This window comes from Bacteroides sp. D1 (assembly GCF_000157095.2).
Lineage (GTDB): Bacteria > Bacteroidota > Bacteroidia > Bacteroidales > Bacteroidaceae > Bacteroides > Bacteroides xylanisolvens.
This window is the reverse complement of sequence record NZ_JH114350.1, coordinates 460,708-576,050: the sequence shown is the minus strand read 5'-3', so window position 1 is coordinate 576,050 and position 115,343 is coordinate 460,708. Positions and strand designations below refer to the sequence as shown.

The window sequence follows — 115,343 nt, the reverse complement described above, 5'->3', positions numbered from 1 at the left end:
AGGATTAAGATCATTGCTAACGGTATTGATGTAGAGAATATAGAGATGAAGTCATCATGGAAGCGGAATAAGGAGATTCTTTTCTTGAGTCGTGTACATGTGAAGAAGGGAATTAATTTTCTTCTTGAGGCAGTTGCTCAATTGAGGGAACAGGTAGAGGGGTATGTGATACGTATTGCTGGTGAAGGAGATGCTATCTACATTGATGAGTTAAAGCAATTAACAGAACGTCTTGGTATATCAAAACTAGTCTTCTTTGAAGGTGGTGTATATGGTAATCGTAAATGGGAATTATTCCGTCAAGCGGATCTTTTTATATTACCTACACATAGCGAGAATTTTGGTATTGTGGTGGCAGAGGCATTAGCTAGTGGTACACCTGCGGTAACAACAATGGGTACACCATGGAGTGAGTTAGAGAGTCGACGGTGTGGCTGGTGGACGAAAGTTGGTACAGAGGCAACCGTACAAGCACTTCGTAACTTTTTATCGCTTACTGAAAATGAGTTGGAGAAGATGGGACGTAATGGTCGTAAACTGGTAGAGGAGAAGTATTCGGCACGTAAGGTGGCAGAGGAGTTTGTGGAAATGTATAAATCAATTTTATGAAAAAGGATTTGATGGGATTTAAAACTCTATATTCGAAGAGGAATAAGTTTCGCAGATTGATATGGAGTATGGTTTGGACTTGTCTTGCCCGTCCGTTTCCCCGCTCTATGGCAATGGGATGGAAACGTATGCTGCTTCGTGCTTTTTGGGCAAAGATTGCATCTACGGCTGCAGTGTATGCTATTGCTAAAGTGTTCCAATCTTGGTTGCTGGCAATGGATGATTACCCCTGTTTGGCCGAGGGAGTAGATTGCTACAATACAGTACCCATTCGGATTGGGCGTAATGCTACGGTCAGTCAGCGGGCTTTCCTTTGCACTTCAGGACATGACATTACCGACTCACGTTATCATCAGACCAATGCTTCGATAGTGATTGAAGATAGGGCTTGGGTGTGTGCCGAAGCTTTTGTGGGACAAGGAGTGACTGTAGGAGAAGGTGCTGTATGTGCAGCACGTGCAGTAGTGATTAAAGATGTTGAATCATGGACTGTGGTTGGGGGGGAATCCGGCAAAGTTTATAAAGAAAAGGATGTTAATAAATATCAACAGGACACCCTTGTCTCTTATTTTATATAATCAGTTAGCTTGATGCTGCATAATATAATTGAGCTGACATGAAAGTAAATATAATAACAGGGCCTTTTGGCTGTCTACCCCCATATGCTATTGGAGCAGTGGAAAAATTATGGTACTCTATCGGTACAGATATGAGAAATAAGGGACATCAAGTCATCTTTATATCTAAGAAGCCACTAAAAGAGAGTTCTATGGATGATAATCTTCTTCTGCATGGCTATGAAAGAACTGGATCTTGGGTAAAAGACTTTGTTCTGGATTTTGTTTTTTCAATAAAGGCATTAAGTAAAATGCCTAAATGTGATATGCTTGTGCTTAATTCAATATGGAGCCCTATTCTTTGTCTATTATTTAAATGGAAGTATCGTAGGGCTTTATATAATGTGGCACGATTTCCGAAGAAACAGATGGGGGCGTATTTTGCTATGAGTAGTTTGGCATGTGTGTCAACTGCAGTTTACAATGCATTAATAGAACAGAGTCCGAGTATGAAATCTAGGGCTTGTGTCATACCCAATCCGATTGATACTCATATATTCTGTAATGAACACATGGTAAAAACTCTTTCAGATAGTCCGGAAGTGGTTTATTCTGGCAGAGTACATAAAGAAAAGGGACTGGATATATTAGTAAAAGCAGTGACAAGACTCCATGAGGTGGGGGTATCTGTTGGATTACGGATAATTGGTGCAACGAAAATAGAAGACGGAGGTAGCGGTGAAGACTATGTAGATTATTTAGAATCTTTGGTAAGAGGATACAGGATAACATGGGTGGAACCTATTTTCTCACCTAGTTTGTTGGCAAAAGAAATACGTAAAGGTGATATTTTTTGCTATCCTTCTATAGCTGGATTAGGTGAGACATTCGGTGTAGCCCCTCTTGAGGCAATGGGCTTAGGATTGGTTCCTATTGTTTCGAATTTAGATTGTTTTAAGGACTTTATAGTGGATAATGAGAACGGATTGGTCTTTGATCATACTGATGTACGATGTGATGAATTGTTAGCTAATTGTTTAATGCGCTTATTATCAGATGAAAAAATGTATTCAGAAATGTCAGCGAAAGCAATTAAAAAGTCTGCAGGTTTTAGTGTGAGTAGAGTGTCTGATATGTATATGAGTATTTTTAAAAAAGTATTAGGTGGTGAGTAAGCTTTATCATAAAAATAAAAACCAACGTGATGCGTATTCTAGCCCATGGCCAAAGAAAGAAGCAATCATGATTCGTATATGGGAAGTGGTTTGGACGCTTTTTGTAAGGTGGCTGCCAAAGCCTTTTTATCGGTGGCATATATTTCTATTGAAGTTGTTTGGGGCACATATTAGTGGTCATCCTTTTATTGCGCCTACTGCCCGTATATATGCCCCATGGCTTTTAACCGTAGGAGATAGGTCTTGTATAGCGACTCGAAGCGAAATATATAATTTGGGACCTGTTATTATAAAAGAGAGAGTAACCATAGCGCAGTATGCTTATATATGTAATGGATCCCATGATTTATCTGATAATAAATTACCTCTGGTTGTAGGTGATGTGGTTATTGACAATGATGTGTTTATTGGAGCAAGAGCCATAATTCTGCCAGGATTACATCTTTGTCGATATTCGGTTGTTGGTGCTGGCGCAGTACTTACCAAAAATACTACTGATTTTGGCATTTATGCAGGTAACCCTGCAAGATTTATAAAAGAAAGAAATATTTATGGTGAATAATCATTATTATGGTGGCTCTTATGTTGCATAAATCTCCTAAAATCTGTTTAGCTTGTTCGGCAGGCGGGCATTTACGTGAGCTACAATTGGCTATCGGTGCTATTCCCGAGCAATGGGATTGCTATTGGCTTACCTTAAAAACGACATCAACTAAAGCTTTTATGGCAGACAAGGAACATGTATTTTTAGTGAATTTTCAACCAGCAAAGAAATGGACACTGATAGTGAACTGTTTGCAAGCAATATTCTGGGTGCTGGTGAAACGCCCAGATGTAATCATTACTACAGGAGCTGGTGTGACTGTACCTACGGTTTTTTTCGCAAAAAAACTGTTGGGGACAAAAGTGATATTTGTTAATTCGGCTGCTGATGTGACACATGCTTCTAAAACTCCCGTATGGATAGAACGGTATAGTGATCTGTTTTTGGTCCAATGGGAAGAGATGCGGCAATTATTCCCTAATTCAATTTGTTGTGGTGTTTTATGATTTTTGCTAGTTTAGGTACAATGAACATAGCCTTCAATCGTATGGCAAAAGCCGTGGATGAATGGGCAGCTATAACTAAGGATGAGGTAATAGTACAAACTGGGTATACAGATTATCCCTACAAACATGCGAAAGCTTTTAAATTTTGTACAAAGGAGCAGATGAAGGGGTATATTTCTAGAGCTGATATATTAATACTTCAAGGTGGTTGGGGAGCAATATCGGAAGCGATGGAATTGAGGAAAAGAATAGTTGTGATACCAAGATATGACAAGGTAGAGCATATCCATGACCAGTTTCAATTAATTAGGAAATTGGATACTTTGGGATGTGTGCTAGGGGTATTTGACGAAAGGGAGCTTGCTGCAAAAATGGAACAGGCAAAAACATTTGAGTTTAAGCAAATAGAGAAAGGAGACGCACAGAAACTGATTGAGAAGAAACTGCAGGAGTGGTTTCCGAGATGACAATAATTAGCGAGTTCAAAATAGAATCTTATGAAAGTATCTATAATAACGTCGTGCTTTAATCGTGCGGCGACGATTCGTGGTGCCATAGAGAGTGTCTTGGCACAAGATTATAATAACATAGAGTTTATTGTTGTAGATGGGGCGAGTACGGATGGTTCGTTAGAGATTATTAGAGAATATGAAGGTCGTATCTCAACTATTATCTCGGAGCCCGATCATGGAATGTATGAAGCCATCAATAAGGGAATTCGTGTGGCTACAGGTGATGTAATTGGATTACTACATTCGGATGATTTCTTCTATGATAATGGGGTCATAAGCCGCATTGTGGAACACATGAAGACTACTCGAGCAGATTTTCTGTATGGTGATGGACTTTTTGTGAATCCTGATAATACAGACAAGGTGGTACGTAACTGGATTGGCGGTGATTATCGTTTATGGAAGGTACGCCATGGCTGGCTTCCATTACATCCTACTTGTTATATTCGCCGCGAGGTAATGATGAGACTAGGTCTCTATAACGAAAGTTATAAGATTGCTGCGGATAGTGAACTGTTGGTGCGTTATCTGATGACGGGCGGACTTTCTGTTACTTATTTGAAAGAGTATGTTGTACGTATGCGCATGGGCGGACTTTCTACCGATAGTGCTAAGCGTAAGAAAATGTGGGGAGAAGACATTAGAGTGTATTCCTCTCACGGTCTATGGCCTACTCTGACTAAATTAGAGAAGATGGCATGGAAAGTACCACAGTTTGTGTTGGCATTATTGAAAGGATAATGGCAATTAAATGAGATTGGTTGCTGATTTGTGCAGAGTAACTAGCTATTTTCTAAAAATAGCTCCTGAAGATTATTAGCTTATAATATAACGATACATGTAGGTCCCTAACTTCATGCTACACACATGAATCCCCCTACATTTTGCAGGTTGGGAAAAATACAGCGGTATATTCCTGATCTGTCCCCCTCATATTAGCAAAATGCTGATATGTATTCTAAATATATCAACTGTCTGTGAAGATCGTTGATATATTGCTTTTAGAGGGTATGATGTTTGATACTTTATTTCTATTTAAAATTTATAGAAATAAAAAGAGGAAAATGGATTGAGTTTTAAGAGACACCTGATTATGTGAAAGAAGATATCCGTATTGGATTAGAACAGTATAAGAGGGGAGAATGTCGTAGTATTTCTTCTTTTATGAATAAGTATGAGAAATGAGTCAGTATAATCTCATTATATCTCCTAGAGCAGAGGAACGCATTGATTCGGTAATTGATTTTTTATTAATTGAGTGGGGATTTCAGTCGCAGCAAAAAAAATATTGCAGAGTTAAAACATTGTTTTAAAATTATAGAAATAAATCCTTTCACTTTTCCTTATATATAAGATAATATGATTGTGCGACAATGTTTAGTTACTCCATTAAGTAAATTATATTATTCAGTTCAAGGAGAAGATATTATTATATTATCACTTGAAGATGCTCGAATAAATCCCAAGAATATAAGATTCTAATTGAAATACGCTTGCAACTTCTGTTCCTGAATATAGCTCATCTAAAAGTTTTTTCTATCATAGAATTAAAATCACTGCTAGCTTTGTGTTATAGAATGAAAGCTGTATATTTGTATGCACCATAATTAAAAGGTTGTACATGTATGAGCAATAAAATATATCCTATTGGTATCCAGAACTTCGAGAAAATCCGTCAAGACGGTTATTTCTATGTTGATAAAACGGCCTTGATGTATCAAATGGTAAAGACCGGGAGTTATTACTTTTTGAGTCGTCCGCGACGTTTTGGAAAGAGTCTGCTGATCTCTACTTTGGAAGCATATTTTCAAGGGAAGAAGGAACTGTTTACGGGACTGATGGTGGAGAAGCTCGAAAAAGATTGGATAGAACATCCAATTTTGCATCTTGACCTTAATATCGAGAAGTATGATGCTTTGGAGAGTCTGGATAATATTCTAGATAAATCGTTGACCGCTTGGGAAAAACTTTATGGTGCCGAACCATCGGAACGTTCGTTCTCCCTACGCTTTGCCGGTATTATAGAGCGTGCTTGCCAGAAGACCGGACAACGGGTAGTTATTCTGGTGGATGAATATGACAAGCCGATGCTGCAGGCCATTGGCAATGAGGACTTACAGAAGCAATTCCGGGATACGTTGAAGCCTTTCTACGGAGCTTTGAAGACGATGGACGGCTGCATCAAGTTTGCGTTGTTGACCGGGGTGACAAAATTTGGCAAGGTGAGCGTGTTCAGCGACTTGAATAACTTGAAGGATATTTCAATGGATGAACGCTTTGTGGATATTTGCGGCATCACGGAGAAAGAAATACATGACAACCTGGAGGAGGAATTGCATCAGTTGGCAGAAAAGCAGAAGATGAGTTATGAGCAGGTGTGCGCAGAATTGAAAGAATGTTATGATGGTTACCACTTTATGGAACATACCATCGGGATCTATAACCCTTTCAGTCTGTTGAACACGTTTGATAAGATGAAGTTCGGCAGCTACTGGTTTGAGACGGGGACACCCACTTATCTAGTGAACTTGTTGAAGAAGCATCACTATGATTTGGAACGGATGGCTCATGAGGAAACAGACGAACAGGTGTTGAACAGTATCGACTCGGAATCTAGTAATCCCATTCCAGTGATTTATCAGAGCGGATATCTTACCATTAAGGGGTATGACGAAGAGTTTGGCATATACCGTTTAGGTTTTCCGAATCGTGAAGTGGAAGAGGGGTTTGTCCGTTTCTTACTTCCTTATTATGCGAACGTAAATAAGGTGGAGTCTCCTTTTGAAATTCAGAAGTTTGTCCGTGAAGTACGTTCCGGTGACTATAACTCTTTCTTCCGACGGCTGCAAAGTTTCTTTGCGGACACTGGTTATGACGTGATTCGCGAGCAGGAGTTACATTACGAAAATGTGCTTTTTATCGTTTTCAAACTCGTGGGCTTTTATACTAAAGTGGAATATCATACAAGCGAAGGGCGTATCGACCTTGTGTTGCAAACGGATAAATTTATATATGTCATGGAATTTAAACTGAATGGTACGGCAGAAGAAGCCCTGAAACAGATTAATGAGAAACATTATTCACTTCCTTTTGAAGCGGATAATCGTAAGCTTTTTAAAGTGGGTGTGAACTTTAGTTCGCAAACAAGAAATATAGAAAAATGGATAGTGGAAGAGTAGTTCCTTTTATTTCAAATTCCTAAAATACGCCCGTATCTTCCGCATAATCTTGATTCCCATCACTACGCCATCGAATACAGCCATACCGGTATTGAACGAACGCATGATTGCATCCGCCTTATTGGTTGCCGGAGCAAGTGGGGCAAATATTTCGCGTGTAGTAGCTGTCATGGCCTTTTTTTGAGCATGGATCTCATTTAAAAGCTTTTTTTTACGTTCGGCAATCTCTTCTAATGTAAATTTCTGCGGGGTCTGCGCATTCATAATTTATTTATTTGAATCAGTTAAAAATAAATTAGCGAGGAAGTTCACCATCGGAGAAATGATGAGCTGCTTGCGGAAAATAATAACCAGGGCGATGAGAACAACATTGATGCCTGCAATGATGGCGAAACTCGACATCAGACCGCCCACTAAAGGCTCCAATATATAAGCAAGAGCAAAAAGCAGATAAAACAGAGCCACCATGCCAAGGATAATAAGTATTAATATCATAATTAACGTGGAAAAAAGTATGGTTAACTTCTCCGTCAATTCTAATTTGGTATATTCTTTTTGAAGCTCTAGATATTTCTTGAACTCGAAAAACAACTGCTGAAAATTCTCAATACTTTTATCGTCTGCAAACATGGTCGCTCTGTTTTTAGTCTTTGATTACTCACTTATTCTGCTATTTCTCCTTTCATCTCCGCAGCAATCTCATCAACGAGAGTTTCCATTTCGCTGCGATTCAGTTTGATTCCCTTTTTACGAAGAATCTCTGCGATTTTGTGACGGGTGTCTTCTCCTTTTTCAGGAGCAAATAAAATACCAAGGGCTGCGCCTACGGCTGCACCACCCAGAAAAGCTGCTAAAACATTCAATCCTTTCATAATGTATAATGTTTAAAATGATTATGATACAACAAATATAACATTTTTATGGAAAGGTTGTTCGTGAAAACTGAAATTTTTTGCTACGTTTTATAATTCTTTTTTTCTTTTATGGTTTAATCTTATTTAACTGACTTTCGTAGCTAACCTTTGAAGGTTAAGGCGTACTTTTGTTTTCGAATATTGTAAATCAAAACATAATGGAAGCTAAGATTGTTTTTATAACCGGTGCCAGTAGCGGAATTGGCGAAGGTTGTGCCCGTAAATTTGCGAAGGAGGGATGGAATCTGATTCTGAATGCCCGTACCGTTTCGAAACTGGAAGAACTGAAAGCTGAACTGGAAGCGACGCATGGTGTACGGGTCTATATATTGCCCTTTGATGTGCGCGACCGGAAGCTGGCTGCCGCCTCTTTAGAATCATTGCCCGAAGAATGGAAGGCGATTGATGTGTTGGTGAACAACGCCGGGCTGGTGATCGGTGTGGATAAGGAATTCGAGGGTAACCTGGATGAATGGGATATCATGATCGATACGAATATAAGAGGATTGCTGGCAATGACGCGTTTGGTGGTTCCCGGTATGGTAGAACGCGGGCGCGGACATATTATTAATATCGGATCTATTGCCGGTGATGCCGCTTATCCGGGTGGGAGTGTGTATTGCGCAACGAAAGCTGCCGTGAAGGCTCTTTCGGACGGACTCCGGATTGATTTGGTGGATACTCCGTTGAGAGTGACGAACATCAAACCGGGAATGGTGGAGACAAACTTTACAGTGGTGCGTTATCGGGGAGATAAGGAAGCTGCCGATAATTTTTATAAAGGGATTCGTCCGTTGACGGGAGATGACATTGCGGAAACAGTTTATTTTGCCGCGTCGGCTCCTGCGCATATTCAGATTGCGGAGGTACTTTTGATGCCTACTTATCAGGCAACGGGTACTATTTCGTATAAGAAAAAGCCGGAATAGATGTTTTTTTGACGGATTTCTTTGCCGGATGATAAAATTTCTATTATTTTGTTGCCCGAAACTAAATGTAATAGACGAAAATATTGAATTATTAATTAAAACAGAGTATAGGATTATGAAAAAATTAGTCGTATTAGGAATGGGAGTATGCTTGGTGCTAGCATTTGCATCTTGTAAATCCAGCGAAAGTGCCTATAAGAAAGCTTACGAAAAAGCGAAACAACAAGAATTGGCAGAACCGCAGGTGGAAGCTCCGGTAGAAGTAACTCCGGTGGTTGCAGCTCCTGTGACAACTACTAAAGTGGCAGATACATCCGGCGTTCGTCAGGAAAAGGTTACAGTGGTTTCCGGCAACGAAGGGTTGAAAGATTATAGCATCGTAGCAGGTAGCTTTGGTGTGAAAGCGAATGCTGAAGGCCTGAAAGATTGGTTGGATGGACAAGGATATCACTCTACGATTGCATTTAATGCTGACAAGGCAATGTATCGCGTTATCGTGAATTCATTTGCTGATAAGGCTGCTGCTGCTGAAGCTCGCGACGCATTCAAGGCTAAATATCCGAACCGTTCGGATTTCCAGGGTGCTTGGTTGCTGTATCGCGTATATTGATTTCTTTTTGGTAATATATATTGGAAAGAACGAACGTTTTTTTCCGAATAAGAAGGCGGTAACTGGGAAGTTACTGCTTTTTTATTGAAAATGAGTGACTTCTTCGTTTAGATATTTTTATCTTTCTACTAAAAGAAGTTATAAATGATAGGAGGGAAACTTTTATAGCAAAGAAAGTTTTTACTTTTGTCAATTCTTAATTTGGAGAATGTATTGCCTGAATGTGAATAGGGCATTAATTTAGAGATTGAATGGAACAAAAATATGTAATGGCTGCTATCGACGCGGCTTTAAAAGCAGGTGAAAAGATTCTTTCTATTTATAATGATCCGGCATCGGACTTTGAAATAGAGAGAAAGGCCGATAACTCTCCGCTAACTATAGCAGACAGAAAAGCGCATGAAGCAATTGTGGCTATTCTGAATGATACTCCTTTTCCTGTTCTTAGTGAAGAAGGGAAGCATTTAGGGTATGAGACTCGACGTGAGTGGGATACTTTATGGATTGTAGATCCGCTGGATGGAACGAAGGAGTTTATTAAGCGTAATGGAGAATTTACGGTAAATATCGCTTTGGTGCAGAATTCTGTGCCTGTGTTCGGTGTTATTTATGTGCCTGTGAAAAAAGAACTTTATTTCGGGATTGAAGGTGCAGGGGCTTATAAATGTTCCGGTATTGTCAGTTGGGAAGGTGACGGCGTGGCATTGGAAGAACTGGTTGCGAAATCGGAACGGTTACCTTTGAAGGAAGTGCACGATCATCTGATTGTGGTTGCTTCACGTTCGCACCTGTCGCCTGAAACAGAATCATATATTGCAGATTTAAAGAAGAAACACGGCAGTGTGGAGTTGATTTCGAGTGGAAGTTCTATTAAAATCTGTCTGGTTGCTGAAGGAAAGGCTGATGTATATCCGCGTTTCGCTCCGACGATGGAGTGGGATACGGCTGCAGGGCATGCGATAGCCCGTGCCGCAGGGATGGAAGTATATCAGGCTGGCAAGGAAGAACCTCTACGATATAACAAGGAGGATTTATTGAATCCGTGGTTTGTTGTTGAGCCAAAAAGAGAACACTAAATAATGTTTATATGACATTTGAAATTGTATTTGTACTATTATCCCTATTAGGAATGGTAGCGGCTTTGGTAGCAGACAAGATGCGTCCGGGCATGATACTTTTTTCGGTAGTGGTTTTGTTTCTGTGTGCCGGCATTCTGACTCCTAAGGAGATGCTGGAAGGGTTTAGTAATAAAGGGATGATTACCGTTGCTCTGCTGTTTTTGGTGAGTGAAGGTATTCGTCAGTCGGGTACACTGGGACAAGTGATTAAGAAGTTGCTTCCGCAGGGAAAGACAACGGTGTTTAAAGCACAGTTGCGTATCTTGCCTTCGGTGGCTTTTATTTCTGCCTTTCTGAATAATACGCCTGTCGTGGTTATTTTTGCTCCGATTATCAAGCATTGGGCTAAATCGGTGAATCTCCCGGCTACGAAGTTCCTGATTCCTCTTTCTTATGTGACTATTTTGGGAGGTATCTGTACATTGATCGGTACTTCTACTAACCTGGTGGTGCATGGAATGATATTGGAAGCCGGATTTGAAGGCTTCTCCATGTTCGAACTCGGAAAGGTGGGAATATTCATCGCTATTGCCGGAATTATTTATATATTTCTTTTTTCCAAGCGTCTTTTGCCGGATGCGCGTCCGGACACGGCTGTGCCGGATGAAGAAGTAGAAGAGGGGGAGAAGTTGCATCGGGTAGAGGCTGTTTTGGGGGCTCGCTTTCCCGGTATTAATAAAAAGCTGAAAGATTTTAATTTTCAACGTCATTATGGTGCCGAAGTAAAAGAAATCAAGACGCGTAATGGACAGCGTTTCGTAACAAATCTGGATGATGTGGTGCTTCATGAAGGAGATACGTTAGTTGTGATGGCTGATGATACATTTATTCCTACGTGGGGTGAGTCTTCTGTGTTTGTCTTGTTGACGAATGGAAATGAACCGGATACTACCGGAAAGAAAAAACGTTGGTTTGCTTTGCTGTTATTGGTTCTGATGATTGTGGGCGCAACGGTGGGTGAGCTTCCGATAACAAAGGAGATGTTTCCGGGTATCAAGTTGGATATGTTTTTCTTTGTGTCTATTACTACTATTATTATGGCATGGACAAATCTGTTCCCTGCCCGTAAATACACTAAATATATTTCGTGGGATATATTGATTACGATTGCTTGTGCATTTGCTATCAGTAAGGCGATGGTGAACTCCGGTGTGGCGGATAGCGTTGCGAAGTTTATTATCGGATTGAGTGATGATTATGGTCCGCACGTATTGCTCGCCATGGTATTTATTATCACGAATTTGTTTACGGAATTGATTACTAATAATGCAGCAGCGGCTTTGGCTTTTCCTTTGGCATTGTCAATCTCTGCGCAATTAGGGGTAAGTCCGACGCCCTTCTTTGTGGTGATTTGTATGGCTGCATCTGCCAGCTTTTCAACGCCTATCGGTTATCAAACGAATCTGATTGTGCAAGGTATCGGTAACTATAAGTTTACGGATTTTGTACGTATCGGTTTGCCGCTTAATATTATAACTTTCTTAATATCTATTATCCTGATCCCATTGATCTGGAACTTTTAATAAATAAATCTGTAAATGGAAGAAAAGAACCATATATATCCGATATTTGACCGCATGATGACGCGGCAGGATAAAGAAGAACTTTTAGGGCAACACAGTGTGATGATCTGGTTTACCGGATTGAGCGGTTCCGGAAAGAGCACGATTGCTATTGCATTGGAACGTGAACTCCATAAGCGCGGATTGCTTTGCCGTATCTTGGATGGGGATAATATCCGTAGTGGAATTAATAATAACCTGGGATTTTCCGAAACGGACCGGGTGGAAAATATTCGTCGTATAGCTGAAGTGTCTAAGCTGTTTTTGGATAGTGGCATCATTACGATTGCTGCATTTATCAGCCCTAATAATGATATTCGCGAAATGGCTGCGAATATTATCGGTAAGGATGATTTTCTGGAAATTTTCGTTAGCACTCCGTTGGAGGAGTGTGAGAAACGTGATGTGAAAGGCTTATATGCGAAGGCACGGAAAGGGGAGATTCAGAATTTTACAGGAATTTCCGCACCATTCGAGGTTCCGGAACATCCGGCTTTGTCACTGGATACTTCCAAATTGACTTTGGAGGAATCGGTGAACCGTTTGTTGGAGCTTGTTTTGCCAAAAGTGAAGAGTATAAAATGAAGAATGAGGAATTAGGGATGAAGAATTAGTATGCGGTTATCAGCAAATTCATAATTCGTAATTCATAATTTTAAAAATAATGGAAGAATATAAATTAAGCCACTTGAAGGAACTCGAAGCCGAGTCTATTCATATCATCCGCGAGGTGGCGGCGGAATTTGAGAATCCGGTGATGCTTTACAGTATCGGAAAGGATTCTTCGGTGATGGTACGCTTGGCTGAAAAAGCGTTTTATCCGGGTAAAGTGCCATTCCCATTGATGCACATCGACTCGAAATGGAAATTCAAGGAGATGATTCAGTTCCGTGATGAATATGCGAAGAAGTACGGATGGAATCTGATCGTGGAAAGTAATATGGAGGCTTTTCATGCAGGGGTAGGACCTTTTACGCATGGAAGTAAAGTGCATACAGACTTGATGAAGACGCAGGCATTGCTTCATGCGCTGGATAAATATAAGTTTGATGCAGCATTTGGTGGGGCCCGCCGCGATGAGGAAAAGTCACGCGCGAAGGAACGTATTTTCTCTTTCCGGGATAAATTTCATCAATGGGACCCGAAAAATCAGCGTCCTGAATTGTGGGATATTTATAATGCCCGTGTGCACAAGGGGGAAAGTATCCGTGTATTCCCGATTAGTAACTGGACAGAGTTGGACATCTGGCAGTATATTCGTCTGGAGAATATTCCGATTGTTCCGCTTTATTATGCTAAGGAACGTCCGGTGATTAATTTGGATGGTAATATTATTATGGCAGATGATGAGCGTTTGCCTGAAAAGTACCGGGATCAGATTGAAATGAAGATGGTGCGTTTCCGTACGTTGGGCTGCTGGCCTCTGACTGGGGCAGTGGAAAGCGGAGCTGCTACAATCGAAGAGATTGTGGAAGAAATGATGACTACCACCAAGAGTGAGCGTACTACCCGTGTGATTGACTTTGACCAGGAGGGTAGTATGGAACAAAAGAAACGTGAAGGATACTTTTAATTGTAACTAGTAATGGCAGATAATAAATTAGATATAAAAGCTTTTCTGGACAAGGATGAACAGAAAGACTTATTGAGACTGTTGACGGCGGGTTCGGTGGATGACGGAAAATCAACATTGATCGGACGCTTGTTGTTTGACAGTAAGAAATTGTATGAAGATCAACTGGATGCACTGGAACGTGATAGTAAGCGTGTAGGAAATGCAGGTGAGCATATCGACTATGCGTTATTGCTGGATGGTTTGAAGGCTGAACGTGAACAGGGAATTACAATTGATGTGGCTTATCGCTATTTTTCTACTAATGGTCGTAAGTTTATCATCGCGGATACTCCGGGACACGAACAATACACACGTAACATGATTACCGGCGGATCTACGGCAAACCTGGCTATCATCTTGGTGGATGCCCGCACGGGAGTGATTACCCAGACTCGTCGTCACACTTTTCTGGTGTCTTTGCTGGGGATCAAGCATGTGGTATTGGCTGTCAACAAGATGGACTTGGTGGACTTCTCGGAAGAGCGTTTTAATGAGATTGTGGCTGACTATAAGACGTTTGTTACTCCGCTGGGTATTCCGGACGTAAACTGCATTCCTCTTTCTGCATTGGATGGGGATAATGTGGTGGATAAGTCTGAACGTACTCCGTGGTATAAGGGGATTTCTTTACTTGATTTCCTTGAAACGGTTCATATCGACAATGACCACAACTTTACGGATTTCCGTTTCCCGGTTCAGTATGTGCTTCGTCCGAATTTGGACTTCAGAGGATTCTGCGGTAAAGTGGCGTCGGGTATTGTTCGCAAAGGCGATACAGTGATGGCACTTCCTTCCGGAAAAACATCTAAGGTGAAGAGTATCGTGACTTATGACGGAGAGTTGGATTATGCTTTCCCACCGCAGTCTGTGACATTGACGCTGGAAGATGAAATCGACGTGTCACGTGGTGAAATGTTGGTGCATCCTGACAATCTGCCGACTGTGGATCGTAACTTTGAAGCGATGATGGTTTGGATGGATGAAGAACCGATGGATATTAATAAATCGTTCTTTATTAAACAGACTACCAATTTGAGCCGTACGCGCATCGATACAATAAAGTATAAGGTGGATGTGAATACAATGGAACATCTGTCTCTGGAGAATGGCCAGTTGACCAAAGAGACTTTGCCTTTGCAATTGAATCAGATTGCCCGCGTGGTATTGACTACGGCTAAAGAGCTGTTCTTTGATCCTTATAAGAAAAATAAATCGTGCGGTTCCTTTATCTTGATTGACCCGATCACCAATAATACTTCTGCGGTAGGTATGATTATCGACCGGGTGGAAATGAAAGATATGAGTGACACGGAAGATGTGCCGGTATTGGATATGACGAAGCTGGGAATTGCTCCGGAACATTATGAAGCGGTAGAAAAAGCAGTGAAGGAGTTGGAACGCCAGGGCTTGGCCGTACGACTAATAAAATAGATTGTTAAACAATAATTTGGAAGTTGGAAATGATGGTTTTACTGTCATTTCTAATTTTCGATTTTTAATTTTTAATTAATAAAGTGGGATTACTCGAATTTAATAAACTTCCGATTAATACATTGGTAGGTGCCGACTGGAAGACATTCAAGGCTATTACTGCCGGTCGTGAAATTGATGCAGCCTACAAGGGGAAATATCGATTGACCAAGGCTGTGTGTCGCTTGCTTTCTCCATTGGCGTCATTGCAGGACAAGCGTTACGAGAAACTGCTCGCTAATCAGCCGTTGGAGCATGACCCGGTATTTATCCTGGGACACTGGCGAAGCGGAACTACGTTTGTACATAATGTATTCTCTTGTGATAAGCATTTTGGGTATAACACTACTTATCAGACTGTATTTCCTCATCTGATGATGTGGGGACAACCTTTCTTCAAAAAGAATATGAGTTGGCTGATGCCGGATAAGCGTCCGACGGATAATATGGAACTGGCAGTGGATCTTCCCCAGGAAGAGGAGTTTGCTTTGTCGAACATGATGCCTTATACCTATTATAATTTCTGGTTTCTGCCGAAGTATCAGCAGGAGTACGCTGATAAATATCTTTTGTTTGATGACATAACGGATGCCGAATTGAAGGTGTTTGAAGAGGTGTTCACTAAATTGATTAAGATTTCTTTGTGGAATACTCACGGTACTCAATTTCTTAGTAAGAACCCTCCGCATACCGGAAGGGTGAAGGAATTGGTGAAAATGTTCCCGAATGCTAAGTTTATCTACCTGGTGCGTAACCCGTATACTGTATTCGAATCTACACGCAGTTTCTTTACAAATACGATTCAGCCGTTGAAATTGCAGGATGTTAGCAATGAACAATTGGAGGAAAATATCCTTTCTATCTATGCAAAGCTTTATCATAAGTATGAATCGGATAAGAAGTTTATTCCGGAAGGTAACCTGATGGAAGTGAAATTTGAAGATTTCGAAGCGGATGCGATGGGCATGACGGAAACTATTTATAAGTCTCTTTCTATCCCCGGATTTGCTGAAGCACGTAGCGATATAGAAAAATACGTGGGCGGAAAGAAGGGATATAAGAAGAATAAATATAAATATGACGACCGTACGATTCAATTGGTAGAAAAGAACTGGGATTTTGCTTTGAAACAATGGGATTATAAATTATAAGAAGAAAAAGAAAGGAAAAGTATTGATGATTCAGAAAAGCATTCATCGCCTGTTGATGACAGGTTTCGTTGCATTTATTTCTTCCTTGTCTTTGATGGCGCAACATAAAGTTGAGGTGGTTCCTTTCGGGGACATGAATCAATGGGTGGACCGTCAGATAAAGGAGTCGAGCATTATTGGCGGGAATACTAAGAATGTATATGCGATAGGGCCGACGTCGGTGATCAAGGGGGATCAGGTTTATAAGAATATGGGTGGTTCGCCTTGGGCTACTTCGAATGTGATGGCGAAAGTGGCCGGTATTACGAAAACTAATACTTCGGTCTTTCCGGAGAAGCGGGGAGATGGATACTGTGCCCGTTTGGATACACGCATGGAAAGTGTGAAAGTGCTGGGATTGGTTAATATTACAGTGTTGGCGGCAGGGTCTATCTTTACCGGTTCGGTGCATGAGCCGATTAAGGGCACTAAAAATCCGCAGAAAATGCTGCAGACGGGTATTCCGTTTACAAAAAAACCGGTTGCTCTTCAGTTTGATTACAAGGTGAAGATGTCTGACCGGGAGAATCGTATTCGTGCTACCGGTTTCAGTAAGATTACGGATGTGCCCGGAAAAGATTATCCGGCAGCTATCCTGTTACTGCAAAAACGTTGGGAAGATGCCAATGGAAATGTGTATGCGAAACGGATAGGGACAATGGTGACTTATTATTATCACTCTACGGACTGGAAAAATAATGTAACTTATGAGATTATGTATGGTGATATAACGAATCGTCCGGAGTACAAGGCGCACATGATGCGTCTGCAAGCAACCGAAAGTTATACGGTGAACAGCAAGGGTGAAAGCGTGCCTATCCACGAAGTGGCCTGGGGAGATGAAAATGATGTTCCGACTCATATGTATATTCAATTTACATCCAGTCATGGAGGAGCTTATATCGGTTCTCCGGGAAATACATTATGGGTTGACAATGTAAAACTGGTATATTAACAAAGTATATAGACAAAGAAGAGAAATAGTCAGTGATATCATTTATCATTGACTATTTTTTTTGTTTTAATTCTTTTGTCACAAACCCTTTCAGATGCCTTCTGGAGTTATCTAAGACTTTTATCGCTCTATAAAAATCTATGAATGAATGAAAATTTACGTGTTTTTTTGTTTGTGTTATATTAAATATCTATATTTGCACCAAATTTAGAAAGAAGAATGACGTTTATTGTCTCTTAGTCAGGTGTAGAACATTTGGGTTGTGTATCTATCCTGTAAGACAATTGAAATATATTATTTACTAAAATAAATTGAGATGAAAAAGGGTTTATTGTTTATTTTATTGGCAGCAGCATCTGTATGTTTGCCTGCACAAGAAAAAGAAAATGCAGCAAAGAGTTATAGAGTGGAAACTAACCGCTTTGGTGCTAACTGGTTTATTAGTGGTGGCGTTGGCGCACAAATGTATTTTGGCGACAATGATGGTAAAGCCGACTTCGGAAAACGTCTTGCTCCGGCACTTGACATTGCTGTAGGTAAGTGGTTTACTCCAGGTATCGGATTACGCGTGGCTTACAACGGTCTTCAGGCTAAAGGTGCTACTCCTTATGCTAACGGTCCGCTTGTAGACGGAGGACAGTACTCTAATGGTTACTACAAAGAAAAATGGAATGTTGTTAACCTTCACGGAGACGTATTGTTGAACCTTACCAATATGTTCTGTGGTTATAAAGAAGATCGTCTGTACTCATTCATTCCTTATGTAGGTGCTGGATTCGTACACACAGGTAAAGGTCCGGGTTATGATGAACTGGGTATCAATGCCGGTTTGATCAACCGCTTCCGTCTCTCTTCAGCTTTGGATCTTAACGTTGAATTGCGTGGACTTTTGATGAAAGGCGCATTTGGTAACTCAGGTCCTGAAGGATTGGCTGGTCTGACTGTAGGTGTTACTTACAAGTTCAAGAAACGTGGTTGGGATGCTGTTCCTACTGTACCGATGGTTCCGGAAAGTCAGTTGAACGACATGAGAGACAGAGTAAACGCTCTGAAGGGTGAAAACGAATCTTTGAAACGTGACTTGGTTGAAGCACGTAACAAAAAACCGGAAGTGATCGTTAAGAAAGAAGCTGGTTTCATTCCACGTTATGTTGTTGTATTTAATATCGGAAAGAGCAACATCAGCAAGAGAGAGTATATGAATATCGAAGCTATGGCTAAAGGTATCAAAGCAACTGATAAAGTATTTACTGTAACAGGTTATGCTGATAAAGGTACTGGTTCTGCTGAATATAACATGAAATTGAGTAAGAAGAGAGCTGAAGCAGTTCGTGACCTGATGGTTAATGAATTCGGTGTTCCTGCTTCTCAGTTGAAAGTTGATTACAAGGGTGGCGTAGGCAACATGTTCTATGATGATGCTAAGTTAAGCCGTGTAGCTATTGTTGAAGAATAATATACATTTTAAATAATAGAATAAAAGAGACGTTTCCTTTCACAGGAAGCGTCTTTTTTGTATTTTTGTACCCCATGAGCAGAATAGTAGCAATAGATTATGGAAGAAAGCGTACTGGGATAGCTGTGAGCGATACTATGCAGCTGATCGCAAACGGATTGACAACAGTGCCTACGCATGAACTTCTGAACTTTATCGGTGAATATATGGCTAAAGAACCGGTGGAGCGGATTATTATTGGATTGCCAAAGCAAATGAATAATGAGGTTTCGGAGAATATGAAGAATATAGAACCTTTTGTTCGTTCGCTGAAGAAACGATATCCGGATCTTCCGGTCGAGTATGTGGACGAACGGTTCACTTCTGTTCTTGCGCATCGTACCATGTTGGAGGCCGGTCTGAAGAAAAAGGACCGCCAAAACAAAGCATTGGTGGATGAGATAAGTGCTACTATTATTTTGCAAACATATTTGGAAAGTAAACGTTTTTAATAGAAGATATTGAATAACTTAATTTTTAGTAGAGTATAAAAATATGATTTTACCTATTTATGTATATGGTCAGCCTGTATTGAGAAAGGTTGCAGAGGACATAACACCGGATTATCCGAACCTGAAAGAGTTGATTGAAAACATGTTTGAAACAATGGTGCACGCCGATGGCGTAGGACTGGCTGCTCCGCAGATTGGTTTGCCTATTCGCGTGGTTACTATTACGTTGGATCCGCTTTCGGAGGAGTATCCTGAATTTAAAGACTTCAATAAGGCTTATATCAATCCCCACATTCTGGAAGTCGGGGGCGAAGAAGTGAACATGGAAGAGGGCTGTCTCAGTCTTCCCGGTATTCATGAAACAGTGAAAAGAGGTGATAAAATTCGCGTGAAATATATGGACGAGAATTTTGTGGAGCATGAAGAAGAGGTAGAGGGTTATCTGGCTCGGGTGATGCAGCATGAATTCGATCATTTGGATGGTAAGATGTTTATCGACCATATCTCACCGCTTCGTAAGCAGATGATTAAAGGAAAGCTGAATACGATGTTGAAGGGAAAAGCACGCAGTTCTTATAAGATGAAACAGGTGAAATAAAGATAAAAAACGTTTATATCCCTGTTAAGTAAGCGAAAAGCATTATTTTTGCTTCGTTTACAAGCATAAAATATCAATGGTAAAAAGAATCTTAACAGTTTTATTACTGTTCCCAACGCTGGTGTGTGCTCAGATAAATACGGATCGGGTGATGACTATTGCCCGAAACGCTCTTTATTTTGAGGACTATGTACTTTCTATTCAGTACTTTAACCAGGTTATTAACGCTAAACCTTATCTGTATGAGCCCTATTTCTTCAGGGCATTGGCAAAACTAAATCTGGAGGATTTCCAGGGTGCTGAAACAGACTGTGATGCAGCTATCCAACGCAATCCGTTTGTGGTGGGTGCTTATCAGATTCGTGGTTTGGCAAGGATTCGTCAGAGTAAATTTGATGGAGCGATTGAAGATTACAAGAAAGCATTGCATTATGATCCGGAGAATATTACCTTATGGCATAATCTGACATTATCTCATATCCAGAAGAAAGATTATGATGCTGCGAAAGAGGATTTGGAAAGTTTGCTGAAAGTATCTCCGCGTTATACCCGCGCTTATTTGATGAGGGGGGAAGTGTCCTTGCAACAGAAAGATACGATTGCTGCTTTGAACGACTTCAATAAGGCTCTTGAACTGGATAAATATGATCCGGACGCATGGTCTGCAAGAGCGATCGTTAAATTACAGCAGGCTAAGTATGCGGAAGCTGAAGCGGATTTCAACCGTGCTATTCCTTTGAGCGCTAAGAATGCGGGAAATTATATAAACCGTGCATTGGCACGCTTTCATCAGAATAATTTGAGAGGCGCTATGAGCGATTATGATCTGGCGTTGGATATTGATCCGAATAACTTTATCGGTCATTATAACCGTGGTTTGTTGCGTGCTCGGGTAGGAGATGACAACCGGGCTATTGAAGATTTTGACTTTGTCATCAAGATGGAGCCGGATAATATGATGGCTGTCTTTAACCGTGGATTGCTACGTGCCCAAACGGGTGATTATCGCGGGGCAATACAAGATTACACAACTGTTATCAACCAGTATCCGAACTTCCTTGCCGGATATTACCAGCGTTCGGAAGCTCGCAGAAAGATTGGCGACAAGAAAGGAGCGGAGCAGGACGAGTTTAAAGTCATGAAAGCTCAAATAGATAAGCAGAACGGTGTGACGAATAAAGATGTAGCACAGAATAAGGATAAGGAAAACGAAGAGGAAGGCGGAGAGAAGACCCGTAAGAAATCAGATAAGAATATGAATAACTATCGTAAGATAGTGATTGCCGATGATTCCGAAGCTGAACAACGCTATACAAGTGATTATCGTGGACGTGTGCAGGATAAGAACGTAAATATAAAACTGGAACCGATGTTCGCTTTGACTTATTATGAGAAGATGAGTGACGTGAAGCGTTCGGTGAACTTTCACAAATATATTGAGGGTTTAAACCGTACAGGTATACTTCCGAAACGTCTTCGCATCACGAATATGGAAGCTCCGTTGACGGAAGAACAGGTGAAAGTGCATTTTGCCTTGATCGATACACATACATCGGCTATTGTGGAAGATGATAAGAATGCCTCAAAACGTTTTGCCCGTGCAATTGATTTTTATTTGGTGCAGGACTTCTCGAGTGCGGTCTCTGATTTGACTCAGACAATCTTGCTGGATGGTGATTTCTTCCCGGCATATTTTATGCGTGCATTGATTCGTTGTAAACAGTTGGAATATCAGAAAGCGGAACAAGCTGTCGAAACAGATGTTGTTCCTGGCGATAATAAGCGTAAAGAGATTACCGCAGTAGATTATGAGGTGGTGAGAAAAGATTTGGATAAGGTGATAAATCTGGCTCCGGACTTTGTATATGCATATTATAATCGTGCCAATGTTTCTGCCATGTTGAAAGATTACCGGGCTGCAATTGTCGACTATGATAAGGCGATCGAGCTGAATCCTGATTTTGCAGACGCTTACTTCAATCGTGGACTGACTCATATTTTCTTAGGAAATAATAAGCTGGGTATTTCTGATTTGAGTAAAGCCGGTGAGTTGGGGATTGTTTCTGCTTATAATGTTATCAAACGTTTTACGGATCAATCGGAATAACATTTTTTTGATAAAAAATAGAAAACTCAAAAGATTTAGTTACTTTTGCGTTCAAATTATGAAAATATAACATCATCATATTATGATAAAGATAACATTTCCCGATGGCTCCGTTCGTGAATATAACGAAGGAGTGAACGGTTTACAGATTGCTGAAAGTATCAGCTCGCGTCTGGCACAGGAAGTGCTGGCATGTGGAGTGAACGGCGAGACTTATGATTTAGGACGTCCTATTAATGAAGATGCTAATTTTGTTCTTTATAAATGGGATGATGAAGAAGGTAAACATGCGTTTTGGCATACAAGTGCACATTTGCTGGCGGAAGCTTTGCAGGAACTTTATCCGGGTATCCAGTTTGGTATCGGACCGGCTATCGAGAACGGATTCTACTATGATGTGGATCCGGGTGAAGCTGTGATTAAAGAAAGCGACCTTCCAGCCATTGAAGCTAAAATGTTGGAACTGGCTGCAAAGAAAGAAGAGGTAGTCAGAAAAAGCATCGCAAAGACAGATGCTCTGAAAATGTTTGGCGATCGTGGCGAAACATACAAATGTGAATTGATCTCTGAACTGGAAGACGGACACATTACAACTTATACCCAGGGTGCATTTACTGACCTTTGTCGTGGTCCTCACTTGATGACGACTGCTCCGATCAAGGCTATCAAGTTGACTTCAGTGGCTGGTGCTTACTGGCGTGGTCATGAAGATCGTAAGATGCTGACCCGTATTTATGGTATCACGTTCCCGAAGAAAAAAATGCTGGATGAATATCTGATATTGCTGGAAGAAGCGAAGAAGCGTGACCACCGTAAGATCGGTAAGGAGATGCAGTTGTTTATGTTCTCCGAAACTGTAGGTAAGGGACTTCCTATGTGGTTGCCAAAAGGTACTGCATTGCGTCTGCGTCTGCAAGAGTTCTTGCGTCGTATTCAGACACGTTACGATTATCAGGAAGTAATCACTCCGCCAATTGGTAATAAATTGCTGTATGTGACTTCAGGTCACTATGCAAAATATGGTAAGGATGCATTCCAGCCTATTCATACTCCGGAAGAGGGTGAAGAGTATTTCTTGAAACCAATGAACTGCCCTCACCACTGTGAGATTTACAAGAACTTCCCACGTTCATATAAGGACCTTCCATTGCGTATTGCAGAATTTGGTACGGTTTGTCGTTATGAACAAAGTGGTGAGTTACATGGTTTAACTCGTGTACGTAGCTTTACACAGGATGATGCGCATATCTTCTGCCGTCCGGAACAAGTGAAAGATGAATTCCTTCGTGTGATGGATATCATATCTATCGTGTTCCGTTCTATGGATTTCCAGAATTTTGAAGCACAGATATCCTTGCGTGATAAAGTGAACCGTGAAAAGTACATCGGTAGCGATGATAACTGGGAAAAGGCTGAACAGGCTATTATTGAGGCTTGTGCGGAAAAAGGCTTGCCTGCTAAGATTGAGTATGGAGAAGCAGCTTTCTATGGTCCTAAACTTGACTTTATGGTGAAAGACGCTATCGGTCGTCGTTGGCAGCTGGGTACGATCCAGGTTGACTACAACTTGCCGGAACGTTTTGAACTTGAATATATGGGTTCTGACAATCAGAAGCATCGCCCGGTAATGATTCACCGTGCTCCGTTCGGATCAATGGAACGTTTTGTTGCCGTACTGATTGAACATACTGCCGGTAAATTCCCATTGTGGCTGACACCGGAACAGGTAGTTATTCTGCCAATCAGTGAGAAGTTCAATGAATATGCAGAGCAGGTGAAGATGTATCTGAAGATACACGAAATCCGTGCGATTGTAGATGATCGTAACGAGAAGATCGGCCGTAAGATTCGTGATAATGAGATGAAACGTATTCCTTATATGCTGATTGTCGGCGAAAAAGAAGCAGAAAATGGAGAAGTTTCTGTTCGTAGACAAGGCGAAGGTGACAAAGGAACTATGAAATTTGAAGAATTTGCTAAAATTTTGAACGAAGAAGTTCAGAATATGATAAATAAATGGTAACTTTGCAGCCGTTTCAGAATAAAATATTTAGTATAACAATAAAAAGATCAAACTAGGAAGTAAACGTTTTTAATGAAGAATGACACTCTAAAAGGGCAATACAGAATCAATGAACAGATTCGTGCCAAGGAAGTTCGCATAGTAAGCGATGATATTGAACCGAAAGTATATCCAATCTTTCAGGCTCTGAAAATGGCTGAAGAGAGAGAATTGGATTTAGTGGAAATTTCTCCTAATGCTCAACCCCCTGTTTGTCGTATTATTGATTATTCTAAATTTCTTTATCAATTAAAGAAACGCCAGAAGGAACAGAAAGCGAAGCAGGTTAAGGTTAATGTGAAGGAAATCCGTTTCGGACCCCAGACAGACGACCATGATTACAACTTTAAGTTGAAGCATGCTAAAGGATTTTTGGAAGATGGCGATAAGGTGAAGGCTTATGTATTCTTTAAAGGTCGCTCCATCCTTTTCAAGGAGCAAGGTGAAGTGCTTTTGCTTCGTTTTGCAAATGACCTGGAAGATTACGCTAAAGTAGATCAAATGCCGATACTGGAAGGTAAGCGCATGACTATTCAGCTTTCTCCGAAAAAGAAAGAAGCTTCTAAAAAGCCGGCAACAGCTGGAACACCGAAACCTGCTGCTCCTGCACAAAAAGCAGAGAAGCCGGAAAAGGGCGAAGAATAAGAAAGGATGCGTAACGTGCAGGTATAGTGCGTTGCCATTATATATTTAATAATTTAAAAACAAGTAAGATGCCAAAGATGAAGACTAACTCCGGTTCTAAAAAAAGGTTTACCCTTACCGGAACAGGTAAAATCAAAAGAAAGCACGCTTTTCACAGTCACATTTTGACTAAGAAAACTAAGAAGAGAAAAAGAAATCTGTGCTACTCTACAACTGTTGATACAACAAATGTAAGCCAGGTTAAGGAACTCTTAGCAATGAAGTAATCAAAAGCGTAAAAGTATTATTAAAGTATTAACCGAATGCATTAGCCTGAAGTTCGCTGCGTGAAGTAGCGGCGCTAACATTCAAAAAAAGTAAAACTATGCCAAGATCAGTAAATCATGTTGCTTCAAAAGCAAGAAGAAAGAAAATTTTGAAATTAACCAGAGGTTACTTTGGTGCAAGAAAGAATGTATGGACCGTAGCTAAAAACACTTGGGAAAAGGGTTTGACTTACGCGTTCCGTGACCGTAGAAATAAGAAAAGAAACTTCCGCGCTCTTTGGATACAACGTATCAACGCTGCTGCACGTCTTGAAGGAATGTCTTATTCTAAATTGATGGGCGGTCTGCACAAAGCCGGTATTGAAATAAACCGTAAGGTTTTGGCTGATTTAGCTATGAATCACCCGGAAGCTTTCAAAGCTGTAGTTGCAAAAGCAAAAGCTGCTTAAGCATCAATAGTTTACGAGTTACAAAGTGTCAGTTACTAAGCTAGTAACTGGCACTTTTCTTTTGTTAGGCAGATGAAAGGGAATAAAAAAAATGTTAGTTGGCAAACAAAATCCTTTTTTTTCTTGTTAGTTTCATGTATTCTTATTACATTTGTGATACTAAAATATTAGCCGTATCGACTGGATCGGGAAACTCTTCAAATTAATCTGATGCACCGAGAAAGCTTCGTTCTTCAATGGCGGGCCACATCCTTCGGGACAGCTTTAAGCCGGTGGATTACAAAGAGGGCGAGCGCTCAAATCTTGTTCTATCAGAGTTTCATCACATCGTCGATGCGGCTTTTTTATATACTTTTCTATGATATTCTATTTCTCCGGTACAGGTAATTCTAAATGGATTGCAAATCAGCTTTCCAAAGAGCAAAAAGAAGAATTGGTTTTTATTCCCGATGCGTTAAAGAACAGAACGTTTGAGTTTTGTTTGCGGGAAGATGAAAAGATCGGTTTTGTATTTCCTATCTATTCGTGGGCTCCTCCTGAAATCGTACTTAATTTTATTCGGCAACTCTCTTTAAAGGGGTATAAAAGACAATATTTGTTTTTTGTTTGTTCCTGTGGGGATGATACCGGGCTTACGCAGCAGGTGCTGGAGAAGGCTTTGAGTCATAAAGGCTGGAAGTGTCATGCAGGCTTTTCTGTGACTATGCCCAATAATTATGTGTTGCTTCCCGGTTTTGACGTAGATAAGAAAGAACTGGAGGAGAAAAAGCTGGCAGATGCTATTCCGACTCTCAATCAAATAAATGCTTCGATAAGTAGGAGAGAGGAGTTGTTTCTTTGTCATGAAGGGAGTATTCCTTTTATTAAGACGAGGATTATCAATCCTTTATTTAATCGCTTTCAGATGTCTCCCGAGAATTTTTATACTACGGATGCTTGTATTGGATGTAAGCGTTGTGAGAAGAGTTGTCCGGTAGGGAATATTATGATGGTGGGCAGAAAGCCTGTTTGGGGGATGGATTGCACCTCATGCCTGGCATGTTATCATGTTTGTCCGCAGCATGCGGTGCAATATGGGAAAAGAACGAAAGATAAAGGGCAGTATTTCAATCCTAATTAATCTACTCGCCAATTAATCTACTCGTCTTTGATTTTAATGCAGCAATTGGATAAGTCTTCAATGATAGCCAGGCTTTCTACTCTGACACCTTGCTCCTCAAGTTTTTTACGCCCATTTTGGAAGGCTTTTTCAATAATGAATCCCATTCCTACCAAATTTGCTCCGGATTGCTTGATGAGGTCGATAATGCCTAATGCGGCATTGCCATACGCGAGGAAGTCATCCACGAAAAGAACATTGTCATTTGGAGTGAGGAAATCGGCACTGATAACGACTTCATAATCACGATCTTTAGTGAATGAGTGCACAGTGGTGCTTAGTGCATTCTGGATGGTTTTAGGAGACTTTTTCTTTGCAAATACAACTGGTAAATCCATTAGGTAGCCTGTCATGATAGCCGGGGCGATGCCGCTGGCTTCGATTGTCATAATCTTATTTACGTTTGTGGCTGCAAAACGACGGACAAACTCGACTCCGATTGATTTCATCAGGACAGGGTCCATTTGATGATTAATAAAACCGTCTACTTTCAGGATACCTCCTTCGTAGCATTTTCCGTCTTGCAGAATTCTTTTTTTAAGTAATTGCATGCTGTATGATATTAATTAATAATGTGCTAATATTCCATTCCGCATGGTGAAAACGGCGGTTGGTATATTAGCACATGGATATTTGAATCGTTACTTGTTGTCTCTTAAGTCTTTCACCCGGACGGCTTTTCCTTCGCTTTGCGGGAGAGAGCCTTTCTTTACCAGTTTAACTTTAGGAGTCACCAATATTTCATCCTTCAATTGGCGGGTAATATCCTTGCGGATCTTCTCCAGTTCAATATAATTGTCGGTAGAAAGGTCGCTTAATTCTACTTCGACGATCATTTCGTCTTGGTTGTTGACAGTTTCCAGCGTAATCAGGTAGTTGCTGCCTAATTCGGGGAATTGTACGAGAATCTTTTCTACTTGCATCGGGAAGATGTTTACTCCCTTGATAATGAACATATCATCACTACGTCCCTTGATACGGTCGATACGGATATGGGTACGGCCACATGGGCATTTTCCGGGAAGAATACGGGTTAAATCGCGGGTACGATAGCGAATTAACGGCATCATTTCACGATCAAGAGTCGTAAGTACTAATTCTCCGATTTCTCCTTCCGGAACAGGTTCGCCTGTTTCCGGGTCGATAATTTCTACCAGATAACAGTCTTCCCAGAAGTGCATTCCATTCTGTTCCTGACATTCGAAGGCAACACCGGGGCCGTTCATCTCTGTCATACCGAAGCTGTTGTATGCTTTTACCCCCAGCATCTTTTCTATTTTCCGGCGTTGTTCGTCGGTGTGGGGTTCGGCGCCGATAACCAGGGTTTTCAGTGTGGTTCCTTTGGGATCGAGACCTTCTTCCTGGAAGACTTCTGCAAGGCGGATGGCATAGCTGGGGATAGCATGTAAAGCGGTAGTCTTAAAGTCGTTGATGAATTTAATCTGTCGTTTACTGTTTCCTGCAGCGGCAGGGACTGTCAGGCAGCCCAAGCGTTCTGCGCCGTATTGGAAGCCTAAACCTCCTGTAAACATACCGTATCCGGAGCTGTTTTGGAAAACGTCAGTCTTGCGTATTCCTACTGCGTACAGACAGCGGGCTACCAGATTGGCCCAAGAATCGAGGTCGTGCTGTGAGTGAACGATAACAGTCGGGTTTCCGGTGGTACCACTGGAAGAGTGAATACGTACACCATCATTGCTCATATCACCTGCCACCAGTCCGAACGGGTAGTGGGCGCGCATGTCAGATTTGGTAGTGAAAGGTACTTTGCGGATATCATCCAATGACTGTATGCTATCTGCTGTGATGCCATGTTTGCTGAAAACTTCTTTGTAATATGGAGCGTTCGCAGCTATATTAATTGTTTTTTTAAGCCGTTGAAGCTGCAATTCCTGCAACTTCTCCCGGCTCATGGTTTCTAATTCTTCTTCCCAGTATTGTGTACTCATGGTAATGCCTTTTATTGCATCAGCTTTTCCGCAATTTCTTTGCCGGCTGCCAATGCTTTAAGATTCATTTCTACAATTGCTTCTCCCTTACGCAGGAAGATTTCGCGGATGCTGTCTTGCACTTTTTCGTAATCAATACCCAGGAATGGGATTGTTGCTCCCAGTAAGACAATGTTGGCAACGCGGGCGGAGCCTACTTCTTTTGCCACTTTGTCTACGTTCAATACTATTTTATGAGGCAGTTTGTTGATTTCTGCCATCACTTTGTCTGTTTCCGGATAATTGGGGATGTTGACAAACGGAGTTTCGTTAGTCACCAACCAGCCGGTAGGGCTAAGGTAGGGGAGGTAACGCAATCCTTCCATCGGTTCCAATGAGATGATGAGATCACATTTGCCTGATGGGATCAGGTCTGAAGCAATCGGCTGGTCGCTGATGCGGAGATTGGATTGGACATCTCCTCCGCGTTGACTCATTCCGTGCACTTCCGCTTGTTTCATGTATAATCCTTCTTTCAAGGCAGCTTTGCCGATTACTGTGGCAATGGACAGAATTCCCTGTCCGCCGACTCCTGATAATATAATGTCTTTTTTCATGGCTTACTTACTTCTTTTTTTGCGTGCTAATGTCTGGATACACTCTCTGCGTGGGATAATGACAGATACACCACGATATTCGATTTCTTCGCGAATGATTTGCTTCATTTCCTCATAGTTCTTCTTCAATGGAGTAACTACACGGATATGGGCCGGATCTACTCCGATACCTGCACAGATCGCTTCGATGCGTCCGGTTCCGGCAGAATCCTGTCCACCTGTCATGGCGGTGGTTTCATTGTCGGAGATGACGATGGTTACACTGGCGTTCTCGTTCACGCAATCTAACAGTCCGGTCATTCCGGAATGGGTGAACGTTGAGTCGCCGATGACAGCTACAGCCGGGAAAAGACCTCCGTCAGCGGCACCTTTTGCCATCGTAATGGAAGCACCCATATCCACGCATGAATTAATTGCATTGAAAGGAGCATTTGCACCTAATGTATAACAGCCGATATCGCTGAATACTTTATGAGATGGATATTCTTCTTTCAGAACTTCGGTCAGCGTGATATACATATCGCGGTGTCCACAGCCTTCGCAAAGTGCAGGCGGGCGCATTTCTACAACAGAAGGAATACCGAATTCCGATTTATTCTCTTTACCTACGGCACGGGCTACAGAGTCCGGATTTAACTCTCCGTCCTGTGACAGAGTACCGTCGAGGCGTCCTTTTACTTTAACGCCGATACCCAGATAACCTTTCAATTGTTTTTCTACAAAGGGTTGTCCGTCTTCCAGAACTAGGATTTCGTCACAAGACTCGATCAATTGATGCAATTGTTTTTTAGGCAATGGATATTGGCCGATCTTGAGTACCGGATATTCGCAACCTTCCGGATAGTTTTCCATCAGATAATTGTAACCGATACCACAAGCTACGATTCCCAGCTTTTTGTTAGGACCGTCTGTATATTTATTATAGGGCGATTCTTCTGAAGCTTTGATAAATTCGTCTTGGCGGGCAAGCAATACTTTGTAGCGTTTGCGGGCATTTCCCGGCAACAAGATGAACTGACGCGGATCTTCGCTGAAAGAGATGCTGTTCTGCGGCTTTTGCTCTTTGCGTTCTACTCCTGAACGGGAGTGTGCCAGGCGGGTTACCATACGCATCAGGATCGGTTCGCCTAGCTTTTCAGAGAATTCGAAGCCACTGTATACCATATCATACGCTTCCTGCTGATTGCTTGGTTCGTACATCGGTATCAGTGAGAAGTCTCCGTAGAAACGGCTGTCCTGTTCGTTCTGCGAGGAGTGCATACTGGGATCGTCTGCGGCTATCACAATCAATCCGCCTTTCACGCCTGTGATGGCAGAGTTGACAAAACAGTCGGCAGCTACATTCATACCTACGTGCTTCATACAAACTAATGCCCGTTTACCTACGAAAGACATACCCAACGCAGCTTCCATCGCTGTTTTTTCATTGGCACACCAACGGTTGTGTATATTCTGTTCGGTCGTTATAGGGGCCATTTGAATATATTCCGTAATTTCAGTTGAAGGAGTACCCGGATAGGCATAAACGCCTGAAAGTCCGGCATCCAGTGCAGCTTGTGCAATGGCTTCATCGCCAAGTAAGAGTTGCTTGCTCATATCTATTTCTTTTATTTAGTGTTGATCACAGTTTGTTAATCTATCGGGCAAAGATAGGCTTTTCCGTTCGTTTTATCACAAATTTACTTGAAAATCTTTCTTTCATTCAGGGCTTTCCAGTATTTTCTTGCATTTGCCATGTGGTCGGCGTAATTGGAGGCAAAGTTGTGAGTACCGGAAAAATCTTCTTTGGCGCACATGTAGATATAGTTATGTTTGGTATAGTTCAACACGCTGTCTATTCCCTTTTTAGAGGGAATACGGATGGGACCCGGAGGTAATCCGGTATTTATATAGGTATTGTAGGGAGAATTGACTTTTAAATGCTCGTTGGTAATTCGGCGCAGGCCAAAATCCTGCAGGGCAAATTTGATGGTGGGATCTGCTTGTAAGGGCATATCTTGATGTAACCGGTTGATATACAATCCGGCTACCATTGGCTTTTCTTCGTTGTTGTTGGTCTCTTCTTCAACGATGGAAGCAAGTGTGCTGACTTCTTCCGGTGTCATGCCGATGGCGGTAGCTTGTGACAGGCGATCTTTATTCCAGAAGCGTTTGTGTTCGTCCTTTATTCGTTTAAAGAATTCGTCTACGCTCATATCCCAATATACCTGATAGGTTTCCGGTATGAAAAGGCTGGGGAGTGTTATACTGGTATATCCCATTTGAACTAGGAAAGTAGAGTCGAACAGTTGGCTCGCGATTTCGGCAGAGTCTATCATGAGTTGCTTGCCGATGCTTCGCGCCAATCGGTCTAATGTCCGGACGCTTCCGATAGTAAGGTTCATAGGTTCCTGATAACCTCTGGAAAAACGGCTATATACATGATAGACGTTGTCATTGGGGCGAATGGCATAACGACCGGTGTGGATATTCTGATTGAAATCCTTGTATTTTGCCATCCACTGGAATCCGGTGAACTTATTGACATGCCCGAATTCTTTTATTTTATGGTAAATAGAATCGGCAGTATCATCCCGGTCTACATAAATATATACGGTTTTAGATGGGTGAAATTGGGGGGCAAACAGATAATAATAAAAGGTGCCTCCGGCAACTGCACAAAGGAGGAATGCTCCGATTAGAATTGATAGTAGAATATTTCTCTTTTTTTTCTTCATCTTTTGAGGTGTATTTAAAAAGTTCGTCAAAGATAAAAAGAATTTGGATAGGAGTGTTCTCTTTTTAGGATGAATCATAAGGCGATTACATCAAAAGTATATTTTCTTTCGGTGCGATTGTGAATTCATTCTTTCACGTTACGTCTGCCTTGCTTGATTTATTCAGCTGCTTATTGTGTCTCTTTGTTTTCATTGTGATTATCTTTTTGTTTCCAGAGTAGTTCCATTATTCCCATATATTGTGGGACTATTTTCCCGCAATATATGGGAATGTTTTCTCATAAAATAAGAGAATACTTTCCCACAATATGTGGGAATAAGACAATCTCTTGACGTTACAATGGGAAACCTTGAGAGTAATACAACAACTCCCTTTTATTGAAGTGAGAGTCTGTTTGTAACTAGAATGCCATTGGCACAAGGAAATGAATTCATTTCAGAGAAACGAGTTTTGCTACTTAATTAGGCCACAGGGAGTAATTAATATCTGCTTCTATTTTGTTTTCTATCTCATCGGGCAGAGGTGCGAAGAAATCCATGTTAGTCAGGCTCTCGATGCTATCTATTGTTACCGCATAGGATGATAGAGGTTCTACTGCCTGCTCATTATTGAATAAGAAACCGATAGCTCGCATCGGCTTGACAAAAGGAGAAAGGACTACTTTAAAAAACTTTTGAGGTACTACGACTTTATTCTTTCCGATTGTTTTGGGATATTTTTCAATAATAGGACCACATATAATAATGATGGTGCTGTCTGCTATGGCCCAATCCCGGATCTTTTCTTCCAGATTTTTCCATCCTCTTCTGTTTAGTTGTGGATGTTGCGGACACATATTGCTGAAATAAAATGATTCTTTCATGGCTTCAGGACTCCATTTCATATCTGCGGCGGGAGCCATGTGACCTTTGTCATATCCTGAACGGGTATAGTCGGCATTTGTGGCAATCGGACCTGTCACTAGTGGATCGGTAATAAAGCGATTACCTCTTTTTTCTTTTCCTTTGGTTTCTTTTCTTGTTAATTCGTAAGAAACCCAGTTGGGAATTTTTAAATCTTTGTTGTATGATACCGTATATCCGCTATGGCGGATGATTTGTTCTTGCCGGGGAACTAGTGATATAGGTGTCTCCAGATCTTTACCGGGTGGAATTTGAAAGGAAGTATCAGTTTGCGGTTCGTTATTTTTCTGGATATTAATCTGCTGGCAATACAAATAAACACCAAAAAGAATAGGAATGAGCACAATAATGGCGATGATACATCCTAATCTATTATTAGAATGTGATTTCTTTTTGAATAGTTTTCTGTTTTTACCTTTTTTATTTCGATTCATTGATTGGCTGGTGATGACAGGTTTGTTTTATTCTTCTTTTCTCATGCTGAATTCGCAACCGCAATATTGTTGGTTGTAAAAGTTGTATTCTTTAATGATGGCAATACGTCGCTCGCTAAGTCCCCCTTTCCGCCAATTCTGTTCCCAGTATGTGACATCCGGGTAAGAGGCGGTAGCATATTGTCCGGCTTCATTGATCTGCTCCAGGCTTTTCCAACGACTGGAGGCAAGTGTCGTGGTAATTACAGAGAAACCATGTTCGTGTGCGTAACGGGCTGTCTCCAATAAACGCAGTTTAAAACAACGCAGGCAACGTGCTCCTCTTTCAGGTTCCTGCTCCATTCCTATTATGTGACATCGCCAGTTTTCATGATCGTAATCAGCATCTATAATCTCCAATCCCAATGATTGGGCATAGCGCGTACATTCTTCTTTTCTTATCATATACTCTTCCTGCGGATAAATATTAGGATTGCAATAATAAATGACGGGGGTGATATGATGTTGCATCATACATTCAATAATGGCTGATGAACAAGGAGCACAACAAGTATGAAGCAAGACTTTATCGGCTCCTCCCGGAACTTCGAGTTGGAATTTCTTTTTCATGCTGTAAAGTTAGTACATATTTACGATACGAGTCAATGGTTTATGTTTTATTCAGAATAGTTTTTTTAGTATCTTTGTCCACTCAAGTTTATAACAGATCAATAATGAATGAATTAAATTGCGGGCAAGAAGAGCAATATGCAGGCCCGGAGAAGAAAAAAAGTACCTCGAAAATTGTAAAGAGAACTTTAGTTGTGGCCGCATTAGCTTTGGCGGTATATGTTGTATATTCCGTAGTTTATTTATTTGTTTCGCCTGATCGTAATATTCAGCAAATCTATCTGGTTCCCGAAGATGCTGCGTTTATCATTCAATCATCGGCCCCGATTGAAGATTGGGAAAAGTTTAGTGGAAGTGAAACATGGCAATGTCTGAAGAAAGCGAAATCTTTCGAGGAAGTAACGGAGAGTGTAGAGAAGCTCGATTCGGTAGTCAAAAGCAATAAAGTGTTGTTGTCGCTTGTTGGTGAACGGGATATGCTTATTTCGCTTCACAAGACTCGTGCCACAAAGTGGGATTTTCTGCTGATTCTGGATATGCAGAAAACATCGAAAATGGATTTATTGAAAGACCAGGTGGAAACTGTATTGGTCATGAGTGGCTTTACTGTCACCAACCGGATGCATAACGGCATTAATATCCTTGAAATGCGTGATTCCGAAACAAGGGATATTTTCTATATTGCTTTTGTGGATAATCATTTGGTAGGATCTTATACGTCCGGGCTTGTCGAATCGGCTATTGATTCGCGTAATAAACCCAAAATCGGACTTGACCAGTCTTTTATTGAAACAGAGAAGTTGGTTTCCGGCAAGGGGCTTGTCAGAGTCTTTATTAATTATGCGCGCGTACCTCAATTCATGTCTATTTATCTGGGGGCAAGAAACGAATACATTGATCTGTTTAGCAATTCTATGAATTTTGCCGGACTTTACCTAAATACGGATAAGGAGCGGATGGAAGTGAAAGGGTATACGTTGAGAAAAGATTCTGCCGATCCTTATGTCACTGCTTTATTGAATTCGGGAAAACATAAAATGAAAGCGCATGAGATTCTGTCCGGGCGGACGGCTCTTTATACCAATATAGGTTTCAACAACCCGGTAACTTTTGTAAAAGAGCTGGAGAATGCGATGTCGGTTCATAATAAACAATTGTATGATTCTTATCAAAGTTCCCGGAAAAAGATTGAAGGGCTATTCGGGATATCTTTGGAAGAAAACTTTTTGAGTTGGATGTCGGGAGAATTTGCTATTACGCAATCCGAACCGGGGTTGTTGGGGCATGACCCAGAACTAATTCTGGCTATCAGAGCTAAAAGTATAAAAGATGCCCGTAAGAACATGGAATTAATAGAAAAGAAGATTAAGCGGCGCAGCCCGGTTAAGATTAAAACAGTCAATTATAAAGATTTTGAGATTAATTACATCGAAATGAAAGGCTTTTTCCGCCTGTTCTTTGGAAAACTATTTGATAAATTTGAAAAGCCATATTATACTTATGTCGATGATTATGTAGTTTTTAGTAATAAGGCTGCATCTTTGCTCTCTTTTGTGGAAGATTACGAGCAGAAGAATTTATTGAAAAATAATCCGGGATTTGAAAATGCGCTTTCCTATTTAAAGTCGAGTTCTACCATTTTCTTATATACGGATGTGCACAAGTTTTATTCCCAACTGAAACCTATGATGAATCCTGCCACATGGAATGAAATACAATCCAATAAAGATATTCTGTATTCGTTTCCTTACTGGACTATGCAGGTTATAGGAGATGGACGGTCAGCTTCTTTGCAATATGTGATGGATTACAGTCCATATCAACCGGAGGAGGTTGTTGCCGTTGCTGCCGATGAAGATGATGAGGAAATGAACGAAGATGCTGAAACTGAAAAAGAACAGATGAGCGAATTGAAGCGTTTCTATGTCGAAAAGTTTGAAGGAAACGTTTTGAGGGAGTTTTATTCGGAGGGAGCGTTGAAGAGTGAAGTGGAAGTAAAGGAAGGAAAACGTCACGGTCGTTACCGTGAATATTATGAAGATGGGACATTGAAGCTTCGTGGAAAGTATGCAAATAATAAACCGAAGGGTACATGGAAGTACTATACCGAGGACGGAAAATTTGAGCGCAAAGAAAAGTTCTAGATTACGTCAACAAAAGTTGATTTAAAAATTATGCTCAAAAAATAATCGGATTCTTTTTGTTTTCTCAAATAAAGCTGTAATTTTGCACGCCGTAAACGAGAGACAAACGCCGCTATAGCTCAGTTGGTAGAGCAACGCATTCGTAACGCGTAGGTCGCCAGTTCAAGTCTGGCTAGCGGCTCTCAAATTAGAACGCTGATTATTAATTAATAATCAGCGTTCTAATTTTTACAGGATTCCCTATTCTTATTTTAAAAGGGAAATCCTGCGTATGTAATAGATGTGAAATATAAAAATGTAATCTATGTTGAGTCGTATTATTGTTTTAGTGGTTGCCGGAGTAGCCGTAGTCTATATCGTTCGCTTTATAGATAACTTTTTCTCCCAGCGTAGAAGATAAAACTAGCTTTCAAACATTCTGCTGCGTGCGAGCATACAAGCGCCAACGATGCCGGCTTTGTCTTTCAGCTTAGATGTGATGATGGCTGAATCTTTATTAACCAGATTTAGAGAGTACTTGCGTACGGCTGTTTTTATGGGCTGGGTGATATAATCACCGGTTAAAGATAAAGTTCCACCTATAATGACCAGTTCCGGGTTGAAGATATTGATTAGCCCGGCGATCTGTTTGCCTAGTTTCTGTCCGATTTCTTCTACAATTTCAATGCAAAGCAGGTCTTCTTTATTCACAGCGGCAATGATCTCATCAAGAGTGATCGGGTTTTCCTCTGTGGCGATTCGTGTAGATAGAATGGAACTTTCCCCACTTTGAATACGCTCTAATAAGATACGATGAAGTGCCGATCCGGAAGCTTCCGTCTCCAAGCAACCTTTTTTTCCGCAATGGCAGATTATCTCATTATCATAAGCACTCATATGTCCAAATTCACCGGAGAATCCGGATTTTCCGGTATAAATCTTACCATCAATAATAATTCCGATACCTACTCCCCAGCTTACATTTACAAAAATGATATCCTTTTCTCCTTTCACGCAGCCTTGCATGTATTCGCCATAAGTCATGGCGCGTGTGTCATTATCAATGGTTACTTTATATCCCAATTTTTCGGATAATACATCCGCCAACGGCCTTTCCTCAAAATTGAATTGACTGAAGCTATACCCTGATTCAGGATTTACACGTCCCGACACATTTACATTAATATTTAAGATCTTCTCTTTATTAATAGTGAGCTTCTTTATAAAATTGAGAATATGCTTGCATAACTCATTCATCCCTTCGATTGAGTTCTCAAACTTATAAGGTATATTCATTTTCAATTCTACCATATCGCCTTTGAAATTTATCAGTCCGATGTTGACGGCGAATCTTTTGATGTCTACACCCAAAAAGTAACCGGATTCCGGATTAAGCCCATAGAGGTTGGGATGGCGTCCGCCACTAGTCTCCAATTTGCCATAATCATTAATATATCCGTCATCACACATTTCACCGATAAATTTGGTGACAGTTGGTACACTTAAATCCAGCTCTTTTGAAAGATCGGGAATTGTAGAACTTCCATTATATATATAATGTGTAATAATCCTCTTTTTGACGAGAGCGCTTTTAGAGCCCTTTTCTATTTCTTTCAAGAATTGTTGGTTCATAACTATGCATATTTGGTAATTCACACAAAGATAATTAATTTTTTTATTAATACGTGGTTTTGAAGCCTTGAAAATTAGAATATCTTGAATGTTATATTTCCTATATACTATGTAATGGATTTATATATAGGATAATGTAGCTATGGATGATTGTGGATATAATAAATGAAATAAGATGATTTGTGAGGTAATTCCTCCTTCTATTAATTAATAATGCGAGAAATAATGATTTTATTAATAAAATATTTTATTATCTATTGTTTATTTAATAAATATAGCTATATTTGTGCCGTGATATTATTAATAAAACTCTATATCCTTAAATGAATTTAGTATGAGAAACTATTTTTTAGGTCTGTGTTTATTATTTGCTTTGTGTTTTACAGCATGCTCTCATTCAGATGATTCTGTTGATGTGCTAATTATTGGTGGAGGCGCTAGTGGAGTGACTGCTGGTATTCAGTCTGCTCGAATGGGGGCTGCAACATTGATAGTAGAAGAAACAGAATGGCTGGGTGGAATGCTTACATCTGCAGGTGTAAGTGCTGTTGACGGAAACTATGATTTACCGGCAGGCTTGTTTGGTGAGTTTCGCGGACATTTGGCAGATTATTATGGAGGGCTTGATTCTCTAAAAACCGGTTGGGTGAGTGCAGTGTTGTTTGAACCTTCAGTCGGAAATAAAATTTTCCATGAAATGGTTGACGCGGAGAAAAATTTAAAAGTATGGCATAATGCTACTTTGGTAAAGTTGGAAAGAGAGAATGATGCTTGGATTGCTCAAATTCAGATGAAAGATAATACAATCAAAAAAATACATGCTAAAATATTGATTGATGGTACTGAATTGGGGGATATAGCAAAAATGTGCGGGGTGAAATATGATGTCGGTATGGAAAGCCGTCATGATACAAAAGAAGATATTGCTCCGGAAGAGAAAAATAATATAGTTCAGGATATTACATACGTAGCAATCTTGAAAGATTATGGTAAAGATGTGACTATTCCTTGTCCTGAAGGATATAATAAGGATGAATTTGCTTGTGCTTGTGCCAGTCACGTTTGTATCACGCCTAAAGAACCAGATCGTGTATGGTCTAAAGACATGATGATAACTTATGGAAAACTTCCTAATAATAAATACATGATTAATTGGCCGATAGAAGGCAATGATTATTATGTAAACTTGATTGAAATGACCCGTGAGGAACGTGAAGAAGCCTTGAAATATGCAAAACATTATACGATGTGTTTCGTTTATTTTCTGCAACATGAATTAGGTTTTAATACATTGGGCTTAGCTGATGATGAATATCCTACAGCCGACAAATTGCCATTTATTCCTTACCATAGAGAGTCTAGGAGAATCCATGGGCTAGTACGTTTTGATTTAAATCATGCTTGTGAACCGTTCAGACAGTCTCAACCTCTTTATCGTACTTGTATTGCCGTGGGGAATTATCCTGTGGATCATCATCATACGCGTTATCATGGATATGAAGAGTTGCCTAATCTTTATTTTCATCCGATACCGTCATACGGTTTACCTTTAGGAACTTTGATTCCGAAAGATGTTGAAGGATTGATTGTTGCTGAAAAATCAATATCTGTTTCTAATATAATTAATGGTACCACTCGTTTGCAGCCGATGGTTATGCAGATCGGGCAGGCAGCGGGAGCATTAGCAGCTCTTGCGGTGAAAGAAGGTAAAAATATGAGAGAAGTATCTGTTCGGGAAGTACAAAATGCGATTTTGGATGGAAAAGGATATTTATTGCCTTATTTAGATGTTGAGTTAGATCACCCAATGTTTAAGTCACTACAACGTATCGGCTCTACAGGTATATTAAAAGGTATAGGTAAAAGTGTTGACTGGTCAAATCAAATGTGGTTCAGAGCGGATACATTATTATTGGCAAATGAGTTGAAAGGATTGGGTGATGTTTATCCTTTTGTCAATAAGCAAGTATTCGAAGGTAATAATACCATATCAATTCAGAAAGCTACAGAGTTAATAGGAGGAATTGCCGAAAAAGAAGGTTTTGAGATGAAAGAGGGTAGGGTAGAAGAGATATGGAATGAATTTGAATTGAAGGACTTTGATATGAATCGAGGCATCCTACGAAGTGAAATGGCTATTTTGATTGATCAGATATTAGATCCTTTCAATAATAAAAAAGTAGATATTACAGGACAGTATATTCAATAGGTAATAATAATATAAGTGTTAACTGCTGTTTTAATTAAACTAATATGAAAACATTAGATCGAAGAGACTTTCTAAAAAAAGCCACATTGGCTAGCGCGTCAGCCTTGACTGTACCAACTTTGTTTGAATCTTGTACTTCAAAAGCTAGTGCCAGTACAGTAGTGGCAACTGATGGTTTGGAAAGTAAACTCATTGTTTCTAAAAACAATGGCTTAAAAATTACCGGAACTTTTTTGGATGAAATATCACATGATATTCCACATCAGAACTGGGGTGAGAAAGAATGGGACTTGGATTTTCAGCACATGAAAAATATAGGAATTGATACGGTAATAATGATCCGTTCTGGTTATCGTAAATTTATCACTTTTCCTTCTCCTTATTTATTGAAGAAAGGTTGTTATATGCCTTCCGTTGACTTGGTGGATATGTTTTTACGTTTAGCTGAAAAGTATGGAATGAAATTCTATTTTGGACTATACGATTCGGGTAAATACTGGGACACAGGAGATATGACCTGGGAAGTGGAAGATAACAAATATGTAATTGATGAAGTTTGGGAAAATTATGGTTCCAAGTATAAAAGTTTTGGAGGATGGTATATCAGTGGTGAAATAAGCCGGGCAACGAAAGGAGCGATTGGTGCTTTCCATGCATTAGGAAAACAATGTAAGGATATATCTAATGGATTACCGACTTTTATATCGCCTTGGATTGATGGAAAAAAAGCAATCATGGGAACGACAAAAATGACTAAAGAAGATGCCGTTTCTGTACAACAACACGAAAAAGAATGGGATGAAATTTTTGATGGAATTCATGATGTGGTAGATGCATGTGCATTTCAAGATGGGCATATTGATTATGACGAATTGGATGCGTTCTTTTCTGTCAATAAAAAATTAGCAGACAAGTATGGTATGCAATGTTGGACAAATGCCGAATCTTTTGACCGTGATATGCCAATTCGTTTTCTACCCATTAAGTTTGATAAACTTCGGATGAAGTTGGAAGCAGCCAAACGTGCCGGATATGATAAGGCTATTACTTTTGAATTTTCTCATTTTATGAGTCCGCAATCAGCCTATCTACAAGCTGGTCATTTATATGACAGATATAAAGAATATTTTGAAATAAAATAAATGTTATGAAGTCTACAATCAATTTTGGTTATCTTATATTCCTTTCTGTTGTGGCAGCATTGGGAGGCTTCTTGTTCGGATATGATACCGCAGTTATATCGGGAACAATTGCCCAAGTGACTCAACTTTTTCAATTAGATGCACTACAACAGGGATGGTATGTAGGATGTGCTTTAGTAGGCTCTATCGTAGGTGTTCTTTTTGCTGGAATCTTAAGCGATAAGTTAGGAAGAAAACTTACGATGGTTATATCAGCTGTGTTGTTTTCCACATCAGCTCTAGGATGTGCTCTATCAGCCGATTTTGCCCAATTGGTAGTTTATCGGATTATAGGTGGAGTAGGAATAGGGGTTGTGTCCATTGTTTCTCCTCTTTATATATCAGAACTAGCTGTAGCGCAGTATAGAGGACGTTTGGTGTCATTGTATCAGTTGGCTGTAACAGTTGGTTTTTTGGGAGCTTATTTAGTTAACTATCAATTATTGGCATGGGCGGAGAGTGGTACGCAATTAAGTGTGGATTGGTTGAATAAAATATTTATAACTGAAGTATGGAGAGGTATGTTGGGTATGGAAACATTGCCGGCAATCTTATTCTTCATTATCATATTTTTTATTCCGGAAAGTCCCCGCTGGTTAATCGTACGTGGAAAGGAATTGAAAGCTGTAAATATATTAGAGAAAATATATAATTCGATTACAGAAGCGAAAAGTCAATTAAATGAAACGAAATCTGTGCTGACCTCTGAAACAAAATCGGAATGGTCTTTATTGATGAAGCCTGGAATCTTCAAAGCTGTTATTATCGGTGTGTGTATTGCGATTTTAGGACAGTTTATGGGTGTGAACGCAGTACTTTATTATGGCCCTTCTATCTTTGAAAACGCAGGACTTTCAGGAGGAGATTCTCTTTTTTACCAAGTTCTGGTAGGACTAGTCAATACTTTGACCACGGTTCTGGCTCTTGTCATCATCGATAAGGTGGGCCGCAAGAAGCTGGTTTATTATGGAGTTTCGGGTATGGTGCTCTCTCTGGTCCTTATCGGTCTTTACTTCCTCTTCGGAGATTCCCTGGGAGTATCCAGCCTCTTCCTTCTCGTTTTCTTCCTGTTCTATGTATTCTGCTGTGCCGTATCCATCTGTGCCGTGGTTTTCGTACTCCTCTCGGAGATGTATCCCACCAAGGTTCGCGGACTGGCCATGTCAATAGCAGGATTTGCTCTGTGGATCGGAACGTACCTGATCGGACAGTTAACCCCCTGGATGCTCCAAAACCTTACCCCCGCCGGAACATTCTTCCTGTTCGCCCTCATGTGCGTGCCGTATATGATGATTGTCTGGAAACTCGTGCCCGAGACCACCGGGAAGTCGCTGGAGGAGATTGAAAGATACTGGACCCGTTCGGAATAGTAAAACAAAAAAGACCTTAATAACTTAATAATAAAAGATGTATGGATTTTAAGAAACTGGCAAATCAATACAAGGATGAACTCTTGGATAATGTTCTTCCTTTCTGGCTTGAAAACTCACAAGACCATGAATATGGAGGCTACTTCACCTGTCTGGACCGTGAAGGAAAAGTTTTCGATACGGATAAGTTTATCTGGCTGCAAGGCCGCGAGGTGTGGATGTTTTCCATGCTTTACAATAAAGTGGAAAAACGTAAGGAATGGCTGGATTGTGCCGTTCAAGGTGGTGAATTTTTAAAAAAATATGGACATGATGGAGACTATAACTGGTATTTTTCCCTTGACCGTTCGGGTAGACCATTGGTAGAACCATACAATATCTTTTCATATACATTCGCTGCCATGGCTTTCGGTCAGCTAAGTCTTGCCACCGGCAATCAGGAATATGCAGACATTGCCAGGAAAACCTTCGATATCATCTTGTCTAAAGTGGATAATCCGAAAGGCAAATGGAACAAACTTCACCTGGGAACCCGCAATTTGAAGAACTTTGCCCTGCCGATGATTCTTTGCAATCTTGCTATGGAAATAGAGCATATTTTAGGGAAAGATTACCTAGAACAGGCTATGGATACCTGCATCCATGAAGTGATGGATGTCTTTTGTCGCCCCGAACTTGGTGGAATCATTGTTGAGAATGTAGATGTGAATGGTAATCTAATGGATTGCTTTGAAGGACGGCAGATTACCCCTGGTCACGCGATTGAAGCCATGTGGTTTATCATGGATTTGGAGAAACGCTTAAACCGTCCGGAGTTAATCGAAAAGGCTAAGAACATCACTCTTACGATGCTTGAATATGGTTGGGATAAAGAATATGGAGGTATCTATTATTTCATGGATCGTGATGGCTATCCACCACAACAGTTGGAATGGGACCAGAAACTTTGGTGGGTGCATATCGAGACGCTTATTTCTTTATTAAAAGGATATCAATTTGCAGGAGACAAACAGTGTCTGGAATGGTTCGAAAAGGTGCACAACTATACTTGGGAACACTTCAAGGATCAGGAACACCCTGAATGGTTTGGTTATCTGAACCGCCGCGGTGAAGTGTTACTTTCATTAAAAGGAGGAAAATGGAAAGGCTGTTTCCACGTACCTAGAGGCTTGTATCAGTGCTGGAAAACATTAGAAGCAATTAGTCAAAAATAAAGAATAATGAATAAATTAAGAATTATATCAATCCTATTTTTTTGTCTGTTCTTATTCTCTTGTGGAGTGAAGAAGGAGAAGATTGTGTGTTATGGCGATGCACATAGCAATCTGGCTCAGTTGTTGACAGATGAGGGATATCAATTACATTTCTGTACTTCTGTAACAGAGGCTCTTCGGATAGCTTCTGAGCAAGCTCCGGTTTTATTGCTTTGTCCTTCTTATCCAGAACAGGGTACAGTGGTGACAAGCGAGGATTTAGCCTTGATTCAATCGAAGTCTTTGCGTGTTTTCATGGACTTTCCTCAGCAGATCGGTGAACATTTGTGTGTAAAGACGGATACCATGGAACTGGAGCGGATAGTGGTTTGTGATTCACTAACTCCTCAACTTCCTTCTATGGCTTTGATGGCTTTTCACCGATGCGTGTTGAAGGAATTGGATTTAACACCTGATAGTACGTATTTGGTAGCTGCTAGGGTAGCAGGTTTTGATAAAGCGGTATATGGCTTGGCCAATACACCGGTCCATCCATTGTTGTATCAGCAGAATAATCAGTTGATGGTAGCTGCTACTAGTATCAGTAATTTTGCAGTTTGTCGTTATCTTCCTGAGCAGCGTGTGCAGTCTATGTTTGAATATATTATGAACTGGTTGCTGCATAAAGAAGGTGTAACATTTTCTTCTTGGTTGACATATGTGTCACCATCCTATACTGCTACCGAGCCGTTACCAGAGGAGGCTGGAAAACAAAGTATTGCTAAGGGAGTGGAATGGTATTATAATGGTCACTTCTTGGTGCATCCTTCTTGGAAAAAAGATTGGGCAGATAAGTATATGGGTGATGGTTTGATGCCGGTTGGTCCTGAATTGCCAGCTGACATGCCTGATGGTGATGGTTCGTTGGGTGTATTGGAAGGGCATATGTCAGGTATTAAATATGACGGTACGCAGATGTATCGTTACTGGATGCGTGATGATGTTCAAGGAGAAACTTCGTTCGCTTTTGCTGCTGCCGGTATATTACTGGATAATTCACAATATACAAAGGTAGCTGCCAATTTACTCGACTATTCATTCACTGAATATAGAGATTCAGTACGCAATGATCCAAAATCCCCATCATATGGTCTGTTAGGATGGGCTTATACACATAAAGGCACTTATTATGGCGATGATAATGCCCGTTCATTATTAGGTTCTATCGCTTCATCAGCATTGATGAATAACCCTAAATGGGATAAGCAAATTGTTGAGGGCATTGTAGGTAATTTCCGTACTACGGGATTAAATGGATTTAGAGGACAAAATATTCTTGAGTCTGATTTACAGAAACGCGGATGGAAATCATACTATAATGCTAACCTGGTAAATCTGCATGCTCACTTTGAGGCTTGGAACTGGGCTTGCTATCTTTGGCTTTATAATCAAACACATTATCAGCCACTGCTTGAACGTGTGAAACGTGGAATAACTATGATGATGGAAGGATATCCGGAACAGTGGTCGTGGACTAATGGAATTCAACAAGAACGTGCCCGTATGATTCTGCCGCTAGCATGGCTCTATCGGGTGGAACCAACAGAGGAACACTTGGATTGGCTGCATTTTATGACAAATGAACTTCTTAGAAATCAAGTGCCTTTTGGAGGTATTCGCGAAGAACTGGGTGATGAGTCGAAAAGTCTTTTTGGTCGTACTCCTTCCAATGCGGAATACGGCAACAACGAAGCACCACTAATTTTTGACAATGGCGATCCGGTTGCTGATATGCTTTATACAACAAACTTTGCCTTTGTGGGTCTGTGTGAAGCTGCTAAGGCAACTCAGGATACTACTTACATAAAGGCTGTAAATCAAATGCGCGATTTTTTGATTCGTATTCAAGTACGTAGTGATAAATTCAAGAACGTAGATGGTGCATGGTTCAGGGCTTTCAATTATGAAGATTGGAATTATTGGGCTTCGAATGCTGATGCCGGATGGGGGGTATGGAGCACTCTTACCGGATGGATTCAGAGTTGGATTGTGGGTACACAGTTTGTTCTTGAAGAAGATTCATCCTTATGGGATATTGCTAACCAAAAAGATGTTTCTACTGTTGCCAGTGAGGTAATTGAGGAAATGATAACACGCCAACTTTAAATAAGATATATACATATTATTAATAAACTTCTAACTTATGAAACACAAAGCTATGCAAAAAGGTCGTTTTTGTTCTATGAGAATATTATTCTTCTCATTAACAATACTTTTTGTATGCGCATCGAATAGTTATGCGCAAAGTACAGTCAATGGAGTCGTCGTAGATGCGACAGGGTTGCCGTTACCCGGAGTCAGTGTGACCGTAAAGGGGAGCGCAACGGGCACAACTACTGATCTTAATGGTCATTTTACCTTGAATGCACCCAGATCTGCTACATTAGTGCTATCATATATAGGTATGATAACACAAGAGGTAAAAGTAAACAGCCGTTCTATGATTAATGTTACCCTTCAAGAAGACATTAATAGTCTCGACGAGGTGGTAGTAGTCGGTTATGGTACCCAGAAAAAGATCCATCTCACAGGATCAATATCTTCGGTATCTTCTAAAGAATTATTGAAGTCAACAACAAGCAACGTTTCGCAAGCCTTGGTCGGCAAGTTGCCGGGATTGATATCTCAACAAGCCACCGGAGCCCCGGGAGCTGATGATGTTTCATTGTTGGTTCGTGGACATTCCACATATAATGGAGGTGACGGCCCCCTTATTCTGGTAGATGGTGTAGAACGCAGCATGGCGTATATCAATCCCAATGAAGTGGAATCAGTTACTATATTAAAAGATGCTGCCTCGTGTGCTGTGTATGGAATGAAAGCTGCTGCAGGTGTAATATTGGTCACTACCAAACGAGGAACAGAGGGCAAAACTACCATTAATTATAAAGGGTCGCTCACTTTGTCACATGCTACTACACTGCCCAAGTTTATGAATGGTACACACTATATGCAGTGGTATAACTATGCTCGCCGCATGGATGGTGAGAAAGTCTACTTTACCGATGAAGAAATTGCCATGACTACCAATGGAGATCCTACCGATGGCTTTGAAAATACCGATTGGCAGGAACCTATTTATCGTACTACTTTAATGCATCAGCACAATCTTTCTATCAGTGGTGGTAACGAGAAAACCCGTTACTTCCTCAGTGGTGGATTTATGAAACAGAATGGCTTCATTAAAGGTTTTGAGCTGGAACGTGGCAACTTCCGTTCGAATATCGATACGCAAGTAACCAAAGATATTAGCGTGTCACTTAACGTGGCCGGTAAAATTAACGACTATTATCAGCCAGGTGGCGACAGTTATGAGAATCAAACGACGAATAATGTGGTGGGGGTATTGCTTTATGCTGCTCCGTTTGTTCCACTCGAATATGAAGGGATGCCGGCATCTGGTTATCGTGGCGCTTCCAATCCTGATTATGCAGCCGGACATTCGGGCTATAGTAAAACGCGCACCATGCGTCTGGAGACATCGGCCAAGATAGAATACTCTTTCCCCTTCCTCAAAGGTTTGAAAGCTGGTATGTTTGTGGGTTGGGACTGGCAAGATCGCGATTCACGCAGCTTCAAATACTCTTACGAATTGATGCTTTATAAACCCGAGTCCAAGAAATATGTACGTCAGTATGCTTCTAATCTGCAGCCAACAGGGGGGATGTCAGTCGGTGACGAGAAAGAACAGCAAGTGGTATTACGCCCTTCTATCTCATACAACCAAAAGTTTGGTTTACATGATGTTGGTGCACTATTCCTTTATGAACAAACTGAGCGTAAAGGAAATACGCTAACAGGCTATCGCTCCGATTTCGCACTACTCGATATTGACGAGTTACCTTTTGGCTCTACTATTCATCCCACCGATGGTAACTTCTCCAGCAGCATCCGCCAGGGCTATGCCGGTTATGTTGGTCGTTTCAACTATGCTTATAATAACCGTTATTTGGCTGAATTTACTTTCCGGTACGATGGCTCTTATCACTTTAAAGAGGGTAATCGCTGGGGATTCTTCCCATCGGCTTCATTGGGCTGGGTTGCTTCTGAAGAAGATTTTTTCAAAGAACTCTTTCCTCAAGTGGAACGCTTCAAATTAAGAGCCTCTTTCGGTATCTTAGGTAGCGACAATGTTGATCCTTTCCTCTATCGCAAACAGTACGCATGGTCCAAAAACAATACGGTTTTCGGTACCACTCCACAAGCGGTGAATACCTTGTATAATAAAGTATCTTACCCGATGGAGAATCTTACTTGGGAGAAATGTCGTTCTATCAACGTTGGTTTCGAACTTTCGGCATGGAATGGTCTTTTGGGCATTGAGTTCGATGTTTTCTACAAATATACTTACGACATCCTTCGTCCCATTGGTGGAGTGTATCCTCCTTCGCTGGGAGGCCATTATCCGAGTATTGAAAACAGTGGTACATTTGATAACCGTGGATTCGAGATTACAATAAAACACCGTAATCACATTGGCAAATTCAATTACAGCCTGAATGGTAACCTTTCGTTTGCCCACAATAAAATACTGCGTATGACGCAGGCTGACAATACTAAACCTTGGCAGAACCGTCTGGGGACATCGGTAGGGGCCATTTGGGGGTTGAAATCGCTAGGTCTGTATCAGACACAAACCGAGATTGACGCAGCTCCGTTACCCATTAGCGAAACTCCCCGATTGGGTGACATTCGTTATCTTGATTATAATGGCGATGGACTCATTAGCTGGGATGATGAGGTGAAGATTGCACGCCCCACCACGCCTGAGATGATGTTCTCGTTGATGGCCGACGCCAACTGGAAAGGGTTCGACCTTTCTGTTCAGTTGCAAGGTGCTGCCTTGTGCGACAAGTTGCTTTGTGGCGAATGGAATAACGGTGCACGTGACCAGACTCCACTTACGCGCCCTTTCTATGCCGGATGGGATAACGCGCCTTACTACTTGGTAGAGAACAGCTGGCGTCCCGACAATACCAATGCTGAATATCCGCGTCTCAGTACAGTGGCTTATGCTAATAATGCCCAAGTATCTGACTTCTGGAAGCGTAATGGTGCTTATGTACGCCTCAAGAATGTGACTTTGGGATATACCTTGCCACAGTCATGGGTAAAGAAAGCCGGTATCAGCAATCTTCGTCTGTTTGCCAGCGGCCACAACCTTTTTACTTTCACCGAGTTTAAGTACCTCGACCCAGAGTCGGCCAATGTCATTCAAGGTTACTATCCGCAGCAACGCACCTTTACGTTTGGTGTAGACGTAACGTTCTAAACTCTATGTGTACAACATCTAATAAAATAAATTAGCATGAAAACAAAAAATCTATTACTAGGATTGGCTCTGTCGACTCTCACATTGCAATCGTGTAATGTGCTTGATATCGATCCTACTGACACTTATAGCGAATCTACAGCCTATGCTTCTATCAAGAACCTGGATCTTTATGTCAAAAGTTTCTATGGCGTGTTTTATAGCAATGCCGATATCAATGTGGGAGCTAATCTAGCCATGGACGATGGTGTGAGTGACCTCATTAAATATTCTTGGTTCAATGTAGCTGAGGGCAGCGTGAACAAACTTTTTTATTACGACAATATGATGAGTCCTGATGGTAATTATCGTTCTAATTGGGATGACATGTACGAGCAGATTCGTCGGTTTAATGAGTATTTTTACGATGTTCATAGTGGCTTTGCTGATAAATTAGATTCCGATCAGTTAGCCATTCGAACAGCCGAAGTTCGTTTTATGCGTGCTTTTGCTTATCAAGAGCTGGTATTGCGTCATGGCGGTGTAATCCTGCGTATCAACGAAGACCGGGTGGATGATCATAACCAGCGCGCACAAGCTCGTTCGTCAGAAGACGATTGCTGGACTTTTATCCTTGACGAATATGAAAAAGCAGCCCAAGTGCTACCGGAAGAATGGACAGGATCGGAGGCAGGCCGCCTTACAAGGGGGGCTGCGTATGGTATGAAAGCCCGTGCCGCTCTCTATGCCAAGCGTTGGCAGGATGCTGTTAATGCAGCATTAGAGGTAGAAAAGCTGGAGAAAAAGGGTGTATATCAACTTCTTTCAGGGACTTCTAAGGACAGTTATATGCAAATTTTCAATACTGTGAATAATAAAGAGCTAATTTTGCCTGTCTATTTTCAACAAAAGACTAAGCAACACATGTTTAATCATTTCTTCTGCCCACCCTATGACACAGAAAAAGCAGGCTTGCAACCTGGTACGTTGGGTGCAGCCGCTACGCCTACCGATGAGTATGCTTCTGCATTTGATATCAAGGTGGGGCAGGAATGGAAATCGTTTGATTGGACTCATTTGAATGAATATTCCGAAGGACCATGGGGAAACCGCGACCCACGTTTCTATGCTTCTATTCTCTACAATGGTGCCAATTGGATAGGACGTCAACTTGAACTTTACGTAGGTGGTAAAGACGGATACATGGATTTCTCTACATCGGCAAGTCAGGACTATGTGCGCACTAGTACCACCGGTTATATCTTCCGTAAATTTATGGATGAAAGCGACAATATCAACTACGTAGATATTGAAAGTACATCCTACTGGATTGAGATGCGTTATGCCGAGATTGTTCTTATCCTTTCCGAAGCCTATGCCCGTTTGGATAAGTTTAAGGAAGCTTACGACTATCTCAACAAGATTCGTACTCGTGTGGGATTGCCTATTTTAGCTCAGCAGTCTACCTGGGACAATTATCTTAAAGATCTCTCGAAGGAACGTGTATGTGAACTGGGACTCGAAGGACATCGTTGGTATGATCTTGTTCGTTGGGATATTGCTCAAAAGGTACTCAATGGGCAACGACTGCATGGTATCAAGATTGAAAAAACCGGTTCAAGCTTTCTTTATACCCGTGTAGAATGTGACACGCAGGATCGTAAGTTCCCTAAGAAATATAATATTTTCCCGATACCTTCCAGTGAGCTTCGAAATAACACAATGTGTGAGCAAACTCCTGATTGGAAATAATTATGGTTACCATCTAAATAAGTAGATAATATGAAACTAAAACATATCATAAACGGTTTTTGGGTTTTCTCGCTTTGCCTAGCGGGATGTGTTGACCCTGACGATTTGGTAAGAACCGAAAGTGAAATCACCGATCAACTCATCATTACCGGACGATTTGCAGGTAATGAGAACATTGAATATGAAACCGTTATCGACCGTGTCAACGGTACTGCTGTAGTGCAGACTCCTTACTACATCTCAGATACAGAACCTATTCAAGGCGATATTACTCGTATGAGACTTAAAGCTACACTTCCTGTAGGTGCCCGTTTTGATCCCCCTTTGTCGGGTATTCACAATTTAAAAGAAGGATTTTCTTCTACCTTAATTGAAGCCGATGGTTCCAAGAAAAACTACACTTTTAAAGCTATTTATAAAAAGTCGGAACGTGCCAATATCATTAAGGTCGAACTAGCCAATGTACGTGCTCAGATTGTAGTGGCTGATCCTGTTGAAGAGGATAAAAAAGGACAAATTATTATCTATAAGACCTCGTCAAGTATCGACGGAGAATTGCAAAATGCACTTATTACCATTGCTCCATGGGCGACCATTGAATCGGATGCTTACGATCCTATGACAAAAATCCTCGATTTAAGTGTGATGCCTACCGTTACTATCACAGCACAGGATGGTGTGAAGAAAACGGTATACGAAACAGTGTACAAAACTCCTGAGTTTGTGGAATATGGTGTAGGTTATGTGGCCGGGCTCTTTGGTTTCCAAACTTTGAAAGAAAATTCGCATGGTTTTGAAGTGGGTGCCAATCGTACTATGGCTGTAGTAGATGATTATCTCATCCTTAGTAATAGCAATAATTTCGTCAATATGCCGGTGTTTAACCGATATAACGGCAAGTTGCTTGATCAGGTGAAGGTAAATGTGGACGGTATACCATCTAATCGCATCATACGTGCTATTACCTCCGATGATAATGGACACATGGTAGCCATGGCTTACGTGAGTACTCGTGCAGGAAGCTATGCCACTCCTTATACGGATGTTAATGTATGGGTATGGAAAAATGGTATAGAAAACACTCCCACATTGATACTTGATAAACCTTTCAGTGATCCAGTTTTCGATCAAGCACCTATGGGAGTTAACTGGAACTATAATATTGATATGGGTAGTTCTATTCACATCACAGGCGACATTACTAGTGGAAAAGCTGTACTAACCACTACGTCTCCTTTCTCATATCGCATGGTATTTATCAGCTTTGTCGATGGCATAATGAGCGACAAGGCGCATGTGGAATTTGCTAATGTGAGTGGTGCACGTGTAGAAGACTATACGAAGATCCTTACAACTAATACGGAGAAACCTTTCAGCTACATATCTACACCAGCCAATGAAACTAATATGGTGATTTGTGCTCCTGTTGGTGATAGTGCAGACAGAGCTTTTGCTTTTACAGTTCCCGATTCACATTATTGGGGTTGGCAAGGATTCACTAAAGGTATTGATTATGTTGATTTTAATGGCGCGAGATTGTTGGCTGTTCAGAATGGTTCAGGCTCCTTCAATGGAGCACAACGCCTTTATGTGGCTGACATCACCAAGAATCCCAATGCTAAATCTATGAGTGATGGCTTCATCTTTGATTCACAGCAAGGCAATGCAATAGGAAATGCAGATGTGCCGGGTGGCGTACCGGGTTCAGGTTACACAGCTACGGGATATACCTCTCCTTGGGCGTTCGATGGAGTGAGCAGTGTGCTTGGTGAGAATATTCCTTGTACAGGTGATGTGATTTTTGCTAAAAGTCAGGACGGATTAGCCGTACAGGTATATATGCTTACTACCGATCATGGCTTGATAGCTTTCGAACTCACAAAGTTCAAAGGCCTGTAAACGATACCTAATGTTATTTTTAATATCATTTAAACGATATTCAAACGACTATTTAAACATCATAAAACAATGAATAAGAAATGTATGAAAAAGATTGTTCTTACTTTTGTATCACTACTGATGGGAGGTTTATGCTCAGTATTGGTAGCTTGTTCCGATGAGGAACACACTGTTCCTGTTTTTCCAGAAGACGGCAGTGGAGAAATTGAAATTAAGCCCGACCAGAAATACGATTGGGAAACCAACCGTCAGTCAATCTTGGCTAATACCGATATGGTACTTTTATACTCGGGTGGTGACCAACGCCTCATTTGGACGCAGGAACGCGCTCAACCCTATATTACTTATGTAGACGAGCAAAACACTCCACACTGGTTCTTTGATAGCTTCCTCATGCTTGAAATCCTCAATACTTCCGACAATTGGCAAACGGTGAGAGAGTATACCAAGGGGATGCGCTATGAATCAGCCACCAAGGCTGAGTGGATGAAACTCATCGATTGTTATTTTAATTCAGAAACTGGTATTGCAGCTATCGAAGCCGGTGTAAAGAAAGCAATGACTACCATGGGGGCGCCTGCGTACAAACGCCAAGTAATAATTGGCATTCCTGAGCCTATTGACGTACAGAATGAATTGGTGTCAGGTTCGTCGAGTGTATATTGGGGTGAGATTGATAATATGTCGCTCGACTTCTCCAAACCTGCCGACCGTGTGAAGGCTTGTAAGTGGTTCATCGATCAAGTGCGTGCCCGTTTCAGCGAGAAGGAGTATCAATATGTCGACTTAGCCGGATTCTATTGGATTGCCGAGGATGCTTCACATACCGGAAATATCATTACCCCCATTGCCAACTATCTGAACGAACTGAAATATAGTTTCAACTGGATTCCGTTCTTCAATTCCGATGGTCACGAGTCTTGGAAAGAACTGGGATTTCACTATGCTTACTACCAGCCCAACTACTATTTTGATGATAAAATACCTCTTACACGTCTTGATGAAGCCTGCAAAGAAGCTTTGCGTTGTAATATGCAGATGGAGATAGAGTTTGAGGACGATGTGTTGGCAGCTCACGGCAAAGCTTACCGTTTGGAAAACTATATGGCAAAATTCAAGGAGTATGGTGTATGGGAAAAATGCCGCTTGGCTTACTATCAGAGTAATAACGCATTGCTTACCTTGAAGTACTCTAGTGAACCGGCTGACGTGGCTCTTTATCATAAGTTCTGCAAGTTTGTTATAGAACGTCCTATCCGTGATTCACATTAACAAGTATATTTCACATTTGCAATCGAGGGTGTCCGAAGAAGGACACCCTTAAAATTCTTATAAAAAAACATTTTCCTCGCATTTGAATAGACGATATGCTTATGAACAATAAATACTTTTATCTTATACTACTTTTTTTTATGGTGAGTTGCCAAAGAAATCAAGATCCGGCTACAAATACACTTAGTGAAATGTGCGAACGTTTGTTTCCTCAACATGCTCACTCTTTCCAATTTCAACTTCTGACTGATTCTGTAGATATAGACCGCTTTACACTTGAGTCTGACAATGGGAAGATTCTGATTAAAGGAAACAACCGGAATTCATTGGCCGTAGGACTAAACCATTATTTGAAGTATTACTGTCAGGCACATGTCTCTTGGTATGCTTCGGATAGTGTAGTAATGCCTGCTCAACTACCTGAAGTAGAAGCTCCCGTTATTTTACGTTCAAAGTGTAAGAATCGTTTCTTTCTTAATTATTGCACCTTTGGCTACTCTATGCCCTACTGGAAATGGAGTGATTGGGAACGACTTATTGACTGGATGGCTCTGAATGGAGTAACCATGCCGTTGGCTATCACCGGTCAAGAGTCTATATGGTATAAAGTATGGACGGAGATGGGACTGTCTGATGAGGAGGTTCGTACTTATTTTACAGGTCCGGCTCACCTTCCCTGGCATCGTATGTCAAACGTCGATTATTGGCAAAGTCCGCTACCTCAATCATGGTTGGCAGACCAAGAAAAACTACAGAAATTAATTCTTGAACGTGAACGGGCTTTTGATATGACTCCCATTCTACCTGCTTTTGCAGGACATGTTCCCGCTGAACTAAAAGAACTTTATCCGGAAGCCAAGATCTACACAATGAGTCAATGGGGAGGATACGATGAAAAGTATCGTAGTCACTTCATTGATCCCATGGATTCGCTTTATTCAGTCATTCAACGTCGTTTTTTAGAGGAACAGACAAAAGTGTATGGCACCAACCACATTTATGGTATCGATCCTTTCAATGAAGTAGACTCACCCAACTGGAACGAGGAGTTTTTGTCTAATGTATCTGATAAAATTTATAAATCGATCCAAGGTGTGGATTCTGCTGCTCAATGGTTACAGATGACGTGGATGTTTTATCATGCCAAAGAGAAGTGGACTCAACCCCGTATCAAATCCTTTTTAAATGCTGTTCCTCAAGATAAACTGATTTTACTTGATTATTATTGTGATTATACAGAAATATGGCGTGATACAGAGCAATACTACGGGAAACCTTATATTTGGTGTTATTTAGGGAATTTTGGTGGAAACACTTTTTTAGCTGGTGACCTGAATGATGTAGATTTTAAAATTGATCGGCTTTTCAAAGAAGGAGGCGATAACGTATATGGTTTGGGAGTGACGCTTGAAGGTCTTGATGTAAATCCTTTAATGTATGAATTCGTTTTTGAACGTGCATGGCAAAATTCAATGCCTGTCCACCAGTGGATTGCAAATTGGGCCCAATGCAGAGGGGGGAATGTAGATAATCATATTGTTAAAGCATGGAAGCAACTATATGAGAAGATCTATACTTCAGCAGCCCTTTGCGGACAAGCAGTATTAATGAATGCTCGTCCACAGTTAGAAGGTGTAGAAGGATGGAACACACTTCCCGGGTACGATTATAAAAATATCGATTTGTGGGAAATCTGGAAAGAGTTGCTGAAAGCTGAAGGAGTATATCATTCTGAATATCATTTTGATGTAATTAATGTGGGAAGGCAAGTTTTAGGTAATCTTTTTGCTGACTATCGTGATAAGTTTACCGATTGCTATCGGAAAAAAGATTTGGAAGGAACTAAGGTGTGGGGACAGCGTATGGACCAACTTTTGCTCGATGTAGATCGATTGCTCTGCTGCAGTCCTGTTTTCTCAATAGGCAAATGGATAAAAGATGCCAGAGATTTTGCAGTGAATGAACAAGAACAAAAATATTATGAAGAAAATGCACGGTGCATTCTTACGGTATGGGGACAGAAAGATACCCAGCTGAACGATTATGCCAATAGAGGATGGGGAGGATTGACACGTACATTCTACAGAGAACGCTGGAAACGTTTCACAGAAGAAGTAATTGCCGCTATGACCAGGCATAAAAACTTTGATGAAGAGAAATTTCATCAGGATATTACACAGTTTGAGTATGAGTGGACATTGAAAAATGAAGATTTTCCAATCATTTCTGAAGAAAATCCAATATCTTTGGCTAAAGAACTGATATTAAAATATGATGATGACTTCTGCTCATTATATCCGTAATTGTTAACTAATTTTTCGTAACTATGAAATTTATAATTAAAGATATTCTGATCATATGCTTATTTTGTTGTGCCTCTTCATTGAATGCACAGCATGCATTTCCATACAAGAATCCATCACTTCCCACTGAAGAACGGGTAAACGATCTGTTGAACCGTATGACGTTACAGGAAAAAATAGCTCAAATCAGCCATTTGCAATCGTGGGATGTATTTGACGGACAAAAGCTCAATACCGCCAAGTTAGCAAAGATGTGTGGTGATAAAGGGTATGGCTTTTTCGAAGGTTTTCCACTCACGGCAGCGCAATGCAGGAAGAACTTCCGCATTATTCAAACCTATTTGCTGGAGCAGACACGTCTGGGTATTCCGGGTTTTTCGGTAGCGGAGTCACTTCATGGAGTGGTGCATGAAGGTTCTACTATCTATCCGCAGAATATAGCTATAGGCAGTACATTTAATCCTGAATTGGCTTATGAAATGACAAAGCATATTGCGGGTGAACTTAATACAATTGGGGTAAAACAAGTGCTAGCTCCTTGTATAGATGTAGTTCGTGAGTTACGTTGGGGCAGAGTGGAAGAATCGTTTAGTGAGGACCCCTTCCTTTGTGCTCGTATGGCTGTAGCAGAGGTTAAAGGATATATGGATCATGGCATTTCACCAATGGCAAAGCATTACGGACCGCACGGAAATCCATTGGGCGGATTAAATCTGGCATCAGTGGAGTGTGGCATTCGTGATTTATTTGATGTCTATCTGGAACCTTTTGAAGCCATACTGGCTGAAACCGATATTTTAGCAGTTATGTCAAGCTACAATGCTTGGAACCGCGAACCCAATTCTGCTTCAAAATTTATGCTAACTGATATTTTACGTGACCGTTTTGGCTTCCGAGGCTATGTTTACTCTGATTGGGGAGTTATTGATATGTTGAAAAACTTTCACGAAACAGCTGGTAATGATTTTGAGGCTGCCAGTCAAGTACTTACGGCTGGTTTGGATGTTGAAGCGTCGAGTCTCTGTTTCAAATCGCTTGAGAGTAAAGTGCTGGCTGGTGAGTTTGATGTACGCTATATCGACCGGGCGGTGAAACGTGTGTTACGTGCTAAATTTGAATTAGGTTTGTTTGAAGACCCTTACCTTGAGAAAAATTCATATCGTTGGCCGTTACGTGCCAAAGAGTGTGTTTCACTTTCACGTCAGATTGCTGATGAGTCGACAGTACTTCTGAAAAACGAAGGTAATTTACTTCCATTGGATATAAAGAAACTCCGGTCGGTGGCAGTAATTGGTCCTAATGCAGACTGTGTGCAATTTGGCGATTATACATGGAGTAAAAACAAAGAAGATGGTATCACACCGTTACAAGGCATCTGTCGTTTGGCAGGCAAAAAGGTGAAAGTGAACTATGCCCAAGGCTGTTCTATCGCTTCGTTTGATCAATCAGGCATTGAAGAAGCTGTATGTGCGGCTCAACAGAGTGATGTTGCATTACTGTTTGTTGGCAGTTCAAGTACCGCTTTTGTACGCCACAGCAGTGCCCCTTCTACTAGTGGCGAGGGAATTGATTTAAGTGGTGTTGAATTGACTGGTGCTCAAGAAGAACTGATTGAAGCGGTCTGTGCAACAGGTAAACCGGTAGTCCTAATATTGGTAGCCGGTAAACCGTTTGCTATACCTTTCGCTAAGAAAAATGTTCCGGCTATTTTAGTTCAATGGTATGCCGGAGAACAAGCAGGTAATTCCATTGCCGATATTCTCTTTGGTAAAGTAAATCCGTCAGGGAAAATTAGTTTTTCCTTTCCTCAAAGCTCCGGTCACCTTCCCGCTTTTTACAATCATTTGACCACCGACAAGGGATTCTATAAAGAGCCCGGAACTTATGAAACACCGGGACGAGATTATGTATTTTCTTCTCCGAACCCTCTTTGGGCTTTTGGTCATGGATTGAGTTATACTACATTTGATTTGGTTTCAGCAATTGCCGATAAAACTCACTATCAAGCTCATGATACCATAGCCGTAAAAGTAAAGATTGCAAACAGTGGAGAAGTTGCCGGCAAAGAAGTCGTTCAACTTTACATACGTGATGTTGTCAGTACTGTTATGACACCGGTAAAGCAGCTGAAAGCTTTTGAAAAGATAAGTTTGAACCCGGCCGAAACGAAAGAGATCACATTGAAAGTCCCCGTACACGAACTCTACCTGACCGATAATATCGGTAATCGCTACTTGGAACCCGGGACTTTTGAGATAAAAGTGGGCACTGCATCAGATCGCATAGTCCATCGTATTTCTATCGAAGTAGGGAGTAAACTTGAGAAGACTCCTGTAGTTGATTCTCCTCAAATCATTAAAGTCACGCCAAGTGGTGAGTTTATTACTGTACAGGGATTTGTACGTGATGCACAAGCCACTCCGGTAGCTTATGTCACGGTTCGTGCCATTTCATCCGGTCAGGAGACTCAAACTGATGAAAAGGGATTTTATTCTATCAACCTTCGGACTGATGATTCCATAGCTTTTGTCAAAGCAAGATTCATCACTCAACAAATGGAGGTGAAAGGACACAAAAATATTAATATCAGATTAGTGAAGTAAAGAACTTTAATTATATATACTATGTCATTTTCAGTTTATAGGAAGATAGCAAACCTTATTTTATTACTTGTGGCAAGTAATCTGTCAGCTCAGGTAACCTACTATGATGCGGCTGAATTCCAACTATTGGGAAAGGCTACCGCTGCTACCACAGAGCGATATGTACGTTTGCCTGATTCATTGGAACATATTTCTCGCTTACCGTTGTGGCAACTAAGTCGGAATTCATCGGGTATGGCAGTGCGTTTCCGAAGCAATTCGACTCAAGTTGCAGTAAAATGGGAATTGTTGGTTAATTTCCATATGGATCATATGACTGATGTAGCAGTGAAAGGACTTGACCTCTACTGTCTGGAAGGAAAGAACTGGTATTTTGTGAATAGTGCCCGTCCCATGGGAAAAAGTACGGAATCTAGCCTCATCAGCGGTATGGAAGCCAAAGAACGGGAGTTTATGATTTATTTACCGCTATACGACGGACTGGTTTCTTTGTCGATTGGAATCGATGCTGGCGCCAGTATCAATCAGCCCGCAATGGAAAGTCCTGTACGTGAAAAACCTGTAGTATTTTATGGAACCAGCATTCTTCAAGGCGGATGTGCCTCCCGCCCAGGCATGGCTCACACCAATATAATCTCACGCCGTTTGAATCGGGAATGTATCAATCTCGGGTTTAGTGGCAACGCTTTTCTTGATCTTGGAGTAGCTCAAGTGATGGCTGGAGTAGATGCCGGTGTTTTCGTGCTTGATTTTGTACCTAATGTCACGGTTGAGCAGATGAATGAGCGAATGGAGAAGTTTTACCGTATACTTCGTGACAGGCACCCTCATACACCTGTTATCTTTATTGAAGATCCACAGTTCATGGACTCCTACTACAATAACGCCAATGCCCGGAAAATTAAGACTTTGAATGACACCTTGCGTCGTATATTTAATGAGTTGAAAAAAGGAAAAGAGAAAAACATATACTATATATCCTCAAAGAGGATGCTTGGAAGCGATCGTGAGGCAACAGTAGATGGCATTCATTTTACCGATGTGGGTATGATGCGTTATGCTGATTTGGTGACTCCAGTGATTAAAAAGCTACTTAAAAAATAGTGGTTTTATGGCTCATTCACTATTAACTTTGTCTGACAACGAACTATATGGGAAAGAGTAATGCACATTATTATGATCTTTGCATCAAAGCTAGAGATACGGGGTATCATGGTATTATTTGAGAAATCGATAATCAATATGACTGTCTTATGTTGAATAGAATGTCTTTATGCTGTTTTTTCTTCACTTTCGATAACTGATGCTTTTGATAAATAGATGAAACTAGAGCGAGGAACTACTAAAATATAGAATTTATATACAGAATTGTGCATAAAATAGCTGTTGTTTGCATATAAATTACCGTATTATTTGTTCAAAACATAAGGTTGGTTGTAATGAAACATAAGGTTGGTTTTAAAGGAACGTCCCATTGGTTTAAAAGAAACGCTAAGTACGTTTAAAAGGAACGTATTTTGCTTGTAGAAATGAAATTACTTGATTTATTAGAAGCGCTTTTATGAACTTACTTTATTGAACAAAAAGCATAAATAAATTGAAAAACACATTCACTATGCAATGTATGATATAAAAAAATAAAGATTATGCTTCATAAGGGAAGGATTTCTTTAATTTCTGAATAATACTAATGACTAATCAATACGATTCTTATCCATATCTGACTGCTTGCCCGAATAAACTTAATTATAGCATCATTCAAATATCAAAATGGTAAAATATCATTTTGATATTTGAAGATTTGTTTTTATTGATATAACGTACAAAAAGCCATCTAGCAGATGTTTTGGAAATAGTGACGCCATGTCAACAAGATAACGTTACTATAAGCTGCATATAGTGACGCTATACCGAGTGGATAGCGTCACTATTTTATTTGATTGCTTTCTTAATGATTGGATAAACTAAATCAGCGTATCTCATCATGCCTAAATCTGTGAAATGAATACCGTCTATAGTAGCTTCTCCATCTTCTCCCAACATATTTTTGGAAGAGATGAAAATGATATTCTTTTCATTTTCCTTCTTTAACCGATTGAATATTTCCTTTAGCGTATCATTCTTTTTTTGCACTTCTTTAGAAACTCTTTCATCATAAAGTGTATGAGTGAAAATAGGATCTTCTATAAAAATGACTGGCGTATCCGGATGTTTACTACGAATGATATGATAGAATGTTTCCATTCGTTCTTTCATCTGTTCTACAGAAGCATTAGGCACAAAGTCTAAAACAAAAACGCTGGCATCTACTTCGGCTATCACTTTAGCCACTTCCAAGTCTAAAAGTGCGTTTCCGCTAAATCCCAAGTTGATACATTCACGGTTCAATCTTCTCGATATGATATTGGTATGTGCCATCCCCGGACGTGAAGCACAACCTCCTTGAAGAATACTGGTGCCATAAAATACAACCGGCTTTTTGCGGATCGGATAATCAATTAAAGGCTGATCGATGGTAGATAATGAATCCACTCCTATAGCCAAAGAAACAAGACCATCGTAAAGAGGAAGATAAAGCATATACTCTCTCTCTTCCGGTTGCATATTGGCAATGATCGTTACTTGATTTATCTTTCCTGTTGGTCGGGCACTGTTCACAAATCTCCATAGACAATTTCCCTCCAAACAATATAAATCTAGACCTTTTACTCCTGTATCAGTCATATGATTCATATGATTATTAAAGAGATTTTCCCATTTCACCGCTATTTGAGTAGAATTGCTACGAAACCGTATGGCCATTCCTGCCGAATTACGGCTCAAATTCCAAAGAGGAGAACGAGATATATTCCTTAGTGAATCTGGAAACCTTTCGTATTGTGCACTATTAGCTTCTGTAGCTTTTCCCAATAAAGGGAAGTTTGATCCATCGTGATATATAATTTGGGCAAAACTTATAACTTGTCCACAAAGTAAAAGTCCAATCAAAATATATCTCATCATAGTATTTAATTTGCTGGGAATTTAATCTTCTGGTGATATGCCTGTTTCAAGACCTCTCTAACAGAAGGATTATCAATCCCCTTATTATAAAAATAAATCTCACTATTAATCCCCAACTCCCGGTTTACACGGAGCTGCTCCCGTAACAGTTCCGGTGACATTTTGGAACTACTCCCTTCCATCAGAATCATACCAGGTGCAAATAATTGGTTTGGATTATTCTGATGTATATATTTCAATACTTCTGAAACCGTAGCACGATACGCTTCGATACTATAACGATAACACTGAACAGCCAACAAATCACAAACTTTCTCTTTACACCAACGAGGCCATTCCTGCATCAGATTCTCTTCACACCAGGGATAAGGATTTGGGGCGAAACTAATCATAACATTCGGACTCTTTGCTTTAATCCTTTTATATAATCGTTTTGCAAAGGTATTTAAAATATCCAAACGCCAACGTACCCATTCCGGATTATTATAATCTGCAGGAGGATTTTTTCCTTGATGTTGTGATTGATAAAGAGAGACTGTATAGGTATCATATCCAGAGTTTCGAGGCATAGCAGGTAAGCGGTCATCACCTTGAATACCATCTAAATCAGGATAAAGCGTCAATGCCTCTTCTATTAGTTCTATTAAGAAGTTCTGTACAGCTGGATTATAGGCATTGAAGTAATAATCATGTTGATTGTAATTGGCGGGGTGTTGCTGATTGTCTATTCCTAACCAGTGAGGATTCTTTGCTAATAAAGGATTATCAAGTGATATCGGACGCCCCTCTCCCATAAAACCATATTCGAACCAGAAAAATACTTTTATATCATGTTTATGAGCCTCATCAATCAAATCACGTACCGGATCATTAGTTGGACTTTGATATTGTTTAGAATATCCGCTTAGTAGATAGCTTTCTTCTTGTGTCTTATAAGTAGAATAATGCATCAATACATCACTCTTATATATTGTTTTAGTTTCTGCATAAGATACAAGGAATATAGAATTCATATTCAACTCATCTAATGTCTTCACAAAATCTTTTACTCCCTGATAGGTATGTAATACGGAAGTAAAACGAGGAGCGGGAACCCAGACTCCACGGATTCCTTGCTCTGTTTTTTTTGCTATGCTTTGCAAGCTTATAAATAAGATTGCAAAACACAAACAAAACTTCAACTTTTCACTCATGAATAAAAAATGATTAATTGATAACTTAACTATTCTTATCTTATTATAGTTTTTAGATTATACTATCTTGCAAATAACACAGTAGCAACTGGTCGTTGTTGATGATCTTTATTACACGGTTTTATAGTCTCTTTACCATTAATCAACATACAACTCGAACCTCCGCCATCTAAATTAAGCGCGTCTACACATCCAAATGCTTTCATCAACCGGGCAAGTTGGTCTAAAGTCATACCTGGAACATCCGGTGTTTGTTCGCGTCCTTCACAAACGAACAAAACTAGTTTCCCATCTTGCGTGATTCCTACCGCAGAACGAGGTTGACAAGTCTGTGGATTTATGCCACTTGCAACATCTAATAGTTCTTCTACCCAACTATTACGAATCATTCCATCCTTGATTAACACAGGACCTGCGCCAATTCCCATTTCGGCACTCCAGACTTTTGCTCCTCTCGGAAAACCTTTTGATGGAACCGATAGTGGAGGGCGTGTAGAACTGTTTAAGGCTGGCATATCATATGCATAGGTCTGTTGATTCGATTTATATATCCAGTCAACATGATATGTTCCATCTTTATAAAGACTAAAAACAGAACGGGTAGGATAATATGCAGTCTTTTTACCCTCTAAAATACGATTTACAACAGATATGTTGTCAGATAATATTCTTCCATCTTTACATATGAGACTAACAGTTTTGCCATTGGCAAAATATCCTCCATTTAATACAATCACTGGTTTTCTTTTTTCTGACTGGTAAAATTCAGTCGGGGTCTTTATCCCACTTTCTTCACCTCCGACATCTAAACTTCCTCCTTTCTTTGTATCTATAACTGCTATATAAGCATTTGTTCGTGTACTTTCAATCCATTCTGGAGAATGATAAACATTAACGTATTCAGGTAATTTACCAAAAGTAGTGACGCGAGTCCATCCTAGATTTTCAGGATTCTGAAAATCCAATTTTCGCAAATCCATTCGGAAAGGAGTTGCTGGTAATCCGGCATTGTTTATCAGGTTCCCACGCAAAAAATTACGAAAAGCGTAGCGTACATAAACCGGTTGAATTACTTTGTCATTCCATACTTTTACTCGAGAGGTTCCATTTATGATTTCGGCATTGGCAGGATAAAATATACTATCTTCGCTTGCAACCTCAAAGCCCACTAAAGGTTCATTCTCCGGATTTAGTCCATCATCTGCATGATCAAAGAGAATCTCAATAACCTTTCCATTTTTCATATATGAACGATGGATAGGACCACTATATTCAAATCCCTTTAACTGATATGTTTTTGCTAATGCCCAATACGCTAAACGCTGTCCGATTTCTCGTTTTTGGGGAGCATGAATGAATTTCTCCGAACCAAGATCGTTTGTGAAAGCCATACCTGTATTAGAGATTTCATACATGCTTTCCAACTGTGCTTCTCGGAAAATAGCCCTTTGAAACGGTCTGTCTACAGGGGATGCAACAGGAGCTATTTCTGTATAATAAATGGGAAAGTCTTTTGAACGGAACAATGTCCTGTTTTGTTTAGCCCACACAGCAAACAAACGCTGATATTGTTCCGGACGTGCAGAGTTAGACTCTCCTTGGTACCATATCATTCCCTTAATATTATAATTCTCCAGCGGTTTAATCATGGCATTATACAATACAGTAGGAGTACCATTTGCATATTTCGATTGTGGATTTGCTGCCGGAGTCAGATCTATTTCAGGAAATTGTAGAAGGTTTTCTTTACTAATCCATGGCTCAATTGAAGAACCACTCCAAGAAGCATGAATCAGTCCCACCGGTATTCCTAAAACTTTCTGTAATTGATCGCCATAATAATAAGCAACGGCACTAAAAGTAGAAACAGACTTCGGAGTATTCCTTTCCCACTGACCAGCAACATTCTCCTGTGGAACACTGCTGTAGGCACGCTGCACTGTAAATAATCTTAATGAACGATTAGAATTTGCATTTACTATCGTATTCTGTGATTCTGCGGCAGGTTGACCACGAAAACCTTTCACTGGCATTTCCATATTTGATTGTCCGGAACACAGCCAGACTTCTCCAATTAAAACATCATCCAATATAAGTTCTTCACCATCTGAAATGCGAATAGTATATGGCCCTCCAGCTTCTGGAGTTGTGACAGCCACTGACCAATCCCCCTTTTGATTACTATCTACTTCTTGCTGCTGTGCGTTCCATGAGGTATATACAACAACTTTCTTATTAGGTGTAGCTTTTCCCCATAGCTTTACCTCCGACTTTTGTTGAAGCACCATCCCATTACCTAAAATAGAAGGGAGCTGAATTTTTGCTTCACCATAAGAACAATAGGAACACAAGATTAAGATGACACATGTTATTTTTTTTATTAGTAGTTTCATATTTCTATTATGTTCTCCAGAACCATTTAAGTTTTGTAAAAATGATAGCTATTAATGCTGCCAATGTGGTGATAATAATTCCCCGTAAGAAACCAAGCCAGGCATTTTGTTGCAGATAGGATAAATATGATGCTACCCCTATTAAATTCAGTACGGGCATTACTACTAGATTAGTGGCCACATAAGCAATCATGGGGTTTTGTCCCGCCATTTCCAATGGACGTGTCAGCTGGCGGCACTTATAAATATCACATAGTATTGAAAAAGCAATCATAGCCATAAAAGCAAGGCCGGCAGTAACAAAATAGTAACTATAGGTTGAATCGTCCTTACGAATTCCGCCTTCATATGCTTCAAAAAACAACCCCAGCATAAGTAAATAAGCTCCAGCAACAAATAGTTTTCTCCAATAATCCATATTGTTGCTTCTTGTTTTCAGAAGCCAATAAATACAAACTAAAATAACAACTGTGCCACACAAGTTTAATAATAACTGACGTGTATACAGGCCATACAGATTAAAAATAATGATCCCGATAGTTAATAATAAAATTAGGGGGATTCTCCTTTTTTCTTCTAAAGGGGAATCAGCCTCACTTTTGCTTTGTAACCATTCTTTTAAGTATTCTCCGGCAATGCTTCCGGGAATTATAATAAACAAGTATTTCAAATAATAAAAACTATACATCCAGGGGATTGGAGAATAGTTCATCAAAGCCTTTACCCAGGAACCATCTGTTTTACTTCCTAAAAAGACAGCCATAATAAATGGAAGAATTGCAATTCTAGCCCATTTGTTTTTTGCTGTAAACAAGTATGCCAGCGAACCGAAAATGGACATATTTGCCAGAACCAGAATAATAATATTACTATATGACAGACTAAATTCTCTACCATTAGCATAATTTACAGTAAGCAACATGACAATGCCCAACGCATAGGCAGATAGTTGTATCCCTCCACGTAACCATTTAGACATTTTAACCGGAATTCTCATAAACATGGGAAACATCAGAACAAATGCAAACAGAGCTAACAACCATGACCGCACATCTTGCGGAGAAGATGTTACCCAAGGATACATGTGCTGAATAAAAATTGCAAAGAATGTCAACCGGAATCCACGTAATAGACAATCCCATGCTATTCTTAATTTAGATTCTCCTTTTTCCAATTTATTGCCGATAGAAAAAGGAAAAGCCGCTCCCATTGCAAATAAAAAGAATGGAAAAACTAGATCAACCCATGTAATTCCATAAAATGATGGGTCAAATGCAAAATTAGAGCGGGGACCTACTTGTGCGTGATACATCCATCCTGGTAATACTCCTGAAGCAATAGTACCTGATAAAACCATAGTAATAATGGCATATCCCCTTAAAGCATCAAGAGAGAAAGCTCTTTTATTCATGACTTATTATTTGAAATAATATATATATTTATTAATATCCTGCACCATTAATATTTACAGATTCAGCACCAGTCTTCTTTTCTGCTTCTGATGAATTTATGTCAAAATACATTGCATCCGGACAGCGCATATCAGTGTATCTTCCTGTATGAAGTGGAGCTTTTACTATTTTACCGTCATACATTCTGAATAAAAAACTTTCCTTCCATTGAGCACCTTCAACTTTTGTATTCGTGGCTTGTGTCGGTTTTCCTTCATTAGATACTTGGTCAATAGCATTTACACGTTTGAATTCTCCACGGGTTCCTTGTTTGTATCCGGCACATTCATATTCTGACTCATAATGCTTACCATTACCGTCTACAATAAATTTGAGAACCCCACTTCTTATGATCTGAATAGAAATGGTGACTTCTTCACCCGGATACCAATAATATTCTTTCTGCGCAGGAGCATTTGAATAGTTGGATGCTTGTCCGCTCGAATGACTTGTACGTCTCATGAATGGACGGAATGCTTTTCTTTCAGCACTGATATTACCTTGCTCATCCTTAACAACTTCCCAAGTTAGGCCTATATCAGTCTCTTGTCCACCCATATTCCCTCCTAAATATATAGAAGGATTATCAAGATATTGTCCTGGTTTACTAGGATTCTTACGATCTTCATCGAAAGTTGCTGTAGGCAATTTTATTGTCCCTCCGATACCTAGCCATAAATCTTTACTTGTTACGGCTTTATGATAATAGGCACCGGCAAAGCAGGCAACACTCGCTTGTGGCTTTATCTCATCTTTAAAGTAAGTGTTAATTGGATCTGTGGGTTCTGGTTCCGGTTCTCCATCGTCACTGTCAGAACAGTTATAGAATCCCATAGCTAAACTCAAAAATAATGAATAGAATAAATATTTTTTCATCTTAAATAAGTTTTTTGTAAATCAATAATATTCTTTTGAGGATCAATACCCATTTCCATTAATACTAATCGTTTCTGCTCCTATCTTTCGACCTTCATCAGTTGATGTTACTTCAAAGAAATGACTGTCCGGACAACGCATATCTGTGAAACGGCCTTCGTGAATCGGTACTTTCACAATTTCATTTTTATATTTTCTAAAATAATAGCTCTCATCCCATCGACTATTCAAAACCTTTGTTTTCGTTGCTTGCGCTGGTTTACCTTCATTCGCAACTTGATCAATTGCATTTACACGTTTAAAGGTTCCCAGTTCTCCCGGAATATAACCTTCACAATCATAATCACATTCAAAGCGTTTTCCGGCTCCTTCTATCACAAAATGTACTTTACGAGTTTCTAACACTTGAAAATACATTGTGACTTTTTCGCCCGGATACCAATAGTATTTATCTTCCGGTGGTGCTTGCGCATAATTGGGTTCTTGTCCATTAATATGCTCACTACGTCTCATAAATGGACGAAAAGCTTTCCTCTCTTTGGATAGTTTTCCATCTTTTTCCCGGATAACTTCCCATGCTAATCCGAAGTCAGTCTCCTGATCTCCCATGTTTCCTCCTAAATATACAGATGGATTATCAAGAAACTGTCCCGGCTTCTTAGTGTTTTTTCTAGTTTGATCGAATGATAATTGAGGTAAAGTAACAGTTCCTCCAACTCCCAACCAAACATCCTTACTGGAATTTACCTTGCGGTAATAGGCACCGGGAAAACATTCAATGAATTTTTCCGGTTTCACTTCATTCTTAAAAAATGTTTCTACTGACTTGGGAGAGGATGTTCTGTATTTATGAGAACAAGATGTACCTCCTATAATGAGACAAGTAAGAAGAAATATATAATTATAATTCTGTTTCATATTAATAAAGAGATAAAACAGGACCATGTCTCTGCGACATGATCCTATTTATTAGTTATTATTTACATGCTATACGGTAGAAGTATAAACCGGAACCGGTGCAGCCAAATACTGCATATAATTCATTGTTTTTCACCATTAAACAAGCAGAAGCTGTGCTATTACCATTAGCTCCCGATGCTTCCATTGTATAATTGAATATTTGATTATATTTACCATCAGTTATATCACAGATACGCATAACACCTTTTTGATCTCCCGAATATGCTGTATATGCTACATACACACGGCCATTTATTGTTATTACATCTCCACCACTGGTTCTAACTCCGGAACTTCTAGAAACTTCTCCCATAGTACTGTTCATCCAAATAAGTCCATTAGTTGCACTTGTACTAAAGAATCCCATATATCCGGTCATACCTACAGGCATTGGAACCACGTTCCAATAGTAACTTGGAGTAGCAACAGGGAATGCATATTTTTGCGGAGTGGGATTCACGACTCCATTTGTAACTTTCCAAACAAAAACATCTACTGACTGTGCCTTAGTAGCAACTATTGTGGCATCACCATCTAAATCACCTATGATACCAATACCAGCTAAACGAGGAGTCGCAGATTCACCAAGAGCTGATTTATCATATGAAATAAATTCTTTAGCTTCTGCTGTTACACTACTCCAACGATATAATACAGGTTTATCTCCTGATAAAGCCAATGAGGTTCCAAGAATATTGCCCTTGTCATCTGTAGCCATTATACGTATACCATGTCCTGCAATACTTAACCCTTTGTCATTCAAATTTTCAATCTTATTACCTGTATAATCAAAATATGCTGGGGTTTTCTTAGTTGAAGAATGGTTACCTGCAATAATATATGGATCACTAATTCCTACACTAATTAAGTTGTCAGATCCAAATCCTGCTAATTCTGTATAGTCTTTTTTGAATACAGGTTCTGCAGAAATTTGAGGTATACCAATTGTAAACTCTGTTGTCACTCCATTACTTCCTTTGATTGAAACCTTATTGTTACCATTCATCAAATTTAATCCTTGACCAGTGAAAGATTCGTCTATTTTATTACCGAATCCAGCAGTCAGTTCTACATTTACAGATGTGAAATCCATCAATGCCGGAATATATGGAACTGCTACATTCTTATCATCTGTAAGCACATAATCAGTTTCAATGCCATTGATAGTCATCGCTTTTATAGATGCAGGACCTACTTTCTCCGTAGTAATAATAAACTCATAAGTATAAATTGTTTCTTCATCTACACCTTTTATTTTAAAACTTCTCGGATTAGTATAGTCCAATGCAACACCATTTTGAAAGTCCATAATTGTCCCATTGATATATTCCATGGTAACCTTTAGTGCTGTAAGGTCAGTCTCTTCCGGAACCTGGACAATCAATGATTCTTCACCAGTATGAATATCACTATTGGGAACAGTCATTCCTTCTATTATAAAAGACACCAATTTAGGAGGAGACTGAATACGCAATTTTGTCTGCACCGTAGTTCCGTCAAATCCATTTAATGTCAAATCAAGGGGGGTACGGGCATCATACTCTTGGTCGTTTATGAAATTGGCAGTACCGTTTATAACCAACAATTGTAGTTTAGCTTTGGATAAATCGACTCCAGCAGGAATCAATACTGTCGTTTCAGTTGCGCTGGCGGAAGAAGGCGTGTACAATTCATTATTCACTTTGACTCCTACTATCTGCACAGATTCATAGGCTCTGTTTTCGTCATCATCTGAACAAGAGCTAAAAGTTACAGTGAAAAGTGCAGTGATGCACATTATACTGAATATTAAATTTATTAGTTTTTTCATCTTTCACGAGTATTATATGGTTCATTATTTTTTCTTAATGGAAAAAGCTATTTTCATTTGTTCGAAGAAAGTTTCCCAATCAACATAACAATTATCGAAAATCATCAGACCTGATGAATTCTTTAACGAAGCACCAAACACCTTCCCCTGATCGGAAACGCTTAAATCTGGTAAGCTCATTGAACCTAACAATGGAACTTGTCCACATGTAAGAATATTCCCTAAAGTAATATATCGATTAACTTCTTTAGGTGTTTTATAATAGGTGCCAATCATCAGAAAATCAAGATTACCTAAATAGCTTGTTCTATTATAACTTTTTCCATAGATCTCACTATCCGGGAACGATAATCGATCATCATATTTAAACTGGTTACTAGCCCAATTTACTCCATTCTGATAATACACCTCATACCAGGATCCGACATAAGCTGCCATTTTCAAATCCGGATTCTTTTCAACTTTATACTTATCTACTAATAAGCGAATCCGGTTGGTAAAATCACAAATAGTTTGAGATCGGAAAGTAATCCATTCTTTAAAGAATTTGCCTTTTATTAATACGCCTTCTTTATTTATTCTAAAAGCATCAGCAGGGAAATTCTCTAAAACTTTTCCTTCTTTTTCCAGATATTCTTCAAAGGCGTTTCGAGTTACATGACTAAAGTCGGCATATAAATTATCATATCGACAGCGGTCTAATACAATGCCATCTATATCATAATTTTTTAGAACTTCTTCTACACGCAACAATTGAAAGTCCTGTACCTCTTTATTAGAAGGATTCACAAAAGCTAAAGCTAATAACTTACCTTTTGCTGCTTCTTTTCCTCTTGTACTTTCCGTGATTTTCAGAAGTTTGCCTTTATCTTCCGGACGTTGCACTATTTCTTCCCAATCTTTATGCTCATGAAGAATTGCATAATCATTTACAGTTATATTTCCTTCCGTGAAGAAATTAAAGCTAGTATAAACTTTCAATCCGATTTTGTGTGCCTCCTGAAGTACAACTTCCAATAAATCGAAACCATCATCCTTTACTTGTTTATTCGGATTTTTAGTTGCTGTCAGGTAAGGAGTCTTTGAAAGGTCATTTTTGCGATAAGAAACATATCCTTCCGGTCCTTTTACATCCAACCCGATTGAAGTGAATCCAGCTTTCTTTACGTTATTAACCATAGTGGTTACTGCTTCTCTATTAGTCAACACTTTTGCATTAGGAAATTGCTCCACCCACATAACCAGTTCGCTCTGTTGTTGATCGGGAGCTTTAGAGAAGACAACAACAGGCTTACGAGTAATTTCTTTCCCGCCTTTTTTCAAAATCCAGTTAAAGAAATTAGTGCCATTATTCAAAGTTAACTGACTGTGAAATAGTCCTTTTGCTGTAAGGGGCACTGGCTTTATTTCTGTTTGACTCTCTATAAACAACTGATAACCGGCTTTTCTATCATAATTAGCAATACAACCGCTTAATGTAGTCTTACTTCCAACAACAGTAAATAAAAAATCATTATCCAGTTCTATTTGAGGCGGAATACTGCCTTGGGAAAAAGCTATTACTTTATCCAATGAATGTATTTCTCCATTAATTCTTAGCTTTACGACATCTCCTACATGGAAATTTTCAGCAAGAAACTTACGATAGCCATCCTTTGAGTAATCAGCATCATAACCAATTAATGCAAACTCTGCTTGTCCTAATTCTATATCTAAAGGAGTCTTAAATACAGGTTGGATATTCTTAGAGATTACGCCGTTCAGGACTTTTGTTACCTTCATATCTTTATTTACTATTACGGCCGTATATATGCTTTGAGTAGATTTTATAGCATTTTGATATTCCGTAGATAATAAAACAATACCTTTTTCTTGCTTTTCCCAAACAGGATTATTGAATAAGTCTATCTGCTTCTCAAGACCACGTACAGTTAATGTCGGATCTGGACTTGCAGCTTCAATTGTCACTACGGTCTGTGCCGATATAAAAACCGGCACTAACAGTAATGATAATAAAATAATTAATCTATTCATACTAAATGCGTTATATATTACTCACCATATCCTTTATTCTGTTCCAGCCAAGGGCATTTATTTCGCTCTGTTTGCGGGATAGGCCATAAGTAATGTCTGTTATTCCAGCTACGACCTTTATCACGAGATCTTAGTTTATCACCGTATGCAGCATAACTGGCAATATCGTTTATATCTCTGTCCGATCCTGAAGCGCCATAAGAAGGAACCATATCTGGAGTAGCCTGTTCATACCCATCGGGATATTTTCCTGTGGTCGGATCTACCCCTGTTGCTTTAGGGTAACCATAAGTGGGTTCGGCATTTTGAATATCACCAGTTCTCCAACGACGCATATCAAATAACATTAACGCCTCTTTGGCCAATTCCACTTTACGTTCACGGCGTACAATTTGGCGCATCTTTAATTGATCATTCTCACGTGTCGGATCAACAGATAAGATACCAGGCATATCTACACGAGCTCTAACTCGATCAATTGCATTTACAACCGTTGCATCTAATTCATTAAGTTCTATTTTAGCCTCGGCGTAAGTCAAAAGAATTTCTGCAAACCGCATGATCAGAATGTTATAACTAGGATTGGCATTTGCCTCATCATCGAAATGATTATACTTTTTCCATGCAAATCCTACACCACTACTTACGTAACCATATTGAGCAACAGCACCAGCATAATCTAAGTTGGCAACCAACTTTTCATTACCATCTTTATCCCAAGAGGTCGTTTGAGGATTATAGACTTCCATCAGGAATTTCATTTTGTTGTCTCCCCCAGTATTTCCGATGATAACATCATGATGAGTGTAAACTGTTTCTTTTAAACGAGGATCACGACTATCAAACGGTTTCTTAGGATCATACCCGGAACCAGTCTCATCAATACGTTTACCATTTTTCATTTCGTAGGTATCAACTAACTGTTGGGTAGGAAAACGTCCACTCTGTCCAATCATACGAACTTGTTCACCTAAAGACATATATTGAGTAAACGAATGAATTTGGTTTGAAAACATCATAAATAACATCGTTTCTTTTTTTACGTCTTCTTTTAGTTGTCCTGTCCGTGTAAACAGATCTGCATAATTAGTAGCCAAATCACGTCCACTTTCGTCTATAACTTTTTTAGAAGCTGCTGCTGCAATCTTAAAATATTCTGTAGCTTTAACCTGATCTTTTTCACCATCCATACCAAAACCAAATTTACACCATGAACCGGCATATAAAGCCAATCTTGCTTTCAATCCTAATGCTACTGATTTGTCGACACGTCCATAATTAGCCGCTGTCCAAGGTAAAATATCGGCAGCTTCGTCCAATGTTTTTAATATATCATCTACAACTTCTTTCCAGGGAGTACGTGAAACCTGCTTTGTCTGTTCTTCCGTTACTGCAGATGTGAAATATGGAATATCCCCCCATAAAGAAACTAGTTGAATATAGTAATGAGATCTCAAAACTTGAATTTCTGCAAGATAAATTTTAGCCTTATCGCTTAATTCATTATAAAAAGGCTTAGCTCCATCCAACACAGAATTACATCTTGCCACAGAAGTATATAAAATAGCCCATGTTTGTTCTACTGTGAAATTTGTTCGTAACTCAATATTACCAACACCAATAGAACTGTTGTCCGCACGTTCGATGCCATAAGGCGTATACATATCCCATAATATACAATAAGGTATACTACTAGTATTACTATGATCCATCAGCAAACGCTGGTAACACCCATTAGCCCCTTGTGCTATTGCGCCATCGTTATTATAAAAATTGGACGATAAATATTCGCTCATAGGCTCTTTATCCAAGTAGTCACTACAGCCTGCTATTCCTAGTGATAATATCAAAGCCCCACTTGCAAGAACTTTGTTATTAAATATATATTTGATTGCTTTTTTCATAATATTTGATTATTTAAAATTTTAAATCAATACCAAACGTAAATGTTTGCATAATGGGGTAGAATTCCCCTCCAACAGAGCCGCTATATGCAACTTCGGGGTCATATCCCTTATAGAAATTACTGATGGTAAATAGGTTCTGTCCGCTTGCATACACTCTCAAGCTACCAATATTTAATTTCTTAGTCCATGAATTAGGTAAAGTATAACCTAAAACAACATTTTTCAAACGACAATAAGAGGCATCTCGTACCCATTTATCGGATTTTTGATAGTTAGGACCTGCATTAGCTTCAGGAACCAAAATGGGGTATGCTGCATCCTGATTATCCGGAGTCCATGAATCCATTTGATGTCTGAAAAGATTCGAACCGTTAGCAAAAGGTTTAAGACCAACTCCACTCATATAATTCACACGTTGCCCGACTCCTTGGAAGAAAGCTGTGAAATCAAAATTCTTCCAACCGGCATTTAACGTTACACCGTATTCAAAGTGTGGGAACGGGTCACCAAGATATACCATGTCACGAGTATCAATTGTCATAGGGTCAGAGTCTTCACCCTGATAAGTTTTAACATACTTAACGAATCCCGGACGAGCATCCCCTAATTTAGGAGAATTGTTAACATCATCCCAATCTTTATAATACCCATCAGTCACATATCCCCAAATACCTTTGTTAGGATAACCCTCTACCATTGTTTTATCTTGAGAATTAAGTCCGTTTAGATTGGTTATTTTGTTGCGGTTGTCACTTAAAGTAAATGTTACCCCATACGTGAAGTCATTTAATTTATTTTTATGACTGACACTTACTTCCCAACCCTTGTTGGACATATCTCCTGCATTGGTATATGCTGGACTCATTCCTACATAGTATGGTAATGGGAACTTCATTAACATATCATAAATATTTTTGATGTAATAATCCGCTGTAACGCTTAACAAACCATTCCACAAACTAAAATCAATACCAAAATTTATTTGCTTTGATTTTTCCCAACTAATATCCGAATTGGCTAGTGTTGTTTGAGCCACACCTGATACTAATTCTTTATCTGCTTCTTCACCACCTAAATAGTATCCATATCCGGTTGCAATGGTTGCAGCATAAGGATAATTACCGATGTTCTGATTTCCTAAAAGACCGTAAGAAGCACGAACTTTTAAGAAGTCAAGTACTTTACGAGTAGATTTCATGAAGTTCTCTTCAGATATTACCCAACCGGCAGACAACGAAGGGAAAAATCCCCATCGATTATCTCTGGTAAAACGGGAAGAGCCATCGTAACGACCATTTACCTCCAGTAAATAACGTTGTTTGTAGTTGTAATTCAAGCGGGCATACCATGACATCATAGCCCAAGAATTTGCTCCACCGGAGGACGTTGCGGTTGCAGAATCTCCATTACCTAAATAATAACGCCCTAGATCGAACCCTCTTTTTCCACCAGAAAAGGAAGTATTCAGATTATCTTCTGCCTGGAAGCCGACTAATATTTTTCCATAATGGTCAAAGAATTTATTTTCATACGAAGCTTGTGCACGATAATAATTTCTAACGGTTTCACTCCAGCTTTCTGTCAGTGAATCATCTGTAGGGTATGATCCCATGATTTGACCTCTTAGAGACGTCGTATATGGAGTTATTAATGTACGCCCTCTACTTGTGGATTGACGGCGAGAATATTGTCCTACAAGCTCTAAGCCTTTGATAGGAGTAAGAGTTAATGTTCCGTTTACCACAGCATCTGTCCCTTTTGTTATTTTTTCTCCACTATCGTATGCTTGAGCTGTAGGATTCATACCATTCTTTCCATATCCCCAATTCCCATCTAGCTCTCTGGCAGCAGAAAGAGTGGGCAACATATATAAAGACTGATTGATAATCTGTTTGGGAGTACTCAAACCCGGATTTACTTTTTTACCTTGTCTTAATGCTGTTTCAATACTAAACTTAGCCCATGGAAGTATTTGAGCATCTGCATTTAAACGAAGGTTAGTACGACTATAATTATCATTAGGTATCAAACCATCTTGGTATAGGTAAGTACCAGAACCAAAGAAAGTCAGTTTGTCACTACCACCACTAATTGTTACATTATGGTTGTGCATGATTGAATGATTTTTCATCGTTTCATCTTTCCAATCGGTATCGTACCTGTTCCAATTATCCGGACGTAATGTTTTTTGTTCTTCTATCTGTTGCAGTTGTTGAGCTCTTTGCGCGTCGGATACTGTAATTTCTGCATTATCCCAAGCATTTAGTTCTGCTTGTAAATATTCCCATGCAGCTACAGGTTCAGGCATATTAGTTGGGCGCTGGATTGTTAGGTAACCACTATATGTAGTCGTTATTTTTCCTTTTTGACCTCTTTTGGTTGTAATAAGAATAACACCATTAGATGCCCGGGAACCATATATTGAAGCAGAAGCAGCATCTTTTAAAACAGAAATACTTTCTACTGTGTTAGCATCTACTTGATCGATACTCATTTCAATTCCATCAACCAAAACTAACGGATCTGTATTTGAATTAATAGAGCCGATACCGCGAATACGAATAGAACCACCATCACCACCAGGTTCACCTGAAGTCTGTTGAATAGTCACCCCCGGCATAGCACCTTGTAAGGCAGTAGATAAAGATGCTACACTTCTTTTTGTTATAGTTTCAGAACTAACAGAAGATACAGCTCCGGTTAATGTTGCTTTTTTCTGTTTAGCATACCCTACTACTATTGCTTCTTCCAACTGAATAGCGTCAGCTTTCATTTTCACATTTAGTACAGGAGCATTTGCTATCAGCTCTTCTGTGCGATAACCTACATAAGAGAAAACTAGTTTGCTTCCTTTTTTTACTTCAATAGAGTATTTTCCATTAATATCTGAAATTGTTCCTTTAGATGTACCTTCAACAAAGATACTTACTCCTGGCAATACATCGGACTCATCAGAGACGACTCCTTTTACGATTAAATTCTGTGCTTGTATACCGACAGAACTTAACATTAAAATTAAAAATAGAATTTTTCTCATAATATTAAATTTAGAACTAATTAGGATACGATATTTGTTATTTCTTCTAATGTTTTCCAGCACTGGTACAGCCCTCTTGGCACATGGAAACATCCTTTCCATTTTCCTCCTTTGAGTGGGAGTAACACTTCTCCTCTTCGATTCAGATATCCATACCATTCAGGGTATTCTTTATCCTTGAAATGTGTCCATGTATAGTCATGTACTTTCTCAAACCACCCCAGGCATTGTTTATCTCCCGTCAACTGATAACCTTTTAATAGAGATATCAAAGTCTCAATATGCACCCACCAAAGTTTCTGATCCCATTCCAATTGTTGAGGTGGACAACCGTTACGGTCCATGAAATAATAGACACCTCCGTATTTCTTATCCCAGCCATAATTAAGCATTGTAAGGGTGGTCTCTTTGGCTTTCTCTATCAATTCCGGACGGTTCAGGCGTTTGCCCAGATCCATGATAAACCACATCGCTTCAATGGCATGTCCCGGAGTTACCTGACGGCCTTCAAAGCAGTCAACCAGGCTACCGTCGATATCTACATTTTCAACAATGATCCCTCCGAGTTCAGGACGGTAAAAAACTTCCATTACTTCGTGGATACAAGTTTCCATTGTTTCTTTTAGATAACTTTCATCTAAAAGATGCTCTATTTCCAGAGCCAGGTTACAAAGGATCATCGGCAAAGCAAAGTTCTTCAAATTGCGAGTACCCGGATGAAGCTTATTCCATTTGCCTTTCGGATTATCCACTTTAGACAAGATGATATCGAAGGTTTTCCTGGCAATGTCTGCATATTCCTGATTGCCGGTGGCAAGACTTAACTGACCGAAAGCCATGGTAGCAAATGTATATGAAAAGATATTGTACGGTTCTACCAATGGTCTACCCGAACGGTCAAGGGAAAAATACCAATTATAATTGCCGTCATGTCCATATTTTTTTAGGAATTCGCCACCCTGAATGGCGCAGTCCAGCCATTCCTGACGTTTCTCCACTTTGTTGTAAAGCATGGAGAACATCCATACTTCACGACTTTGCAGCCAAATAAACTTATCCGTATCGAATACTTTTCCTTCACGGTCCAGACAGGTGAAGTAACCACCATACTCATGGTCTTGTGAATGTTCAAGCCAGAAAGGAAGGACGTTGTCCAGAAGCTCATCCTTGTACAGACTTGCCAGTTTTTTGAAATCCATAATCGTATTTCCATTATAGATTGGTATGGGTAATTCAGCAGTTAAAGAGATGTCTGCTGAATGACCAATGTTATTCTTACTATCCATATTTATAAAATGTTAGTTTATTGTTATTAAGGTCTGTTTTATATTTATTCCGAACGGGTCCAGTATCTTTCAATCTCCTCCAGCGACTTCCCGGTGGTCTCCGGCACGAGTTTCCAGACAATCAGCATATACGGTACGCACATAACGGCAAACAGGAAGAATGTTCCGGCGGGGGTAAGGTTCTGGAGCATCCAGGGGGTTAACTGTCCGATCAGGTACGTCCCGATCCACAGAGCAAATCCTGCTATCGACATGGCCAGTCCGCGAACCTTGGTGGGATACATCTCCGAGAGGAGTACAAACACCACGGCACAGATGGATACAGCACAGCAGAATACATAGAACAGGAAGAAAACGAGCAGGAAGAGGCTGGATACTCCTAGGGAATCTCCGAAGAGGAAGTACAGGCCGATGAGAATCAGAGAAACAACCATACCCGAAACTCCATAATAAACCAGCTTCTTGCGGCCCACCTTATCGATGATGACAAGAGCCAGAACCGTGGTCAAAGTATTGACTAGTCCTACCAGAACTTGGTAAAATCAAAGTTTACTGTTTGCATAGTAATATTATAGTAGAAAAGTTTTATCTTTATCGCGTTAAACTAACTAATACCCCCATTATGAGAAGAATTTATTATTTACTTTTCCTTATCCTTTTAGGATATTCTTTTGACGTAAAAGCTTCAGACACAGTATTTATCCATGAAACACAAATCCCGGTTTTGATAGAGCGGCAAGACAATGTTCTGTTCTATCTTCGTTTGGATGCAAAAGAAAGCAAGAAGCTCGATGAAATCATTTTAGATTTTAGTAAAAGTACGAATCTGACTGATATTCAGGCAATCAAACTCTATTATGGAGGAACAGAGGCGTTGCAGGACAAAGACAAAAATCGCTTTGCTCCAGTAGAGTACATATCCAGCCACCGTCCGGGTGGGACATTGGCGGCTATTCCTTCCTATTCGATCAAATGTGCAGAGGTGGGATCATCAGAAAAAGTAGTATTAAAAGGTAATTACAATTTATTTCCGGGTGTAAATTATTTTTGGATCAGTTTGCAGATGAAAAAAGATGCCTCTTTGCAGACTAAGATACTCTCTGACTTATGTGCCGTTAAAGTAGATGGGAAAGAACTATGTTGTAAATCTATTTCTCCAAAGAATATTGTTCACCGGATGGCAGTTGGAGTTCGTCATGCCGGTGATGACGGTTCTGCTTCTTTCCGTATTCCCGGGTTGGTGACTACCAATAAAGGAACCTTATTAGGCGTGTATGATGTTCGATACAACAGTAGTGTCGATTTACAGGAATATGTTGACGTGGGTTTGAGCCGTAGCATCGATGGAGGAAAGAATTGGGAGAAGATGCGTCTTCCGCTTTCATTTGGCGAGTATGGTGGTCTGCCTAAAGCACAGAATGGGGTAGGAGACCCTTCTATTTTAGTAGATACTAAGACGAATACCGTCTGGGTGGTTTCCGCATGGACACATGGTATGGGTAATCAACGCGCCTGGTGGAGTTCCCATCCGGGAATGGATCTGAATCATACGGCACAGTTAGTATTGGCTAAAAGCACAGACGATGGTAAAACCTGGTCGAAGCCTATCAATATAACAGAGCAGATGAAAGATCCTTCCTGGTACTTCCTGCTTCAAGGTCCCGGACGTGGAATAACGATGAGTGATGGCACATTGGTATTTCCAACGCAATTTATAGACTCTACCCGTGTTCCGAATGCAGGAATCATGTATAGTAAAGACCGGGGGAAAACATGGAAAATGCACAATATGGCACGAACCAATACAACGGAAGCGCAAGTGGCGGAAATAGAACCGGGAGTATTGATGCTGAATATGCGTGATAATAGAGGAGGAAGCCGGGCTATTGCCATAACGAAAGATTTGGGAGAAACATGGACAGAACACCCATCTTCCCGCCAAGCACTTCAGGAACCGGTATGCATGGCTAGTCTGATTCATGTAGATGCCAAAGACAACATATTAAATAAAGATATCCTGCTGTTTTCGAACCCGAATACGACCAAAGGACGTAATCATATAACAATAAAAGCAAGTCTGGACAAAGGACTTACCTGGTTGCCGGAACATCAATTAATGCTCGACGAGGCAGAAGGATGGGGGTATAGTTGTCTGACAATGATTGATAAAGAGACAATTGGTATACTATATGAGAGTAGCGTCGCACATATAACCTTTCAAGCGATAAAATTGACAGATATAATAAAGGAATAAAGAGTCTGTCCCGAAAGTCCGAAGATTTAAGTCTATGCTTACGATTTATAGGTAGAAAGATTTAGCTATAATGAAAAAGAATATCGTTATAATAAAAAAAACGCCATTTTAGCATACATTTGAGGACAGAATACTACTCTTTATTTAACTAATTATAAGCTGAAATTTTAGGCGATTTAATTGTGGCTTTCTGGACAGCTCACGCTAAAACAAAATATTTTGTTAAATTATCAGTGAAATTTGCTGAAAAAGTAATATCTTTGAAACCGTTAATATCTAATGCCCCCACTATGATGATTAATTTAATCGGAAAAAAAACTCAAATAGCATGTGGACTACTATGCTGTTGCAGTATGGCATATGCGCAGAGCAATGACAATTCCGAAGTTGTGGTTTTAAATACAGGTTGGGAATTTTCCCAGGCAGGCACGGAGCTATGGCGACCGGCACAGGTTCCCGGCACCGTTCATCAGGATCTTATCTATCATAAACAAATTCCCGATCCTTTTTACGGTATCAATGAACAGAAGATTCAGTGGGTGGAAAATGAAGACTGGGAGTACCGGACTGCTTTTACAGTTACTCCCGAGCAACTGAAACGGGACGACGCCCAATTAGTCTTTGAAGGCCTTGACACATACGCCGATGTATACCTCAACGGAGCACTGTTGTTGAAAGCCGATAACATGTTCGTCGGCTATACGATACCCGTCAAGTCGCAACTCCGTCTCGGAGAAAACCTTCTTCACATCTATTTTCATTCACCCATCCGGCAGACAATGCCTCAATATAACTCTAACGGATTCAACTATCCGGCAGACAACGATCATCATGAAAAACATGTAAGCGTATTCTCCCGTAAAGCCCCTTACAGTTATGGCTGGGACTGGGGAATCCGCATGGTGACTAGTGGTATCTGGCGTCCGGTGACCATCCGTTTTTACGACGCAGCCTCTATCAGCGACTACCACGTAAAGCAACTCTCGCTGACCGACCAACTGGCAAAACTATCCAACGAATTGGAAATAAATAATATCCTCCCTCAAGCACTTCAAGCAGAGGTGAGAATCAATACCTCTTTCGAAGGAAACACAGAAAAAGGCATTAGCCAGGCAATCACCCTACAGCCCGGAATCAATCATATATCTATTCCTTCCGAAGTGCTGTCTCCGGTACGTTGGATGCCGAATGGCTGGGGAAAGCCCGCCTTGTATGATTTCTCCGCTCAAATAATCGTAGAAGATAAAGTCGTAGCTCAACAATCCCACCGGATAGGACTGCGTACCGTTCGCCTCGTCAATGAAAAAGATCAGGACGGAGAATCCTTCTATTTTGAAGTAAACGGCGTTCCGATGTTTGCCAAAGGAGCCAACTATATTCCCCAGGATGCTCTATTGACTAACGTCACTACCGAACGCTACCAAACCTTATTTAGGGACATCAAAGAAGCCAACATGAATGTCATTCGTGTGTGGGGAGGCGGAACCTACGAAGACGACCGTTTCTATGACCTGGCAGATGAAAACGGAATACTGATATGGCAGGACTTTATGTTTGCCTGCACTCCCTATCCGTCCGATCCAACCTTCCTGAAAAGAGTAGAAGCAGAAGCTTGCTACAACATTCGCCGTCTTCGCAATCATGCTTCCCTGGCGATGTGGTGTGGCAATAATGAAATACTGGAAGCCTTGAAATATTGGGGATTCGACAAGAAATTCACGCCGGAAATCTATCAGGAAATGTTCCAAGGCTATGACAAACTGTTCCACCAACTCCTTCCTACCAAGGTAAAAGAGCTGGATGCCGACCGTTTTTATATACACAGCTCCCCATATTTAGCCAATTGGGGACGTCCCGAATCATGGGGGATAGGAGACAGCCACAACTGGGGAGTATGGTATGGCCAAAAAAACTTTCGAATCACTAGATACAGATCTTCCTCGTTTCATGAGCGAATTCGGTTTCCAGTCCTTCCCGGAGATGAAGACTATTGCCACCTTTGCGGCTCCTGAAGATTATCAAATCGAATCGGAGGTGATGAATGCCCATCAGAAAAGCAGCATCGGCAATGCCCTGATTCGCACCTATATGGAACGTGACTATATCATTCCCGAAAAATTTGAAGACTTTGTCTATGTCGGACTAGTATTGCAGGGACATGGCATACGTCACGGTCTGGAAGCGCACCGCCGCAACCGTCCCTATTGTATGGGTACATTATATTGGCAATTGAATGACAGTTGGCCGGTAGTGTCATGGTCGGGTATTGATTACTACGGTAACTGGAAAGCCTTGCATTATCAGGCAAAGCGTGCATTTGCCCCCGTTCATATCAACCCTTTGCTGGAAGGTGACAACCTGTGTGTTTACCTGCTTTCCGATCATCTTGACACCCGGGAGAAACTGACGCTGGAAATGAGACTGACGAATTTTGCAGGAAAGAAAGCCGGAAGAACGGTTGTCCTTCCTTCTTTGACTCTTCCAGCCAACACTTCCCAATGTGTATATCGCACTTCGCTTACCACTTTGTTTTTTCCTGCAAAGCGCCCGCTTGCGGATGACCTGCGCCATTGCTTCATGCAACTGACCTTGAAAGACAAGTCCGGGCATACGGTAGCCGAAACAGTCCACTTCTTTAGAAAGACGAAAGACCTGCTTCTGCCCAAGACAACTGTTTCCTGCAAGATAAAACAGAAAGACGGCGTGTGCGAATTGACCCTGCTTTCTCCCTGTCTTGCCAAAGACGTCTTTATCGAGGTCCCCATTCAGGGAGCCCGTTTCAGTGACAACTTTTTCGACCTCCTTCCCGGAGAGCGTAAGACAGTTGTCATCACTTCTCCCCAAATAAAGAAAGGAGAGGAGTTGCCTTTGACAATCAAACATATTCGTGAAACCTATAATTAATTTATTAATAACTTAACACTTAATTTTTTAGTTTATGAAACAACTCTTAAAGTTAACCGGATGTCTGGCACTAGCAGGACTTTTTGCCTCTTGCCAATCGGCGCAACAGGACGCCAACTACCAGATCATCCCCATGCCACAAGAAATTGTAACAGCTCAAGGAAATCCCTTCATTCTGAAGAGCGGTGTGAAAATCCTCTATCCGGAAGGAAACGAGAAGATGCAACGCAACGCACAATTCCTGGCCGACTATCTGAAAACCGCTACCGGAAAAGATTTCGCTATCGAAGCCGGAACGGAAGGTAAGAATGCAATCGTACTGACATTGGGCACGGCAAACGAAAATCCGGAATCCTATCAGTTGAAAGTTGCCGGTGACGGAATCACGATTACTGGTCCTACCGAGGCCGGCGTATTCTATGGCATCCAGTCCCTGCGCAAATCATTGCCTGTGGCTGTCGGTGCAGACATTTCCATGCCCGCTGTAGAAATCAATGACGCTCCCCGCTTTGGCTATCGTGGCGCCCACTTCGACACCAGCCGCCATTTCTTTACCGTAGATGAAGTGAAGACATATATCGATATGATGGCTTTGCACAATATGAACCGTTTTCACTGGCATATTACCGAAGACCAGGGCTGGCGTCTGGAAATCAAGAAATATCCGAAGCTGACAGAAATCGGTTCCAAGAGGACAGAAACAGTCATCGGACGTAACTCCGGTGAATACGACGGCAAACCTTACGGTGGCTTCTATACCCAGGAGCAGGCGAAAGAAATAGTAGCGTATGCTGCCGAACGTTATATCACAGTTATTCCCGAAATCGACCTTCCGGGACACATGCAAGCTGCCCTTGCCGCTTACCCCGAATTGGGATGTACCGGTGGCCCGTACGAAGTATGGAGACAATGGGGAGTATCTGAAGATGTGCTTTGTGCCGGAAACGATCAAGTCTTGAAATTCCTCGAAGATGTATATAGCGAATTGATTGAAATCTTCCCTTCAGAATATATTCATGTAGGTGGTGACGAATGTCCGAAAGTACGTTGGGAAAAATGTCCGAAATGTCAGGCACGTATCAAGGCGCTGGGCTTGAAATCGGATGATAAGCATAGCAAGGAAGAACGTCTGCAGAGCTTCGTAATCAACCATATCGAAAAATTCCTCAACGACCACGGACGTCAGATCATCGGTTGGGATGAAATCCTCGAAGGCGGACTTGCTCCTAATGCTACTGTTATGTCATGGCGTGGTGAAAAGGGTGGTATCGAAGCAGCCAAGCAGAAACACGATGTTATCATGACTCCGAACACTTACCTGTATTTCGACTACTACCAGACAAAAGATACGGAGAACGAACCTCTCGGTATTGGTGGTTACCTGCCTCTTGAAAGAGTGTACAGCTACGAGCCGATGCCGGCTTCCCTCACTCCGGAAGAACAGAAATATATCAAAGGCGTGCAGGCTAACCTCTGGACTGAATACATTCCTACTTTCTCTCATGCCCAGTATATGGTATTGCCCCGTTGGGCTGCCTTGTCCGAAATCCAGTGGTCGGCTCCCGACAAGAAGAATTATGAAGACTTCCTGTCCCGTCTGCCGCGCCTGATTAAATGGTACGATGCGGAAGGATACAACTATGCCAAACATGTATTTAATGTAACTGCCGAATACACGCCGAACCCGACGGACGGTACACTGGACATCACTTTGTCTACCATTGACAATGCGCCTATCCATTACACCTTGGACGGCACGGAACCTACCGCTGCTTCTCCGCTTTATGAAAGCCCGCTGAAAATCAAGGAAAATGTAACTTTCTCTGCCATTGCTGTCCGTCCTACCGGAAACAGCCGTGTGGTTTCTGAAAAGGTTAATTTCAGCAAATCCAGCATGAAGCCGATTGTAGCCAACCAGCCGGTCAACAAGCAATACATGTTCAAAGGCGAATCTACATTAGTAGACGGCTTGAAAGGAAACGGCAATTACAAAACCGGTCGTTGGATTGCGTTCTACAAGAACGATATGGACATGACTATCGACCTTCAGCAGCCTACCGAGATTTCGAGCGTTGCTATTTCTACTTGCGTGGAGAAGGGCGACTGGGTGTTTGACGCGCGAGGACTTTCCGTAGAAGTTTCGGACGATGGCAAGAACTTTACCAAAGTTGCTTCCGAGGAGTATCCTGCTATGAAAGAAAGCGATAAGAATGGTATCTATGAACATAAACTGTCATTCAGCCCGGTGAAAACTCAATACGTGAAAGTGGTTGCCCTGTCTGAAAGTAAAATGCCGGCATGGCATGGCGGCAAAGATAGTCCGGCATTTTTGTTTGTAGACGAAATCACGATAGATTAATGAATATAAGAAATAGATACGCTAAAGTTTGTCTTTTCTTATGGGTATTGGGAATGTGCTTAACCGCACATTCCCTCAAAGCACAGTCCGTCATACCTGTCCCATTAAAAATGGAGCAGGGGACGGGCTGTTTTTTACTGTCAGAGAACACAAAACTTTATATAAACTTGCAGGGTTTAGAAGCGCAGCTTCTGGAAAATTGCTTGCAAGCATTGCCGGTTCATTTGAAGAAAGGGAAAAAGAAGGATACGCAGAATATGCTTTCTCTGTTGATAACTGAAAAGAACCACCAATTGCCATCACCGGAAAGCTATACCCTTTCCGTTACTCCGCAACAAATCCTGATACGCGCCACTTCGGGAGCCGGATTATTCTATGGTGTGCAAACCCTGTTGCAGTTGGCACAACCTTCGGGGGCAGGCAGCTATTCCATAGCCTCTGTCGAGATAGAAGACACTCCCCGTTTTGCTTACCGGGGACTGATGCTGGATGTGTCTCGCCACTTTTCTACCAAAGAATTTATAAAGAAACAGATAGACGCACTGGCGTATTACAAAATCAACCGTCTGCACCTGCATCTGACCGATGCGGCAGGCTGGCGGTTAGAAATCAAGAAATACCCTTTGCTGACCGAATTTGCGGCCTGGCGTACAGATCCCACCTGGAAGCAATGGTGGAACGGCGGACGTAAATATGTTCGTTTCGATGCTCCCGGAGCTTACGGCGGTTATTACACCCAGGATGATATTCGTGAAATCTTGGAATATGCCCGTCAGCATTATATCACGGTGATTCCCGAGATTGAGATGCCCTCCCATTCGGAAGAAGTGCTGGCAGCCTACCCGCAGTTATCCTGTTCGGGCGAACCTTACAAGAACTCCGATTTCTGTGTTGGCAATGAAGAAACCTTCACGTTTCTGGAAAATGTGCTGACGGAAGTCATGGAACTTTTCCCTTCCGAATACATTCATATCGGTGGCGATGAGGCCGGCAAGTCGGCTTGGAAGACCTGCCCGAAATGTCAGAAGAGAATGAAAGACGAGCATCTTGCCAATGTAGACGAGCTGCAAAGCTACCTGATACACCGCATTGAGAAGTTCCTGAACAATCATGGACGTCATCTGCTGGGATGGGACGAGATTCTGCAAGGAGGCATTGCCCCCAACGCAACCGTCATGTCATGGCGTGGAGAAGAGGGTGGTATCGCTGCCGTAACCTCCGGCCATCGTGCCATCATGACGCCGGGTGCCTACTGCTATCTGGACAGTTATCAGGATGCCCCATATTCGCAGCCGGAAGCCATCGGTGGATACCTGCCGTTGAAGAAAGTATATTCTTACAATCCCGTTCCCGCTTCTTTAACTGCGGAACAGGCGAAGTTGGTCTACGGTGTGCAGGGCAACCTATGGGTGGAATATATTCCCACTCCCGAACACGTGGAGTATATGATTTACCCCCGAATCCTGGCATTGGCGGAAACAGCCTGGTCGGCTCCGGAACGTAAGTCATGGCCGGATTTCCATACCCGTGCATTGTCGGCAGTGGCCGATTTGCAGGCAAAAGGATACCATCCTTTCGATTTGAAAAAAGAAATCGGCAGCCGTCCCGAGTCGCTTCAACCGGTCAGCCATCTGGCATTGGGTAAAAAGGTGATTTATAATTCACCTTACAGCTCCCATTATCCGGCACAAGGAAACACCGCTCTGACGGACGGCATACGTGGCGATTGGACCTATGGTGATGGCTCGTGGCAAGGATTCATCTCGGACAACCGCCTCGATGTGACGATTGATATGGAAAAAGAAACCTCCATCCATTCCGTCACTGCCGCCTTTATGCAGGTGGTAGGTGCGGAAGTATTCCTGCCGGAGACTGTGGTGATTTCCATTTCCGATGACGGAACCCATTTCACCGAGTTGCGCAAACAACACTTTGAAGTGAGCAAAGAAACACCCATCCGCTTTACGGATATTTCATGGCAGGGCGAAGCCAAAGGAAGATACGTACGCTATCAGGCACAGGCCGGAAGTGAATTCGGAGGCTGGATATTTACGGATGAGATTATTGTGAAATAAATATTGAAAGCATAAGGATAATACGTATGATGCGCTTTTTTAGGATTATTCGGGCCTAAAGCAACCGTGTAATCCGTATCATCCGGACTTGCTGATTTCAACCTGTCAATATCATTTAAATAAAAGAGGGAATCTACTCAACCAGATTCCCTCTTTTTTTGTTATATTTGTATTATTACCTTAAAAACTAAGAATATGGTACAACACGCTAGACTCATTTTCTACAGCCTTCTTCTTTTGGTAATCCCGTGCGAGGGCACGTTGGCACAGAAGATTCCCGTCGCGCCCATAGACTCATTGATTACCGTAGGATATGCCACCGGAAGTTTGAAAACTCTGTCCGGCTCCGTAGAGAAAATCACGGAGACACAGATGAACAAAGACCAGATAACGAACCCTTTGGAAGCAATTCGTGGACGTGTGCCGGGTTTGACCATCCAACGGGGCTCCAACGGACCGGCGGCTCTGGATGCGGTGCGCCTGCGGGGAACTACCTCACTGACCAGCGGCAACGACCCTTTGATTATCGTCGACGGAGTATTTGGCGACTTGAGTATGCTTACCTCCATTTACCCTACGGATATTGAGAGTTTTACCATTCTGAAAGACGCTTCCGAAACCGCACAATACGGTTCGCGAGGTGCATCCGGTGTGATAGAAGTCACCACCAAAAAAGGGATGAGCGGCAGAACACAAGTAGCTTACAACGGTAGCTTCGGGATTTCCACCGTCTACAAGAATTTGAAAATGCTGTCCGGTGATGAATTCCGTCGTGTAGCATCGGAACGAGGCATTTCCATTCTGGACAAAGGGAACAATACCGATTTCCAGAAAGAGATTGAGCAGACAGGACTGCAACAGAATCATCACATCGCCTTTTATGGCGGTTCCAGTGAGTCCAGTTATCGTGTTTCCCTCGGTTTTATGGATCGTCAGGGAGTGATTCTGAATGAAGACATGAAGAACTTCACTTCAAATATGAACATGAATCAGAAAATGTTCGACGGCTTCCTGAACTGCGAGTTGGGAATGTTCGGCTCCATTCAGAAGAATCATAACCTGGTAGATTATCAGAAAACGTTCTATTCGGCAGCTACGTTCAATCCTACCTATCCCAATCATAAAGACCCCGTCACCAATTCGTGGGACGGAATAACGACCGCCAGCCAAATCACCAATCCGTTGGCATGGATGGAAGTGCAGGACGATGATGCCACTTCGCACATCAGTACGCACGCCCGTCTCACTTTCAATTTGATGGAAGGACTGAAACTAAGCCTGTTCGGAGCTTATACTTACAATATCGTAGAAAATTCGCAATACCTCCCCACTTCCGTCTGGGCGAACGGTCAGGCATACAAAGGAACCAAAAAACGCGAATCTTTATTGGGAAACATGATGCTGACCTATAAGAAAAACTGGAAAAAGCATTTCTTTGACGTACTCGCACTTGCCGAACTTCAGAAAGAGACTTATACCGGCTATTATACCACAGTCAGCAATTTCAGCACCGATAAGTTCGGGTATAATAACCTTCAGGCAGGAGCGCTCCGTTTGTGGGAAGGTACTAATTCCTACTACGAGCAACCGCGCCTGGCATCTTTCATGGGACGCTTCAATTATACATACGCCGACCGCTACGTACTGACGTTGAATGCCCGTACAGATGCTTCCTCCAAATTCGGAGCCAACCATAAATGGGGCTTTTTCCCCTCTGCGTCCGCGGCATGGGTGATTAGTGAAGAAGAATTTATGAAGCAATTCCCCGTGATAGACAATCTGAAATTCCGTATCGGTTACGGTCTGGCAGGTAACCAAAGCGGGATTGACTCATACACAACGCTGAATCTCGTCAAGCCGAACGGTGTCGTCCCCGTCGGAAACTCCGCCATCGTATCTTTAGGAGATCTCCGGAATACGAATCCCGATCTGAAATGGGAAGTGAAACATACCTTTAATGCCGGTTTCGACATCGCTTTATTCGGCAACCGCCTGTTGCTTTCCGCCAACTATTACAACTCCCGCACCACGGATATGCTTTACCTTTACAACGTAAGCGTGCCCCCTTTCACCTATAACACCTTGCTTGCCAACATCGGCTCCATGCGCAACTGGGGTACGGAAATCGCCATCGGTATCACCCCTTTGAAAACGAAGGACATGGAACTGAATATCAATGCCAACATCACCTTTCAACGCAACAAACTGCTTTCATTGAGCGGTATGTATAACGGCGAAATGCTTTCCGCTTCCGAATATAAAAGTCTTGCCAGCCTTGATGGAGCCGGCTTTCACGGCGGCTACAACCACATCGTTTATCAGATGGTGGGGCAACCGTTGGGCGTGTTCTATCTTCCTCACAGCACCGGACTGGAGTCCGATGGAAACGGTGGATATACCTATGGCATCGCCGACCTGAATGGCGGAGGCGTCAGTCTGGAAGATGGTGAAGACCGCTACGTGGCAGGGCAAGCCGTACCCAAAACGATTCTGGGATCTAACATCAGTTTTCGTTACAAGCGTTTCGACCTGTCTTTGCAAATCAACGGAGCTTTCGGACATAAAATCTACAACGGAACTTCCCTGACCTATATGAACATGAATATATTCCCCGACTACAACGTAATGAAGAAAGCTCCGCAACAGAACATCAAGGATCAGACCGCTACCGACTATTGGCTGGAAAAGGGAGATTACGTCAACTTCGACTATGTGACGCTGGGCTGGAACGTGCCGATTGAAAAGGTGCAGAAGCTAAAGAAATATGTCCGTTCCCTGCGCTTGGCATTTACTGTCAACAATCTGGCAACCATCTCCGGTTATTCGGGACTTTCGCCCATGATTAACAGTTCCACGGTGAACTCAACGTTGGGCGTGGACGATAAACGGGGGTATCCGTTGGCACGGACGTACACCTTAGGATTGAGTATTAACTTTTAATGGAGGAGGAGAGGATGAAACGATATATGAAAAATAGAAATCAGTTTTTGCAGATCTCAAAGCAAATAATCTACCCTTCAAGAATATTATTATTTTTTCTGGTGACGAGTCTGACCTTATTTTCCTGTGATAAGTTCTTACAGGAAAATCCGAAAGACAAACTACCGGAAGAGGATGTCTACAATACGATCTCGGAAGTATATCTCAATGCGGTAGCTTCACTTTATACCTACGTAGGCGGTTATAGCGACAGTCAGGGATTGCAGGGAACGGGTAGGGGAGTCTACGACCTGAACACTTTCACTTCCGACGAAGCTATCATCCCCACCCGTGGAGGCGACTGGTACGATGGCGGCTTTTGGCAAGGACTTTACCTGCACGATTGGGGAGTAGAGAATGACGCTATTCAAGCTACATGGGAATATCTTTACAAAGTCGTCATGCTAAGCAACAAATCGCTCGAACGGATAGACAAGTTTGCCGAAACCCATTCCGATGCTGCACTTCCGGCATACCGGGCGGAAGTGCAGGCCATGCGAGCCATGTATTATTATTATCTGATGGATTTGTTCGGACGCATCCCGTTGGTTCAATCCTCTTCAGTGGCAATGAAAGAGGTTGTCCAGAGTGAACGGAAAACGGTTTTTGAGTTTGTATTCAAGGAATTGCAGGAAGCGGCTCCTCTGTTGAGCGATGCGCACAGCAACCAGTCCGGTCCTTATTATGGTCGTATCACCCGTCCGGTAGCCACTTTTCTATTGGCTAAACTGGCTCTGAATTCCGAAGTCTATACGGACAATGATTGGACAGACGGACAACGTCCGGACGGAAAAAACATAAAGTTTACAGTGAACGGCAACGAACTCAATGCGTGGGAAACAGTCATCTACTACTGTGACCAGCTAAAGGCGCTGGGCTACAAACTGGAACCGGAATACGAAACCAATTTCTCCATATTCAACGAACCATCGATAGAGAATATTTTTACCATTCCGATGAATAAAACCTTGTACACCAATCAAATGCAATATCTATTCCGCTCCCGCCACTACAATCATGCCAAGGCGTACGGCCTAAGTGGTGAGAACGGCCCCAGTGCAACCATTGAAGCCCTCGAAACCTTCGGTTATGAAACAGCCGAACAAGATCCCCGCTTTGATATTTGCTATTTTGCGGGAGTGGTGCGCGACCTGAAAGGAAACATCATCAAGCTGGATGATGGCACCGTATTGGAGTATCTGCCTTGGAAAGTAGCTTTGGATATCACAGATACCCCGCACGAACAAACAGCAGGAGCCCGCATGAAAAAGTACGAAGTCGACCCGACTGCCACAAAAGACGGTAAATTGATGGAGAATGACATTGTACTGTTCCGCTACGCGGATGCTCTGTTGATGAAGAGTGAAGCGAAAGTGCGCAATGGAGCCAGTGGAGATGAAGAACTGAATGAAGTCCGTAGCCGCGTCAATGCCTCCTCCCGTCCTGCCACTTTAGAGAATATCCTTGCCGAACGCCAACTGGAACTGGCTTGGGAAGGTTGGAGACGTCAAGATTTGGTTCGCTTCGGGAAGTTTACAAGAGCTTACAGTAGCCGTCCGCAATTGCCGGATGAGGGAAACGGATATACTACCGTGTTCCCTATACCGGAGAAAATACGGGTGATGAATACGAAGTTGAAGCAGAATCCGGGGTATTAACAGCAGTTATTATTCAATCAACTCAAAACTATATTTTTCAAGTTCATTCCCGTTGATAATCATAGCAATTTGATGAAGTCCGAGATGGAGCTTCCTCGTTGTAACCACCCGGAAAGAATGTTTTCGGGTGATTCGCGTGGTCGAGTTCCCGGCATATTCTTTCTCGCTGATTTTATGCACTTTTTTCGTCAACGTTCCATTTGCTTTTTGGTAATAGATTCCATATTCGAGTCGTATCTTAGTCGTTTGATCGTTCTTGTTCAACAGTTTAAAACTAACCTCCAACGAATCCCCGACTTTCACTTCCGGGCTTGAAATTTGGAAATCCTCCACACAGATATTGCTGATAGTAGAGTTGAAGCCAAACAACTCCATCACCTCCGGATTGCCTTGTTTTAAGAGCGTCCGGCAACCGTGTTTAATAATCCAATCCACCTCTTTCGATTCTCCCTTCCATTTCTTCACTAAATCAATGACGGTTTCGGGATTATCTTTCGCAATATCATTCAAATTATTGGCAACGCTCAACCGCACAAATCTTGCCGGATCATTTTTTAGATTTTCCAGAATAGGAATGATAGGCGCAGGATTCTCTTTCAGGTTCGGCAACGCCATCGCCCAGGGAAGACGCGGACGACAACCTTCTGACGCAAGCCGCCTGACTCCCCAATGTTCGTGTTTCGACCAAACCAACATCTGTTTCATCATCTGATCCGGATATTTGATAATAAAAGAATGAGCCACAAACTCGCAACTTGTGAACTGCGTGATTTTCTCTATCGCCTTGACAGAAGTTTCGTAATCGTCCAGCCCATATTGTTCGACATAATTATCCAGAATCCCCCCATACTCTAAAGTCAAACCAAACTTCGTGTCGTCTATCACCGAGAAATCAGGCCGTGTCTTTTTTATATGATCCAACAATTCAAGTATCTTAGCAATCGCCTCTTTGTAATCTGCCGGTAAAAACTTTCTTAGCACCGTTGTGATGTGCATGCAGCGTTGTTTAAGTTCCCTGCCTTCCCATTCATCGTCCATCACTTGAGATACAAACTCGCAAGCATCAAAATCGTCGATAACAAGTTTCAAATCTTTCGTAAACAGATCGAAAAATTGCTCGTTAAACATGTTTTTAAAAGGTTCTGCCATTCTTTAAATATATAGTTTAGTTAAACAGTTATTGTTTTTTTATGGAGCGACTAAATAATGTTTCTTTAATAAATTCGTTTTTTATAATTTGAATTTTAAAGTGTTGATAATTATTTTATGCCGATCTATTTGTTTGTTATACAAATATATGCCATTTTTTTTAGGATAGCCCTATATTGCGCCTTATTTAGGTAAACTATATGAAAAGATTGTGCGAGAGGGAGTCTATTTAGAGAATATCATAAAAAAAGTGGGCCACAAAAAGATTGCAGCCCACTTATACCTTATATATAATAATATGATAGCCAAAAGACTAATCGAAGAAACTCTTGAATTTCTTGAAAATCTTCTCTTTTACCGACGTGTTAGGTTTGAAATTGTCTGAAGCTTCCATCTTTTCGAGCGTGTTCTTTTCCTCCTTGTTGAGAGCTTCCGGCACATAGATACTGATATTGACCAGCAAATCTCCCGTACCATACCCATTTACATTCGGCAATCCCTTGCCACGCAAACGAAGCACTTTGCCCGGTTGAGTACCCGAATCAATCTTCACTTTCACTTTGCCGTCGATTGTCGGAATTTCCACAGCACCGCCCAGTGCAGCCGTCGGGAAACTAAGCAACAGATTATAAATCAAATCATTTTCGTCGCGAATCAAGTCCTGATGCGGTTCTTCCTCAACGAGGATCAATAAGTCACCTGCCACACCGTTGTGCTTGCCGGCATTTCCTTTGCCGCCCATAGAGAGCTGCATCCCCTCTGCCACTCCAGCAGGGATATTCACCGATACCACTTCCTCGCCGTAAACGATTCCGTCGCCACCACACTTCTTACATTTATTCTTGATAATCTTTCCCTCGCCGCCACACGTAGAACAAGTGACGCGAGTCTGCATCGTGCCCAGAATGGTCTGCTGGTTACGAATCACCGATCCGCTACCCTTACAAGTAGGACAAGTTTCCGATCCGCCGTCACCCTCGGCACCCGTGCCATGACACTGGTCGCACGGCACATATTTTTTGAGTTTAAATTTCTTTTCTACTCCGGTAGAGATTTCCTTCAACGTCAGCTTCACTTTCACACGGAGGTCACTGCCGCGATACCGGCGTTGCTGTGAACCGCCACCGCCGCCAAATCCGCTGAATCCTCCGAAGCCTCCCCCGAAACCGCCGCCGCGGCCACCGAAGATGTCGCCAAACATAGAGAAGATGTCATCCATCGACATTCCCTCGCCACCGAAACCACCGAACGGACCGCCATTGCCTGCCGCACCGCTCACTCCCGCATGACCGAACTGATCGTAACGCGAGCGCTTTTCCGGATTGCTCAACACGTCGTATGCCTCGGCCGCCTCCTTAAATTTCTCTTCAGCTTCCTTGTCGCCCGGATTCTTGTCGGGGTGATACTGAATTGCTTTCTTACGGTATGCTTTCTTTATTTCTTCTACTGTGGCTGTCTTCGTCACCTCCAATATTTCGTAATAGTCTCTTTTTTCTGCCATGCCCATTTATTGATTTATGATTGAAAAGATTTATGATTTATGAATTCTGATTTATGATTTACTCTGCAGACCAATAGCGCAGCCATAAATCATAAATCATAATTCATAAATCTCCTCATTCTCCTACTACCACTTTAGCGTGGCGGAGCACTTTGTCGTTCAGTGTATATCCCGTTTGCACACAGTCCAGAATCTTACCTTTCTGTGCTTCCGACGGTGCGGGGATTACCGCGATGGCTTCATGGTAATCAGTGTCCAGTGGTTGGTCTTTTGTTTCGATGACTTTCACACCGTTTTGTGCCAGGACAGCCATAAATTTATTGTAAATCAGTTCTACTCCTTCTTTTACGGCATTGACATCTGTTGCCGTTTCCATTGTTTTGATGGCACGTTCGAAGTCGTCCACCACCGGAAGAATACTGCTAAGACTCTTTTCGCCACCGTTCAGAATCAGTTCGGCCTTCTCCTTCATGGTGCGTTTCCGGTAGTTGTCAAATTCGGCAGACAAGCGCAGGTATTTATCCTTCTGCTCTTCAATCTCCTCTTGGGCCTTTTCCAGTTCTTTTTCCAACTCTTCTTCATGAGTCAGGGGAGTGGCGTCCTCCGCTTGTTCGTTTTGCGGTTGTTCTTCCGCATGGTTTTGAGTTTCCTCAACGTTCAGTTCTTCTTCCTTCACTTTTTTTTCTTTCGGATCCATCTTGGTATTTACTATTTTACTATTTACTATTTAACACACACGTTATCTTACTTGGTAGAATAACGCCAATAAACATACCGGGCTGACCGGATGTCATTGATTTTGTCTGCAAAAACTTTGCCAAGTTGGCTGTTTTGCCAAAAAACGCAGCAAAGGTAACACTTTTATGTCAGATTGGCACATATCAGATAGCTCATAATTCATTTTAAATGTCTAACTTTGCACGCTAAAATAGTTAATACTAAAATAGTAACTAACGAAATAGTAAAATAGTAGCTAGCAAAATAGTAAAATAGTAACTAGTAAAATAGTAAATAAAGAAGATGATTACAGTTTCGAACGTTTCGGTACAGTTTGGTAAAAGAGTGTTGTTTAATGACGTAAACTTGAAGTTTACGAGTGGTAATTGTTATGGTATTATTGGTGCTAACGGTGCGGGAAAATCTACCTTCCTTCGTACGATTTACGGAGATTTGGACCCGACAACGGGTACCATTGCGCTCGGACCGGGCGAACGCCTTTCGGTGTTGAGCCAGGACCACTTTAAGTGGGACTCTTATACCGTTATGGATACTGTGATGATGGGGCATACTGTGTTGTGGGACATCATGAAGCAACGCGAAGAATTGTATGCGAAAGAAGATTTCACAGATGAAGACGGACTGAAAGTATCCGAGTTGGAAGAGAAATTTGCCGAGTTGGACGGATGGAATGCGGAAAGCGACGCAGCCATGCTGTTGAGCGGACTGGGCGTGAAAGAAGATAAGCATTATGTATTGATGGGTGAGTTGAGCGGTAAGGAAAAAGTGCGTGTCATGCTGGCGCAGGCATTGTACGGAAATCCGGACAACCTCTTGCTCGATGAGCCTACCAATGACTTGGATATGGAGACAGTGACCTGGTTGGAAGAGTATCTCTCCAACTTCGAGCATACTGTATTGGTAGTGAGCCACGACCGTCACTTCCTCGATTCTGTATGTACGCACACCGTAGACATCGACTACGGAAAAATCAATATGTTTGCCGGTAACTATAGTTTCTGGTACGAATCCAGCCAGTTGGCTCTTCGTCAGCAGCAGAACCAGAAGGCGAAGGCTGAAGAGAAGAAGAAAGAGTTGGAAGAATTTATCCGCCGTTTCAGCGCCAACGTAGCGAAGAGCAAGCAGACCACGAGCCGTAAGAAGATGTTGGAGAAACTGAACGTAGAAGAAATCAAACCTTCTTCACGTAAGTATCCGGGCATCATCTTCACTCCCGAACGCGAGCCGGGCAACCAGATTCTGGAAGTTTCCGGATTGAGCAAGAAGACGGAGGAAGGCGTAGTGCTTTTCAACGACGTCAATTTCAACGTAGAGAAAGGTGACAAAGTGGTATTCCTGTCGCGCAACCCGCGTGCGATGACTGCGTTCTTCGAAATCATCAACGGAAACATGAAGCCGGATGCCGGTACCTTCAACTGGGGGGTAACCATCACCACTGCTTACCTGCCGCTGGATAATACCGATTTCTTCAATACCGACCTCAACTTGGTGGACTGGTTGAGCCAGTTTGGCGAAGGAAACGAAGTGTATATGAAAGGTTTCCTCGGCCGTATGCTTTTCTCCGGCGAAGAGGTGTTGAAGAAAGTAAGCGTACTCTCCGGAGGTGAGAAGATGCGTTGTATGATTGCCCGTATGCAGCTCCGCAATGCAAACTGTCTGATTCTGGACACTCCGACCAACCATTTGGATTTGGAATCTATCCAGGCATTCAACAACAACCTGAAGACGTACAGGGGAAACATCCTTTTCTCTTCTCATGACCACGAGTTTATCCAGACGGTTGCCAACCGCATCATCGAACTGACACCGAACGGTATCATCGACAAGATGATGGAGTATGACGAATATATCACGTCCGATCACATCAAGGAATTGAGAGCGAAGATGTACGGGGATAAGTAATTCCCCGTCTTGGACGTCGTAGCCATCGTATAAAACTTAGGCGCGAATTACACGGATAACACGTTTCTGATTTTAAAGAAATCGTGCAATTCGTGTAATCCGCGCCTGATTTTTATAGATAGGATTCCATTCACCTGTTCTGATGAGATTATTTATTTAGCCCAATATCAGATGTGGAGGTGAGTGCATACCTAAATCGGTGTTCGTGATGTGACAAGTACTTTATTATACCTCTTCCATCAGCACCAATTCCCAACTGCGCCATACGATCGTTGCCAGTTTCAATCCCCCTTTCTCACGAGCTTCTGCCACACATTCATCCTTGCTATAGCGAATCAACTGTTCCCGTGCATCATCGGCAAGTGCGCGTATCTCTTTCTCCGACGCTCCTGCTTTCGCATACTTCACCTCCAATAGATACGTGTACGGTGGAGATACAGGTGCCGCCGGACTGGGCTTAAAGAAGAAATCGGCAAAACCCTTATTCATCTCATATTCCGGATATAGTTGATAATAGCGGAACATACTTAGATAGGCGAGGAGGAATCCTTTGATATGAGCTTCCCCTTCTATGTACTCCCTTATCCGGCTCTGCTCCCGAATGGCCTCTGCTAGAAATTCGAACAACGGTTTCCAGTCTCCTTTGAAGGACATATTTTCAAACAGAGTGCGCAGACGGTTCACGTCGAGCTTGAAGATGTCATGACGGGCATATCCCTGAATCAGGAAATTGAATAGCTGTTCGCGAACCACCAGATTGGGAATGTGCAGGAGGGGACGCCCCATCATATCCACCCCTTTGATAGAAAGCAGTCCGAAATAGAACAGCAGAGATTTGAAGTTGCCCACGTCCGTCATTTCCAGTGCAGAGAAATGGGTGACTATTTCAGTCACTATCTCGCCTTGCTCCGCAATCTCCTTGATGACGGAGAAGTTTTCGCCCAGTCCATGGTCGAGACGGACAAGGTAGGCAAGCTTGTTAAAGTCCGTACGGATATTGGGATCTACAATCTCGTCCGGTTTTACTCCGTGCAATATCAATGACTTCATGCAGTAGAGCACCATGTCCGAGTTGAACATACAATCTGCTAATTTATTTTTACTGAAGCAATAATTGTCATAGTTAGGCTTCATCATTGTCACTGCATCGTCTACCGACATCGGGAGAGCGCCTTGTTCCTTATAATACGTCAGCATCTCGCGCAATTCCTTCTCGCTGAAACCTACAAGGTCGTTAAACCACGGGTCGGTGGTGATATTCGTTCCGATGTTGAATCCGCTTGTCACGTCGTCCATCGTCACCGGGCTTACTCCTGTGATGAACAAACGGTTGACGGCAGAACCCATTCCCGTCGTGGCGGCTTTGATTACATTGAAAAACCTGCGGATATACCCTTCGCCATGCGTCGCTTTTCGATATAAGTCCGTGCCGTAAGTAGAAAGAATGGTATTCGTGAAATTATCGTATTCATCAATCAGGAGATAGATTTTGATGTCTCCCTTGAGGGTGGCATACGAATTGATGGCGGATAGCAGTGCTCCCGGTTCTTCGAGCGTTTCTTCGTTCAGCACGTTCCAGATTTCCTTTCCCAAAATATGTTCGTACTTTTGCAGAAAATGTCTTAGTTTCCCGCAACAATGCAACCGGAAAGATTCCTCCACCTCATTGATATTCGAGCTCACCTCCGAGAAATTGAATCTCATGATGAGAAACTGGTTATGTATCGGCGTAGGATGCTGCCCGATATACAGATGGCCGAACAATTCGTCGAACTGGTCGGCATACCGAACGTCATAATAAGCCTCCAGCATCGCCAGCGTCAGACTTTTCCCGAAGCGCCGGGGACGGATCAGGAACAGATAAGACGGTTGCATTTCTATCTTTTCGATAAACATCGTCTTATCTACATAATAATAGTTTTCTTTTTGGATGCGACCGAAATCCGTCAATCCGTATGGTATTTGCTTCATCATATTGCGATTCCTTTCTTTATTCATCATTCATATCGAGCAAATATACGGAAAAACGGATGAAAGTGACACGTTTAATGCCACTAATTTATCCGTTTATCTGTTATTTCGTGCAAAAACGACTATTTGGAGGAAAAAGCTATTTTGTGGAAAAACGACTATCCGTGTGAAAACTGCCATTTCGCGGGAAAACTACAACTCCAACCCCGTCTGCACCGGAAGCTGCGGGCGTATTGAATTTTCTTTGCGCTCTTCGGCCGAATACTCCACCACCCAATATTCCGTGATATTGTTGGAGGTCTTCCGTGAGTGGAAATGGTTGTTTTCCAATACCGTGACCAGCATTTGTTTCATCTGTGCGTTGGCCTGTGTGCGCCCGTTCATACTCAATATCGACAGCAGCTGGGAGGCAGGATACCATTTTGCTTGTATATCGTTTGGTCTGGCTGCCCGGAAATAGAAGAAAAGATTCTCCTCTACCGGATCTTTTTGGCGGAACGCCTCATTGCGGTTGTTGAGAAACGTAATCTCCTGGTTCTCATACCAATATTGAAACCCCTGCCGGTAGAGTGCGTATGCTTGTGCATATATCCCCTGATGGTTGACAGGCGTGTGATAATCTATTTCCAGCAACGTATTGAACAGGATGCGCCTGTTCTCGCCGATGTCCGGCAGACAGTGCGGATTGTTGGTGCTGGCGATGAATGATGCGCGGCGGATGAACGTATAATTCTGGATGTCGTAAACCTTCCGTTCGTTCATTACATCTTGCGTGATGAGACTTTTCAACTCCTGCATGCGTGCGGGAGAGAGTGTATCAAACTCATCCAGATTGATGAGCAGGCAGGACGACATTTGCAGGAGATGGTCTTTGTTGTCGGGACTAATCATGCCGTTGCGATAATAATCCTTCAGCTCCGGTGGGAGGAGATGGCGGACAAAAGTACTCTTGCCTTTTCCCTGTGCGCCGTGGAGCAGCATCAACTGGTGGTTTTGCGCTTCGTCGTCGATGGCACATGCCACCATTCCCACCAGCCAGCGGCGGAAGCTGTCTTCAAAAAAAGCCTGGTCTGCCGCTTTCACTGTTTTTGTCAGTTGGCCGATGTGGTCTGTTTTCCCGTCCCATGTCTGGAGTGAGGTGAAATAATGAATAAACGGGTTGAACGGCTTTGCATAGTCCGAGTCTACCAGTGCTTTCAAATTAGCTTGCGAACTGTATATCTTCTTCATCTGTGCGTTGATATAGAATGTGTTGACATCCTTTGTGCGCAATGTACTGAAAGGCGGCTGCTCTGTTTTAGGGAGATCAGGTATTATTTTCCGGAACTCGATTTGCTCTTTCACCACGTTTCTCCTGATTTCGTAGTGTTCGTCCATAAATTTGATGACTTGGCATATTCTCGGTTGTTGGCTTTCTTCTTCCGCCTGATCGGTCTTTGAGGTGTATTGGTAAGCATTGTGCAAGGGCAGTTCGAGGTCGAAGTCGGGTAGGTCGCCGAAATGACTGTGTGCCAGACTGACGGCTTCCTCTTCCGTGATATGGCGGTGGTAACACTGATTGCCGAGACAATAGAAGAAATTGTCCCGGTTGCCTATTTCGAGACGTTCTTTGCGTTTGGTGTACTCCAGCGCCTTGCGGAAGTCAAGTTGCACTTGCAGGTCGATGGGCGACGCATTCTCCTGCACGGGGAGGAGCGGGGATCGTTTTCCCGGATTTTTGCGCTTCTTGTTTTTACATTCTTCTTCAGTGGGCAGTGTCACTTTTACGGTCAGCGGCTTCACGTTTTCCAGTCGTTCGGTAGAGAGGAAAGCGTCCGGATCGTGCGACACGAAGAATCCGCGTCCCGGGTCGCTCCCGCTGGTGTCTACTTTGGTATTGAGCAGCTTTTCATATTGGCTGCTTGCCAGGGCGTATATGCGGTGGTGGTAGCGTTCGAGGGTGAGGAAGTCTATGGTTCCTAATGCGTTCAGTTCGGTGCGTAAGGCTTCCGCTTCATTGCCGGTAAGATAGACGAAGATCTTCAGCCCGTGCATCCGGGGGCTGACGAAGCTGCCTAGCGTGTCGGGGCAATCGTTCACTAGTTGGCGGAATTCCGGGATCTTTTCTGCCGGCATATCGTCACAGTCGAGCGTGATGATGTCCTGATACGTGTCCAGACTGTAAGCCAGCCTTTCCTTGGCGTAAGTAGCCGTGATGGTGCAGTAGGGCAGTTGCTTCTTCATGTGGTCTGCTTTCACCGTTTCTCCTGCATCCATTGCTTCCCGGAGTCTCCGGATTCTGTCCCGGTAGACATCCCCCCGGATAAATTCGAACATTTGCCGGATACTGATACTTCCTGATACAAGTGATAATCCCCTGTATGTCGTTATTGAGATATTTTCCATTTTAATTATTGATATGAATGTAAGTCGTGTCAATATTGACACACTGCAAAGGACGGCTTTTCATGTAGAATAAAAAAACTGCTTTTGGTACTCAAAAAGCAGTTTTTTAACAGTCGGTTCTTTCGTGTTAATCCTCAAGAAGCGTTCTTTTCATTCTTTGTATCTCGCAATCAATCTCTTCCACGCTTAATGATTCGTCCGAATCATCTGATTTCTTGAAATCAACAGCCATAAACAACAACTCTGCAAAGTATTTGGGGCTTTTAATGTTAAAAACAGAGTCATGGTCATAACAGAGATGGACAAAGGGGAGGAGAAACTTCTTGCGGTCGCCTGGACTTACCTCTATTCTGTTGGTATACAAATTGTTGACAGTGCCAAGCATTTGCGTGATAAACTGGGATATTTGGGGAAATTCTCCCTTTTCGAGTGTTACAGCCTGTTTGTTCTGGTAAACGAAGCCTTCGGAAAAAATGTCTTTTTTCTCATGATTTTAAGTGTTATTTGACTAGTGTTAAAAAATGTTGGTCTAAAAAGACGCAAAGGTACGTTTTATTTTGTTCCTATCGTTTACTTATACTTTTTATTCTCTTTATATATTTTATTTGATGGAAAAAAGCGTGTAATTGAGGTGGAACCCCTCCACCTCAATTACACGCTTTTTCTATATAAAAAGAATATTCTCTCGCGCCTGCGCACGTGTACATTGTTAAATAAGAAAACTAACAGCATTCAATAAGAAAACACACAGCCTGTTTGTCCTCAAGATACCATGTATTACACCGCGTCCCACCATAATATCGACAGGGCACGGTTGCAGGGCTGGCATTATAAAACAGATATCGGACAGAATACCCCCATAACCGCTTTTGTTTTCATTATAGCTAATCTTGATTTCATTATAGCTAATCTTGATTTCATTATAGCTAATTCTGATTTCATTATAGCTAATCTCGATTTCATTATAGCTAATTTTATTTTCGTTATAGCTAATCAGCACTTACCCTAAAGAGATTCATGGCTCATCAAGATACCTCACGATGAGCCGCACCTGCCTTGCACTATAAGTGTGGTCGTTTTTTCCTTCGCCGCCGCTATACATTGCGTCATATAATTCCTTGTTATTTCTGATCCACTCCCTCATTTTTCGCATGGCATACACCAACGGTACATACGGATTATATAAATGTGCCAGCTCCGATTTCAAATACGGACGTATGACAAACGGCTCCTCTGCTATCTCTTCTTTTTCTGCTTTCATATCTTCGGAAAATTAATTTTATCGTATTCCAAATATACGGAAAATCTCCCGCTTGTCCAAGTATATAAGTCAAATAAAATCACTCTGAATAAAAGTAAATACATTCTGAATGAAAGTAAGACAAACTAGGTCAAAGTAAGACAAAGTACGTCATTCCATCCCCTTATAATACACTATCTTTGAGGTATCGAAAGAAAAAGAAACAGAGCTCGTTCCTCTCTTCCGATATTGATTGCGACAACCGCAATCTGTAATATTTATTTTTCAATTATTAATTCTCAATTTTTAATTTATCATGGCAATACCATTTAAAAGAATGGGTCGTAAAGACCCGAGAAAGGTTGATGGGGTGGTGAAGTATCATCCGCAACTTGTGACGCAGGGACAGAGTGTAGACCTGGATAAACTTGCTTACACGATGAAAGAGAAAAGTTCCCTGTCGCTGGGTGACATTCAGAGTGTGCTGACTAATCTCGTAGAAGCGATGCGTACGGCGCTGTTCGACGGTAAATCCGTCAATATCCATGATTTTGGTGTATTCAGCCTTTCCGCTACCACGCGGGGAGTGGACACGAAAGATGAGTGTACGATGAAGAACATCAAGACGGTGAACATCAATTTCCGTCCTTCGAGCAGTGTCCGTCCTAATTTGACGTCTACCCGTGCCGGTGAGAAAATCGAGTTTCTGGATCTCGACGCGCCCAAGAAAAAGAAAACCGATGGTGAAGATCCCGGTGATGAAGGTGGCGGAGACTCCGGTGGAGGTAGCGGTGAAGCTCCGGATCCGGCAGCTTAATTCGTAGAGTGCAGATAATGTTTACAACTGATAAGAAAAATAGTGGCACTATGATGAGAAAGATTGATTTGATCGTGATCCACTGTTCCGCCACCCGTGCCGACCGTTCTCTCACCCCGGATGACTTGGAGATGCAACACCGTCGGCGTGGATTTAACGGAACAGGTTATCACTACTACATCCGCAAGGATGGAACAGTGCACCTCACCCGACCGATTGAACGTATCGGTGCGCACGTGAAAGGATTCAACTCGAACAGTGTCGGTATCTGCTACGAAGGCGGTTTGGATGCCCACGGTTGTCCGGCAGACACGCGGACACCGGAACAACGGGCGGCACTCCGCTTACTGGTACATCAATTACTTGAGACTTTCCCCGGTAGCCGGGTGTGCGGTCATCGGGATTTAAGTCCCGACCGCAACGGAAACGGGGAGATTGAACCGGAAGAATGGATCAAAGCGTGTCCATGTTTTGAGGTGAAAGCGGAGTTTTGAACTCCTGATGAGTAAAGGATTAGTTATCAATAGGATAACGAGAATATGAGGTAGGAAGGTTTTCAGGAAGTAACAGGGTATTGAAAGTAACTAATCATTAAACGTAATTGGTTATTGAAATCAGTCAATTATTAATAGAGTATGGAAAGGAGGTGTGTAAGGTTATGGCAGTTAAAAAATCCCTTTGGGATGTGATTCTGAAAGTAGTCATCGCAGTGGCGTCAGCAGTAGCGGGCGTATTGGGCGGTAATGCGATGAATCTGTAAAGATACAGGGGGTTAGTTCATTTGAAGAGAGGGTGTATAAGTTTTCTATTTCACCCTCTCTATTTTTTTATTACTCATAAGATAAATCATATAAAAAATGAGAAAGAAGAATTTTATAGAACAAATGTTGTGTTTGCTCCTGCTGTTAGGCACAGGCACACATATATATGCGCAAAACAGTTCCGGATTTATTCCGACCGATTTTCAAGGGTACTATTTTTCACCGCAGAATCTCGGGTTTTCTACACCGCAAACAGCAGAATTCGTACAATATGGCAACACTCGTGTGAACTACTACAACGGGTTGCTTGATCTGGATATCCCATTGTTCGATTACAAAGATACGGCTTTTGAGTTGAACATGTCTATCAAGTATATTTCCGATGGTTTCAAACCGGGCCGGCGTCCTTCGGTGGTAGGTAATAACTGGATACTGAATGTAGGAGGCGCTATTACAAGAAATGTAGTGGGAAATCCTGATGATGTTCGCCAGGAGCAGAAAAGCGGTCTGCTGGCTGCTATCCGCGACGGAAAGTTTAAGCAGTACAGTAAAGAAGATCTGCTCAAACTGAAGATTTTCAATGCTACTGAAGACCGCCTTTATCCGGATACTGAATATGATATGGCTCCCGATATCTTCGATTTTAATTTCGGACCGCACAAGGGACGTTTTATTATTGACAATAGTGGAAATGCCAAATGTATATCAGGAGGCGGATATAGGATAGATTTAAGTGAAATGTCTGTTCAGGATTATAGTACCACAAATGCTCCTAAACGCTCTGTCATCAAGATCACGACACCGGATGGCTATCTTTACTATTTTGGAGGAGACGTCTCATGTTTAGAATACAGCCTACCCAATAATCCCGGTAGATTAAGAAGCAGACCGGTACAGATTACTTCCTGGTACCTAAGTTCTATCCAGGATGAGACAAAAAATAATGGTATATCCTTTTCATACCAAAGTTGTCTGCAAAAAAATAAGTATCACTTATTCATGAATTCTAATGTAACCGGAACAAGATGGATAAATTATAAACCTGATAAGAATGGATATACTAAACCAGCAGAAATAATAGGTATAAACGATAAAGATACAGATCATTTCTTGATGGAAGATAAAGTGTATACCCCTATTTTGAGGACAATTAGCACTGGAAGTGTGCTTGTGAATTTTATTACCGAGACTTTCCCTGTTAATTTTTTCGGTGATTCGGATGGGAATGATTTAATCTATCTCTCAAGTATAACAATGACAAAAGCCCCCCAAGTTATAAAATCATGCAAATTTGATTATGAGACATCAGGGCGCTACTTCTTTCTGAAAAATGTGACCTTGCATGATCAAAGTGAGGGCCCTGCTATTTACTCTTTTGACTATAATATGAGTAATGATTTACCGGATCCGTTGACTACAAACGTCGATCATTGGGGCTTCTGGAATGGTGGCTATGAAAAAATAGACAATGCCAATACGTTTTTCTATGATGGGAATTTTGAACAAAGAAAGGCTGTCAACACAGGTGTTTCTAGCTGTACAATGCTGAATACGATCACTTATCCCACCAAAGGGGAAGAAAAGATTGATTATGAATACAACCGTTACCGGCATTACCTGACCAAAAGAACTGATTCTTTTGCTTGGGATACCAATATGGCAACTTATGATGCTCCGTTGGGTGGGGTACGTGTGAAACATCTGACATTGCATGACCCTGTTACAAAAAAAGACAGGCAACGTTCGTTCAACTACCTTGACCCTACGACAGGAATGGAAAGTGGAAGAACCCATGAACTGCCACGCTATCGTATGCCTATAGAAGATATGGTATACAGTTATAACTATTATGATTATATGGAAACCAAAAATCTGAATGTTTACTCAATCAGCAGTAACTGTATGGGGCGATTCAATAATATATCCGAATATCCGATAGGTTATAGTTATGTCACTGAGACTTTTGACGACGGAAGTTTTTGTCGTTATCATTTCTCTTCATTGGCAGATATCCCTGATAATGCGGAGTTTGGGCAAGCTGTCACTAGAACACCGGACAATTTGAACAGAAGAAGTTTCGGCTTTTATCAGGTATTAGATAAGGCTCTGAACTATGCTCCTAACGATCTGGCAGCCTTCAGGGGAAAACTACTGTTTAAGACGACCTATAACAATCGCTATCATAAAGTAGCAGAGGAAGAGTATCATTATAACGTAGAAAATAAAACTGCCGATTATGAAGTTTCGATAGATACTGGTACTGGAGCTATTCTGGCGAGTAAAATATTTACTGTCCCTTGTTTGTTGATTCAGGAAAAACTGACAGATGAAAACGGAGTGTCAATTCTTCATAATTATGAATATAATGCAAATGGATTTGTCACACAAAAAGAAACTGTCAATAGTAATGGGGATCATGTGTATTTAAAGTATGTGCATCCGGGAGAATCATCTAATCTCCCATCAACTATATATTATGACAATTTAATCCGGTTAAATAGAATAGAGGAACCGGTCGCCATTATAAAGTACTTGAAGAAGTCACAAGATGAAAAACGGAAAATAATAGATTTTATATATCTCTATTATGAGCCAACGAGTAGTGCAGGTATTCAAAAAAGAACTTTGCGGGGCAGTAGCCTCCTAAAAAGATTACCTGAAAATATGGATCTGACAAGCTATTTAACCGATAGCTTGACGTCTTTTATTGAAGCTTATGACAACTATGATAAATATGGAAATCTTATTACGCTAAGAAACTTTCATAATGATATTACAATTTATCTATGGTCATATTACGGTAAATATCCGATAGCTGAAATAAAAGGAAGTACTTATAATGAAGTAAAGTCTGCCTTAAAAAGAAAACCGGAAAGTCTTTCAGAAGAGAGTGAACCTAATATTAAGAATATAGAACAACTACGCAGACTTCTGCCGCATGCCCAGATAACAATCTATGATTATAAGCAGCAGATTGGTATGAAATATACTTCTCAACCTGATGGAAAAACTTCTTTTTTCCAGTATGACCTTCAAGGGCGTCTGAAAAAAAGGTTTAGAAGAGGAGAAAAGGGAGACATTCAATTGATGGAATATAACAGATATCATTATTCTAAATAACAGATAATTATGAAAAGGCATTTAATATTTTTCTTATTCTTGTTTTGCGCATTAATGGCGGTGGATGGTCGTAATAATCCACAGTTGGTTGATAAAAGGATGCATTTTGCAGATATTTATAAAGAGCCGGAAATCGCTCATTTTAGTGATGTTCCTCGTTATATATTCTACGAAGGTGAGCTTCATAATTACGTTATCTATACTTTTACCATACAGGACAGGTCCACTTTATTTATGGCTAATATGATGGGGACTGACACGGATTATACCTCGTTCCGTCTCAATTATAGACCATTAAACTCTACCGGTAGATTCAGAAAGAAAAGTTATAGTAGTGATAGTCACAAAGTAAAGGAGGTACTTAGTAATCAGGATAAATTTAATTTTACTTTTGACGAAGACCTTACACAAGTACATCTTCACTCTCCTGTATTGTATGAAGTCTTAGAACCTGGCGAATATGAGCTTTATAGTGTAGCGTCAGAGGATACGAAAAAACCTACCAAGAGGCTTGAAACCAACATTTATTTATCTCCGGTGGGAGTAAATGAATATACATCTGTTGATATAGGACATTTTACGAGGAATTTTTCTCAAGAAATAAGACTCGGAACTTTTAGCGGTGGAGATGTATATTGTAAATTTAGTTTGGATAGTATCAATATGATAAGTGTAGTTCCTTTGGACACTATAGGTGTAAATCCCATTCTAAAAATGGAAACTCTTTATCGATCGTTGGTTAGTAGCAATGAATATCCACTAAATGAGAACTCTTTACCGCAAATTAAAGATTTCAGATGTGGTGTAGGTGATTTTTATATTCATGCTTACTATCCGGATTCTGCATATCGGAAACCTAAACTACGTGTAACAGGTATTGTTGATAATGCGGGAATTGATTGGGAACACCCTTTGGAGGTCGGAAGTTTTTCGGATAGCCTGGATTATAGCACTTTCTATTATCCATATATGTTTGTTCCTTCGGGATCTTCTTCAAGGCCTTGTGTATATCATCGTTTCACAATAAAAGATACGATGGATATATCCATCATATCAGAAGAGTATCTGAACAATATCACCTTATACGATTCTACCCGTCATCTAGTTAGGAAAGAGGAGAAAGATGATTACTTGACAAGTCTTGATGTATTTGGGTTATCTCCGGGTACTTACTTTTTTGTAACAGAAGGAGGAAATGGTACTATTGTTATAAAAGTGAAAGGGAAAAAGTCTGTTCAACAATTGTCGGATATAAAGAATTATGTGTCAACAGAGAAAAGTATAATTAACACTCCTTTTGCTTCCGATTTGCAGGGACCGTTGAGCGCCACTCGTGAAATAGATTATCTTGATCCATTCGGCAGGACAGAACAGACAATACAATACGGTATAACTCCTGCATTAAACAGCCTGGTAAACAGAAAGGAGTACGATAGGATGTATCGTGATAGTTGTTCATGGCTTCCGGCTGTTTGTCCCGGTTCGGGCGACTATGTTTCATCATCCGATTTCAGAAAGCATATTCTTGAATTGTATAATGATGAGTATGCTTGTGAAAAATCTCTGTATGACGGTTCACCCCTGAACCGATTGACAGAGAAATACAATCCTGGAAAAGACTGGCATACTACGGGGCATAGTGAAAAGGTTTCTTATCAGACAAATTCAGGAACATCACAGATTCGACTATTTGAGGTGAACGGAGAAAAAGATAATCCCGTTCTGTCGCAAAAAGGATTTTATGCAACCGGAGAATTGGTAGTGGAAGAAAAAAAAGATGAAGCAGGGCTTCCTACACTTACCTATACCAATAAATTGGAACAAACCATTGTATCACGTACCATCAGTGGTGCAGATACGCTGGATACTTATCAAGTATATGATGATTTCGGGAATCTGGCTTTTGTTCTTCCACCGATGGCAGTCAGCAGTTTACAGACGCTTGGGCAGAAAGATGCATTAGATCTTTATGCCTATCAATATCGCTATGATGAGCTCAACCATTATAGAGGTAAGAAACTTCCTGGTGCGGAATGGATAGACATGTATTTCGACAAGGACGGAAAATTATTGAGAAGTCGAGATGGGGAGATGCGCAAAAGGAACGAATGGAAATGTACTTTTTATGATAAGTTGAGAAGAGAAGTAGTGACTGGCATTTATAAAGGTATGATGTCATACAGCAGCTCTGCATCTGTTGAGTTTGCTCCGGATAAGCCAAACAACCATTATGGTTATCTTTTTAGCAGTTATTTAAAAATGGACAGCCTGAATATCCAAAAGGTGGCATATTATGATACCTATCAATATAAAAAGGCTAATTCTTGCTTCACTGCAGCAATGGATTATATAGATAGCAATGATTATGGACATCGATTTGGAGACGACTCTGAACAACTGAACTGCAAGAATTTGCAGACTGGAGTGATGACACGGATTATCGGTACAGATCAAATGCTTTGCACCAGTACCTATTATGATTATTTTCAACGTCCGGTGCAAGTACGTAGCACGGATATAAATGGTAAGGTGCACGTTCAGAACATGGCGTATGATTTCTGCGACCACATTACAGCATCCAATGACAAAGTAGAAAATATCTCACTTGTCCAAACTAAAACTTATGACCATGCCGGACGTCTGTTGACAGAAGCTCGTTTGGTGAATGACTTGGTATCTGATACTCTTAGGTATAATTATGATGAGTTGGGACACATCGCCAATGTCAAAAGAGTGAACGGGAACCATTCACTAACCTCAACCAACCGTTATAATTTACGTGGTTGGCTGACCTCTATCGAAAGTCCGTTATTTTCCCAGAAACTATATTATACGGATGGTATCGGCATACCTTGTTATAACGGAAATATCAGTAGTATGACCTGGAAAACCAGTGCGAACCCAGACATTCGGGGTTATCGTTTTGAATACGATCTTTTATCCCGGCTAAAAAATGCTACCTATGGTGAGGGTGAAACTCTCTCTCTGAATGTCAACCGCTTCAATGAGCAAATAACGGGTTACGACAAAAATGGTAATATCTTGGGATTGAAACGATCTGGACAAACTTCTGCCAATGGTTACGGATTAGTAGATAATCTGTCCGTCACCTTGAGTGGCAACCAACTGAAAAGGGTTGATGATTCTGTTTCGGGTTCCGCTTTTGGTGATAATTTTAATTTTAAAGACGGAGTAAAACAGAATACAGAGTACTTTTATGACGCCAATGGTAATTTATCGAAAGATTTGAATAAAAAGATAATCAATATTCAATATAATTACCTAAATTTACCGGACCGTATAGAGTTCGAAGATGGCAGCTCTATTTCTTACCTTTATGATGCAGCAGGCACAAAACTACGTGTTGTACATAGTATCGCAGGAAATACAACTACTACCGATTATTGCGGTAATGTGATCTATGAAAATGGGACTCCCAAGACTTTATTGACAGATGCCGGATTCGTATCTTTGAATGATAATAAGTATCATTATTACTTGCAGGATCATCAAGGTAACAATCGTGTGGTTGCATCGCAGGATGGAGTAGTGGAAGAAGTGAATCATTATTATCCGTTTGGCGGTATCTTTGCTTCAACTTCCTCTGTTCAGCCCTACAAGTACAACGGAAAAGAACTGGATAGAAAAGGCGGACTGGATTGGTATGATTATGGAGCGAGAATGTATGATGCAGCGTTGGGTAGATGGCATGTGGTGGATCCGATGGCGGATAAGGATTATAGTTGGAGCGTGTATGTTTATTGTCAGAACAATACAATTAAATATATTGACCCAGATGGAAAGCAAGTAATACCTGTTCCAATGCCTTATGCACCTCTTCCATTCTATTCTCCGATAACGTATCCTCAAAGTTATAATTTGCCTTCGGATCAACAAATAATGAGACATGCATCAGGAAAGTTTGCAGAAGTTGGACAAATAATAACAGATACTCCTAGGATGTCTTATGCTTTTGGTACTCTTTTATACTATCAAGCGAAGAATGCTATTAGTCCGGAATATGAGCATCAGCGAAATAGAGAAAGGAAAAGCAAAGAAGAACTGGACCGGAATCAGGCGAATGTCGCAAAAAGCATTGATACTAATGTATCGGGGATGATGCCTAATGGAGACCCGGCTCCGAAAATAGACCCTAATGATAAAAGGAGAATAATCAAAGTTGGGAGAAAAGTAATAATAGGTCTAGCTGTAGATAGAGCATGTATGGAACTAACAAATCCTGATCCCACTCAAGATGCTTATGAAACTCATACAAATCAAGTCGAAGGTAAAAAAGAGTATTCGACAGATTATGTAGGGAATATTTATAATTGGATAAAAGAATTATTTAAATAAAAATGATATATGGGAGATATTTTTATACTGATATTTAAGAAGATTACTATTCTCAATAGTATTTTAATGATAGTTCATTGTTTATTCCATCCTGATTTTGGAGAATTTGACTATATGTATATGGTTGTAATATTGTTGCTAATATCGTGGATAGCATGGCTGATAGGTAAGGTGTTAAACTTATTGATAAGTAATAAAGAGCGAAAAGAAAAGAATACTAAAATAAATAATATTGTTGATTTTTTATATTTGAAATTTAGACAGGATATAGATATGACATATGCCGTTTTCTTTGCAATATATCTAGTTTTCTATAGGCACGAAAAAGCAATAGCTTATTTAATATTACTTCTGTTTGGACTATACCTTGGAAAAAAAATAGCAATAAGAGCTAACCGATATATAGTAGATCAAGCAAATAAAAAAAATACTCCTTAAAAACTTCAATATTATACCCCTTGATGTGAATAGCCAAGGTATGGTGAATTCACGTCGAGGGATATAAGCTACAAGATGGTATGTAATAAATGAACTAATTTTATCAAATAACTTATTACTATATGAGATATCTATTTATAGCAATATATAAAAAATCACTTCTGTGGTTCAGTTTTATGGTGATCCCCTATTGTATTTTTTCTTCTTTTTTATTTGAATATCCTACTCTAATATTTATTTTTAGGGTAATACTTGCAATTGCATTAGCTATTATAGTAATAGGTGGAATGATGAGTTATCTATTTCCTTATATAGAGATTCCCAAACGGTCATTGAAGGGGAAAGGTTTAATTCGGGCACTATATTTAAAATCTGATAGAATAATAACACAAGCATATTGTTGGTTTCTTGTGGTATATATAACTTTTTCTATTGAATATAAGTCTACATTATACAATTATTTGTTATTGTTTTTAATAGGATTATTTCTTGGATATAAGATAACAATAAGATCAAATAAATACTCTTTGGATGAAGCTAGCAGAAGGAAGCAAGCCAGTAAGAAAGAATCTCATACTCGCTAAGAGGACAAGAAATTAAAAATAAATAGTATGTTTAGAGTAATGCTGCAACAGGCACCCAATCAAAAATAAACGAAGAACATAATGCTTATGATATACTTGAACCTATTAAAAATAAATTAGATGACGTCTTTTGGAAGAGTTGGTAAATATCTTATGTATATACAAAAAATGCTGTATATTCTATGTCTTATAAAAATACTATTCTCGTTGTTTTTCTATGAGTACGAGTCTTCTTTCATGAAGAATATAACTTTTACTTTACCATTATTATTAGCACAGATTGTTATACCTATTATTAAAGGATATAAAATGAAAAATTCTAAACTTAGATATTATTTATGTTATTATTCTCACTTATGCTCTGTATTACCCTGACATAAGTTAACTAATAATTAATTTATATCAGGGTAATTTCTTTTTTTATTTTTTATAAACCAACTTATATGAAAACAATACTAATACTATTTGTTTCTTTTTTTATCAGTTTTAATAATTGTTTATCTCAAACTGTCCCTGATGAACGTGATAAACGGGAATATAAGGAGATAATAAGTTTATATCCAAAATCTCTTGTATCTCATTTTCCCAGAAAAATAGATGACAAGAAGATCGGACTTATGGCGTTGACATTTCCACGTGGTAAGTATTTAAGCTATATTCATTTGGCAATATCTTACGAAGATTCGGATATTGAAAAACTAAAGAAAAAAGTGACTCTAGAGGCAAAAGAGGTATATCATATTAAAGATTCCTGTTTAATGGTTATTCCTTATAATTATGATACTTTTGAGATAGTTACATTAGATTCAATACAAAATTGTGAATCTATTGATGTATTACCCATTCCTAATTTTCGTCTTTGGGAGAGCAAGTTTCCTTCCGACTTCTATGATAATGCCGTCCTGTATGTTCTAAATGCAGAAAAAGGTCGCTTTTTGAAAAAAGATCATCTTTCTAGATCAGGTATTGGCTTACCTGAAAGATGGTTGCATGGCTATACTAAAGGGCTTACTTTTTATAAGAACTATGTGGTTTATTGGCTTGAAGTTTGGTAATTCTTATATTTTTAAAGCTTAGAATCTTCCTCTGGTGCAAAATAATCATAATAGAGTAGTTTGCATCAGGGGAACTTTCTTATAAGCCAACTTACTCGATTCCGTTTTTAGATATGAAAAACGTAGTTAAATAGAGTATAGAGTCTTTCTATGACGCCAATGGTAATTTATCGAAAGATTTGAATAAAAAGATTGCTGGTATTCAATATAATTACCTAAATTTACCGGACCGTATAGAGTTCGAAGATGGCAGCTCTATTTCTTACCTTTATGATGCAGCAGGCACAAAACTACGTGTTGTACATAGTATCGCAGGAAATACAACTACTACCGATTATTGCGGTAATGTGATCTATGAAAATGGGACTCCCAAGACTTTATTGACAGATGCCGGATTCGTATCTTTGAATGAT

Annotated in this window: 81 protein-coding genes, 1 tRNA gene and 4 pseudogenes (1 of these 86 running past the window's edge); 57 read left to right on the top strand and 29 right to left on the bottom strand. The window is 40.9% G+C overall.

Going from position 1 to position 115,343, the window contains the following annotated elements:
• The 8 genes and pseudogenes from BSAG_RS02610 to BSAG_RS02645 form a co-directional block, all read left to right on the top strand.
• Positions 1 to 609: the 3' portion of a glycosyltransferase gene (locus BSAG_RS02610; RefSeq protein WP_004313224.1), read on the top strand. It extends 483 nt beyond the left edge of the window; only the last 609 of its 1,092 coding nucleotides appear in the window; the start codon falls outside the window, past its left edge; it ends in the stop codon at positions 607 to 609.
• Between the two features lie 11 nt (positions 610 to 620).
• A pseudogene (locus tag BSAG_RS02615) lies at positions 621 to 1,200 on the top strand (putative colanic acid biosynthesis acetyltransferase).
• Between the two features lie 25 nt (positions 1,201 to 1,225).
• On the top strand, positions 1,226 to 2,341 hold the full coding sequence (locus tag BSAG_RS02620; RefSeq protein ID WP_004313226.1) for a glycosyltransferase family 4 protein: 1,116 nt from the start codon (positions 1,226 to 1,228) through the stop codon (positions 2,339 to 2,341).
• Positions 2,334 to 2,903 carry a DapH/DapD/GlmU-related protein gene (locus tag BSAG_RS02625; RefSeq protein WP_008997745.1) on the top strand — a complete coding sequence of 190 codons (570 nt, stop codon included), beginning with the start codon at positions 2,334 to 2,336 and terminating at the stop codon, positions 2,901 to 2,903. The genes BSAG_RS02620 and BSAG_RS02625 overlap by 8 nt, the downstream gene beginning before the upstream one ends.
• 8 nt (positions 2,904 to 2,911) lie before the next feature.
• Positions 2,912 to 3,391 (top strand): hypothetical protein, encoded by a 480-nt coding sequence (locus BSAG_RS02630; protein ID WP_004313228.1) that lies wholly within the window; start codon positions 2,912 to 2,914, stop codon positions 3,389 to 3,391.
• Positions 3,392 to 3,432: 41 nt separating this feature from the next.
• Positions 3,433 to 3,858, top strand: coding sequence for a glycosyltransferase (locus tag BSAG_RS02635; RefSeq protein WP_229129660.1), 426 nt, complete (start codon positions 3,433 to 3,435; stop codon positions 3,856 to 3,858).
• A gap of 30 nt (positions 3,859 to 3,888) precedes the next feature.
• Positions 3,889 to 4,644 carry a glycosyltransferase family 2 protein gene (locus BSAG_RS02640; protein WP_004313230.1) on the top strand — a complete coding sequence of 252 codons (756 nt, stop codon included), beginning with the start codon at positions 3,889 to 3,891 and terminating at the stop codon, positions 4,642 to 4,644.
• 884 nt (positions 4,645 to 5,528) lie between these two features.
• Positions 5,529 to 7,082, top strand: coding sequence for an ATP-binding protein (locus BSAG_RS02645; protein ID WP_004313231.1), 1,554 nt, complete (start codon positions 5,529 to 5,531; stop codon positions 7,080 to 7,082).
• A gap of 6 nt (positions 7,083 to 7,088) precedes the next feature.
• Here BSAG_RS02645 and BSAG_RS02650 read toward each other — a convergent pair whose 3' ends face one another.
• Genes BSAG_RS02650 through BSAG_RS02660 form a run of 3 tightly spaced genes read right to left on the bottom strand, consistent with a single transcriptional unit; the run spans position 7,089 to position 7,954 of the window.
• The gene (locus BSAG_RS02650) at positions 7,089 to 7,346 is read right to left on the bottom strand and encodes a hypothetical protein (RefSeq protein ID WP_004313232.1); all 258 of its coding nucleotides are present in this window, start codon (positions 7,344 to 7,346) and stop codon (positions 7,089 to 7,091) included.
• 3 nt (positions 7,347 to 7,349) lie between these two features.
• Complete coding sequence (locus BSAG_RS02655; protein ID WP_004313233.1) at positions 7,350 to 7,712, bottom strand: phage holin family protein; 363 nt, start codon at positions 7,710 to 7,712, stop codon at positions 7,350 to 7,352.
• Positions 7,713 to 7,744: 32 nt separating this feature from the next.
• Positions 7,745 to 7,954 (bottom strand): YtxH domain-containing protein, encoded by a 210-nt coding sequence (locus BSAG_RS02660; protein ID WP_004297513.1) that lies wholly within the window; start codon positions 7,952 to 7,954, stop codon positions 7,745 to 7,747.
• A gap of 200 nt (positions 7,955 to 8,154) precedes the next feature.
• On the opposite strand from BSAG_RS02660, the gene BSAG_RS02665 reads away from it, so the two are divergent.
• The 18 genes from BSAG_RS02665 to BSAG_RS02750 all read left to right on the top strand — a co-directional run bounded on the left by BSAG_RS02665 (position 8,155) and on the right by BSAG_RS02750 (position 26,639).
• The gene (locus BSAG_RS02665) at positions 8,155 to 8,925 is read left to right on the top strand and encodes an SDR family oxidoreductase (RefSeq protein WP_004313234.1); all 771 of its coding nucleotides are present in this window, start codon (positions 8,155 to 8,157) and stop codon (positions 8,923 to 8,925) included.
• A 115-nt stretch (positions 8,926 to 9,040) separates the two neighbouring features.
• Entirely contained in the window at positions 9,041 to 9,535 is a 495-nt protein-coding gene (locus BSAG_RS02670; protein WP_004313235.1) for an SPOR domain-containing protein, read from the top strand.
• Positions 9,536 to 9,786: 251 nt separating this feature from the next.
• Complete coding sequence (gene cysQ / locus BSAG_RS02675; protein ID WP_008021977.1) at positions 9,787 to 10,611, top strand: 3'(2'),5'-bisphosphate nucleotidase CysQ; 825 nt, start codon at positions 9,787 to 9,789, stop codon at positions 10,609 to 10,611.
• 11 nt (positions 10,612 to 10,622) lie between these two features.
• The gene (locus tag BSAG_RS02680) at positions 10,623 to 12,176 is read left to right on the top strand and encodes an SLC13 family permease (RefSeq protein ID WP_004313237.1); all 1,554 of its coding nucleotides are present in this window, start codon (positions 10,623 to 10,625) and stop codon (positions 12,174 to 12,176) included.
• Between the two features lie 15 nt (positions 12,177 to 12,191).
• Entirely contained in the window at positions 12,192 to 12,800 is a 609-nt protein-coding gene (gene cysC, locus BSAG_RS02685; RefSeq protein WP_004313238.1) for an adenylyl-sulfate kinase, read from the top strand.
• 76 nt (positions 12,801 to 12,876) lie between these two features.
• Entirely contained in the window at positions 12,877 to 13,788 is a 912-nt protein-coding gene (cysD, locus tag BSAG_RS02690; protein WP_181981116.1) for a sulfate adenylyltransferase subunit CysD, read from the top strand.
• Positions 13,789 to 13,800: 12 nt separating this feature from the next.
• Positions 13,801 to 15,261, top strand: a complete 1,461-nt coding sequence (gene cysN / locus BSAG_RS02695) for a sulfate adenylyltransferase subunit CysN (RefSeq protein WP_004313240.1) — start codon at positions 13,801 to 13,803, stop codon at positions 15,259 to 15,261.
• An 83-nt stretch (positions 15,262 to 15,344) separates the two neighbouring features.
• A complete protein-coding gene (locus tag BSAG_RS02700) occupies positions 15,345 to 16,451 on the top strand; it encodes a sulfotransferase family protein (protein WP_004313241.1) in 1,107 nt (368 codons plus the stop codon).
• A gap of 25 nt (positions 16,452 to 16,476) precedes the next feature.
• Positions 16,477 to 17,445 (top strand): PCMD domain-containing protein, encoded by a 969-nt coding sequence (locus tag BSAG_RS02705; RefSeq protein WP_004313242.1) that lies wholly within the window; start codon positions 16,477 to 16,479, stop codon positions 17,443 to 17,445.
• 316 nt (positions 17,446 to 17,761) lie between these two features.
• Entirely contained in the window at positions 17,762 to 18,901 is a 1,140-nt protein-coding gene (locus tag BSAG_RS02710) for an OmpA family protein (protein ID WP_004313243.1), read from the top strand.
• A 74-nt stretch (positions 18,902 to 18,975) separates the two neighbouring features.
• Entirely contained in the window at positions 18,976 to 19,392 is a 417-nt protein-coding gene (ruvX, locus tag BSAG_RS02715; RefSeq protein ID WP_008021987.1) for a Holliday junction resolvase RuvX, read from the top strand.
• Between the two features lie 43 nt (positions 19,393 to 19,435).
• On the top strand, positions 19,436 to 19,990 hold the full coding sequence (gene def / locus BSAG_RS02720; RefSeq protein WP_004313245.1) for a peptide deformylase: 555 nt from the start codon (positions 19,436 to 19,438) through the stop codon (positions 19,988 to 19,990).
• A 76-nt stretch (positions 19,991 to 20,066) separates the two neighbouring features.
• Entirely contained in the window at positions 20,067 to 22,097 is a 2,031-nt protein-coding gene (locus tag BSAG_RS02725; protein WP_008021990.1) for a tetratricopeptide repeat protein, read from the top strand.
• An 82-nt stretch (positions 22,098 to 22,179) separates the two neighbouring features.
• Positions 22,180 to 24,120: a threonine--tRNA ligase gene (gene thrS / locus BSAG_RS02730; protein WP_004313247.1), complete on the top strand. Its 1,941-nt coding sequence runs from the start codon at positions 22,180 to 22,182 to the stop codon at positions 24,118 to 24,120.
• A gap of 72 nt (positions 24,121 to 24,192) precedes the next feature.
• Complete coding sequence (gene infC / locus BSAG_RS02735; RefSeq protein WP_004297533.1) at positions 24,193 to 24,804, top strand: translation initiation factor IF-3; 612 nt, start codon at positions 24,193 to 24,195, stop codon at positions 24,802 to 24,804.
• 68 nt (positions 24,805 to 24,872) lie between these two features.
• Positions 24,873 to 25,070, top strand: coding sequence for a 50S ribosomal protein L35 (gene rpmI / locus BSAG_RS02740; protein ID WP_004326827.1), 198 nt, complete (start codon positions 24,873 to 24,875; stop codon positions 25,068 to 25,070).
• A 98-nt stretch (positions 25,071 to 25,168) separates the two neighbouring features.
• Positions 25,169 to 25,519: a 50S ribosomal protein L20 gene (rplT, locus tag BSAG_RS02745; protein ID WP_004297540.1), complete on the top strand. Its 351-nt coding sequence runs from the start codon at positions 25,169 to 25,171 to the stop codon at positions 25,517 to 25,519.
• 358 nt (positions 25,520 to 25,877) lie between these two features.
• Positions 25,878 to 26,639, top strand: a complete 762-nt coding sequence (locus BSAG_RS02750; protein WP_004313248.1) for an EFR1 family ferrodoxin — start codon at positions 25,878 to 25,880, stop codon at positions 26,637 to 26,639.
• A gap of 17 nt (positions 26,640 to 26,656) precedes the next feature.
• Here the strand turns inward: BSAG_RS02750 and xpt are convergent, their stop codons facing one another.
• The 7 genes from xpt to BSAG_RS02785 all read right to left on the bottom strand — a co-directional run bounded on the left by xpt (position 26,657) and on the right by BSAG_RS02785 (position 33,886).
• Positions 26,657 to 27,229: a xanthine phosphoribosyltransferase gene (gene xpt, locus BSAG_RS02755; protein WP_004311456.1), complete on the bottom strand. Its 573-nt coding sequence runs from the start codon at positions 27,227 to 27,229 to the stop codon at positions 26,657 to 26,659.
• Positions 27,230 to 27,319: 90 nt separating this feature from the next.
• Positions 27,320 to 28,627 (bottom strand): phenylacetate--CoA ligase, encoded by a 1,308-nt coding sequence (locus BSAG_RS02760; RefSeq protein ID WP_004313249.1) that lies wholly within the window; start codon positions 28,625 to 28,627, stop codon positions 27,320 to 27,322.
• An 11-nt stretch (positions 28,628 to 28,638) separates the two neighbouring features.
• A complete protein-coding gene (locus BSAG_RS02765) occupies positions 28,639 to 29,223 on the bottom strand; it encodes an indolepyruvate oxidoreductase subunit beta (protein ID WP_004311458.1) in 585 nt (194 codons plus the stop codon).
• A gap of 3 nt (positions 29,224 to 29,226) precedes the next feature.
• Positions 29,227 to 30,819 (bottom strand): thiamine pyrophosphate-dependent enzyme, encoded by a 1,593-nt coding sequence (locus BSAG_RS02770; RefSeq protein ID WP_004313250.1) that lies wholly within the window; start codon positions 30,817 to 30,819, stop codon positions 29,227 to 29,229.
• 83 nt (positions 30,820 to 30,902) lie between these two features.
• A complete protein-coding gene (gene mltG, locus BSAG_RS02775) occupies positions 30,903 to 31,940 on the bottom strand; it encodes an endolytic transglycosylase MltG (RefSeq protein WP_008644108.1) in 1,038 nt (345 codons plus the stop codon).
• A gap of 458 nt (positions 31,941 to 32,398) precedes the next feature.
• On the bottom strand, positions 32,399 to 33,277 hold the full coding sequence (locus BSAG_RS02780) for a DNA/RNA non-specific endonuclease (protein ID WP_004313252.1): 879 nt from the start codon (positions 33,275 to 33,277) through the stop codon (positions 32,399 to 32,401).
• Between the two features lie 27 nt (positions 33,278 to 33,304).
• Positions 33,305 to 33,886, bottom strand: a complete 582-nt coding sequence (locus BSAG_RS02785) for an epoxyqueuosine reductase QueH (protein ID WP_004313253.1) — start codon at positions 33,884 to 33,886, stop codon at positions 33,305 to 33,307.
• Positions 33,887 to 33,990: 104 nt separating this feature from the next.
• Between BSAG_RS02785 and BSAG_RS02790 the strand changes: the two genes are divergently transcribed.
• Positions 33,991 to 36,030 carry a DUF3352 domain-containing protein gene (locus BSAG_RS02790; RefSeq protein WP_008018142.1) on the top strand — a complete coding sequence of 680 codons (2,040 nt, stop codon included), beginning with the start codon at positions 33,991 to 33,993 and terminating at the stop codon, positions 36,028 to 36,030.
• A gap of 108 nt (positions 36,031 to 36,138) precedes the next feature.
• Positions 36,139 to 36,211: transfer RNA gene (locus BSAG_RS02795), tRNA-Thr, on the top strand.
• Positions 36,212 to 36,432: 221 nt separating this feature from the next.
• Here BSAG_RS02795 and BSAG_RS02800 read toward each other — a convergent pair.
• Positions 36,433 to 37,641 carry an ROK family transcriptional regulator gene (locus BSAG_RS02800; protein WP_004307234.1) on the bottom strand — a complete coding sequence of 403 codons (1,209 nt, stop codon included), beginning with the start codon at positions 37,639 to 37,641 and terminating at the stop codon, positions 36,433 to 36,435.
• A gap of 334 nt (positions 37,642 to 37,975) precedes the next feature.
• On the opposite strand from BSAG_RS02800, the gene BSAG_RS02805 reads away from it, so the two are divergent.
• From BSAG_RS02805 to BSAG_RS02860, 12 genes are all read left to right on the top strand, one after another.
• Positions 37,976 to 39,850, top strand: a complete 1,875-nt coding sequence (locus BSAG_RS02805; protein ID WP_004313256.1) for an FAD-dependent oxidoreductase — start codon at positions 37,976 to 37,978, stop codon at positions 39,848 to 39,850.
• Between the two features lie 44 nt (positions 39,851 to 39,894).
• Positions 39,895 to 40,992 (top strand): DUF4434 domain-containing protein, encoded by a 1,098-nt coding sequence (locus BSAG_RS02810; RefSeq protein ID WP_004313257.1) that lies wholly within the window; start codon positions 39,895 to 39,897, stop codon positions 40,990 to 40,992.
• 5 nt (positions 40,993 to 40,997) lie between these two features.
• Positions 40,998 to 42,401 carry a sugar porter family MFS transporter gene (locus tag BSAG_RS02815; RefSeq protein WP_008770924.1) on the top strand — a complete coding sequence of 468 codons (1,404 nt, stop codon included), beginning with the start codon at positions 40,998 to 41,000 and terminating at the stop codon, positions 42,399 to 42,401.
• A gap of 41 nt (positions 42,402 to 42,442) precedes the next feature.
• The gene (locus BSAG_RS02820; RefSeq protein WP_008018254.1) at positions 42,443 to 43,615 is read left to right on the top strand and encodes an AGE family epimerase/isomerase; all 1,173 of its coding nucleotides are present in this window, start codon (positions 42,443 to 42,445) and stop codon (positions 43,613 to 43,615) included.
• Positions 43,616 to 43,621: 6 nt separating this feature from the next.
• Positions 43,622 to 45,760, top strand: a complete 2,139-nt coding sequence (locus BSAG_RS02825) for a hypothetical protein (RefSeq protein WP_004316378.1) — start codon at positions 43,622 to 43,624, stop codon at positions 45,758 to 45,760.
• A gap of 37 nt (positions 45,761 to 45,797) precedes the next feature.
• On the top strand, positions 45,798 to 48,926 hold the full coding sequence (locus BSAG_RS02830) for a SusC/RagA family TonB-linked outer membrane protein (RefSeq protein WP_004316376.1): 3,129 nt from the start codon (positions 45,798 to 45,800) through the stop codon (positions 48,924 to 48,926).
• Positions 48,927 to 48,962: 36 nt separating this feature from the next.
• Complete coding sequence (locus BSAG_RS02835) at positions 48,963 to 50,657, top strand: RagB/SusD family nutrient uptake outer membrane protein (protein WP_004316374.1); 1,695 nt, start codon at positions 48,963 to 48,965, stop codon at positions 50,655 to 50,657.
• Positions 50,658 to 50,687: 30 nt separating this feature from the next.
• The gene (locus BSAG_RS02840; protein WP_004316372.1) at positions 50,688 to 52,556 is read left to right on the top strand and encodes a DUF5018 domain-containing protein; all 1,869 of its coding nucleotides are present in this window, start codon (positions 50,688 to 50,690) and stop codon (positions 52,554 to 52,556) included.
• 84 nt (positions 52,557 to 52,640) lie between these two features.
• Positions 52,641 to 53,828, top strand: coding sequence for a DUF4855 domain-containing protein (locus BSAG_RS02845; RefSeq protein WP_004316370.1), 1,188 nt, complete (start codon positions 52,641 to 52,643; stop codon positions 53,826 to 53,828).
• A gap of 101 nt (positions 53,829 to 53,929) precedes the next feature.
• Positions 53,930 to 56,131 carry an alpha-N-acetylglucosaminidase gene (locus BSAG_RS02850; RefSeq protein WP_004316368.1) on the top strand — a complete coding sequence of 734 codons (2,202 nt, stop codon included), beginning with the start codon at positions 53,930 to 53,932 and terminating at the stop codon, positions 56,129 to 56,131.
• A 23-nt stretch (positions 56,132 to 56,154) separates the two neighbouring features.
• Positions 56,155 to 58,734, top strand: a complete 2,580-nt coding sequence (locus tag BSAG_RS02855; RefSeq protein WP_004316367.1) for a glycoside hydrolase family 3 N-terminal domain-containing protein — start codon at positions 56,155 to 56,157, stop codon at positions 58,732 to 58,734.
• Positions 58,735 to 58,755: 21 nt separating this feature from the next.
• A complete protein-coding gene (locus tag BSAG_RS02860) occupies positions 58,756 to 59,838 on the top strand; it encodes an SGNH/GDSL hydrolase family protein (RefSeq protein WP_008017512.1) in 1,083 nt (360 codons plus the stop codon).
• 828 nt (positions 59,839 to 60,666) lie between these two features.
• On the opposite strand, the gene BSAG_RS02865 is transcribed toward BSAG_RS02860, so the two are convergent.
• The 12 genes and pseudogenes from BSAG_RS02865 to BSAG_RS0223515 all read right to left on the bottom strand — a co-directional run.
• On the bottom strand, positions 60,667 to 61,734 hold the full coding sequence (locus BSAG_RS02865; protein WP_008770926.1) for an SGNH/GDSL hydrolase family protein: 1,068 nt from the start codon (positions 61,732 to 61,734) through the stop codon (positions 60,667 to 60,669).
• A gap of 8 nt (positions 61,735 to 61,742) precedes the next feature.
• Complete coding sequence (locus BSAG_RS02870) at positions 61,743 to 62,879, bottom strand: glycoside hydrolase family 10 protein (RefSeq protein WP_008770927.1); 1,137 nt, start codon at positions 62,877 to 62,879, stop codon at positions 61,743 to 61,745.
• A 113-nt stretch (positions 62,880 to 62,992) separates the two neighbouring features.
• On the bottom strand, positions 62,993 to 65,323 hold the full coding sequence (locus BSAG_RS02875) for a phosphodiester glycosidase family protein (RefSeq protein ID WP_004316360.1): 2,331 nt from the start codon (positions 65,321 to 65,323) through the stop codon (positions 62,993 to 62,995).
• 7 nt (positions 65,324 to 65,330) lie between these two features.
• Positions 65,331 to 66,734 carry a DUF5009 domain-containing protein gene (locus BSAG_RS02880; protein WP_004316359.1) on the bottom strand — a complete coding sequence of 468 codons (1,404 nt, stop codon included), beginning with the start codon at positions 66,732 to 66,734 and terminating at the stop codon, positions 65,331 to 65,333.
• A gap of 31 nt (positions 66,735 to 66,765) precedes the next feature.
• Positions 66,766 to 67,650, bottom strand: a complete 885-nt coding sequence (locus tag BSAG_RS02885) for a hypothetical protein (RefSeq protein WP_004316357.1) — start codon at positions 67,648 to 67,650, stop codon at positions 66,766 to 66,768.
• Positions 67,651 to 67,692: 42 nt separating this feature from the next.
• Complete coding sequence (locus tag BSAG_RS02890) at positions 67,693 to 68,568, bottom strand: hypothetical protein (protein WP_008770928.1); 876 nt, start codon at positions 68,566 to 68,568, stop codon at positions 67,693 to 67,695.
• Positions 68,569 to 68,626: 58 nt separating this feature from the next.
• On the bottom strand, positions 68,627 to 70,420 hold the full coding sequence (locus BSAG_RS02895) for a hypothetical protein (protein ID WP_008770929.1): 1,794 nt from the start codon (positions 70,418 to 70,420) through the stop codon (positions 68,627 to 68,629).
• Between the two features lie 24 nt (positions 70,421 to 70,444).
• Positions 70,445 to 72,454 carry a family 10 glycosylhydrolase gene (locus BSAG_RS02900; RefSeq protein WP_008017519.1) on the bottom strand — a complete coding sequence of 670 codons (2,010 nt, stop codon included), beginning with the start codon at positions 72,452 to 72,454 and terminating at the stop codon, positions 70,445 to 70,447.
• Between the two features lie 17 nt (positions 72,455 to 72,471).
• Positions 72,472 to 74,358 (bottom strand): RagB/SusD family nutrient uptake outer membrane protein, encoded by a 1,887-nt coding sequence (locus BSAG_RS02905; protein ID WP_004316350.1) that lies wholly within the window; start codon positions 74,356 to 74,358, stop codon positions 72,472 to 72,474.
• A gap of 13 nt (positions 74,359 to 74,371) precedes the next feature.
• Entirely contained in the window at positions 74,372 to 77,371 is a 3,000-nt protein-coding gene (locus BSAG_RS02910; protein ID WP_008017521.1) for a SusC/RagA family TonB-linked outer membrane protein, read from the bottom strand.
• 47 nt (positions 77,372 to 77,418) lie between these two features.
• Positions 77,419 to 78,597, bottom strand: a complete 1,179-nt coding sequence (locus BSAG_RS02915; RefSeq protein WP_008770931.1) for an AGE family epimerase/isomerase — start codon at positions 78,595 to 78,597, stop codon at positions 77,419 to 77,421.
• 131 nt (positions 78,598 to 78,728) lie between these two features.
• A pseudogene (locus BSAG_RS0223515) lies at positions 78,729 to 79,226 on the bottom strand (MFS transporter); the annotation flags it as partial.
• 80 nt (positions 79,227 to 79,306) lie between these two features.
• Between BSAG_RS0223515 and BSAG_RS02920 the strand changes: the two are divergent.
• The 6 genes and pseudogenes from BSAG_RS02920 to BSAG_RS02940 all read left to right on the top strand — a co-directional run bounded on the left by BSAG_RS02920 (position 79,307) and on the right by BSAG_RS02940 (position 92,913).
• Complete coding sequence (locus BSAG_RS02920; protein WP_004315766.1) at positions 79,307 to 80,938, top strand: sialidase family protein; 1,632 nt, start codon at positions 79,307 to 79,309, stop codon at positions 80,936 to 80,938.
• A 290-nt stretch (positions 80,939 to 81,228) separates the two neighbouring features.
• Positions 81,229 to 83,842: pseudogene (locus BSAG_RS0223510) on the top strand (beta-mannosidase).
• Between the two features lie 34 nt (positions 83,843 to 83,876).
• A complete protein-coding gene (locus BSAG_RS02925; RefSeq protein WP_004315764.1) occupies positions 83,877 to 86,201 on the top strand; it encodes a glycoside hydrolase family 20 protein in 2,325 nt (774 codons plus the stop codon).
• Positions 86,201 to 88,276, top strand: a complete 2,076-nt coding sequence (locus BSAG_RS02930; RefSeq protein WP_008017202.1) for a family 20 glycosylhydrolase — start codon at positions 86,201 to 86,203, stop codon at positions 88,274 to 88,276. The genes BSAG_RS02925 and BSAG_RS02930 overlap by 1 nt, the downstream gene beginning before the upstream one ends.
• A 195-nt stretch (positions 88,277 to 88,471) precedes the next feature.
• Entirely contained in the window at positions 88,472 to 91,216 is a 2,745-nt protein-coding gene (locus BSAG_RS02935; RefSeq protein ID WP_008770934.1) for a SusC/RagA family TonB-linked outer membrane protein, read from the top strand.
• Positions 91,216 to 92,913, top strand: coding sequence for a RagB/SusD family nutrient uptake outer membrane protein (locus BSAG_RS02940; protein WP_004315794.1), 1,698 nt, complete (start codon positions 91,216 to 91,218; stop codon positions 92,911 to 92,913). The genes BSAG_RS02935 and BSAG_RS02940 overlap by 1 nt, the downstream gene beginning before the upstream one ends.
• 9 nt (positions 92,914 to 92,922) lie before the next feature.
• Here BSAG_RS02940 and BSAG_RS02945 read toward each other — a convergent pair whose 3' ends face one another.
• From BSAG_RS02945 to BSAG_RS02955, 3 genes are all read right to left on the bottom strand, one after another.
• The gene (locus tag BSAG_RS02945; protein WP_004315795.1) at positions 92,923 to 94,062 is read right to left on the bottom strand and encodes a DNA alkylation repair protein; all 1,140 of its coding nucleotides are present in this window, start codon (positions 94,060 to 94,062) and stop codon (positions 92,923 to 92,925) included.
• 313 nt (positions 94,063 to 94,375) lie between these two features.
• Complete coding sequence (dnaJ, locus tag BSAG_RS02950; RefSeq protein WP_004315796.1) at positions 94,376 to 95,563, bottom strand: molecular chaperone DnaJ; 1,188 nt, start codon at positions 95,561 to 95,563, stop codon at positions 94,376 to 94,378.
• 115 nt (positions 95,564 to 95,678) lie between these two features.
• Positions 95,679 to 96,260 carry a nucleotide exchange factor GrpE gene (locus BSAG_RS02955; protein ID WP_004315797.1) on the bottom strand — a complete coding sequence of 194 codons (582 nt, stop codon included), beginning with the start codon at positions 96,258 to 96,260 and terminating at the stop codon, positions 95,679 to 95,681.
• Positions 96,261 to 96,583: 323 nt separating this feature from the next.
• Between BSAG_RS02955 and BSAG_RS02960 the strand changes: the two genes are divergently transcribed.
• Entirely contained in the window at positions 96,584 to 98,203 is a 1,620-nt protein-coding gene (locus BSAG_RS02960) for an ABC-F family ATP-binding cassette domain-containing protein (RefSeq protein WP_004315798.1), read from the top strand.
• 225 nt (positions 98,204 to 98,428) lie between these two features.
• Here BSAG_RS02960 and BSAG_RS02965 read toward each other — a convergent pair whose 3' ends face one another.
• Together BSAG_RS02965 and BSAG_RS02970 are read right to left on the bottom strand one after the other, a co-directional pair.
• The gene (locus BSAG_RS02965; protein WP_004315799.1) at positions 98,429 to 100,177 is read right to left on the bottom strand and encodes an ATP-binding protein; all 1,749 of its coding nucleotides are present in this window, start codon (positions 100,175 to 100,177) and stop codon (positions 98,429 to 98,431) included.
• 189 nt (positions 100,178 to 100,366) lie between these two features.
• Positions 100,367 to 102,559 carry a VapE domain-containing protein gene (locus BSAG_RS02970; protein ID WP_008997741.1) on the bottom strand — a complete coding sequence of 731 codons (2,193 nt, stop codon included), beginning with the start codon at positions 102,557 to 102,559 and terminating at the stop codon, positions 100,367 to 100,369.
• Positions 102,560 to 102,842: 283 nt separating this feature from the next.
• Here BSAG_RS02970 and BSAG_RS02975 point away from each other — a divergent pair, with 283 nt between their 5' ends.
• Positions 102,843 to 103,067: a hypothetical protein gene (locus tag BSAG_RS02975; RefSeq protein WP_004315501.1), complete on the top strand. Its 225-nt coding sequence runs from the start codon at positions 102,843 to 102,845 to the stop codon at positions 103,065 to 103,067.
• Positions 103,068 to 103,574: 507 nt separating this feature from the next.
• Here the strand turns inward: BSAG_RS02975 and BSAG_RS02980 are convergent.
• On the bottom strand, positions 103,575 to 103,820 hold the full coding sequence (locus BSAG_RS02980; protein ID WP_004315498.1) for a DUF4248 domain-containing protein: 246 nt from the start codon (positions 103,818 to 103,820) through the stop codon (positions 103,575 to 103,577).
• Positions 103,821 to 104,115: 295 nt separating this feature from the next.
• Here BSAG_RS02980 and BSAG_RS02985 point away from each other — a divergent pair, with 295 nt between their 5' ends.
• From BSAG_RS02985 to BSAG_RS25370, 9 genes and pseudogenes are all read left to right on the top strand, one after another.
• Positions 104,116 to 104,616, top strand: coding sequence for an HU family DNA-binding protein (locus BSAG_RS02985; protein ID WP_008644168.1), 501 nt, complete (start codon positions 104,116 to 104,118; stop codon positions 104,614 to 104,616).
• 50 nt (positions 104,617 to 104,666) lie between these two features.
• Positions 104,667 to 105,110: an N-acetylmuramoyl-L-alanine amidase gene (locus BSAG_RS02990; protein WP_004315493.1), complete on the top strand. Its 444-nt coding sequence runs from the start codon at positions 104,667 to 104,669 to the stop codon at positions 105,108 to 105,110.
• 164 nt (positions 105,111 to 105,274) lie between these two features.
• Positions 105,275 to 105,376: a smalltalk protein gene (locus BSAG_RS25065; protein WP_151874894.1), complete on the top strand. Its 102-nt coding sequence runs from the start codon at positions 105,275 to 105,277 to the stop codon at positions 105,374 to 105,376.
• A 97-nt stretch (positions 105,377 to 105,473) separates the two neighbouring features.
• Entirely contained in the window at positions 105,474 to 108,497 is a 3,024-nt protein-coding gene (locus BSAG_RS02995) for a hypothetical protein (RefSeq protein ID WP_004315492.1), read from the top strand.
• A 9-nt stretch (positions 108,498 to 108,506) separates the two neighbouring features.
• Complete coding sequence (locus BSAG_RS03000) at positions 108,507 to 112,853, top strand: RHS repeat-associated core domain-containing protein (protein WP_008997740.1); 4,347 nt, start codon at positions 108,507 to 108,509, stop codon at positions 112,851 to 112,853.
• A gap of 9 nt (positions 112,854 to 112,862) precedes the next feature.
• Positions 112,863 to 113,291 (top strand): hypothetical protein, encoded by a 429-nt coding sequence (locus tag BSAG_RS03005; RefSeq protein ID WP_008644180.1) that lies wholly within the window; start codon positions 112,863 to 112,865, stop codon positions 113,289 to 113,291.
• Positions 113,292 to 113,413: 122 nt separating this feature from the next.
• A complete protein-coding gene (locus BSAG_RS25800) occupies positions 113,414 to 113,875 on the top strand; it encodes a hypothetical protein (RefSeq protein WP_008644181.1) in 462 nt (153 codons plus the stop codon).
• 443 nt (positions 113,876 to 114,318) lie between these two features.
• Positions 114,319 to 114,930, top strand: a complete 612-nt coding sequence (locus BSAG_RS03015) for a hypothetical protein (RefSeq protein WP_008644190.1) — start codon at positions 114,319 to 114,321, stop codon at positions 114,928 to 114,930.
• 140 nt (positions 114,931 to 115,070) lie between these two features.
• Positions 115,071 to 115,343 (top strand): annotated as a pseudogene (locus tag BSAG_RS25370) (hypothetical protein); the annotation flags it as partial.

Excerpts from the sequence above, each read along its gene's own strand:
- BSAG_RS02620 (WP_004313226.1), top strand. The coding sequence starts at position 1,226 with ATGAAAGTAAATATAATAACAGGGCCTTTTGGCTGTCTACCCCCATAT.
- BSAG_RS02630 (WP_004313228.1), top strand. The coding sequence starts at position 2,912 with ATGGTGGCTCTTATGTTGCATAAATCTCCTAAAATCTGTTTAGCTTGT.
- BSAG_RS02635 (WP_229129660.1), top strand. The coding sequence starts at position 3,433 with ATGGCAAAAGCCGTGGATGAATGGGCAGCTATAACTAAGGATGAGGTA.
- BSAG_RS02640 (WP_004313230.1), top strand. The coding sequence starts at position 3,889 with ATGAAAGTATCTATAATAACGTCGTGCTTTAATCGTGCGGCGACGATT.
- BSAG_RS02645 (WP_004313231.1), top strand. The coding sequence starts at position 5,529 with ATGAGCAATAAAATATATCCTATTGGTATCCAGAACTTCGAGAAAATC.
- BSAG_RS02650 (WP_004313232.1), bottom strand. The coding sequence starts at position 7,346 with ATGAATGCGCAGACCCCGCAGAAATTTACATTAGAAGAGATTGCCGAA.
- BSAG_RS02655 (WP_004313233.1), bottom strand. The coding sequence starts at position 7,712 with ATGTTTGCAGACGATAAAAGTATTGAGAATTTTCAGCAGTTGTTTTTC.
- BSAG_RS02660 (WP_004297513.1), bottom strand. The coding sequence starts at position 7,954 with ATGAAAGGATTGAATGTTTTAGCAGCTTTTCTGGGTGGTGCAGCCGTA.
- BSAG_RS02665 (WP_004313234.1), top strand. The coding sequence starts at position 8,155 with ATGGAAGCTAAGATTGTTTTTATAACCGGTGCCAGTAGCGGAATTGGC.
- BSAG_RS02670 (WP_004313235.1), top strand. The coding sequence starts at position 9,041 with ATGAAAAAATTAGTCGTATTAGGAATGGGAGTATGCTTGGTGCTAGCA.
- cysQ (WP_008021977.1), top strand. The coding sequence starts at position 9,787 with ATGGAACAAAAATATGTAATGGCTGCTATCGACGCGGCTTTAAAAGCA.
- BSAG_RS02680 (WP_004313237.1), top strand. The coding sequence starts at position 10,623 with ATGACATTTGAAATTGTATTTGTACTATTATCCCTATTAGGAATGGTA.
- cysC (WP_004313238.1), top strand. The coding sequence starts at position 12,192 with ATGGAAGAAAAGAACCATATATATCCGATATTTGACCGCATGATGACG.
- cysN (WP_004313240.1), top strand. The coding sequence starts at position 13,801 with ATGGCAGATAATAAATTAGATATAAAAGCTTTTCTGGACAAGGATGAA.
- BSAG_RS02705 (WP_004313242.1), top strand. The coding sequence starts at position 16,477 with ATGATTCAGAAAAGCATTCATCGCCTGTTGATGACAGGTTTCGTTGCA.
- BSAG_RS02710 (WP_004313243.1), top strand. The coding sequence starts at position 17,762 with ATGAAAAAGGGTTTATTGTTTATTTTATTGGCAGCAGCATCTGTATGT.
- ruvX (WP_008021987.1), top strand. The coding sequence starts at position 18,976 with ATGAGCAGAATAGTAGCAATAGATTATGGAAGAAAGCGTACTGGGATA.
- def (WP_004313245.1), top strand. The coding sequence starts at position 19,436 with ATGATTTTACCTATTTATGTATATGGTCAGCCTGTATTGAGAAAGGTT.
- BSAG_RS02725 (WP_008021990.1), top strand. The coding sequence starts at position 20,067 with ATGGTAAAAAGAATCTTAACAGTTTTATTACTGTTCCCAACGCTGGTG.
- thrS (WP_004313247.1), top strand. The coding sequence starts at position 22,180 with ATGATAAAGATAACATTTCCCGATGGCTCCGTTCGTGAATATAACGAA.
- infC (WP_004297533.1), top strand. The coding sequence starts at position 24,193 with ATGAAGAATGACACTCTAAAAGGGCAATACAGAATCAATGAACAGATT.
- rpmI (WP_004326827.1), top strand. The coding sequence starts at position 24,873 with ATGCCAAAGATGAAGACTAACTCCGGTTCTAAAAAAAGGTTTACCCTT.
- rplT (WP_004297540.1), top strand. The coding sequence starts at position 25,169 with ATGCCAAGATCAGTAAATCATGTTGCTTCAAAAGCAAGAAGAAAGAAA.
- BSAG_RS02750 (WP_004313248.1), top strand. The coding sequence starts at position 25,878 with ATGATATTCTATTTCTCCGGTACAGGTAATTCTAAATGGATTGCAAAT.
- xpt (WP_004311456.1), bottom strand. The coding sequence starts at position 27,229 with ATGCAATTACTTAAAAAAAGAATTCTGCAAGACGGAAAATGCTACGAA.
- BSAG_RS02760 (WP_004313249.1), bottom strand. The coding sequence starts at position 28,627 with ATGAGTACACAATACTGGGAAGAAGAATTAGAAACCATGAGCCGGGAG.
- BSAG_RS02765 (WP_004311458.1), bottom strand. The coding sequence starts at position 29,223 with ATGAAAAAAGACATTATATTATCAGGAGTCGGCGGACAGGGAATTCTG.
- BSAG_RS02770 (WP_004313250.1), bottom strand. The coding sequence starts at position 30,819 with ATGAGCAAGCAACTCTTACTTGGCGATGAAGCCATTGCACAAGCTGCA.
- mltG (WP_008644108.1), bottom strand. The coding sequence starts at position 31,940 with ATGAAGAAAAAAAAGAGAAATATTCTACTATCAATTCTAATCGGAGCA.
- BSAG_RS02780 (WP_004313252.1), bottom strand. The coding sequence starts at position 33,277 with ATGAATCGAAATAAAAAAGGTAAAAACAGAAAACTATTCAAAAAGAAA.
- BSAG_RS02785 (WP_004313253.1), bottom strand. The coding sequence starts at position 33,886 with ATGAAAAAGAAATTCCAACTCGAAGTTCCGGGAGGAGCCGATAAAGTC.
- BSAG_RS02790 (WP_008018142.1), top strand. The coding sequence starts at position 33,991 with ATGAATGAATTAAATTGCGGGCAAGAAGAGCAATATGCAGGCCCGGAG.
- BSAG_RS02800 (WP_004307234.1), bottom strand. The coding sequence starts at position 37,641 with ATGAACCAACAATTCTTGAAAGAAATAGAAAAGGGCTCTAAAAGCGCT.
- BSAG_RS02805 (WP_004313256.1), top strand. The coding sequence starts at position 37,976 with ATGAGAAACTATTTTTTAGGTCTGTGTTTATTATTTGCTTTGTGTTTT.
- BSAG_RS02810 (WP_004313257.1), top strand. The coding sequence starts at position 39,895 with ATGAAAACATTAGATCGAAGAGACTTTCTAAAAAAAGCCACATTGGCT.
- BSAG_RS02815 (WP_008770924.1), top strand. The coding sequence starts at position 40,998 with ATGAAGTCTACAATCAATTTTGGTTATCTTATATTCCTTTCTGTTGTG.
- BSAG_RS02820 (WP_008018254.1), top strand. The coding sequence starts at position 42,443 with ATGGATTTTAAGAAACTGGCAAATCAATACAAGGATGAACTCTTGGAT.
- BSAG_RS02825 (WP_004316378.1), top strand. The coding sequence starts at position 43,622 with ATGAATAAATTAAGAATTATATCAATCCTATTTTTTTGTCTGTTCTTA.
- BSAG_RS02830 (WP_004316376.1), top strand. The coding sequence starts at position 45,798 with ATGAAACACAAAGCTATGCAAAAAGGTCGTTTTTGTTCTATGAGAATA.
- BSAG_RS02835 (WP_004316374.1), top strand. The coding sequence starts at position 48,963 with ATGAAAACAAAAAATCTATTACTAGGATTGGCTCTGTCGACTCTCACA.
- BSAG_RS02840 (WP_004316372.1), top strand. The coding sequence starts at position 50,688 with ATGAAACTAAAACATATCATAAACGGTTTTTGGGTTTTCTCGCTTTGC.
- BSAG_RS02845 (WP_004316370.1), top strand. The coding sequence starts at position 52,641 with ATGAAAAAGATTGTTCTTACTTTTGTATCACTACTGATGGGAGGTTTA.
- BSAG_RS02850 (WP_004316368.1), top strand. The coding sequence starts at position 53,930 with ATGAACAATAAATACTTTTATCTTATACTACTTTTTTTTATGGTGAGT.
- BSAG_RS02855 (WP_004316367.1), top strand. The coding sequence starts at position 56,155 with ATGAAATTTATAATTAAAGATATTCTGATCATATGCTTATTTTGTTGT.
- BSAG_RS02860 (WP_008017512.1), top strand. The coding sequence starts at position 58,756 with ATGTCATTTTCAGTTTATAGGAAGATAGCAAACCTTATTTTATTACTT.
- BSAG_RS02865 (WP_008770926.1), bottom strand. The coding sequence starts at position 61,734 with ATGAGATATATTTTGATTGGACTTTTACTTTGTGGACAAGTTATAAGT.
- BSAG_RS02875 (WP_004316360.1), bottom strand. The coding sequence starts at position 65,323 with ATGAAACTACTAATAAAAAAAATAACATGTGTCATCTTAATCTTGTGT.
- BSAG_RS02880 (WP_004316359.1), bottom strand. The coding sequence starts at position 66,734 with ATGAATAAAAGAGCTTTCTCTCTTGATGCTTTAAGGGGATATGCCATT.
- BSAG_RS02885 (WP_004316357.1), bottom strand. The coding sequence starts at position 67,650 with ATGAAAAAATATTTATTCTATTCATTATTTTTGAGTTTAGCTATGGGA.
- BSAG_RS02890 (WP_008770928.1), bottom strand. The coding sequence starts at position 68,568 with ATGAAACAGAATTATAATTATATATTTCTTCTTACTTGTCTCATTATA.
- BSAG_RS02895 (WP_008770929.1), bottom strand. The coding sequence starts at position 70,420 with ATGAAAAAACTAATAAATTTAATATTCAGTATAATGTGCATCACTGCA.
- BSAG_RS02900 (WP_008017519.1), bottom strand. The coding sequence starts at position 72,454 with ATGAATAGATTAATTATTTTATTATCATTACTGTTAGTGCCGGTTTTT.
- BSAG_RS02905 (WP_004316350.1), bottom strand. The coding sequence starts at position 74,358 with ATGAAAAAAGCAATCAAATATATATTTAATAACAAAGTTCTTGCAAGT.
- BSAG_RS02910 (WP_008017521.1), bottom strand. The coding sequence starts at position 77,371 with ATGTTAAGTTCTGTCGGTATACAAGCACAGAATTTAATCGTAAAAGGA.
- BSAG_RS02915 (WP_008770931.1), bottom strand. The coding sequence starts at position 78,597 with ATGGATTTCAAAAAACTGGCAAGTCTGTACAAGGATGAGCTTCTGGAC.
- BSAG_RS02920 (WP_004315766.1), top strand. The coding sequence starts at position 79,307 with ATGAGAAGAATTTATTATTTACTTTTCCTTATCCTTTTAGGATATTCT.
- BSAG_RS02925 (WP_004315764.1), top strand. The coding sequence starts at position 83,877 with ATGAAACAACTCTTAAAGTTAACCGGATGTCTGGCACTAGCAGGACTT.
- BSAG_RS02930 (WP_008017202.1), top strand. The coding sequence starts at position 86,201 with ATGAATATAAGAAATAGATACGCTAAAGTTTGTCTTTTCTTATGGGTA.
- BSAG_RS02935 (WP_008770934.1), top strand. The coding sequence starts at position 88,472 with ATGGTACAACACGCTAGACTCATTTTCTACAGCCTTCTTCTTTTGGTA.
- BSAG_RS02940 (WP_004315794.1), top strand. The coding sequence starts at position 91,216 with ATGGAGGAGGAGAGGATGAAACGATATATGAAAAATAGAAATCAGTTT.
- BSAG_RS02945 (WP_004315795.1), bottom strand. The coding sequence starts at position 94,062 with ATGGCAGAACCTTTTAAAAACATGTTTAACGAGCAATTTTTCGATCTG.
- dnaJ (WP_004315796.1), bottom strand. The coding sequence starts at position 95,563 with ATGGCAGAAAAAAGAGACTATTACGAAATATTGGAGGTGACGAAGACA.
- BSAG_RS02955 (WP_004315797.1), bottom strand. The coding sequence starts at position 96,260 with ATGGATCCGAAAGAAAAAAAAGTGAAGGAAGAAGAACTGAACGTTGAG.
- BSAG_RS02960 (WP_004315798.1), top strand. The coding sequence starts at position 96,584 with ATGATTACAGTTTCGAACGTTTCGGTACAGTTTGGTAAAAGAGTGTTG.
- BSAG_RS02965 (WP_004315799.1), bottom strand. The coding sequence starts at position 100,177 with ATGATGAAGCAAATACCATACGGATTGACGGATTTCGGTCGCATCCAA.
- BSAG_RS02970 (WP_008997741.1), bottom strand. The coding sequence starts at position 102,559 with ATGGAAAATATCTCAATAACGACATACAGGGGATTATCACTTGTATCA.
- BSAG_RS02975 (WP_004315501.1), top strand. The coding sequence starts at position 102,843 with ATGGTCATAACAGAGATGGACAAAGGGGAGGAGAAACTTCTTGCGGTC.
- BSAG_RS02980 (WP_004315498.1), bottom strand. The coding sequence starts at position 103,820 with ATGAAAGCAGAAAAAGAAGAGATAGCAGAGGAGCCGTTTGTCATACGT.
- BSAG_RS02985 (WP_008644168.1), top strand. The coding sequence starts at position 104,116 with ATGGCAATACCATTTAAAAGAATGGGTCGTAAAGACCCGAGAAAGGTT.
- BSAG_RS02990 (WP_004315493.1), top strand. The coding sequence starts at position 104,667 with ATGATGAGAAAGATTGATTTGATCGTGATCCACTGTTCCGCCACCCGT.
- BSAG_RS25065 (WP_151874894.1), top strand. The coding sequence starts at position 105,275 with ATGGCAGTTAAAAAATCCCTTTGGGATGTGATTCTGAAAGTAGTCATC.
- BSAG_RS02995 (WP_004315492.1), top strand. The coding sequence starts at position 105,474 with ATGAGAAAGAAGAATTTTATAGAACAAATGTTGTGTTTGCTCCTGCTG.
- BSAG_RS03000 (WP_008997740.1), top strand. The coding sequence starts at position 108,507 with ATGAAAAGGCATTTAATATTTTTCTTATTCTTGTTTTGCGCATTAATG.
- BSAG_RS03005 (WP_008644180.1), top strand. The coding sequence starts at position 112,863 with ATGGGAGATATTTTTATACTGATATTTAAGAAGATTACTATTCTCAAT.
- BSAG_RS25800 (WP_008644181.1), top strand. The coding sequence starts at position 113,414 with ATGAGATATCTATTTATAGCAATATATAAAAAATCACTTCTGTGGTTC.
- BSAG_RS03015 (WP_008644190.1), top strand. The coding sequence starts at position 114,319 with ATGAAAACAATACTAATACTATTTGTTTCTTTTTTTATCAGTTTTAAT.